This window comes from Streptomyces sp. NPDC093252 (assembly GCF_040683675.1).
In the GTDB taxonomy this organism is placed as follows: domain Bacteria; phylum Actinomycetota; class Actinomycetes; order Streptomycetales; family Streptomycetaceae; genus Streptomyces.
The window spans coordinates 1-113,641 of record NZ_JBFBEM010000008.1; the positions used below are offsets into that span (position 1 = coordinate 1).

At 73.5% G+C, this 113,641-nt stretch carries 99 protein-coding genes, 1 tRNA gene and 1 pseudogene (1 of these 101 cut by a window edge); 48 read left to right on the plus strand and 53 right to left on the minus strand.

Features of this window, described 5'->3' with window-relative positions; translation table 11 throughout:
• Positions 1-129: 129 nt before the first annotated feature.
• Both AB0O01_RS17785 and AB0O01_RS17790 read right to left on the minus strand, forming a co-directional pair.
• On the minus strand, positions 130-513 hold the full coding sequence (locus tag AB0O01_RS17785; protein WP_365314426.1) for a hypothetical protein: 384 nt from the start codon (positions 511-513) through the stop codon (positions 130-132).
• 82 nt (positions 514-595) lie between these two features.
• The gene (locus tag AB0O01_RS17790) at positions 596-1,378 is read right to left on the minus strand and encodes a hypothetical protein (protein WP_365314427.1); all 783 of its coding nucleotides are present in this window, start codon (positions 1,376-1,378) and stop codon (positions 596-598) included.
• Between the two features lie 436 nt (positions 1,379-1,814).
• On the opposite strand from AB0O01_RS17790, the gene AB0O01_RS17795 reads away from it, so the two are divergent.
• Together AB0O01_RS17795 and AB0O01_RS17800 are read left to right on the plus strand one after the other, a co-directional pair.
• Complete coding sequence (locus AB0O01_RS17795) at positions 1,815-2,447, plus strand: transglycosylase family protein (protein ID WP_365314429.1); 633 nt, start codon at positions 1,815-1,817, stop codon at positions 2,445-2,447.
• A 378-nt stretch (positions 2,448-2,825) separates the two neighbouring features.
• Positions 2,826-3,041 (plus strand): I78 family peptidase inhibitor, encoded by a 216-nt coding sequence (locus AB0O01_RS17800; RefSeq protein ID WP_365314430.1) that lies wholly within the window; start codon positions 2,826-2,828, stop codon positions 3,039-3,041.
• A gap of 34 nt (positions 3,042-3,075) precedes the next feature.
• On the opposite strand, the gene AB0O01_RS17805 is transcribed toward AB0O01_RS17800, so the two are convergent.
• Positions 3,076-4,158 carry a phosphatase PAP2 family protein gene (locus tag AB0O01_RS17805; protein WP_365314431.1) on the minus strand — a complete coding sequence of 361 codons (1,083 nt, stop codon included), beginning with the start codon at positions 4,156-4,158 and terminating at the stop codon, positions 3,076-3,078.
• A 513-nt stretch (positions 4,159-4,671) separates the two neighbouring features.
• Here AB0O01_RS17805 and AB0O01_RS17810 point away from each other — a divergent pair.
• Together AB0O01_RS17810 and AB0O01_RS17815 are read left to right on the plus strand one after the other, a co-directional pair.
• Positions 4,672-6,288: an MFS transporter gene (locus AB0O01_RS17810; protein WP_365314432.1), complete on the plus strand. Its 1,617-nt coding sequence runs from the start codon at positions 4,672-4,674 to the stop codon at positions 6,286-6,288.
• Between the two features lie 454 nt (positions 6,289-6,742).
• The gene (locus AB0O01_RS17815; RefSeq protein ID WP_365314434.1) at positions 6,743-7,954 is read left to right on the plus strand and encodes an acyl-CoA dehydrogenase family protein; all 1,212 of its coding nucleotides are present in this window, start codon (positions 6,743-6,745) and stop codon (positions 7,952-7,954) included.
• A 113-nt stretch (positions 7,955-8,067) separates the two neighbouring features.
• On the opposite strand, the gene AB0O01_RS17820 is transcribed toward AB0O01_RS17815, so the two are convergent.
• Entirely contained in the window at positions 8,068-8,505 is a 438-nt protein-coding gene (locus AB0O01_RS17820) for a cell division protein SepF (protein ID WP_365314435.1), read from the minus strand.
• A gap of 343 nt (positions 8,506-8,848) precedes the next feature.
• Here AB0O01_RS17820 and AB0O01_RS17825 point away from each other — a divergent pair, with 343 nt between their 5' ends.
• The 6 genes from AB0O01_RS17825 to AB0O01_RS17850 all read left to right on the plus strand — a co-directional run bounded on the left by AB0O01_RS17825 (position 8,849) and on the right by AB0O01_RS17850 (position 15,983).
• A complete protein-coding gene (locus AB0O01_RS17825; RefSeq protein ID WP_365314436.1) occupies positions 8,849-10,015 on the plus strand; it encodes a DUF5685 family protein in 1,167 nt (388 codons plus the stop codon).
• 562 nt (positions 10,016-10,577) lie between these two features.
• Positions 10,578-12,332: an FAD/NAD(P)-binding protein gene (locus AB0O01_RS17830; protein WP_365314438.1), complete on the plus strand. Its 1,755-nt coding sequence runs from the start codon at positions 10,578-10,580 to the stop codon at positions 12,330-12,332.
• A 51-nt stretch (positions 12,333-12,383) separates the two neighbouring features.
• Positions 12,384-13,196: an LLM class flavin-dependent oxidoreductase gene (locus AB0O01_RS17835; protein ID WP_365314440.1), complete on the plus strand. Its 813-nt coding sequence runs from the start codon at positions 12,384-12,386 to the stop codon at positions 13,194-13,196.
• Entirely contained in the window at positions 13,193-14,011 is an 819-nt protein-coding gene (locus AB0O01_RS17840) for an LLM class flavin-dependent oxidoreductase (RefSeq protein WP_365314442.1), read from the plus strand. The genes AB0O01_RS17835 and AB0O01_RS17840 overlap by 4 nt, the downstream gene beginning before the upstream one ends.
• Before the next feature lie 4 nt (positions 14,012-14,015).
• The gene (locus tag AB0O01_RS17845; RefSeq protein WP_365314444.1) at positions 14,016-14,798 is read left to right on the plus strand and encodes a DUF1684 domain-containing protein; all 783 of its coding nucleotides are present in this window, start codon (positions 14,016-14,018) and stop codon (positions 14,796-14,798) included.
• 282 nt (positions 14,799-15,080) lie between these two features.
• Positions 15,081-15,983: a S1 family peptidase gene (locus tag AB0O01_RS17850; RefSeq protein WP_365314445.1), complete on the plus strand. Its 903-nt coding sequence runs from the start codon at positions 15,081-15,083 to the stop codon at positions 15,981-15,983.
• A gap of 135 nt (positions 15,984-16,118) precedes the next feature.
• On the opposite strand, the gene AB0O01_RS17855 is transcribed toward AB0O01_RS17850, so the two are convergent.
• On the minus strand, positions 16,119-16,709 hold the full coding sequence (locus AB0O01_RS17855; RefSeq protein WP_365314447.1) for a TetR/AcrR family transcriptional regulator: 591 nt from the start codon (positions 16,707-16,709) through the stop codon (positions 16,119-16,121).
• A gap of 212 nt (positions 16,710-16,921) precedes the next feature.
• Here AB0O01_RS17855 and AB0O01_RS17860 point away from each other — a divergent pair, with 212 nt between their 5' ends.
• Positions 16,922-17,926, plus strand: a complete 1,005-nt coding sequence (locus AB0O01_RS17860) for a saccharopine dehydrogenase (protein WP_365314448.1) — start codon at positions 16,922-16,924, stop codon at positions 17,924-17,926.
• A 110-nt stretch (positions 17,927-18,036) separates the two neighbouring features.
• Here AB0O01_RS17860 and AB0O01_RS17865 read toward each other — a convergent pair whose 3' ends face one another.
• Positions 18,037-19,113 carry a DUF3533 domain-containing protein gene (locus AB0O01_RS17865; protein ID WP_365314450.1) on the minus strand — a complete coding sequence of 359 codons (1,077 nt, stop codon included), beginning with the start codon at positions 19,111-19,113 and terminating at the stop codon, positions 18,037-18,039.
• A gap of 192 nt (positions 19,114-19,305) precedes the next feature.
• Here AB0O01_RS17865 and dnaE point away from each other — a divergent pair, with 192 nt between their 5' ends.
• From dnaE to AB0O01_RS17880, 3 genes are all read left to right on the plus strand, one after another.
• Positions 19,306-23,061 carry a DNA polymerase III subunit alpha gene (gene dnaE / locus AB0O01_RS17870; RefSeq protein WP_365314452.1) on the plus strand — a complete coding sequence of 1,252 codons (3,756 nt, stop codon included), beginning with the start codon at positions 19,306-19,308 and terminating at the stop codon, positions 23,059-23,061.
• Positions 23,058-24,050 (plus strand): hypothetical protein, encoded by a 993-nt coding sequence (locus AB0O01_RS17875; RefSeq protein ID WP_365314453.1) that lies wholly within the window; start codon positions 23,058-23,060, stop codon positions 24,048-24,050. Before dnaE ends, AB0O01_RS17875 begins: the two co-directional genes overlap by 4 nt.
• Before the next feature lie 315 nt (positions 24,051-24,365).
• Positions 24,366-25,223 (plus strand): alpha/beta fold hydrolase, encoded by an 858-nt coding sequence (locus AB0O01_RS17880; RefSeq protein WP_365314454.1) that lies wholly within the window; start codon positions 24,366-24,368, stop codon positions 25,221-25,223.
• Positions 25,224-25,327: 104 nt separating this feature from the next.
• Here the strand turns inward: AB0O01_RS17880 and AB0O01_RS17885 are convergent, their stop codons facing one another.
• Positions 25,328-26,371 (minus strand): lytic polysaccharide monooxygenase, encoded by a 1,044-nt coding sequence (locus tag AB0O01_RS17885; RefSeq protein WP_365314455.1) that lies wholly within the window; start codon positions 26,369-26,371, stop codon positions 25,328-25,330.
• Between the two features lie 329 nt (positions 26,372-26,700).
• Between AB0O01_RS17885 and AB0O01_RS17890 the strand changes: the two genes are divergently transcribed.
• Positions 26,701-27,150, plus strand: a complete 450-nt coding sequence (locus AB0O01_RS17890) for a GNAT family N-acetyltransferase (protein ID WP_365314456.1) — start codon at positions 26,701-26,703, stop codon at positions 27,148-27,150.
• Positions 27,151-27,176: 26 nt separating this feature from the next.
• On the opposite strand, the gene AB0O01_RS17895 is transcribed toward AB0O01_RS17890, so the two are convergent.
• Positions 27,177-27,311 carry a hypothetical protein gene (locus AB0O01_RS17895; protein ID WP_365314457.1) on the minus strand — a complete coding sequence of 45 codons (135 nt, stop codon included), beginning with the start codon at positions 27,309-27,311 and terminating at the stop codon, positions 27,177-27,179.
• A gap of 211 nt (positions 27,312-27,522) precedes the next feature.
• On the opposite strand from AB0O01_RS17895, the gene AB0O01_RS17900 reads away from it, so the two are divergent.
• Positions 27,523-28,173, plus strand: a complete 651-nt coding sequence (locus AB0O01_RS17900) for a class I SAM-dependent methyltransferase (protein WP_365314458.1) — start codon at positions 27,523-27,525, stop codon at positions 28,171-28,173.
• Between the two features lie 111 nt (positions 28,174-28,284).
• Here the strand turns inward: AB0O01_RS17900 and AB0O01_RS17905 are convergent, their stop codons facing one another.
• Together AB0O01_RS17905 and AB0O01_RS17910 are read right to left on the minus strand one after the other, a co-directional pair.
• Positions 28,285-28,797 (minus strand): DUF402 domain-containing protein, encoded by a 513-nt coding sequence (locus tag AB0O01_RS17905; protein ID WP_365314459.1) that lies wholly within the window; start codon positions 28,795-28,797, stop codon positions 28,285-28,287.
• Complete coding sequence (locus AB0O01_RS17910; RefSeq protein ID WP_365314461.1) at positions 28,778-29,707, minus strand: GNAT family N-acetyltransferase; 930 nt, start codon at positions 29,705-29,707, stop codon at positions 28,778-28,780. Before AB0O01_RS17910 ends, AB0O01_RS17905 begins: the two co-directional genes overlap by 20 nt.
• 87 nt (positions 29,708-29,794) lie before the next feature.
• Here AB0O01_RS17910 and AB0O01_RS17915 point away from each other — a divergent pair, with 87 nt between their 5' ends.
• Positions 29,795-30,163: a GntR family transcriptional regulator gene (locus AB0O01_RS17915; protein ID WP_365314462.1), complete on the plus strand. Its 369-nt coding sequence runs from the start codon at positions 29,795-29,797 to the stop codon at positions 30,161-30,163.
• Positions 30,164-30,503: 340 nt separating this feature from the next.
• On the opposite strand, the gene AB0O01_RS17920 is transcribed toward AB0O01_RS17915, so the two are convergent.
• The gene (locus tag AB0O01_RS17920) at positions 30,504-31,598 is read right to left on the minus strand and encodes a DUF5925 domain-containing protein (protein ID WP_365314464.1); all 1,095 of its coding nucleotides are present in this window, start codon (positions 31,596-31,598) and stop codon (positions 30,504-30,506) included.
• A 76-nt stretch (positions 31,599-31,674) separates the two neighbouring features.
• On the opposite strand from AB0O01_RS17920, the gene AB0O01_RS17925 reads away from it, so the two are divergent.
• Positions 31,675-33,081 (plus strand): xylan 1,4-beta-xylosidase, encoded by a 1,407-nt coding sequence (locus tag AB0O01_RS17925; protein ID WP_365314466.1) that lies wholly within the window; start codon positions 31,675-31,677, stop codon positions 33,079-33,081.
• 16 nt (positions 33,082-33,097) lie between these two features.
• Here AB0O01_RS17925 and AB0O01_RS17930 read toward each other — a convergent pair whose 3' ends face one another.
• From AB0O01_RS17930 to AB0O01_RS17960, 7 genes are all read right to left on the minus strand, one after another.
• Positions 33,098-37,021 carry a lipopolysaccharide biosynthesis protein gene (locus AB0O01_RS17930; RefSeq protein ID WP_365314468.1) on the minus strand — a complete coding sequence of 1,308 codons (3,924 nt, stop codon included), beginning with the start codon at positions 37,019-37,021 and terminating at the stop codon, positions 33,098-33,100.
• The gene (locus tag AB0O01_RS17935) at positions 37,014-37,814 is read right to left on the minus strand and encodes a polysaccharide deacetylase family protein (protein ID WP_365314470.1); all 801 of its coding nucleotides are present in this window, start codon (positions 37,812-37,814) and stop codon (positions 37,014-37,016) included. Before AB0O01_RS17935 ends, AB0O01_RS17930 begins: the two co-directional genes overlap by 8 nt.
• A complete protein-coding gene (locus tag AB0O01_RS17940) occupies positions 37,807-38,925 on the minus strand; it encodes a glycosyltransferase family 2 protein (protein ID WP_365314471.1) in 1,119 nt (372 codons plus the stop codon). Before AB0O01_RS17940 ends, AB0O01_RS17935 begins: the two co-directional genes overlap by 8 nt.
• The gene (locus tag AB0O01_RS17945; protein ID WP_365314473.1) at positions 38,922-39,836 is read right to left on the minus strand and encodes a glycosyltransferase family 2 protein; all 915 of its coding nucleotides are present in this window, start codon (positions 39,834-39,836) and stop codon (positions 38,922-38,924) included. Before AB0O01_RS17945 ends, AB0O01_RS17940 begins: the two co-directional genes overlap by 4 nt.
• Before the next feature lie 377 nt (positions 39,837-40,213).
• On the minus strand, positions 40,214-41,305 hold the full coding sequence (locus AB0O01_RS17950; RefSeq protein WP_365314474.1) for a GNAT family N-acetyltransferase: 1,092 nt from the start codon (positions 41,303-41,305) through the stop codon (positions 40,214-40,216).
• 1 nt (position 41,306) lies between these two features.
• A complete protein-coding gene (locus tag AB0O01_RS17955; RefSeq protein WP_365314476.1) occupies positions 41,307-41,795 on the minus strand; it encodes a hypothetical protein in 489 nt (162 codons plus the stop codon).
• A gap of 219 nt (positions 41,796-42,014) precedes the next feature.
• Positions 42,015-43,220: a S8 family peptidase gene (locus tag AB0O01_RS17960; RefSeq protein WP_365314477.1), complete on the minus strand. Its 1,206-nt coding sequence runs from the start codon at positions 43,218-43,220 to the stop codon at positions 42,015-42,017.
• 327 nt (positions 43,221-43,547) lie between these two features.
• On the opposite strand from AB0O01_RS17960, the gene AB0O01_RS17965 reads away from it, so the two are divergent.
• A complete protein-coding gene (locus tag AB0O01_RS17965) occupies positions 43,548-44,351 on the plus strand; it encodes an SGNH/GDSL hydrolase family protein (RefSeq protein WP_365314478.1) in 804 nt (267 codons plus the stop codon).
• A 20-nt stretch (positions 44,352-44,371) separates the two neighbouring features.
• Here the strand turns inward: AB0O01_RS17965 and AB0O01_RS17970 are convergent, their stop codons facing one another.
• Positions 44,372-46,060, minus strand: coding sequence for a serine/threonine-protein kinase (locus AB0O01_RS17970; protein ID WP_365314479.1), 1,689 nt, complete (start codon positions 46,058-46,060; stop codon positions 44,372-44,374).
• A 252-nt stretch (positions 46,061-46,312) separates the two neighbouring features.
• On the opposite strand from AB0O01_RS17970, the pseudogene sigK reads away from it, so the two are divergent.
• From sigK to AB0O01_RS17985, 3 genes and pseudogenes are all read left to right on the plus strand, one after another.
• Positions 46,313-46,855: pseudogene (gene sigK, locus AB0O01_RS17975) on the plus strand (ECF RNA polymerase sigma factor SigK); the annotation flags it as partial.
• Positions 46,852-47,688 (plus strand): anti-sigma factor, encoded by an 837-nt coding sequence (locus AB0O01_RS17980; protein WP_365314480.1) that lies wholly within the window; start codon positions 46,852-46,854, stop codon positions 47,686-47,688. The pseudogene sigK and the gene AB0O01_RS17980, both read left to right, overlap by 4 nt.
• 126 nt (positions 47,689-47,814) lie before the next feature.
• Positions 47,815-48,084, plus strand: coding sequence for a hypothetical protein (locus AB0O01_RS17985; RefSeq protein ID WP_365314481.1), 270 nt, complete (start codon positions 47,815-47,817; stop codon positions 48,082-48,084).
• Between the two features lie 256 nt (positions 48,085-48,340).
• On the opposite strand, the gene AB0O01_RS17990 is transcribed toward AB0O01_RS17985, so the two are convergent.
• From AB0O01_RS17990 to hmgA, 3 genes are all read right to left on the minus strand, one after another.
• Positions 48,341-49,504, minus strand: a complete 1,164-nt coding sequence (locus tag AB0O01_RS17990) for a type ISP restriction/modification enzyme (protein ID WP_365314482.1) — start codon at positions 49,502-49,504, stop codon at positions 48,341-48,343.
• Between the two features lie 77 nt (positions 49,505-49,581).
• Positions 49,582-50,328 carry a GntR family transcriptional regulator gene (locus AB0O01_RS17995; RefSeq protein ID WP_365314484.1) on the minus strand — a complete coding sequence of 249 codons (747 nt, stop codon included), beginning with the start codon at positions 50,326-50,328 and terminating at the stop codon, positions 49,582-49,584.
• Positions 50,329-50,355: 27 nt separating this feature from the next.
• Positions 50,356-51,672, minus strand: coding sequence for a homogentisate 1,2-dioxygenase (hmgA, locus tag AB0O01_RS18000; RefSeq protein WP_365314486.1), 1,317 nt, complete (start codon positions 51,670-51,672; stop codon positions 50,356-50,358).
• Positions 51,673-51,963: 291 nt separating this feature from the next.
• Between hmgA and AB0O01_RS18005 the strand changes: the two genes are divergently transcribed.
• The 7 genes from AB0O01_RS18005 to AB0O01_RS18035 all read left to right on the plus strand — a co-directional run bounded on the left by AB0O01_RS18005 (position 51,964) and on the right by AB0O01_RS18035 (position 59,427).
• On the plus strand, positions 51,964-52,482 hold the full coding sequence (locus tag AB0O01_RS18005; RefSeq protein ID WP_365314487.1) for a hypothetical protein: 519 nt from the start codon (positions 51,964-51,966) through the stop codon (positions 52,480-52,482).
• A gap of 76 nt (positions 52,483-52,558) precedes the next feature.
• Positions 52,559-53,212, plus strand: coding sequence for a TetR/AcrR family transcriptional regulator (locus AB0O01_RS18010; protein ID WP_365314488.1), 654 nt, complete (start codon positions 52,559-52,561; stop codon positions 53,210-53,212).
• A gap of 161 nt (positions 53,213-53,373) precedes the next feature.
• A complete protein-coding gene (locus AB0O01_RS18015) occupies positions 53,374-54,807 on the plus strand; it encodes a citrate:proton symporter (RefSeq protein ID WP_365314489.1) in 1,434 nt (477 codons plus the stop codon).
• Positions 54,808-54,847: 40 nt separating this feature from the next.
• Entirely contained in the window at positions 54,848-56,071 is a 1,224-nt protein-coding gene (locus tag AB0O01_RS18020; protein WP_365314491.1) for an MFS transporter, read from the plus strand.
• Positions 56,072-56,172: 101 nt separating this feature from the next.
• Entirely contained in the window at positions 56,173-56,640 is a 468-nt protein-coding gene (locus tag AB0O01_RS18025) for a DUF3574 domain-containing protein (RefSeq protein ID WP_365314493.1), read from the plus strand.
• 211 nt (positions 56,641-56,851) lie between these two features.
• A complete protein-coding gene (locus tag AB0O01_RS18030) occupies positions 56,852-58,246 on the plus strand; it encodes an aldehyde dehydrogenase family protein (RefSeq protein ID WP_365314923.1) in 1,395 nt (464 codons plus the stop codon).
• Between the two features lie 89 nt (positions 58,247-58,335).
• Positions 58,336-59,427: a Zn-dependent alcohol dehydrogenase gene (locus tag AB0O01_RS18035; protein WP_365314494.1), complete on the plus strand. Its 1,092-nt coding sequence runs from the start codon at positions 58,336-58,338 to the stop codon at positions 59,425-59,427.
• 33 nt (positions 59,428-59,460) lie between these two features.
• On the opposite strand, the gene AB0O01_RS18040 is transcribed toward AB0O01_RS18035, so the two are convergent.
• The 3 genes from AB0O01_RS18040 to AB0O01_RS18050 all read right to left on the minus strand — a co-directional run bounded on the left by AB0O01_RS18040 (position 59,461) and on the right by AB0O01_RS18050 (position 62,125).
• On the minus strand, positions 59,461-60,465 hold the full coding sequence (locus AB0O01_RS18040; RefSeq protein ID WP_365314496.1) for a DMT family transporter: 1,005 nt from the start codon (positions 60,463-60,465) through the stop codon (positions 59,461-59,463).
• 148 nt (positions 60,466-60,613) lie between these two features.
• A complete protein-coding gene (locus AB0O01_RS18045) occupies positions 60,614-61,345 on the minus strand; it encodes a metalloregulator ArsR/SmtB family transcription factor (RefSeq protein WP_365314498.1) in 732 nt (243 codons plus the stop codon).
• Positions 61,346-61,429: 84 nt separating this feature from the next.
• Positions 61,430-62,125, minus strand: a complete 696-nt coding sequence (locus AB0O01_RS18050; protein ID WP_365314499.1) for a TetR/AcrR family transcriptional regulator — start codon at positions 62,123-62,125, stop codon at positions 61,430-61,432.
• Between the two features lie 111 nt (positions 62,126-62,236).
• Between AB0O01_RS18050 and AB0O01_RS18055 the strand changes: the two genes are divergently transcribed.
• Both AB0O01_RS18055 and AB0O01_RS18060 read left to right on the plus strand, forming a co-directional pair.
• Complete coding sequence (locus AB0O01_RS18055) at positions 62,237-62,524, plus strand: YiaA/YiaB family inner membrane protein (RefSeq protein ID WP_365314500.1); 288 nt, start codon at positions 62,237-62,239, stop codon at positions 62,522-62,524.
• An 82-nt stretch (positions 62,525-62,606) separates the two neighbouring features.
• Positions 62,607-63,242 carry a TetR/AcrR family transcriptional regulator gene (locus tag AB0O01_RS18060; RefSeq protein WP_365314502.1) on the plus strand — a complete coding sequence of 212 codons (636 nt, stop codon included), beginning with the start codon at positions 62,607-62,609 and terminating at the stop codon, positions 63,240-63,242.
• A 129-nt stretch (positions 63,243-63,371) separates the two neighbouring features.
• Here AB0O01_RS18060 and AB0O01_RS18065 read toward each other — a convergent pair whose 3' ends face one another.
• The gene (locus AB0O01_RS18065; protein WP_365314503.1) at positions 63,372-63,833 is read right to left on the minus strand and encodes a MaoC family dehydratase; all 462 of its coding nucleotides are present in this window, start codon (positions 63,831-63,833) and stop codon (positions 63,372-63,374) included.
• 107 nt (positions 63,834-63,940) lie between these two features.
• Here AB0O01_RS18065 and soxR point away from each other — a divergent pair, with 107 nt between their 5' ends.
• Complete coding sequence (soxR, locus tag AB0O01_RS18070; RefSeq protein WP_365314505.1) at positions 63,941-64,402, plus strand: redox-sensitive transcriptional activator SoxR; 462 nt, start codon at positions 63,941-63,943, stop codon at positions 64,400-64,402.
• Positions 64,403-64,484: 82 nt separating this feature from the next.
• On the opposite strand, the gene AB0O01_RS18075 is transcribed toward soxR, so the two are convergent.
• Positions 64,485-65,087, minus strand: coding sequence for a hypothetical protein (locus AB0O01_RS18075; RefSeq protein WP_365314506.1), 603 nt, complete (start codon positions 65,085-65,087; stop codon positions 64,485-64,487).
• A 258-nt stretch (positions 65,088-65,345) separates the two neighbouring features.
• Here AB0O01_RS18075 and AB0O01_RS18080 point away from each other — a divergent pair, with 258 nt between their 5' ends.
• Positions 65,346-68,144 carry a penicillin acylase family protein gene (locus AB0O01_RS18080; RefSeq protein WP_365314508.1) on the plus strand — a complete coding sequence of 933 codons (2,799 nt, stop codon included), beginning with the start codon at positions 65,346-65,348 and terminating at the stop codon, positions 68,142-68,144.
• 111 nt (positions 68,145-68,255) lie between these two features.
• On the opposite strand, the gene AB0O01_RS18085 is transcribed toward AB0O01_RS18080, so the two are convergent.
• A complete protein-coding gene (locus AB0O01_RS18085) occupies positions 68,256-69,494 on the minus strand; it encodes a DUF1343 domain-containing protein (RefSeq protein ID WP_365314509.1) in 1,239 nt (412 codons plus the stop codon).
• A 190-nt stretch (positions 69,495-69,684) separates the two neighbouring features.
• On the opposite strand from AB0O01_RS18085, the gene AB0O01_RS18090 reads away from it, so the two are divergent.
• A complete protein-coding gene (locus AB0O01_RS18090) occupies positions 69,685-70,449 on the plus strand; it encodes an SDR family NAD(P)-dependent oxidoreductase (RefSeq protein ID WP_365314510.1) in 765 nt (254 codons plus the stop codon).
• Between the two features lie 114 nt (positions 70,450-70,563).
• Entirely contained in the window at positions 70,564-71,157 is a 594-nt protein-coding gene (locus AB0O01_RS18095) for a TetR/AcrR family transcriptional regulator (protein WP_365314512.1), read from the plus strand.
• A 75-nt stretch (positions 71,158-71,232) separates the two neighbouring features.
• Here AB0O01_RS18095 and AB0O01_RS18100 read toward each other — a convergent pair whose 3' ends face one another.
• The 7 genes from AB0O01_RS18100 to AB0O01_RS18130 form a co-directional block, all read right to left on the minus strand.
• Positions 71,233-72,447 (minus strand): acyl-CoA dehydrogenase family protein, encoded by a 1,215-nt coding sequence (locus AB0O01_RS18100; RefSeq protein ID WP_365314514.1) that lies wholly within the window; start codon positions 72,445-72,447, stop codon positions 71,233-71,235.
• Between the two features lie 6 nt (positions 72,448-72,453).
• Complete coding sequence (locus AB0O01_RS18105; protein ID WP_365314515.1) at positions 72,454-73,485, minus strand: phosphotransferase family protein; 1,032 nt, start codon at positions 73,483-73,485, stop codon at positions 72,454-72,456.
• Positions 73,486-73,639: 154 nt separating this feature from the next.
• Positions 73,640-73,936 carry a hypothetical protein gene (locus AB0O01_RS18110; RefSeq protein WP_365314517.1) on the minus strand — a complete coding sequence of 99 codons (297 nt, stop codon included), beginning with the start codon at positions 73,934-73,936 and terminating at the stop codon, positions 73,640-73,642.
• An 80-nt stretch (positions 73,937-74,016) separates the two neighbouring features.
• Positions 74,017-74,343 carry a DUF202 domain-containing protein gene (locus AB0O01_RS18115; protein ID WP_365314518.1) on the minus strand — a complete coding sequence of 109 codons (327 nt, stop codon included), beginning with the start codon at positions 74,341-74,343 and terminating at the stop codon, positions 74,017-74,019.
• 7 nt (positions 74,344-74,350) lie between these two features.
• A complete protein-coding gene (locus AB0O01_RS18120) occupies positions 74,351-74,743 on the minus strand; it encodes a DUF202 domain-containing protein (RefSeq protein WP_365314519.1) in 393 nt (130 codons plus the stop codon).
• Between the two features lie 17 nt (positions 74,744-74,760).
• Entirely contained in the window at positions 74,761-75,387 is a 627-nt protein-coding gene (locus AB0O01_RS18125; protein ID WP_365314520.1) for an NUDIX domain-containing protein, read from the minus strand.
• 57 nt (positions 75,388-75,444) lie between these two features.
• The gene (locus tag AB0O01_RS18130) at positions 75,445-76,359 is read right to left on the minus strand and encodes a DMT family transporter (RefSeq protein WP_365314522.1); all 915 of its coding nucleotides are present in this window, start codon (positions 76,357-76,359) and stop codon (positions 75,445-75,447) included.
• Between the two features lie 520 nt (positions 76,360-76,879).
• Here AB0O01_RS18130 and AB0O01_RS18135 point away from each other — a divergent pair.
• On the plus strand, positions 76,880-77,830 hold the full coding sequence (locus tag AB0O01_RS18135; RefSeq protein WP_365314523.1) for a hypothetical protein: 951 nt from the start codon (positions 76,880-76,882) through the stop codon (positions 77,828-77,830).
• Positions 77,831-77,993: 163 nt separating this feature from the next.
• Positions 77,994-79,544, plus strand: coding sequence for an APC family permease (locus AB0O01_RS18140; RefSeq protein ID WP_365314525.1), 1,551 nt, complete (start codon positions 77,994-77,996; stop codon positions 79,542-79,544).
• A gap of 97 nt (positions 79,545-79,641) precedes the next feature.
• Here AB0O01_RS18140 and AB0O01_RS18145 read toward each other — a convergent pair whose 3' ends face one another.
• From AB0O01_RS18145 to AB0O01_RS18155, 3 genes are all read right to left on the minus strand, one after another.
• The gene (locus AB0O01_RS18145; protein ID WP_365314526.1) at positions 79,642-81,078 is read right to left on the minus strand and encodes a hypothetical protein; all 1,437 of its coding nucleotides are present in this window, start codon (positions 81,076-81,078) and stop codon (positions 79,642-79,644) included.
• Positions 81,079-81,286: 208 nt separating this feature from the next.
• The gene (locus tag AB0O01_RS18150) at positions 81,287-82,684 is read right to left on the minus strand and encodes a gluconate:H+ symporter (protein WP_365314528.1); all 1,398 of its coding nucleotides are present in this window, start codon (positions 82,682-82,684) and stop codon (positions 81,287-81,289) included.
• An 84-nt stretch (positions 82,685-82,768) separates the two neighbouring features.
• Positions 82,769-83,278: a gluconokinase gene (locus AB0O01_RS18155; RefSeq protein WP_365314529.1), complete on the minus strand. Its 510-nt coding sequence runs from the start codon at positions 83,276-83,278 to the stop codon at positions 82,769-82,771.
• Positions 83,279-83,410: 132 nt separating this feature from the next.
• Here AB0O01_RS18155 and AB0O01_RS18160 point away from each other — a divergent pair, with 132 nt between their 5' ends.
• Entirely contained in the window at positions 83,411-84,112 is a 702-nt protein-coding gene (locus AB0O01_RS18160; RefSeq protein WP_365314531.1) for a FadR/GntR family transcriptional regulator, read from the plus strand.
• A 12-nt stretch (positions 84,113-84,124) separates the two neighbouring features.
• Here the strand turns inward: AB0O01_RS18160 and AB0O01_RS18165 are convergent, their stop codons facing one another.
• The 5 genes from AB0O01_RS18165 to AB0O01_RS18185 form a co-directional block, all read right to left on the minus strand.
• Positions 84,125-84,493 (minus strand): YchJ family protein, encoded by a 369-nt coding sequence (locus AB0O01_RS18165; protein WP_365314924.1) that lies wholly within the window; start codon positions 84,491-84,493, stop codon positions 84,125-84,127.
• 38 nt (positions 84,494-84,531) lie between these two features.
• Positions 84,532-85,911 carry a M1 family metallopeptidase gene (locus AB0O01_RS18170; protein ID WP_365314532.1) on the minus strand — a complete coding sequence of 460 codons (1,380 nt, stop codon included), beginning with the start codon at positions 85,909-85,911 and terminating at the stop codon, positions 84,532-84,534.
• Between the two features lie 82 nt (positions 85,912-85,993).
• On the minus strand, positions 85,994-89,860 hold the full coding sequence (locus AB0O01_RS18175; protein WP_365314533.1) for a Pls/PosA family non-ribosomal peptide synthetase: 3,867 nt from the start codon (positions 89,858-89,860) through the stop codon (positions 85,994-85,996).
• Between the two features lie 371 nt (positions 89,861-90,231).
• Entirely contained in the window at positions 90,232-91,053 is an 822-nt protein-coding gene (locus AB0O01_RS18180; protein ID WP_365314534.1) for a hypothetical protein, read from the minus strand.
• A 456-nt stretch (positions 91,054-91,509) separates the two neighbouring features.
• Positions 91,510-91,597: transfer RNA gene (locus tag AB0O01_RS18185), tRNA-Leu, on the minus strand.
• Between the two features lie 195 nt (positions 91,598-91,792).
• On the opposite strand from AB0O01_RS18185, the gene AB0O01_RS18190 reads away from it, so the two are divergent.
• The 3 genes from AB0O01_RS18190 (at position 91,793) to AB0O01_RS18200 (ending at position 94,631) form a co-directional block, all read left to right on the plus strand.
• A complete protein-coding gene (locus AB0O01_RS18190; protein WP_365314535.1) occupies positions 91,793-93,118 on the plus strand; it encodes a M20/M25/M40 family metallo-hydrolase in 1,326 nt (441 codons plus the stop codon).
• Positions 93,119-93,270: 152 nt separating this feature from the next.
• The gene (chpH, locus tag AB0O01_RS18195; protein WP_355745708.1) at positions 93,271-93,504 is read left to right on the plus strand and encodes a chaplin ChpH; all 234 of its coding nucleotides are present in this window, start codon (positions 93,271-93,273) and stop codon (positions 93,502-93,504) included.
• A 152-nt stretch (positions 93,505-93,656) separates the two neighbouring features.
• The gene (locus tag AB0O01_RS18200) at positions 93,657-94,631 is read left to right on the plus strand and encodes a chaplin family protein (RefSeq protein ID WP_365314536.1); all 975 of its coding nucleotides are present in this window, start codon (positions 93,657-93,659) and stop codon (positions 94,629-94,631) included.
• Positions 94,632-94,698: 67 nt separating this feature from the next.
• Here the strand turns inward: AB0O01_RS18200 and AB0O01_RS18205 are convergent, their stop codons facing one another.
• On the minus strand, positions 94,699-94,887 hold the full coding sequence (locus AB0O01_RS18205) for a DUF5703 family protein (protein ID WP_365314538.1): 189 nt from the start codon (positions 94,885-94,887) through the stop codon (positions 94,699-94,701).
• A gap of 47 nt (positions 94,888-94,934) precedes the next feature.
• Here AB0O01_RS18205 and AB0O01_RS18210 point away from each other — a divergent pair, with 47 nt between their 5' ends.
• Positions 94,935-95,684 (plus strand): hypothetical protein, encoded by a 750-nt coding sequence (locus tag AB0O01_RS18210; protein WP_365314539.1) that lies wholly within the window; start codon positions 94,935-94,937, stop codon positions 95,682-95,684.
• Positions 95,685-95,780: 96 nt separating this feature from the next.
• Here the strand turns inward: AB0O01_RS18210 and AB0O01_RS18215 are convergent, their stop codons facing one another.
• Positions 95,781-97,952, minus strand: a complete 2,172-nt coding sequence (locus AB0O01_RS18215; protein ID WP_365314926.1) for a helix-hairpin-helix domain-containing protein — start codon at positions 97,950-97,952, stop codon at positions 95,781-95,783.
• A 98-nt stretch (positions 97,953-98,050) separates the two neighbouring features.
• The gene (locus AB0O01_RS18220) at positions 98,051-99,034 is read right to left on the minus strand and encodes an aldo/keto reductase (RefSeq protein ID WP_365314540.1); all 984 of its coding nucleotides are present in this window, start codon (positions 99,032-99,034) and stop codon (positions 98,051-98,053) included.
• 183 nt (positions 99,035-99,217) lie between these two features.
• Between AB0O01_RS18220 and AB0O01_RS18225 the strand changes: the two genes are divergently transcribed.
• Both AB0O01_RS18225 and AB0O01_RS18230 read left to right on the plus strand, forming a co-directional pair.
• A complete protein-coding gene (locus AB0O01_RS18225; protein WP_365314542.1) occupies positions 99,218-100,273 on the plus strand; it encodes an LLM class F420-dependent oxidoreductase in 1,056 nt (351 codons plus the stop codon).
• 271 nt (positions 100,274-100,544) lie between these two features.
• Positions 100,545-101,333, plus strand: coding sequence for a ferritin-like domain-containing protein (locus AB0O01_RS18230; protein ID WP_365314543.1), 789 nt, complete (start codon positions 100,545-100,547; stop codon positions 101,331-101,333).
• Between the two features lie 873 nt (positions 101,334-102,206).
• Here AB0O01_RS18230 and corA read toward each other — a convergent pair.
• Positions 102,207-103,202, minus strand: a complete 996-nt coding sequence (gene corA / locus AB0O01_RS18235) for a magnesium/cobalt transporter CorA (protein WP_365314545.1) — start codon at positions 103,200-103,202, stop codon at positions 102,207-102,209.
• Positions 103,203-103,263: 61 nt separating this feature from the next.
• On the opposite strand from corA, the gene AB0O01_RS18240 reads away from it, so the two are divergent.
• The 4 genes from AB0O01_RS18240 to mshC all read left to right on the plus strand — a co-directional run bounded on the left by AB0O01_RS18240 (position 103,264) and on the right by mshC (position 106,772).
• A complete protein-coding gene (locus AB0O01_RS18240; protein ID WP_365314547.1) occupies positions 103,264-103,950 on the plus strand; it encodes a histidine phosphatase family protein in 687 nt (228 codons plus the stop codon).
• Between the two features lie 109 nt (positions 103,951-104,059).
• Entirely contained in the window at positions 104,060-104,650 is a 591-nt protein-coding gene (locus AB0O01_RS18245) for a DUF3090 domain-containing protein (RefSeq protein ID WP_365314548.1), read from the plus strand.
• The gene (locus AB0O01_RS18250; protein WP_365314550.1) at positions 104,614-105,432 is read left to right on the plus strand and encodes an SCO1664 family protein; all 819 of its coding nucleotides are present in this window, start codon (positions 104,614-104,616) and stop codon (positions 105,430-105,432) included. The genes AB0O01_RS18245 and AB0O01_RS18250 overlap by 37 nt, the downstream gene beginning before the upstream one ends.
• Before the next feature lie 110 nt (positions 105,433-105,542).
• The gene (gene mshC, locus AB0O01_RS18255; RefSeq protein WP_365314551.1) at positions 105,543-106,772 is read left to right on the plus strand and encodes a cysteine--1-D-myo-inosityl 2-amino-2-deoxy-alpha-D-glucopyranoside ligase; all 1,230 of its coding nucleotides are present in this window, start codon (positions 105,543-105,545) and stop codon (positions 106,770-106,772) included.
• Positions 106,773-106,889: 117 nt separating this feature from the next.
• Here mshC and AB0O01_RS18260 read toward each other — a convergent pair whose 3' ends face one another.
• The 6 genes from AB0O01_RS18260 to glpK all read right to left on the minus strand — a co-directional run.
• Complete coding sequence (locus AB0O01_RS18260; protein WP_365314553.1) at positions 106,890-107,819, minus strand: PAC2 family protein; 930 nt, start codon at positions 107,817-107,819, stop codon at positions 106,890-106,892.
• 176 nt (positions 107,820-107,995) lie between these two features.
• Positions 107,996-108,667 carry a FadR/GntR family transcriptional regulator gene (locus AB0O01_RS18265; protein ID WP_365314555.1) on the minus strand — a complete coding sequence of 224 codons (672 nt, stop codon included), beginning with the start codon at positions 108,665-108,667 and terminating at the stop codon, positions 107,996-107,998.
• 241 nt (positions 108,668-108,908) lie between these two features.
• Positions 108,909-109,667 carry a purine-nucleoside phosphorylase gene (locus AB0O01_RS18270; protein ID WP_365314556.1) on the minus strand — a complete coding sequence of 253 codons (759 nt, stop codon included), beginning with the start codon at positions 109,665-109,667 and terminating at the stop codon, positions 108,909-108,911.
• Between the two features lie 94 nt (positions 109,668-109,761).
• Positions 109,762-110,214 carry a phospholipase gene (locus tag AB0O01_RS18275; protein WP_365314558.1) on the minus strand — a complete coding sequence of 151 codons (453 nt, stop codon included), beginning with the start codon at positions 110,212-110,214 and terminating at the stop codon, positions 109,762-109,764.
• Between the two features lie 374 nt (positions 110,215-110,588).
• Positions 110,589-112,211 carry a glycerol-3-phosphate dehydrogenase/oxidase gene (locus AB0O01_RS18280; protein ID WP_365314927.1) on the minus strand — a complete coding sequence of 541 codons (1,623 nt, stop codon included), beginning with the start codon at positions 112,209-112,211 and terminating at the stop codon, positions 110,589-110,591.
• A 175-nt stretch (positions 112,212-112,386) separates the two neighbouring features.
• Positions 112,387-113,641: the 3' portion of a glycerol kinase GlpK gene (gene glpK, locus AB0O01_RS18285; protein WP_365314559.1), read on the minus strand. The gene runs 284 nt beyond the window's last position; the window shows 1,255 of its 1,539 coding nt (coding positions 285-1,539); its start codon lies off the right edge, out of view; it ends in the stop codon at positions 112,387-112,389.

Genomic DNA, 113,641 nt, shown 5'->3' on the forward strand with positions numbered 1-113,641 from the left:
GCCGAAGGGGACGGCGGGCAGGGCCGCGGGGCGGCGGAGGGTGGCGGTCATGGGACTCCCGTCCTGGTGAGGGCGGTGTGCGGGTCGCGTTTCCGACGGGCCGCCCCCTCCTCTCTCCTGTCTCAGCTCTCAGACCCCCCGGCGCGGCGCCGGGGGCAGGGCCACCGCCCCTCCCTGCTGACCGACCTGACCGACCCGCTGCCACGGGGACGGCTGACCGCCCCCCTGCCGCGCGCTGTTCGCCCCCGCGCTGTACGCGCTGTAGCTGCTGCCGAACAGACCACTGCCGAGCCCGTACGACCCAATCCCCGGGGGCAGGTTGCCGAAGGCGGTGAACCCCAGCTTCTCCTCGCCGCTGCGGTCCCCGGGCAGCGTCCGGAAGGACTTGACGTACTCGGCGTAGAGCGCGTCGTAGATCGGGGTGGGCGAGGGGCCGCCGGGGTTGTCCGGGGCCGTCCGGCCGGAGGGGATCGACGGATAGGACGGACGGGAGGGAACGTCGTATGCGTGCACGTAGGTCCAAACGAACCGAAACCCGAAGAGATGCGGTTACCGGACATAACGAAGAGGTGCGGGGAGGCGGGTGTGCGAACGGTCAGGTGCCGGCGAGGGGCAGGGCGCTGGCGACCAGCTTGCCGTTGGCCGCCGCCTTGTCGAGGGCGTCCCGCAGCAGGTCCTCGCGCGGCTGACGGCCGATCGAGCCGACCGGCGCGGCGAACATCAGTACCTGCTGGTGCTTGTTGGCGGCGGTCCGCCAGCCGTCGGTGACCTGGAGCGGCTGATGCGCCTGCCACCACGCCACCGGCTGGCCGCCGCCCGGACCCGGCTGGAGAACGGCGTGCAGTTGGCCCATCGCCAGCAGCACCGACCAGCCGTGCAGCACCGGCGGCACCGCCGAGAGTTCGGTGACCGGCAGGAAGCCCTGCTCGATCAGCAGCGGCAGGAAGTCGTCGCCGACGGCGGTGGAGCCGGGGCGGACGATCGGCGCGGTCGGCTCCACGACCAGCGCGGGGTGCAGCTCCCCGGCGATCAGCACCAGTCCGCTGGTGACGCCGAGCACGGCCTGCTCGGGGGCGACCTTGTCGGGCTCCAGGTCGGCGGCGACCCCGCCGATGGAACGGACGGCGCCCTGGAGCTGCTCCTCGGTCACCTGGACGACCTGCGAGGGCAGGCAGCCGGCGTGGGCGAAGGCGAGGACGGCGGTCTCGTCGCCGATGAACAGCACGGTGCTGGTGCGCTCGTGCGCGGAGTCGCCCGGGGTGCGGCAGGACGTGCAGTCGTAACTGCCCGGGGCGTTGTCTCCGGCGAGCAGCCGGTCGGCTTCTTCGTCGCCGATCTCGGCGCGAACCTCGTCGCTGACGTCGAGCATGCGCGGCACGGGTGACTCCCTCGGGATGCGGTGCGTGGGTCGGGGCCGGGCTGGCTCCCGGTCCATGGGGCCGGGTGGGTCCCGGGCTCCTGAAGGAACAACGGGCGACCTGTGGCGGGGGTCACGCGCGAGGGCGGACCGAATCGACCCGGCGGATGCGCACGGTCACCTCCGGCCCGGAACCGGCCACTCACCGTCAAGCAGGGGGAATGTCAATGGATTTACGGCGGTGAGGTGTCTCACAGGTTTCGCCCAGGTGTGGTCACCATATGCCGACATGCGCGGATGAAGTGGGTGTCCTGAAGATGACGCTACCGCTGGTAACGGTCAACTGGCCTGCTGGGACGGGCCGTTCATTGCCTCCGGCTCGCTCCCCTCCGTACATTCCTCCGCCGAGTGCACCGAGCACCGTCCGGGCACCCCGGGTCCGTGGAGAGGAAACCCTATGTCCGAATGTGCCGATACCACCCGCGGCAGCATCCGCAAGACCCGTACGACGGCGGTTCTCGCCGGGGCGGTCCTGCTCGCCCCGCTCGGGCTGCTGGCCGCGAGCGGCGGCGCCGCCGCGGCGGACGGCGGGGTGTGGGACCGGATCGCCCAGTGCGAGAGCGGCGGCAACTGGCACATCGACACCGGCAACGGCTACTACGGCGGGCTCCAGTTCTCCGCCGCGACCTGGCGGGCCCACGGCGGCACGGCCTACGCGCCGACCGCCGACGGGGCCACCAGGGAGCAGCAGATCGCCGTCGCCACCGAGGTGCAGCGCGGTCAGGGGTGGGGCGCGTGGCCCACCTGCTCGATCAAGGCGGGCGCCCGGGGCGACGCCCCGGCGGTACCCGCTCCGCCGTCGCCGGGCACCTCCCCGCGGGAGGCGGCGCCGGACGAGCGGCCTGTGCGGGCGTCCGGGCCCGGCGACCGCGGCTCCTTGCGGGGCGACTACACCGTCCGCGCGGGCGACACCCTGGGTGCCATCGCCGACCGGCACGGCACCACCTGGCAGCGGCTGCACGCCGCCAACCGGGAGGTCATCGGCGCGGACCCGGATGTGATCGTGCCGGGCCAGCGTCTCGACGTCTGAGCGACGCCCTTCCGGCCCCGTCCCCCGGACCCCCGTCCGTTCGGGGCACCGGGGCGGGGCCGGGGGGAGATTCTGGGTGGGGGCCGTGCATTACCTGTGCGCGAGCGGCTTCCGGGTCCGCCCGGAAACGGAATGGAATGCGGTGCGGAGGGCCCGTCCCATGGAACTCCCCGCACCGCATTTCCGGAGGCCGGACCAGCCTGCGGGAATTACGTTCGAATGCCACCGGAAGGCGGCCGGATACCGTCATCCGGGTGAGGGAGTTCCCGGGAAACGCCCGTCGTGATCCTGTGACAGAAGCGTGACCGGCCGGGTACCGGTGACCCTCGGTGTCCGCCCCCGCTTCCGCCCGCGCCGCCGAGCGCCTAGCGTGGCGGCATGCCACGTATACCGACACCTCCCAAGGACCCCGACGACCCCACCGGCCCCTATGTCGGCCTCGGCGCCGAGGCCGCCGAGCGGCGGGCGCGGGAACGGGGCTGGACCACCGTCCGGGCGCTGCCGCCGGGCGCGATGATCACCATGGAGTACCGCCAGGGACGGCTGAACTTCGAGGTCGAGGGCGGGCGCGTCAAGCGGGCCTGGAAGGGGTAGGGCGGGTCCCGCACGGAGCGGGGCGCGGTGCCGCTCAGGTGTCGCGCTGGCCGTTCGCCGTCAGAGGGCGGGTCGTCGTCGCCGGGCCGCCGCCGCGCGCGGGGCGGTCGGTGTGCGGTGGGCGGCGGGCCCCGACCGGGGTGACGGGGGTGCGCTCGGTGCGGACCGGGTGCGGGCCCGGGGCCAGCCGGACCGGGGTGCGGGCGCCGCCGCCGCGCGGGGAGGAGGCCGGCTCGCAGGCCGCGGGTTCGGTGGCGCCGGACGGGGCCGGGGGGTGGGGCTGGAAGGCGGTCACCGGGACGGTCGGCAGGGCCGGAGCCGGAGCCGGGGACGCCGGTACGCGCCGGGCGCGCGGGACGTACACACGGTCGCGCTGGGCCAGTACCCATGCCTCGGCCCGGCCGATCAGGGGCTCCAGCCAGGGCAGCGCCAGCAGCACCAGCAGCCCGGCGGCCCAGCCGAGCAGGACATCGCTCAGCCAGTGGGTGCCCAGATACACCGTGGTCAGGCCCACGGACAGGGACATGATCGCGGACAGTGCCGACAGATAGCGGCGGGCGGCCGGGGTGGACGCCAGATAGGCGAGGATGCCCCAGGTCACCACGGCGTTGGCGGTGTGACCCGAGGGAAATATGTCACTGCCGGCCTGGAACCAGTGCCACATCTCGTTGGAGCCGACCTCGGTCGCGTAGTGCGGACCCGAGCGGCCCAGGCCGTACTTCACCGCGCCCACCGTGATGTTCAGCAGCAGCAGCGCCGCGCCGAACGCCAGCAGCGGGCGCAGGGTGTGCTGCCGCCAGCAGCGCCAGCCCAGCCAGGCCGTGACCATCACGGCCGTCGGGCCGCGCTGGCCGAGGACCACCCAGTAGTCCAGGAACGCGTGCACCTTGGGCCACTGCTGGTACGGGCGGAAGAGCATCGCCTGCCAGTCCAGCCGGACCAGCCACGAGGTGGTCGCGACCGCCAGGACGATCGTGATGTAGAAGGTGAGCGTCGCGCCGAAGAGCACCACCCGGTGCCGCGTCATCCGGGGCACGTCGAGGCCGGGCCGCGCCGGCTCACGATCAAGTCGGGCGAACATCCGGTCCAGCCGGGTCGGCTTCGATTCGGTACGCACGCAATCGACGTTACAGGGAGTGAGCTGAGAACCCCGTACAGGCTCCGCCTTTGTGATGACCATGTGATGTGGGATTGCTCTCAAGACGGCCTTATTTCAAGGGAATCCGTAATGCCGGGGGCGGGTCCCCGGCGAATTCATTTGGTTACTCCATAGGGGGGTTCCACTGGGCGTGAGAATGCGTTCACCGGGGGATGGCACGGAGTTGTCCCGGCGCTCACCCGATGCGGACGGGCGGGGCGTGCGGGGGGTGGGTGCCCGAGGGGCACGGGGCTGTGCGGGGAGGGGCGTACGGGGCCCGTGGCGCACGCCACGTGCGGTGCCGGGCGAAGGTGAGGTCCGACACCCGTCCTGTGGGGGAACTCGCGTACGCTGACGTGTCACTCGCCGTCCGCCGCGCGGGCCGGAGACCCCGCTCCTCTCCGGCCGGGCCGGGTCACGAAGGAGTCCCCCCTTCTGTTCCCGGCCCCCGCGGGCCCGCCCACGGCGAGGGAACATCTGGGAGGTACGTACATGTCCGGGACGACCACGGCCGCCGCTCTGCCGCGCCGTCGGCCGGCCGGGGCCGGTGCCGACCGCTGGGTCGTCCTCGTGGTCCTCTGCACCAGCCTGCTGCTGGTAGCGGTCGACGCCACCGTGCTGCATGTCGCGGTGCCGGCCGTCACCGAGGACCTCCGCCCCAGCGCGACCGAGCTGCTCTGGATCGTCGACGCCTACCCGCTGGTCTGCGCCGCGCTGCTGATCCTCTTCGGCACCCTCGGCGACCGGGTCGGCCGCAGACGGATCCTGCTCCTCGGCTACGCCCTGTTCGGCGTCGCCTCCGCCCTGGCGGCGCTCGCCGACAGCGCGGAGCTGCTGATCGTGGCGCGGGCCCTGCTCGGGGTCGGCGGCGCGATGATCATGCCGGCCACGCTGTCGATCCTGCGGCAGGTCTTCCCCGACCGCCGGGAGCGGGCCGTCGCCATCGGTGTGTGGAGCGCGGTCGCCGCGGTCGGCGCGGCCCTCGGACCGCTGCTCGGCGGGTTTCTGCTGGAGCACTTCTGGTGGGGCTCGGTCTTCCTGGTCAACATCCCGCTGATGCTGATCGGCCTGCCGGTCGGCCGGCTGCTGCTGCCCGAGTCCACCGGCGCGGGCGACGGGCCCTGGGACGTGACCGGCGCGCTGATGGCCGCGGGCGGTCTGTTCGGGGTGGTGCTCGGGGTCAAGCGGCTCGGCGCCGGAGAGCAGGCGCTCAGCGCCCACACCGCGGTCCCGCTGGCCGTGGGCACGGCCCTGCTGGTCCTCTTCGTACGACGGCAGCGGCGGCGCCGGCATCCGCTGGTGGATCTGCGGCTGTTCTCCCGTCCGGCGTTCAGCACCTCCGTCGGGTGCATCGTGCTGGCGATGCTCGCGCTGGTCGGGCTCGAACTGATCGCGGCGCAGTATCTGCAACTGGTGCTGGGGCTGTCCCCGCTGGAGACCGGGCTGCGGCTGCTGCCCCTGACCGTCGCCGCGATGGCCGCCGGGCTGTTCGGGGCGCGGCTGCTGCGGCGGTTCGGGCCCCGGCGGATGGTGTGCGCGGGGTTCTGCCTCACCGCGTTCGCGGTGGTGCTGCTGACCGCGATGGGCCGCGACGACAACGCTCCGCTGCTGGTGAGCGGTTTCGTGCTGCTCGGGTTCGGACTGGAGGTGACCCTCTTCGGGGCGTACGAGTCGATGCTCGCGGAGGCTCCCCAGGAGCAGGCCGGGGGCGCGGCGGCGATCGGCGAGACCTCCTACCAGCTCGGTGCCGGGCTGGGGATCGCGCTGCTCGGGAGTGTGATGAACGCGGCGTACGCCCCCGGGCTGAAGGCGGTGCCGGGGGTGCCGGCGTCGGCGTCGGCCTTGGCGGGGCATTCCCTGGGCGAGGCGTACGAGGTGGCCGGGCGGATCGGGGGGTCCGCCGGGGGCGCCCTGCGGCGGGCGGCGCGGGATTCCTTTGTGCACGGGCTGCATGTGACGTTGCTGGTGAGCGCGGGGTTGTTGCTGCTGGGGGCGGTGATGGCGCTGCGGTTGCCGCGGGGGGTGCAGGGGGAGGGGGCTGTGGTGGAGGTGCCTGCGCCACGAGAGATCGCCCACCCGCCCGCCCGTGACCCCCTGGTGCGAAGCTGAACTCTCCCGCGGGGGTGCGGCGCCGCCGGCGGCTGCTGCGCGGTGGGGGTTCGGGGGTGGGGTGGCCGAGGGGGGGCGGCGGCGCCGGTGTTCGCCGTGGGGGCTGGGCGCTGTTGCGGTGGGAAGGGGGAGCGGTGCGGGGGAGGAAGTGGGGAGTGGACCGGTGCCCTGCCGGGGCGGGCCGGGCCGGGGGCGCTGTGGTGCGGGCCGGTGCGGTGCGGCCGGGGGCGGGGCCTGTGTGGTAGGCGGCGGCGCGATGTGGGCCGGGGCCGGGGGCGGGGTGGGGGAGCTGGGGGTGGGAGTGGGGTGGTGCTCGGGGCTCCGTCTGTTTCTGGATTCGAGAACCCCGGCCCGTTGATTCGCCGTTGTCCCCGTGCTGGATTGCGTGGGCCGGTGGCCGTAGCGTCGGGGGCGTTCCTAGCGGTGCTAGTTTTTGGTGTTCTGGAGGGTTTCCATGTCGGTGAAGTCCCCGTCCCCGTCCCCGGCGTCCCCGCGTGTTCGGTTCGATCCCCGGGATCCGCTCGGGGTCGATGATCTGCTGGAGCCCGAGGATCTTGCCGTGCGGGAGAGTGTGCGGCGGTGGGTGGGGGAGCGGGTCGGGCCCTCGGTGGCGGAGTGGTTCGAGAAGGGGGAGCTGCCGGGGGTGCGGGAGCTGGCGAGGGAGCTGGGGGCGCTCGGGGCGCTCGGGATGTCGCTGGAGGGGTACGGGTGCGCGGGGGCCAGCGCCGTGCAGTACGGGCTGGCCTGTCTGGAGCTGGAGGCGGGGGACTCTGGGATCCGTTCGCTGGTGTCGGTGCAGGGGTCCCTCGCGATGTACGCGATCCACCGGTTCGGCAGTGAGGAGCAGCGCCTGGAGTGGCTGCCCCGGATGGCGTCCGGGGAGGTCATCGGGTGCTTCGGGCTGACCGAGCCCGATCATGGGTCCGACCCCGCGTCGATGCGGACGTACGCGAAGCGGGACAGGGCCGACTGGGTGCTCACCGGGCGGAAGATGTGGATCACCAATGGGTCGGTCGCCGGGGTCGCGGTGGTGTGGGCGCGGACGGAGGAGGGGATCCGGGGGTTCGTCGTGCCGACCGACCGGCCCGGGTTCTCGGCGCCGGAGATCCGGCACAAGTGGTCGCTGCGGGCCAGCGTCACCAGTGAGCTGGTGCTCGACGAGGTGCGGCTGCCCGCCGACGCCGTGCTGCCGGAGGTCACCGGGTTGCGCGGGCCGCTGAGCTGTCTGTCGCACGCCCGGTACGGGATCGTGTGGGGGGCGATGGGCGCGGCCCGTAGCTGTTTCGAGGCGGCTGTCGAGTACGCGAAGACGCGGGAGCAGTTCGGGCGGCCCATCGGCGGGTTCCAGTTGACCCAGGCCAAGCTGGCCGACATGGCGGTCGAGCTGCACAAGGGGATTCTGCTCGCCCACCATCTGGGGCGGCGGATGGACGCCGGGCGGCTGCGGCCGGAGCAGGTCAGTTTCGGCAAGCTGAACAATGTGCGCGAGGCGATCGAGATCTGCCGTACCGCGCGGACGATCCTCGGTGCCAACGGGATCTCACTGGAGTATCCGGTGATGCGGCACGCGGCCAATCTGGAGTCCGTGCTCACCTACGAGGGCACGGTCGAGATGCACCAGCTCGTGCTGGGCAAGGCCCTCACCGGGCTGGACGCCTTCCGCTGACCGGGTGACGGAGGCGGTGCCGGGGGTGGGGAAGGGGGTGGGGAAGGGGACGGCGCCGACGGGGTGAGCGTGGGCGGGGTGAGCGTGGGCGGGGCCGGGTGAGCGGCCCCGCCTCAGCTCTGGTTGAAGAAGCCGTCCGAGCGATGCGCGGACGCCTCACCGCTGATGATCTCCGTGTCGGCCGGGGTGAGCAGGAACACCCGGTTCGACACCCGCTCGATGGAGCCGCGCAGCCCGAAGATCAGGCCCGCCGCGAAGTCGACCACGCGCTTGGCGTCGCCGGCCTCCATCGCCGTCAGGTTGACGATGACCGGGACCCCCTCCCGGAACAGCTCGCCGACCGCGCGGGCGTCCCGGAAGCTGTCCGGGGTGACCGTGGCGATCCGGCGGCCCTTCTCCTGCGCGGAGTCCGTAGCGACCTTGACCCGGGGGTCCGTGACCCAGGCGTCCCCGGGCTCGTTCCTCTCGTAGCTGTCGTCGTCGTAGTAGCGCTCGTCTTCACTGTCGTCGACGAGGCCGAGCCACGCACTCGCCTTGCGCACCGATCCCATGGACGCCTCCTCTCACTTCGGTCTGTTCTGCGTTCCGCATCCCTATGGTCATCCATGATGCGTGTGACGCGCCAAGTGGATAGACGCCGCGCGGGGGGTTTGTGACGGTACTGGTGCACAGCCGATCCGTCGAGAGCCCGTGTGCCCCAAGGCTTCCCAAGGGTCCTGACACTCATGGCTGCTGACTGTGAGTGAAATATGACTCTTCGGGGCGTACGGGTGAGGGACGGGGTCGTACGGGTGAACGGGATCGGGGGCTGCGGGCGGGCGGGCGCTACCATGCGGTCCGGGGACGTCTGTTCGACGGGGCGTCAAGATCGCGCGCGCAGCACGGGGGAGCAGCATGTTCGGGATGGTCAGGCCCTGCCGTCATCGGCTCGGGGAGCGGCTCAGGACGCAGTGGATGGCGCATTTGTGCGGGCTGTGTCTCGCCCTGCGCAAGGATCATGGGCAGTTCGCTCGGATCGTGACTAATTATGATGGGTTGTTGATCTCCGTTCTGACGGAGGCTCAGCTCGCCGGGGCGGTGCGGGAGACGGGCGCCTGGCGCCGGACCGCCGGGCCCTGTCCGCTGCGCGGGATGCGCACCGCCTCCGTCGCCCGGGGCGAGGGCGCCCGGCTCGCGGCGGCGGTGTCGCTGGTGCTGGCCTCCGCCAAGGTGCGCGACCATGTCGCCGACGGGGACGGGCTGCTGGCCCGGCGTCCGGTGGCGTCGGCCGCCCGCCGGGTCGCCGCGAGCTGGGGCCGGGCCGGAGCCCGGGGCGGCTCCGCCGTCGGATTCGACACCGATGTCCTGGTCGACGCCGTCGACCGGCAGCTCGGCATCGAGGCCCTCGCCGGACCCGGTACCGCGCTGCTCACCGTCACCGAGCCCACCGAGTCCGCCACCGCCGCCGCCTTCGCGCACACCGCGATCCTCGCCGCGCGCCCCGGCAACGCCGCCCCCCTCGCCGAGGCCGGGCGGCTCTTCGGGCGCCTCGCCCATCTGCTGGACGCCGTCGAGGACCGGGACGCGGACGCCGCGGCCGGTGCCTGGAACCCGCTCACCGCCACCGGCACCCCGCTCACCGAGGCCCGCCGCCTCGCCGACGACGCCGTGCACGGCATCCGGCTGGCGCTGCGGGAGGTCGAGTTCGAGGAGGGACGGCTCGCGCACCGGCTGCTCGTCCATGAACTCCCCGTCGCCGTGGACCGCGCCTTCGGCACGGCGTCCTGCGCCACTCACGGCAGCCATGGCGCCCACGGCACCGGCCCCTACGCGCCGCCCGGCACGCCCGGCGCTCCGCAGCCGCCCGAGCCGCCGCACCGCAGGCGCGGACTGATCGAGGGCTGCGCGGTCTTCCTCGCCCTGGGCTGCACCTGTCAGCTCTGCTGCGGGGAGTACGAGGACCCGTGGACCGGCGAGCGCAAGCAGGGCGGCTGCGACGGCTGTGATTGCAGCGGCTGCTGCGAGTGCGGCAGTTGCTGTGACGGATGCTGCTGCGACGGGTGCGGCGGCTGCAACTGCTGAGCCGCCGCTGAAGGAAGAGAAGAACAGCAGAAAAAGGGGACGCTGACGCGAGGGGCGCGTGTGAAGGCGAAGGGCTGCGCCTCCCCGCCGGACCGTGCGGACGACAGCGGGCGGGAGACACGGGAGACACGAGGGCGTCCGCTCAGCGGGCGGACGCGGGCCGTGCAGCAGGGGTCAGCTCAACAGGAACAGGACCACACTCGACCGAGGTCGATGTGGGAGCGCGTGACCAGCCAATGCTGCGGATGCATGGGGCAAGTGGAACAGGCATACGGTTCCGCGTCAACCGGCTCCCGCCGAGCTGCTCACAGTGCGGACAGCCTTGACAGGGCCCGCGAACCGGCCCGTACTCTCGTCGCACCACGGCCCTGCTGAGGGGCTCGGCCGTGGCGCGCCGCCCGGCGGCGCCCGTGTGAAGGCATCACCGGAGTTCGAGTTCCCGGCGTTCTCGGACCGTCGTGTCATGGAGCCTTCGCATGCCTTCCAGGGCCTTGATATCCCCCCGCGCCTTCCGCGCCTCCGCCGCACTCCGCCCCGTCCGCCCGTTCTCCGGGTCCGCCCGATGAGGGCCTCTCTGGTGATCGTCGGCGCGGGGCCGCGGGGGACCGGGGTGATCGAGCGGATCGCCGCGAACGCACCCGAGCTGTACGCCGGAACGGGCCTCGACATCCATCTCGTCGACCCGCATCCGCCGGGCGCCGGGCGGATCTGGCGCGAGGACCAGTCACCGCTGCTCTGGATGAACTCGCACGCCGAGGACGTCACCATGTTCACCGACGACACGGTGACCATGGCGGGCCCGGTCCGCGGCGGGCCCACCCTGCACGAGTGGGCCGGGGTCGACGGCTCCGCCTTCGCCGGGCGCCGGCTCCAGGGCGCCTATCTGCGCTGGGTGCACGAGCAGGCGGTGGCCGCGCTGCCGCCCGGCGTCACCGTCCACCACCATCCCACCCGGGCCGTCCGGGTCACCGGGCCGCGCGACGGACGCCAGCGGGTGTGGCTGGCGGACCGGCCGCACCCCCTCCTCGCCGACCTGGTGATCCTCACCCTCGGCCATCTCGACGCCGAACTCGACACCGAGCAGCGCGAGCTGGCCGCGTACGCGCGGGAGCACGGGCTGGTCCATCTGCCGCCCGAGTTCACCGCCGACAGCGACCTCGACGTCCTGCCGCCCGGGGAGCCGGTGGTGGTGCGCGGGCTCGGGCTGGCCTTCGTCGATCTGGTGGTGCTGCTCACCGAGGGGCGGGGCGGGCGGTACGACGGCGACACCTATGTGCCCTCGGGCCGGGAGCCGGTGCTGTACGCCGGGTCGCGGCGCGGAGTGCCGTACCACGCGAAGATCGGGTACGGCTTCGACGGGGAACGGCCGCCGCTGCCGAGGTTCCTCGGGCCCGCCGAGATCGACGCGCTGCTCGCCCGGCCGGACCGCGTCGACTTCCGCCGGGACGTCTGGCCGCTGGTGGTGAAGGAGCTGGGCTTCGCCCACTACCACCGGCTCTTCCACGCCCACCCCGGGCGGACCGGCATGGAGTGGACCGTCTTCGAGGAGAAGTACGCCGCCGGGGACGCCGCCGAGCGGGCCGCGCTCGCCGGGGCCGCCGTGCCCGACCCGGCCGACCGGCTCGACCTCGACCGGCTCGACCGGCCGCTGACCGGGGTGCGGTACGGCTCGCACGAGGCGGCCCAGGAGGCGCTGCGGGAGTATGTGGAGCGGGACCTGACCCGGCGTCACGACCCCGAGCACAGCCCCGACCTGGCGGTCTTCCTCGCACTGCTGTCGGTGTACGGGCAACTGATCCGGCTCGGGGACATCGGGTCCTGGTGGCACGGGTTCTTCAGCTATCTGGCGTCCGGGCCGCCCGGCCCCCGGCTGCGCCAGCTCCAGGCGCTGTCCCGGGCCGGGGTGGTGCGGTTCGTCGGCGCGGACATGGCGGTGGCCGCCGAGGACGGGGTGTTCCGGGCGTCCAGCCCGACCGTGCCCGGGTGGAGCGTCGAGGCACGGGCGCTGGTCGAGGCGCGGCTGCCGGAACCCACCCTGGACCGCGCCCGCGACACCCTGCTGCGCGAACTGCACGCCGACGGGGCCGCGTCGACGCCGGACGGGCTGCTCGCGGTGGACCCGGCCGACGGGCGGGTGCTGGACCGGGCCGGGATCCCGCACCCCCGGCGGTTCGCGCTCGGCCCGCCCACCGACGGCAGGGGCGCCGGGGCGTTCACCCGGCCGCGCACCGGCGGCCCGGCGTTCCGGCAGAACGACGCCACCGCGCGGGCGGTCCTGACCTTCCTCGCGGCCCGGGGCGCGCGTGCGGTCGCCTGAACGCCCCCGGACCCCGACCCTCCTGCCGACCTCTTCGAAGGGCTTACCCCGATGACCTCCTCGTACGGCCGCGGGCTGCCGCATCTCGCCGCCGCCGTCGATCCCCGGGCGGCGGGCGACGCCGGGCCGGTGATCGAGCTGATCCAACTGGCCGAGCGCGGCGGGCTGGACTTCGTGACCCTGGACGACGACGGCCGGAGCGTGCTGGACGCGCCCGGGACCCTCGCCCACGCGGCCCCCGTCACCAGCAGGATCGGGCTGGTGGCCAGGGCCGCAGGACCGAACGCCGCGGCGGCGCTCGGCACCCTCGACTGGATCAGCGGGGGCCGGGCCGGGGCGCGTACCGAGGGGCCGGGGGCCGCCGGGGACGTGGTGCGGGTGGCGGACGCGGCGGCCGGGCGGGCCGGGCAGTGGGCCGATGTGGTGCTGGTCGGCGCCGGGAGCCCCGAACAGGCGGCGGCGGCACGGGCCGAGGTGCGCCGGGAGGCCGCCGCGGTAGGACGCGACCCGGACGGGGTCCGGGTGCTGGCGGCGCTGCTGGTCGATCTGGGGGACGGGGAGCGGGCCGCCGAGCCGGGGCACGGGGGAGGCGGGCCGCGCTTCACGCCGAGCGGGCCGCTGTACCGGGGCGGGCCCGTCGATCTGGCCGAGCTGATCACCGGGTGGCACTCCGGCGGGGCGGTGGACGGCTTCCATCTCACCCCGGTCGAGCCGCGCCGGGATCTGGAGCGGCTGGTCAACGGGACGGTGGGGCTGTTGCAGCACCGGGGGCTGTTCCGCACGTTCTATCCCGGCAGCACCCTGCGCGAGCATCTCGGGGTGGGGGCGCGGCGGTTCGGCGCGCCGGCCGAGGGGGCGGCATGACGGACGGGTGGCTGCGGCTGGGGGTGCGGCTGCCGCTGGACGCGCCCGGGATCACCTACCCGGTGGTGGAGCGGCTGACGCGGACCGCCGAACGCGGGCTGCTCGACTTCGTGCTGGCGGACGCGGGGGAGGGCGTGGTGGAGGGCGTGGCGGCGGACGGGGTGGGTCCTCCGGCCGCCGACCCGGTCACCGTGCTGAGCGCGCTGGCCGCCGTCACCGAGCGGATCGGGCTGGTCGCCGGGGTGCGGCGGGGCGGCGGACCCGGAGCGGCCCGCCGGGTGGCGGCGCTGGACCGGCTGAGCGGGGGACGGGCCGGGCGGCTGGACCGGACGGGGGAGGGGGAATCCGGGGTGGTCGGGGGTGGGGTGGTGGAGGCGTCGGGGGAGTTCGGGCCGGGCAGGGCTGGGGGGTTGGGGGTGCCGGGGGAGTCCCGGCCGGGCAGGGCGGGGGCGTCAAGGGTGCCGGGGGCGCCGGGGGCGCCGGGGGCGCATGGGGAAGTGGGGTGGTCGGGGTGGCCGGTCGTTGTCGTGGGGCGGGGGGATCCGGGGTGGGCGTCGGCCGATCTGCGGATGCTGGGGCCGGTCGGGGTCGACGGGCCGCCCGAGGAGGTCGCCGGCCGGATCCTCGGCGCCCCGGTACGGCGGGAAGGCGCCGATGGACTGCTGCTCGCGCCGCGCGGAGTCCCGGACGGGCTCGACGCGTTCGTGGACCGGGTGATCCCGCTGCTGCGGGGGCACGGCGTGCTGCGGATGGAATACGGGGGTGCGACACGGCGCTCCCACCTGGGGCGAAGCGCCCCGGTAAGGAAGGGTTAGGTACATGACGGACGCAACCGAGGCGTGGCAGCGGTGGCACAAGGGGCGCCTGGAGTCGGTCTCCGCGCCCTACGGACCGCTCGCGCTGACCGGCACCCACTGGCTGGAGGACTATCCGGACGGTCGAATTCCGGCCACTCCCGGGGTGTGGGCCGCCGAGGGCGACGCGGTGGTCCTCACCGCCGCCCCGGACGACGGGCTGACCCTGGACGGGGAGCCGTTCGCCGGGCGGGTCCGGCTGGCCGCCGATCAGGGTCCGGCGGGGGCCGCCCGGGTGGCGCACGGGGCACGCAGGCTGGTGGTGTTGGAGCGCGAGGGCAGTTGGGGCGTGCGCGACTTCGATCCCGGCACCACCACGCGCCGCGACTTCCCGGGCATCGACGCCACCCCCTACGCACCCCGCTGGTCGGTACCGGGCCGGTTCACCCCGTACGACGCGCGGCGCACCGTCCGCGTCCCCAACGTGGACGGCCGGGAACGCGGGCTGGGGCTGGCCGGAGAACTGGCGTTCGCGCTGGACGGGCGGGAGCTGACGCTCCAGGTGTCGGTGGAGGGCGACGGCTCGCTGTGGGCCGTGTTCGCCGACGCCACCAGCGGGAACGGCAGCTATCGGTTCCGGTTCCTGCGGCCCGCCGCGCCGGACGCCGAGGGGCGTACGACCGTCGACTTCAACCGGGCGCTGCTCCCGCCCTGCGCCTTCGCCGATCACTTCCTCTGCCCGTTCCCGCCCCCGGGGAACCGGCTGGACGTGGCGGTCGCGGCGGGCGAGCGGAACGTGGCCGGCTGACGGCGGGGGGCCGCCCGGGGAAGCGGAACATGGCCGACCGGTGACGGGCCATCACCCGGGGACACCGGAAATTCACAGGTAAGGGCCGTGGCCGTCCCGGGTGCTTCGGGGGCGCGCGGCCGAAAGGCACCCTTGCGCCGATCGGCCGTGCCCCCGAATACTCCCCCTCAGCGCTTGTCAGGGTCACGGCATAACCGGGATCCGGTCTCCCCTGCCCCCGACTGCGCCTCACGGGCCCCGACCCCACGAGAGGGCCCCCGACTTCCCCTGCGGAGGAACGAAGTGAGGATCAAGCGCACCATCCCCCAGAGCGGAATCACGAGACGGACCCGGCTGATCGCCATCACCACCGGACTCGTGGCCGCTGCCGCAATCGCGATCCCCAGCGCGAACGCGTCGGACGTCACCCCGTTCAGCGCCAACCAGCTCAGGAGCGCGGGCGACGCGGTGCTCAAGGCCGATGTCCCGGGCACCGCCTGGGCCGTCGACAGCAAGACCAACCGGGTACTGCTCACCGTCGACTCGACCGTGTCCGAGGCGGAACTGGCCGAGATCAGGCAGCAGGCCGGGGCCAACGCCGGTGCCCTGACCGTCAAGCGCACCCCGGGCACGTTCAGCAAGCTGATCCAGGGCGGCGACGCCATCTATGCGACCAGTTGGCGCTGCTCGCTGGGCTTCAACGTCCAGAACAGCAGCGGCACCCAGTTCTTCCTGACCGCCGGTCACTGCACCGACGGCGCGACCACCTGGTACTCCAACTCCGCCCGCACCGCGGTCATCGGCTCCACCACCGGCTCCAGCTTCCCGGTCAACGACTACGGCATCGTCCAGTACTCCGGGACCGTCGCCCGGCCCGGTACCGCGAACGGTGTGGACATCACCCGGGCCGCCACCCCGGGCGTCGGCACCTCCGTCATCCGTGACGGTTCCACGACCGGTACCCACACCGGTACGGTCACCGCCCTCAACGCGACCGTCAACTACGGTGGCGGCGACATCGTCTACGGCATGATCCAGACCAATGTCTGCGCCGAGCCCGGCGACTCCGGCGGCTCGCTCTACGGCAGCAACGGCACCGCCTACGGTCTGACCTCGGGCGGCAGCGGCAACTGCACCAGCGGCGGGACGACGTTCTACCAGCCGGTCACCGAGGCGCTCAGCGCGTACGGCGTGAGCGTGTACTAGGCACTTCGCCGTACTCTTCCGTACTCCGCCGCACTCCGCTGACGGAAACGGTTCCCGTCGGGCCCTCGCGCATCCGGTGATGTGCGGGGGCCCGCTCGTGTCCGCCGCCGCCGGGGCCGCGGGCCGGGACGGGTCTCAGGTGCGCGGGCGGGCCCGGCCGTCCAGGATCAGGCCGGTCAGCGCCTCGACCGCCTGCGCCTCGGTCGCCCGCCCCCGGGCGAGTTCCCCGGCGAGGGTCTCCGCCGCCCCCAGCAGCGCGGCGCAGCGCAGCCGCAGGGCGGCCCGGGGCAACTCGGAGTAGGGGGCGAGGGCGTCGGCCATCAGGGCCGCGTACCCGTCCGCCAGTTCGGACCGGGTCGCCTCCATCTCCGGGTTGCCCTTCAGGGCGGCGGAGACGGCGGTGACCTCCGGCATGTCCCGGGCGCAGCCGAAGTACGCGGCGCTGATCACCCGGGCGACGGCGTCCTCGACGGGGGTGGTCTCCCGCAGCGCCTGTGCGGTGGCCGTGCGGTGGCGTTCGTCGAGCCGCCGGTAGAGGGCGAGCAGCAGGCCGGGCCGGGTGCCGAAGTGGTCGTAGACGATCGGCCGGCTCACCCCGGCGGCCTCCGCGAGGGTGACCAGGGTCAGTCCGTCGGTGCCCCGGTCGCGGACCAGTGCCGCGGCGGTGTCGAGCAGTTGCTCCCGCCGGGCCTGCTTGGACAGCCGGGTGGTGGGGGTGGTCGCCATGGCGCTGACCTGTTTCTCGCTGCGGTTCCTGTGGGTCCCTGCGGGTCCCTGTGAGTTCCTGCGGGTCCCTGTGGGTGAGGGGTGGTGAGGGGTGGTGCGTGGTTGCCGAGTTTAAGCTACATGCCGTAGGTTACAAAATGTAGGCTACGGTTTGTAGCTTGCGGGTGAGTGGAGCGAGTCGGGAATGAGGGACTGGACATGGGGGACAGGGCATGAGGCAGGAGCGACCGGTACTGATCCTGGGCGGTTCGGGGCAGGCGGGCTCGGGGACCGCGCGGCTGCTGCGGCAGTGGTACCCGGAGCTGCCGCTGACCGTCGCCGGGCGGGACCCCGTCCGGACCGGGCGGGTGGCGGCGGAACTCGGCGGGGCGACGGCCGTGACCGTCGATCTGGGGCGGGACGACCTGGGCCTGCCGGCCGGGCGGGAGTACGGGGCGGTGGTGGCCGCGCTCTGGGACGACCGGCTGAACGGGCTGGCGTACGCGCGGCGGCTCGGGGTGCCGTACGTCAGTCTCTCCAGTTCGCTGCCGGACATCGGGGTGGAGATGGTGGCGGGGCTCCAGCGGCGGCCGGTGCCGCTGCTGCTGGCCAGCCAGTGGTGCGCGGGGGTGCTGACGCTCGCGGTGCTGGGCCTGGCCCGGGAGTTCGGGCGGGTGGACGCCGTCCGGGTCGCCGCGGTGCTGGACGGGGCGGACATCGGCGGGCCCGCGGGTATCGAGGATCTCGCGCGCTGGTCCGCGGTGACCTCGGCGGGCCTGGAGCGCCGGGACGGCCGGTTCGTCTGGGTCGACGGCCCGGAGGCGGACGTCGAGGTGCCCACCCTCGACGGCCGGGTGCTCACCGGCCGCAGCACACCGGTCCTCGATGTGCCGGGCCTCGCGCTGGCGACCGGTGCGCGGGACGTCCGTTTCGCCTTCGCCGTCGGGGAGTCCGAGGGGACCCGCCGGGGGGCCGGTCCGTCCGTCGAGATGCGGATCGACCTGAGCGGGACGGGGACGGACGGCGCGCCCCGGCGGATCACCCGCGTCCTGGTCCACCCCGAGGGGCAGCGCCCGCTGACCGCGCTCGGCCTGGCCCTCGGCGTCGAGCGGCTGCTCGGACTGCGCGGGGACGGCCCGGCGGCGCCGGGGCTCCACACCCCGGAGACCCTGATCGACCCGGCCCGCGCGGGGGAGCGGCTGGGGGAGATCGGGGGGCGGTGGGTGGAGGTGGGGTGAGGTGTCGCTCGGCGGGAGGGGCGCGGCTCCGCCGAGGGCGGATGTCCTCGGTGCGGTCCTGTCGATGGGCGGATGCCCTCGGTGTGGCGGTATCGGAGGGTGGACGCCCCTCAGCGCGGCGGTGCCGTCGCCGTTGCCGCCTGTGCCGGGCGCCGCCCGCGGTGCAGTCCCGCCGCCAGCAGGGTGAGCAGGATGCCGCCCAGGGCCCAGGCGGAGAGCACCAGCAGGGAACCGGTGAGGGCGTTGCCCCGGAAGTAGGCGATCGAGCGGGCCGCCCAGGTGCCCGCGCCCGGCGGCAGCGCGGGGCCGATGGCCTGCCAGAACGGGGGCAGCATCGGGTAGGGGAAGGCGCCGCCCGCGCTGGGGTTGCCCGCGATCACCACCAGCAGGATCGCCAGCCCGATCCCGACGATCCCGAAGATCCCCTGGAGGGCGAGGGTGGCCGCCCCGACCGCGAAGGTGATCAGCGCGCCGAGCCCCCACAGCGCCGCCACCGGGCCGGGCAGCGCGCCCAGGACCGGCCCGACGACGATCGCGCCGCCCAGCCCGCCGACGACCGCCACCAGCGCCATCGCCCCTAGCCGGATCACCGCGCGGCGCGGATTGGCGGGCCGGGCCCCGGTGCTGATCGCCAGGATCGAGGCGCACAGATAGCCGCCGACGCACCAGCCGACCACCAGATAGAAGGACGACAGCCCGTTGAAGTCCTGCGACGAGGCCGGGGCCACGTCGACGGTCCGCACCGTGCGCCCCCGGGTCTCGTCCACCGCGCCGACCAGGCGTTCCAGGGTGGTGGCGAGGGCGGTGCCGCCGCCGGAGGCGACCAGGAGGGTGTCGGTGGGGCGGGCCGGGTCGACGATCAGCGCGCCGTCGATCGTCCGGTCCAGGATCCGGTCGCGGGCGCTCGCCTCGTCGGGCACCGTGCGCGGATCCAGCGGGGAGCCGGGCAACTCCGCCAGCAGGGTCACCGTCGGCCCGGCCGCGGCGGCGGGGGCGACCACCCCGAAGGGCACGTCCCGGGGCTTCGGGTCGTGCAGCGCGCCCACATAGGAGGCGATGAACAGCAACTGGAGCGCGACCACGCCGATCACCAGCAGGGTGGCGCGGGGGGTGACGGCGTCCCGCACCTCGGCGGGGAACCCGTGCGGCGACGGGGGTCCGGCGGTCGGTGGCATGCCCTGTGTCATGTCCTCACGGTCCGGGTCCGGGGGCGTTTGCGCAGGTGGGAGGCGGCCGAACGGATGTCGTACTGGCGTTCGAAGATAGACGGGGATGGGGGTATGGTGGGCGGTGGACATTGTGGGAACTGTTGTTCGAGAGATGGTCGGTCGGGAGAGCGGGCTCGGAGCGGAGCCGGCTCATCAGCGCGGGAGGTGCGGATGCCGGGCTTCACGCATCTGCACACCGTCTCCGGGTTCTCCCTGCGCCACGGCGCCTCGCACCCGGAGCGGCTGGCCGAGCGCGCCGCCGAGCGGGGCATGGACGCCCTCGCGCTCACCGACCGGGACACCGTCGCCGGGGCCGTGCGGTTCGCCAAGGCGTGCGCGAGGGAAGGGGTGCGCCCGCTGTTCGGCGCCGATCTGGCGGTGGGGGCGCCCGATCCGGCGGTGAGGCGGACCGGTTCACCGGGTTCGGGGGCGGGGGCGGGGCGATCGGGTTCGGGGGCGGGGCGGCCCGGTTCGGCGGTGGAGGGGCCCGGCTCGGGGGCAGGGGGGCCCGGTTCGGGTGCGGGCCGATCCGGTCCGGCGAGGGAGGGATCCGGTCCGGCGATCGAGGGATCCGGTCCGGCAGGGGGAGGAATCGATCCGGCGGCGGGCGGAACCGGCCCGGTGAGGGGCGGAACCGGCCGCGCGGCGGGAGGAACCGGCCAGATGGCGGGCGGAACCGGCTCGCTCGGCCACCACCCTCGGCGCCGTACCCCGGTCCGGGGCGGTGCCTTCCTCGACGAGTCGGCCCCCCGCGTCACCTTCCTCGCCCGGGACGGCGCGGCCGGCTGGGCGGATCTGTGCCGGCTGATCACCACCGCCCACCAGCACCCCGGCACCCCGCTGCTGCCCTGGTCCGGCAACCACGCCGACGGCCTCACCGTGCTGCTCGGCCCCGACTCCGACGTCGGCCGCGCCCTCGCCGCCGGCCGCCCGGACCGCGCGGCCCGGCTCCTCGTCCCCTGGCGCGAGGTCTACGGCGACGCCCTGCGCCTGGAGGCCGTCTGGCACGGCCGCGAGGGCGCCGGCCCCGGCTCCCTCCGGCTCGCCGCCCGCACCGTGGGCTTCGCCGCCGAACAGCGCGTCCGCCCCGTGCTCAGCAACGCCGTGCGGTACGCGGACCGCGGCATGGGCCCGGTCGCCGATGTGCTGGACGCGGCCCGCCGCCTCGTCCCCGTCGACCCCACCAGGGAGCTGGACTCCGGTGAGGCCTGGCTCAAGGGCGCCGACGCCATGCTGCGGGCCGCCGAACGGATCGTGGAGGCCGCCGGTTTCCGGCGCGACACCGCCCACCGGCTGCTGGAACAGACCCGGGCCACCGCCGCCGAGTGCCTGGTCGACCCCGAGGACGACCTCGGCCTGAACAGCGTGCACTTCCCCGAGCCGGGCCTGGTCGGCGCCGGTCGGCGCGACGCCGGGCGGGTGCTCGCCTCCCGGGCGGCGGCGGGCATGGTGCGCCGCGGCTACACCGGCCGCCGCGCCTACTGGGAGCGGATGCACGACGAGCTGGACATCATCGCCCACCACGGCTTCGCCACCTACTTCCTGACGGTCGCCCAGGTCGTCGACGACGTACGGGAGATGGGGGTCCGGGTCGCCGCGCGCGGCTCCGGCGCCGGTTCCCTGGTCAACCATCTGCTCGGCATCGCGCACGCCGACCCCGTCGAGCACGGGCTGCTGATGGAGCGGTTCCTGTCCAAGCGCCGCTTCGTGCTGCCGGACATCGACATCGACGTGGAGTCCGCGCGCCGCCTCGACGTCTACCGGCGGATCATCGACCGGTTCGGCGCCGAGCGGGTCGCGACGGTCGCGATGCCGGAGACCTACCGGGTGCGGCACGCGGTCCGGGACGTCGGCGCCGCCCTGTCCATGGACCCCGCCGACATCGACCGCATCGCCAAGTCCTTCCCGCACATCCGTGCCCGGGACGCCCGCGCCGCCCTGGACGAACTGCCCGAACTGCGCGAACTGGCGGCGGAGGTACGCCGTGAGGAGCGGCGCTACGGACGGTTCTGGGATCTGGTGGAGGCGCTCGACGCCCTGCCGCGCGGGATCGCCATGCACCCCTGCGGGGTCCTGCTCTCCGACGCCGGGCTGCGCTCCCGCGTCCCGGTGATGCCGACCAGCGGCGAGGGCTTTCCGATGGCCCAGTTCGACAAGGACGACGTGGACGACCTCGGGCTGCTCAAACTCGATGTGCTCGGGGTGCGGATGCAGTCGGCGATGGCCCACGCGGTCGCCGAGGTGGCGCGGGCGACGGGGGAGCGGATCGACCTGGACGCGGTGCGGGACGGCGATCCGGCGACGTACGCGCTGATCCGGTCGGCCGAGACGCTGGGGTGCTTCCAGGTCGAGTCGCCGGGGCAGCGGGATCTGGTGGGGCGGCTCCAGCCGGCCGACTTCGGTGATCTGGTCGTGGACATCTCCCTGTTCCGGCCCGGCCCGGTCGCCGCGGACATGGTGCGGCCGTTCATCGAGGCCCGGCACGGCCGGGCGCCGGTGCGGTATCCGCACCCGGATCTGGAGGGGCCGCTGAGGGAGACGTACGGGGTCGTCGTCTTCCATGAGCAGATCATCCATATCGTCCACACCATGACCGGCTGCGGGCTGGACGAGGCGGACCGGGTGCGGCGCGGGCTGTCCGACCCGGAGTCGCAGGGGCGGATCCGGGTGTGGTTCGCCCAGCACGCGGCGGTCCGGGGGTATGACGCAGAAACGATTCAGCAGACCTGGGAGATCGTGGCCGCGTTCGGGTCGTACGGCTTCTGCAAGGCGCACGCGGTGGCCTTCGCCGTACCGACGTACCAGTCGGCCTGGCTGAAGGCCCATCACCCGGCGGCCTTCTACGCCGGGCTGCTCACCCACGACCCCGGGATGTACCCCAAGCGGTTGCTGCTGGCGGACGCGCGGCGCAGGGGGGTGCGGGTGCTGGCGCTGGATGTGAACCGGTCGGGCGTCACCCATCGGATCGAACTGGTGTCTGATCCAGGGGGAGGGGCGAAAGGGGAATGGGGGCTGCGGCTCGCGCTCTGCGATGTGCACGGCATCAGCGGGGCCGAGGCCGCCCGGATCGCGGACGGACAGCCGTACGCCTCCCTGCTGGACTTCTGGGAACGGGCCCGCCCCAGCCGCCCGCTGGCCCAGCGGCTCGCCCAGGTCGGCGCGCTGGACGCGTTCGGCGCCAACCGGCGTGATCTGCAACTGCATCTGACCGAACTGCACCAGGGCGCGCGCGGCGCGGGCGGCGGACAGCTCCCCCTGTCCGGAGGGCGCCGCACCGCCTCCGCCGGGCTGCCCGACCTCACGCCGGCCGAACGGCTCAGCGCCGAGCTGGGGGTGCTGTCCATGGACACCTCGCGCCATCTGATGGACGACCACCGGGAGTTCCTGCGCGAGCTGGGGGTGGTGTCGGCCAAACGGCTGCGCGACGCCCGGCACGGGGAGAGCGTGCTGGTCGCGGGCGCCAAGGCGGCCACCCAGACCCCGCCGATCCGGTCCGGCAAACGGGTCATCTTCTCCACCCTGGACGACGGCACCGGCCTGGTCGACCTCGCCTTCTTCGACGACTCGCACGACGCCTGCGCGCACACCGTCTTCCACTCCTGGCTGCTGCTGGTGCGCGGGGTGGTGCAGCGGCGCGGCCCACGCAGCCTCAGCGTGGTCGGCGCCGCCGCGTGGAACCTCGCCGAGCTGATCGAACTGCGCGCGGAGGGCGGACTCGACCGGGTGGCGGCCCGGCTGGCGGAGGCGGGGGAGGGGGAGGGGCAGGGGGAAGGGGAGAAGCAGGGGGAAGGGGACCCCGCCCGGGGGCGCCGGATCCGGCTGCCCACCGGATACGAGCTGCATCCATGGGCCGATCTGCGTCCGGCGGGACAGGACCCCGCGCAGTTGAGGAAGTTGTGGCACCAGAGCCCGGGGAGTGCGGGATGACCATTCTGTGCGTACGTTTCCAGCCGCCGCGCGAGGACGCGGGGGCCGCGCCCGAGGGCGCCCTTCCGGGGCTGCTCGCCCTGCTGGAGGAGTTCACCCCGGTCGTCCAGGCCCTGCCGCCCGACGGGGCGCTGGCCGATCTGCGCGGCGCCGAACGGTACTTCGGGCGGAATGCGGTGCAGTTGGCGTCGGTGATCCGGGTCCGCGCCCTGGCCCGGTACGGCGTCGACTGCGTGACCGGCGCCGGGCCCGGCCCCCTGCTCGCCCGGCTCGCGCTGCGGACGGCCCGGCCGGGGGTGACCCGTGCGGTGCCCGGGGACCCGGACGGGATCGCGGAGTTCCTCGCCGGGCAGCCCGTCGGCGCGCTGCCCGGGGTGGGCGCCGCGACCGCCCGCACCCTGGGCGGGTACGGCCTCGACACCCTCGGCGCGGTCGCCGCCGCGCCCCTGTCCACGCTCCAGCGGCTGATCGGCGCGAAGGCCGGGCGTGTCCTGCACGAGCAGGCGAACGGGGTCGACCGGGGGCGGGTGGTGTCGACCGCCGTCTCCTCGTCGTCCCTGGTCGCCGAGCGCGCCTTCGACCGGGACGAACTCGATCCCGACCGGCACCGGCGGGCACTGCTCTCCGCCACCGGGGAACTGGGCGGCCGGCTGCGGGCGCTGGAGAAGATCTGCCGGGGGCTCACCCTCACCGTGCGGTACGCGGACCGGTCCGCGACCGTCCGGACCCGCACCCTGCACGAGCCGACCGCGCACTCCGCCGCGCTGGTGCAGGAGGTGTACCGGATGTACGAGGCGCTGGGGTTGCAGCGGGCGCGGGTGCGGGGGGTGGCGGTACGGGCGGAGGGGCTGGCCGCCCGGGAACGGGGGGCTCATCAGCTCAGCTTCGATCCCGTGGACGAGAAGGTGCGGAGGATCGAGGAGGTCGCGGATCGCGCGCGGGCGCGGTTCGGGGAGCGGGCGGTGATGCCGGGGAGGTTGGCGGCGTAGGGGGGTGTGGGGGGTGGGTTGCGGGGGTGGGTTTTTGGGTGCGGGTGGGTGTGGGTGGGTGCGAGTCGGTGCGGGTGGGTGCGGGTGGGTGGGGGCTGGTCGCGCAGTTCCTCGCGCCCCTGAAGGACGGGCGTCGAAGGACGGGCGTCAAAGGAAGTGCGTTGGCCCTGGCCGGTGTTCGTGAGGTTTTTTACTCGCCCGTAACTTCCCCCTTGAACTACTGGTCCGTAACTTGACGAGTGAACAGCATCCCGTGATCCGGATCACAGGGCGTAAGGCCATCGCAACTCCCTTGAGCCGCAAGGAGATCACTCGATGCTGCCCTGGAGAAGAGTGCTCGGACCGCTGGTGGCGCTGCTGCTGACCGGCGCGCTGGCCACCGTCCCCGCCGCCACCGCACAGGCCGCCGCACCCAGCGCGGGCTGGAACGACTACTCCTGTACACCGTCCGCCGCACATCCGCGCCCCGTCGTCCTGGTGCACGGCACCTTCGGCAACTCGGTCGACAACTGGCTCGGCCTCGCGCCCTATCTGACCCAGCGCGGCTACTGCGTCTTCTCGCTCGACTACGGCCAGCTCCCCGGCGTGCCGTTCTTCCACGGACTCGGCCCGATCGACAGGTCGGCAGAGCAACTCGACGCGTTTGTCGACAAGGTGCTCGCCGCGACCGGCGCCCGGGAGGTCGATGTCGTGGGGCACTCGCAGGGCGGCATGATGCCCCGGTACTACCTCAAGTTCCTCGGCGGGGCGGCCGAGGTGAACGCCCTCGTCGGCCTCGCCCCCGACAACCACGGCACCACCCTGTCCGGGCTCACGAAACTCCTGCCGTACTTCCCCGGCGCCGAGGACCTGATCGGCAGCGCCGCCCCGGCGCTCGCCGACCAGATCGCCGGCTCGCCCTTCCTCACCAGGCTGAACGCCGGGGGCGACACCGTGCCCGGGGTGGCCTACACCGTCATCGCCACCCGGTACGACCAGGTCGTCACCCCGTACCGCAGTGCCTTCCTGGACGGTCCGGGGGTGCGGAACGTGCTGCTCCAGGATCTGTGCCCGGTCGATCTGTCCGAGCATCTGGCGATCGGGCTGTTCGACCGGATCGCCTTCCACGAGGTGGCCAACGCCCTCGACCCGGCACGGGCCAGACCCACCACCTGCGCCTCGGCGTTCAGCTAAGACCGACCCGCGGGGGCAGGGGCAGGGGGTGGGGGTGGGGGTGGGTGTCCCGGGGCCCGGCCGGCCTGAGCCGCTGGCCGGGCCCCGGAGCACCGGGGTGCGGATCAGGCGCTGTTGCGTGCCCGGCGCCGCACCGAGGCGAACAGCGCGGCCGAGCCCAGCGCGAGGGCCGCCGCACCGCCGACCGCGATCATCGGGGTGGTGCTGTCACCGCCGGTCTCGGCGAGGTTGGCGCCCTCGTCGGCGCCGTCCGCCACCGGCTGGGCCGGGGCGCCGGCCGCCTTCGGGTCGTTGCCCGCGCCGGAGTCGGAGCCCGCGTCGGACCCGGAACCGGCCTCGGGGGTCGGGTCGGTGGTGGTGTTCGGGTCGTGGTCGCCGTGCCCGCCGTTCTCGACCGTCGACTGCTCGTTGCCGGCGTCGATCTGCTCCTCGGAGGGCGCGGAGGCGGTGGGCGCCGGGGTGCTGCTGCCGCCGCCGGACGTCCCGGAGGAACCGGAACCGCCGCTCGCGCCGCCGAAGGTGACGTCCGAGCAGGAGTAGAACGCCTCGGTGCTGTCCGAGCGCTGCCACACCGCGTACAGCACGTGCTTGCCGGACCGCTCGGGCAGGGTGCCGGTGAAGTTGTAGAAGCCGCCGTCCGAGCTGCGGGTGGTGGCGGTCGACGCGACCGGGTTGGCCAGATCCAGATCACTCCAGGCGAGCGCCTTGGACGGGTCGAAGCCGGGCTTGGTGAGGTACACCTTCATGGCGCCCTGGTGCGGGGCCGTCACCCGGAACTTGAAGTTGTACGAACCGGCCTGGACGCTGGTCGCGGGCCAGTCGGCGCGCGCCAGGTCCATCCCCTTGAAGGCGGGGTCGTTGGCGCTGCACAGCTTGCCGTCCGGGATCAGCTCCTGGTGGCGGCCGGCGGCGTTGCCGATGCGGATGCCGTTCCAGTCGTAGAGCGCCTGGGTGCCACCGGCCGCGACCGCCGCCTTGCAGGCCGCGGACGTGGGGTTCTCCGCCCCTTCGGCGAGACACTGCGAGACCCGGCTGACCGGGTTGCCCATCGAGCCGTGCGCGGCGGCGGGGGCGGTGGACAGCGCGGTCAGAGCGAGCGGGGCGATACCGACAGCCGCGACAGCGGCGGCCTTGCGGCGAACGGACATGGGGGCACTCCTCGTAGCGATGTAGCGGTCATTCGCGGGATCCCTGGGTGATCGGTGATCGGTGATCGGTGATCTGTGACCTGTGATCCGTGATCGTTGATCAGTGATCGTCGACTCCAGATCGGCTGTGGCGATCGATCCGTGATCCGTGATCGGCGATCGGCGATCTGTGATCCGTGATCGGTGATTCGAGATCGTGATCCCGTGGGGGCGATCCGAAGCTAGCCGCAAGAAACCGCCGGATCGGCTGCTGAGAGCGCGCTGAGGAGATCCTTATGCTCGCTTTAAGGGAGTGCTCAGGCTGGGCTGAGGTAGGTACGTTTTGAGCCATGGACGACACAGTGATCCGGCTCGCCACTCAGGAGGACATCGCCGCGGTGAAGGCGGTGACCGATGCCGCCTACCGGCGGTACATCGCCCGCATCGGGGTCGTACCGCAGCCCATGGAGGCGGACCACGCGGCCGAGGTGGCGGCGGGGCGGGTGTTCGTGACCGGTGTGCCGGTGACGGGACTCGTGGTCGTGCGGGCGTACCCCGACCACTTCTTCCTCGACAGCATCGCCGTGCACCCCGACGCGCACGGCCGGGGTGTGGGACGGCGGCTGCTGGAGTTCGTCGACGCGCGCGCCCGCGCGCTGGGCCTGCCCGAGGTGCGCCTCTACACCAACGCCCTGATGTGGGAGAACCAGGAGATCTACCCGCGGTTCGGCTACGAGATCGTGGAACGCCGCACGGACGGGCCCTACGACCGGATCCACTACCGCAAGCCGCTGGACTGAGCGGGACACGCCCTCGCGCGTGGGGGTCAGCCCTCCGGCCACCAGGTGCGGGCGATGTCCTCGCGCACTTCACGGCGGTCCGCGGGACGCTCCTCGCTCTTCTCGCGGAGCCGTCTGGCGTCGGTCTTCTTCAGGGGCTTCTGCACGGTCGCGCGGCGCATGGCTGCCTCCTTCAGTGCCTACCGGGTTCCGTGGCGGCACGGAGGTAGACCCTTTGGGGGAGAGTTCCTCATCCGTGCCGGTCTGTCAGTGGCGGACATCACGATTGAAATGTCCTTCGGGTCACATCGGGGCGCATGGGGCGCACTGGCGGATTCCCGGAACGGCGGGTGATCACGGTCGATTGTCAGTGCCGGGTGTCACTCTGGGTACATGACGAACGACAGCGACATCACGGTCCCCGGTACGGATGCCGGTCCCGGTCCTGGCCCTGGTGCCGGTGCGGTGGACTGGGACGCGGAGGCGGCCGGGTTCGACGCCGAGCCGGACCACGGGCTGCGCGATCCGGAGGTGCGGGCCGCCTGGGCGGCCCGGCTGCGCGGCTGGCTGCCGGCCCGCCCCGCCGATCTGCTCGACCTCGGCTGCGGCACGGGCAGTCTGGCGCTGCTCGCCGCCGAGCAGGGACACCGGGTCACCGGGGTCGACCGCTCCCCGGCCATGGTCGAGCGGGCCAGAGCCAAACTCGCCGGGCGGGACGCGGCCGTGCTCGTCGGCGACGCGGAGGCACCCCCGGTCGGCGAGGAGCGCTACGACGTCGTCCTTGTCCGGCATGTCCTGTGGGCGCTGCCCGACCCGGCCCGCGCCCTGCGCCGCTGGCGTGGGCTGCTGCGGCCCGGCGGCCGGCTGGTGCTGATCGAGGGCGTGTGGGGCGCGGTCGCCCCGGTGGGGATCCCCGCCGGGCGGCTGACCGGACTCCTCGCCCCGGCCGCGGCCGAACTGCGCACCGAGTCCCTGTCCGGCGAACCGGCGCTGTGGGGGCGGGAGGTGACCGACGAGCGGTATGCGGTGGTGGCGGTGGTGTGAGCCCCGGGGGGGGAGGAGGGGGCCGGGCCCTCGTCCCGGTGCCGCACCCCGGGGATCCGGACCCGGACCAGGGCCCTGCGCCGGCACCTACGTCAGCACCCGCGCCACCAGCTACGCCAGCAGCCTCCCGAACCCGTCCCCCCGCGCCCGCGCCAGCCCCTCCAACTCCTCCAGCGCCGCCACGGCCGCCGCCGCTGCCCCGGGGTCCCGGGCCGCGAGACCGCTCTCCGCGAACTCGTCCTCGTCCAGCCGCCGGACATCCGTGCCGTCCGCCGAGCGCCACAGGTCCAGGTCGAGATCCTCCACGGTCAGCTCACCGCCGGTGAGCACGGCCGGGCGGGTGATGTCGCAGTACCAGCCCTTCGGGACGCCGTCCGCGTCCCGGACCTCCTTCACCGCGTACCAGCGGTCGCGCCAGTAGTACTCGGTGAAGACATCGCCGGGTTCGAACCGGACGAACCCGAAGTCCCGTGCCGTGTCGCCCGCCCAGGGGGCGCGGACCGTGATCCGTACGCCGTCGTCGGCGAGGAGTGCGGCGGGGTAGCGGATCTTGGTGCGGCCCGCCTTGACCAGGACGACGTCCACGCCCGCCGGGGCGGCCGGGTCAGCCGAGGGTGCGGACATGGCGGACCTCCGTCGCGCAGATGGTGTAGCCGAACGCCTTGTTGATCGCGAGCATCGGCGCGTTGCCCGCGTCGTTGCCGGTGATCGCCTCGGTGCAGCCCGCGGCGCGCGCCCGGCGCAGCGAGTCGGTCTTGGCGAGCCTGGCCAGGCCCCGGCCGCGATGGGCGCGGGCGGTGCCGGTCATGGCGGAGCCGTAGCGTCCGGCGCCGTCGGTGTGGGCGGCGCTGAACGCGGCGGGTACGCCGTCGGCCAGGACGACCGTGGTGAGGGCGTGGTCGAGGAGGGGGTGGTGCCAGGTCTCGGTGAGCCACGCCGGGTAGTCGGTCAGTTCGGCGGTGATGTCGCCGGGTTCGTCCGAGGTGACCTCGGCGTCCAGGGCGAACAGGGGGCGGGGGTCGCCGGTGTAGTCGGTGCCGGTGCGCAGGGTCACGCCGGGCGGCAGGGGCGGGAGCGGGGGGAGGGTGCCGTCCGTCAGGTCCAGCCGGAGGAAGTGCCCGGAGCGGCTGGGGGTGTAGCCGTGCCGGGCCGCGAAGGCGCGGTGCTCGGGGCGGTCCAGGACCCAGGCGAACGCCTTGGTGGCGCCCACGGTCGCCAGATGCTCCTCGGCGGTGCGCAGCAGCAGCGAACCGGCGCCCCGGCCGGTGCGGTCGGGGCGGACATACACATGGAGGTAGCCATGGCCGGGCTCGGTGCTGTCCGGGGACAGCCCGGTCTCGGCGGTGCCGGTGATCTCGCCGTCCACCTCCGCCACCAGCAAGCGGTGGTGGGCGCCGGGGCGCTGACGGGTGAGGTCGTGGACCACCGACTCCGGGGTGGCCAGCAGATGGGGCAGGGCGCGCCGACGGGCCGCGCAGAAGCCCTCGGCGTCGGCCCGGACCCCGGGACGGATGTCACGTACGAGCACGGTCATGTGCGGGCACGCTACGGGGAGCGGGCATCGGGGCGCCTCCCCATTTCCGGGGGGCGGGGAGGGCGGCGGGTGGGGGAGAATCGCAGCGTGACCTTGAAGATCCGGATCGATGACAGCGCGCCGCCGTACGAGCAGGTGCGGGCGCAGATCTCCGCGCAGGCCCGGTCGGGGGTGCTGCCGGTCGGGTACCGGCTGCCGACGGTGCGGGGGCTCGCCGAGACGCTGGGCCTCGCGGCGAACACGGTGGCGAAGGCGTACCGGGCGCTGGAGACGGACGGGGTGATCGAGACCCGGGGGCGCAACGGCACGTTCGTCGCGGCGGCGGGCTCGGCGGCGGAACGGGAACTGGCGTCCGCCGCGCAGGCATACGCGCAACGAGCCCACCGCCTGGGCGTACCGGAGCCGGAGGCCCTGTCCGCGGCAAGAGAAGCCCTGCGGGCGGCTTACGGGGGGTGAGCGGCGGAGGCGGACGCGGACGCTGCCGGAGGGGGCCCACCCCCTGGGCGAAGCCCACCCCCCGAAGCCCACTCCTCTGGAGCGGCCCCCGGAGCGGCCCCCCTGGAGCGGCCCCTCCCCAGAGCGGCCCCCGTCCCCACCCCCTGAGCCGAGCCCGCCCCGCCCCTGAGCGGAAGCCCACCCTCCAGGCGGACCCGTCCCCACCCCCTGGGCGAAGCCCACCCCCTTGAGCCGAGCCCCCCTTGAGCCGAGCCCCCCTCGGCGAAGCCCACTCCCCGGGGCGAAGCCCACCCCACCCCACCTCCCCCAACCCGGAGCGCACTCCCAAGCCAAGCGCCCCCTACAAATACAACCCCGCCTCCGCCCCACCCCGAGGCTCCGGCAAGGACGTCGGAGAGGTACCGCGGCGCAGGGCGTACAGCTCTGCCAAAGTCGCGCCCTCGCGGCCGATGCCCTCCTCCGTGCCCAGCCAGGTGACCGCCTCCGGGCGGGTCAGGGCGCCGACCTCGATGCGGGCGAGGCAGCGGCCGGGGCGGACCACGGCGGGGTGCAGCCGCTCCAGGTCCTCGTTGGTGGTGACGCCGACCAGGACGTTGCGGCCCTGCCCGAGGAGCCCGTCGGTGAGATTGAGCAGGCGGGACAGGGCCTGGCCCGCCGTGTGCTTGGCCTCGCCGCGGATCAGTTCGTCGCAGTCCTCCAGCAGGAGCAGCCGCCAGCGGCCCTTGCCGGAGGCGTCCTCCTCGCCGATCGCGATGTCCATCAGATAGCCGACGTCGGAGAAGAGCCGCTCGGGGTCCAGGACGCAGTCCACCTGGCACCAGTCGCGCCAGGACCGGGCGAGGGTCCGCAGCGCCGAGGTCTTGCCGGTGCCCGGCGGGCCGTGCAGCAGGAGCAGCCGCCCGGCGATGTCCTCCGGCGTGGTCTTCATCAGACCGTCCATCGCGTCCGCGACCGGCGCGGTGTAGTTGGCCCGCACCTCGTCCCAGGTGCCGGCCGCGATCTGCCGGGTCGTGCGGTACGGGCCGCGCCGCGGGGACATGTACCAGAACCCCATCGTCACGTTCTCCGGCTGCGGCTCCGGTTCGTCCGCCGCCCCGTCCGTCGCCTCCTCCAGCACCTTCGCGGCGAGTTCGGCGGTGGTCGCGGTGACCGTGACATCGGCGCCCCGGTTCCAGCGGGAGATCAGCAGCGTCCAGCCGTCGCCCTCGGCGAGGGTGGCGCTGCGGTCGTCGTCGCGGGACAGGCGCAGCACCCGCGCGCCCGGCGGCAGCAGGGTCGCGCCGGAGCGCACGCGCTCGATGTTCGCCGCGTGCGCGTACGGCTGCTCGCCGGTCGCGAAACGGCCGAGGAACAGCAGGTCGACGACGTCGGACGGGGAGTCGGAGTCGTCGACGTTGAGCCGGAGCGGCGGCACGTCGTGCGGGAGGTCGGACATGTCGCCATGATCGGGCACGCGCGGCCGGTGCGCACCCGGTTTCCACCGGGTGGTCGCACGGTTACTGTTGGCCTCGATGGCACGTCATGGGGGGAGTCCCGGGGTACGGCGATGGCGGCTCGCCGCACTGCTCGGCGTCGGCGCCGCCACGGTCGCCCTGCTGCTGACCCTGGTCAACACCCTCCCCGGCGACGGCGGTTCGCCGTCCGGCACCACCCCCGACGGCGACAAGGTGCACGGCACCCCCGCCACCCCCGACGACAGCGGCCCCGATGCCGGCTGGGGCTTCACCCACACCCAGTTCAGCGCCGACGAGGGCTACCCGGCCGCCGTGTCCCGGGTCGAGGAGCGGCTCACCGGCACCGGCCTGCCGCAGAACCAGCACATCATGGGCTGGGGCGCCGACAACCCCGAGCCGTCCAAGGGCCGCTACGACTTCGCCGCCCTGGACCGCCGGATCGACTTCGCCCGCGCCACCGGCGCCACCCCCGTGATCACCCTGTGCTGCGCGCCCGACTGGATGAAGGGCGGCGAGCCCGGCACCACCGACTGGACCGCCCTGGAGACCGCCCCCGAGCCGGAGCACTTCGCCGACTTCGCGGCCCTCGCCGCGACCGTCGCCCGGCGCTACCCCGATGTCCGCCGCTTCATCGTCTGGAACGAGTTCAAGGGCTTCTGGAACGACACCGGGGCCCGCTGGGACTACGAGGGCTACACCGAGCTGTACAACCTGGTGTACCGGGCGCTCAAGGAGGTGAACGAGGACATCATGGTCGGCGGGCCGTATCTGGTGATGGACAGCGTCGACCCCCGGCAGACCGAGCTGGCCTCGCCCGACCTCAAGGGCCCCTGGGGCGCCGCCGACCAGCGCGTCCTGGACGCCTTCAACTACTGGAACGCGCACCGGACGGGCGCCGACTTCGTCGTGGTCGACGGCTCCAGCTACACCCGCGACGACGAGTTCGTGCCGGACGAGTTCGCCGCCACCGGCAAGTTCACCGACGTCAGCCGCTGGGTGCGCGACCGGACCGGGGACCTGCCGCTGTGGTGGGCGGAGTACTACGTCGAGACCGCCGACTCCAACGACGACCGCGAGGGCTGGTCCGAGCCCCACCGCACGGCCGTCCACGCCACCGGCCTGATCGCGCTCGCCCGCGGCGGCACCACCACCGGCTTCTACTGGAACCCGCAGCGCCGCACCGGCCCCGACTGCCCCGGCTGCCTCTGGACCCCCACCGACACCCCCGACGGCGGCGCCGCCCTGCCGATGTACGGGCTGCTGTCCCGCTTCTCCGCCGCCTTCCCGCCCGGCACCCGCTACGCGGACGTCCCCGTCACCGCCGGCGACCCGGCCGCCGTCCGGGTGCTCGCCTCCGCGGACACCCTCCTCGTGGTCAACACCCGCGACCGCCGGACCACGGTCGGGGTCGACGGCCGACGGCTCGCCCTGGCCGCGTACGAGGTGCGCTGGCTGGACCGCTGAGCCCTCTCCGTCGGCCTCACTTCATCGTCAGGAACCGCTGCGCCAGCGACGCGAGGAACACCGCCAGCAGCGGCAGCGAGAACCAGAAACTGCCCTGGAGCAGCCGCACCTGCCGCACACTCGGCCGCATCGCCACCCGCGCCACCTCACGCCCCGCCAGCAGCACGATCAGCGCCACCGCCGCCAGCGCCCCCACCACCGACCATGGCGTCCAGGTCACCCGCGGCCCGGCCGGACCGGGATCGGCCTCCGGCACCGGATCGGACGGCTGCTCCCGCAGGGCGTAGATCGTGACATCCCCGTTCACGAACGGCTTGGTCAGCTCCGGCCGCCGGTCCAGATTCTCGATCAGCCGCGCCTCCCACGTCAGTGGATAGCCCGAGTCCATCGTCAGATAGGTGACCTGACCGCGGTTCACCATCAGATACGAGTTCGGACCCGCGTCCCGCAGCGCCTTGACCAGGCCCGACACCAGCACCGGATCGGGCGGCGCGAGCGTCGGCACGTACTCCACCTTCTCCATGTCCCGCGCCCCCCACGGCATCGCGGGCGTGACGTTCTCGACCACGTCGTTGCTCAGCCACAGCAGCCGCAGCGTCGGCTCGTCGTGCGCGTACACGTACTCCATCGCGGCGACCTCGCCCGGCCTGATCCGTTCGAACGGCTCATTGCCCCAGCGGGCCACCAGGAAGCCGCCCATCAGCACCAGCCCGGCCAGCAGCGCGGCCAGCGGCGCCAGGCTCACCCCGTCCGCCGCCCGCTCCTTCGCGGTCGCGCCGGTCCGCGGGAACAGGGCGAGCGCGGCGAGCAGGGCCGCGCCGGGCAGCGCGAACATGAACACCCGCAGCGCCATCTCCCCGCCGTAGGACTGCATGCCGAAGCCGAGGAACGGGACGAGGGCGAGGACCGGCAGAACGCGTTCGCGGTAGCGGTGGAAGCGGCGCCGCCACCAGCCCCAGCAGGCGAACGCCATCACCCCGCCCGCCAGCAGCACCCGTCCGTACAGCACCAGGGTGTGGGTGGAGGAGCCGCCCTCGATCCGGCCGGAGACGGACGAGGAGACATTGCCGCCGACCCCGCCGATCCCGCCGAAGAGTTCGTCGAAGTGCCCCGACCAGTACGGTTCGGCCAGGAAGCCGATCCAGGCCGCGACCATCACCGTGCACAGCAGCGGCAGCCCGCGCAGCTCCGACTTGCCGATCAGCACCAGCGCCGCCAGCACCCCGAGCATCACGAACGGGGTGAGCTGATGCGCCGGGACGCTCGCCGCGAACAGGCCGATCACCACCAGCAGCAGCACCGTGCGCTGCCGCCGGCCCGCCGGTTCCACCTCCGTCTCGCCCGGCCGCACCCGGCCCCAGATGACATGCGGGGCGCGGAACCACACCAGCAGCAGCGCCACGAACACCAGATAGAGGAGGTAGGTGAAGCCCTGCGGGGAGAAGTAGTCCTGGCCGACCCAGGCGCTGAGCACGAACACCCAGATCCCGGTCCACCGCGCCCTCCAACTCGCCCGCAGCGCCCGGGTCAGCAGGAACATCGGCGCCAGATACAGCACCTGCATGGTCAGCGGCCACCAGCGGATCACCTCGGTGAGGTCGTCCACCCCGCACGCCTGCGCCACGAACGCCGCCGCCGCGAAGAACCCGGGCCAGCTCCACCGGGCGTCCAGATCGGGTACGGCCGTGCCGGTCCGGTCGATGTAGTCCAGGAAGCCGAGATGCTGCCACGCCGTCGCGAACCGGGGCTCGCTCTCGATCACCGCGGGCAGCGCGTGCAGCGACACGACGGTGGCCAGCAGCGTCACCAGCAGCAGCGCCCGGTGCTCCCGGTGCAGCCAGAGCAGCGAGGAGAACACCACCACCAGCAGGGCCGCGCCCGCCAGGGTCGGCACCGGCAGCACCGAGACCAGCCCCAGCCCGCCCATCGCGTCGAGATCGCTCTCGCCCAGCCGCCCGGCCGGGATCCAGTACAGCAGCAGGGCGACGGCCAGCAGCCCGCCGAGCGCCGCGCCGACGCGGGTGGGGCGAGCGGGGTGGAGGGGGCCGGGACGCCGTCCCGGGGACGGGGCCTTCCCGGACGGCCCCGAGGCCGCCTCCGGCGCCTGCGGAGCGCCGTGCGTCTCCGGCACCCCAGGTGCCCCAGGCACCCCCGGTACCCCCGGCGTCTGCGGAGCCCCCGCCTCCACCGCCCACGCCGGTCTCCGTACCACCGGCACCCCGGTGGCCGGTGTCCTCGGCACCGACACTCCGGTGGGCGGTGTCCCCGGCCCCGGCACCCCAGTAGCCGATGCCCCCGACCCCCCGGTAGCGGACATCCCCCCCACCACCACCCCCGTGGCCGGCGTCCCCGGCCCCGGCCTCACATCCGGCCGCCGTTCCACATGGTCGAAGTCGGCCGGGATGCCCAGCGCGAGCGTGTCCGCGTCCCGCGCCCAGGCCGGGCCCCGCCGCCGGCCGCCCGGCCGCGCCTCCCGGGTGCCCAGGTCGGCGAGGTCGCCGTCCGCCGCCACGGCGTCCCCCGCCACCGCGTCCCCCGTCACCGCGTCCCCCGCCCCGGTGCCACCGTCGCCCGGCACCGCCCGGATCGTCCGGTACAGCCGGGGCGCGGCGAGAGCCACGATCACCGCGAGGCTGCTGATCTCGGCGACCCCGGCGCCGACCAGCCCCATCCTCGGCAGCAGCACCAGCGTCAGCCCCAGCACCAGCGCGCACAGTAGCCCCTGGAGCCAGGCCAGTCCGGCGGTGCGGCTCTGCGCCCGCAGCACCGCGAAGTACGTCTCCATCACGACCCGCAGCACCGCGCCCACCGCGAACCAGCGCAGCAGCCCCGTCGCCGCGTCCGCGTACCCGGCGCCGAACACTGCCAGGATCCAGGGCGCCCCCACGAACAGCACCGCCGCCACCGGCAGCATGATCCGGGCCATCCGCCGCAGCGCCGCCCGGGTGTTGGCGGCGAGCCGGGCCGGGTCGTGCGAGCCCTCCACGGTGAGGGAGGCGCCCATGTTGATGGCGAGCAGGTTGACCGTGCCGCCGATGGTGGTGGCGATGTAGAAGTACGCGTTGTCGGCGGAGCCGACCTGGGCCGCCACGATCACCGGCACCGCGTAGACCACGGCCAGCGAGAACAGCGACCCGGTGTAGTCCCCGGCCAGGAACCGGCCCACCTCCCGCAGTGACGGCGGCCCCGCCCGCCCCTCGGTGGCCCTCACATGGCGTGGCACCAGCCGCCGGAACACCAGCCAGCCCAGCGGCAGCACCGAGAACGCGGTGGCCGCCACCCAGGACACGAACACCCCGGCGGTGGGCACCGCCGCCGCGAACGCCACCAGCAGCCCCAGCTTCACCGCCGAGAACACGGTGTTGCCGACCGGCACCCAGGTCGCGCTGCGCAGCCCGGTCAGCACCCCGTCCTGAAGGGTCAGCAGATTCCAGGACACCACCGCCACCACGAAGAACAGCGCGGGCAGCGGCCCGTCCAGAAAGCGGTACGACGGCCCCCACAGGTCCAGCGTCAGCAGGAACACCCCGGCCGCCGCCGCCACGACCAGCGAACTGCCCGCGTAGGTGCGGAGGATCAGCCGGCCGGTACCGCCCCCGGCGATCGGGATGAACCGGGCCAGCGCCCCGGTGAGGGTCACCGCGGTCAGCCCGGCCAGCAGCTTCATCGCGGCGATGGCGGCCGAGCCCTGCCCGACCGAGGACTCGTTGTAGTGGCGGGCCGCGGCCAGCCAGAAGCCCAGGCCCAGCACCGCGGAGATCCCGGTGTTGAGCATCAGGGCGTAGGCGTTGCGCAGCAGCGGGCTGCCGTCGTCGCCGGGGCGGCCGGGGCCGGGCAGCAGCCGCCGTCGGCGCGGCGGCGGACCCGTCGCCGCCCCGGCGGCGCCGCCGGTCCCGGCGCTCTCGGGGGTGGTGGTCGTCTTCGTGGTCGTGTCAGACACGGATTCGGGTGGCCTTCCGGCGGACCTGGCGGGCGCGGCGGACCAGGGCGTACCCCTTGGTCAGGGCGCGGTCCCGGACGAAGGTGCGGGCGATGGCACGGCCGCTGAGCAGCCGCTCGAACTCCTCGGCCCCGGTGCCGCGCCGCACGGTCACCCGGTGCAGCGCGTACGGGCCCTGCCGCCGGGCGGCGAGCGCGTTGCCGACGGCGAGCGCCTGGGTGTACCCGGTGGCCCGCACCTCCTCGCGCACCCGCCGGTCGGAGTAGCCGTACGGGTAGGCGAAGGAGGTGGGCCGGGCGCCGAGTTCGACGGTGACGACATCCTGGCAGCGGGTCAGCTCGGTGCGCAGGGCGTCGTCGTCCACCTGGTCGAGCTGGGGGTGGCTGTGGCTGTGGCCGCCGATCTCGACCCCGGCGGCGGCCAGCTCCCGGACCTGCGCCCAGTCCAGCATGGTGTCCGGCCCGCCCCCGGTGTCGTGGGGGCCGCGCAGCCAGCCGGTGGAGACGAACAGGGTGGCGGCGAAGCCGTGCCGGGCGAGCACCGGCAGGGCGTGCCGGTGCACCCCCTCGTAGCCGTCGTCGAAGGTGATCAGCACCGGCCGGGGCGGCAGCGGACGGCCGTCGCGCCACCGTTCGGCGAGTTCGGCGGTGGTCAGCGGGGTCATACCGAGCCCGGCGACCAGCCCCATCTGCGTGGCGAACGCCTCCGGCGCCACCGACAGCGCGCGGGTGGCCTCGCTGGGTCCGCCGGCGACCGAGTGGTACATCAGGATCGGGACGCGCACCTCAGCCACGACCGCCGCCCCCCTCGGCCCCGGGTCTCTCCCGCCGCCCCCCGACAGGGACCACCGCACCCGTGCTCTTCACCGTCTCCGTCACCGCATCCCCCTCGGCCGGTTCGATCCGCCCCGCCTCGAACGCCGTCCCGGCGCGCCGGGCGCGCACGCTCCCGACGACGTACCCACCGGCCGCGGTCAGCACGCCCGCGACGATCGCGCCCGCGCGCCCGGCGCCGCCCGGCCGGGCCAGCAGCGCGTCCCGCAGCCCGCGCGCCACCCCGGACGGCAGCACCCGGGTGGCGTACCGGCGTTCCGACTCCAGCCCCTTGGCGGCGCCGACACTGCGCGCCACCAGCGCCTTCGACAGGCCCTCGGCGTAGGTGCGGGTGCGGAAGTAGCCGAACCGCTCGCGCACCCCGGGCACCCGGTGGTGGATCACCGCCCGGTCGTCCAGCAGCAGCATCGCCTCCGGCACGGTGTGCGCGAGCCGGATGCACAGTTCCGTCTCCTCGCAGCCCAGCGGGCGTTTGTCGCCGTCGCGGCCGATGCCGGTGGCGAAGCCGCCCGCCGCGTCGAACGCGGTACGGCGGAAGGAGGCGTTGCCGCCGAGGACGTTGCGCACCCGGGCGACCCCGGCGGGCTGGCCCCGGTAGGTGCAGCCCACCACCCAGTCGAACTCCTCCGGGAACCAGACCGGGCGCCGCCCGGACGCCCAGAGCGGCTCGGTGCGCCCGCCGACCGCCATCACCCGGGGGTCGGCGTAGTGCCCGGCGAACCGCGCCAGCCAGTCCCGCTCGGCGACGGCGTCGTCGTCCAGGAAGGCGATCACCTCGCCCCGGGCGGCGGCGATCCCGGTGTTGCGGCCGGCCGACAACCCGCGCGGACCGGCGTTGGCGAGCACCCGCACCCCCGCGGTCTCCCGGAAGGCGCGGGCCAGCCGCTCCAGGAGCGCCGGGTTGTGGTCCACGACGAGCAGGGTCTCCAGGGCGGGCCGGGACTGCGCCCGGACCGAGTCGACCGCCGCGCGGATGTCGTCCCAGCGGTCCTCGGTGTAGACGCAGATGACGACGGAGATCGCGACGGAGGCGGCGACGGAGGCCGCGACGGGGCCTGCGGGACCGTTCAAGACGCCTCTCCCCGGACCGCGTCGAGCATGGGGGAGGGGCGGGCGGCCCGGCGGCGCAGCGCCCGCCGGTTGGAGCGCTCCGCCAGGATCACTCTGAGCACCCGCAGCCCGTCCCGGACGGCCCGCAGATTGCTGGTGCCGTGGATCCGCAGATACTCGTGGCTGGGGATCTCCTGGACTTTCAGACCCGCCTTGACCACCCGGATGTTCATCAGGGTCTCCACCTCGAAGCCGGTGCAGTCGAGGTCGATCCGGTCGAGGCAGTGCCGCCAGAACGCGTTGTATCCATAGCAGAGATCGGTGTAGCGGGCGCCGAACTTCCCGTTGACGACCGCGCACAGCGCGCGGTTGCCGAGGCGGCGGACGAGGGTCATGTCGTCGGTGCCGCCGCCGTTGGCGAACCGCGACCCCTTGGCGAAGTCGGCGCCGGAGACCAGCGCGGAGACATACGAGACGATCTCGCCGCCGTCGGCCGAGCCGTCCGCGTCGACCATCACGATGATGTCGCCGGTGCACGCCTCGAACCCGGTGATCAGCGCGTCCCCCTTGCCCCTGCCGCGCTGCTCGACGACCCGCACCCCGGGCCACAGCTCGCGGGCCACGTCGACGGTGCCGTCGGTGGAGTTGCCGTCGACCAGGACCACCTCATGGATCCAGCCGGGCAGGGACCGGAAGACATAGGGGAGGTTCTCCGCCTCGTTCATGGCGGGGATCACCACACTCACCGGTGGGGTGATCGCCAGATGGGAGGAGATCGGCCGGTAGGCGCGGGCGGCCGAGGCGCCCGGCGCGGCGGCGGTAGTGGTGGTGGAGTGCGCGACGGCGGCGTCGGTGATGGTGGCGTTGGCGACGGCGGCGTTCTTTATGGATGGATCGTCACCCGTGCTCACCGGGTGCAGTACAGAACTCATGGATCCGGTCCCTCTCGTCCGGTGGACCGCCCGCCCCGGGGCGGTCCGGCTCTGTATCCGGTTCGAAAGGGGGGTTCTCACCCGGGGCACAGCGCGGCTGACGCTCCGTGACCTCGGGTGAGCTGGCGAAACGCCGGATGCCCCATGGACGGCGTGGACGCCATGGCCATGGACGGCAGCCGGTCGCGCGGCTCGGCCCGGCGGCCGTGACGGCCCCCGGACACGGCACCCCCCTGCCGCGCTCCCGCTCCGGTATCTCCCGGGGTCCCTGAGCCCTCCCCTGGAGCCCCGGGATGATGGTCCGGTGCGGGTGAGTTGTATGACGGTATTGGTGATTGCGTATTTATGGAAGACCTACACCAGGTCTCACCTTTGGCTTACTTTGACCTGATCCTCCCTATCCCCTTCAGCAGACGATCGGCGGGTTCGAACAGCTCCGGCCGGGTCACCACCGCGTTGCGCAGGGCCCGTACCGGCGCACGCCGGGCCCGATGGCCGACCGCCACCGGGTGACGCCGGGTCACCCACCCCTCCGACACCTGGATGTCCCGGGTCTTCAGGGAGTCCTTGTACTCCTTCTGGCCCCGGCCGAGGTCCAGATGCCCGATCCCCTCGGCCGCCGCCCCCTCCGCCATCCGCAGATGCAGCACCAGCCCCGGCGAGTACTTCGCGAACGCCGGGTCGTACGCCGGGAACCAGCAGGCCAGCACCCGCCCGGTCCGCGGCCCGAAGTGCGCGGCGACCGGCCGGTCCCCGGCGTAGAGCACCGAGAGGAGCCCGCCGAACGCCGCCGAGCGGGTGTGGAAGAGCTGCTCCACCAGCCGCGTGATCCACTCCTGGGTGAACCGGTCGCTGCGGCCGGTCCTGCGGTACTGCGCCGACTTCCACGCCATCAGCGTGCGCAGCACCGCCGGATCGCGCTCGTCGTGGACGTACCGCACCTCGCCCGCCTCCCGCCCGAGCTTGCGCTCCTTGGCGAGGGTGGAGCGGGTGAACTTCGGCGACCTGGCCCGCAGCGCCGCCAGATACGCGTCGAAGCCCTGGTCGAGATCGATGACCGGGGACGGGAAGACTCCGGAGACCCCGGTCTCGAACGGGTGCTGGCCCGCCACCAGATGGTCGTACTCGAACACCGCGAGCCCGCAGGCCCGCAGCAGTTCCCGCGCGTCCCAGGTGAACCCCGGCCGGTGCACCACGCCCTGCGCGTCGGAGACCCCGAGCCCGACGGCCCGGCCGACACCCGCCGCCGTCCGCTGGAAGGGGAAGTAGGCGACCGGCTCGCCGCCCTCGCGGACCACCGCGATGCGCACCCCCCGTCTGCACCGGCCGACCGCGAGCGCGAACTCGGGGGCGAGGAAGGGATTGGCGAGGTCCGCCGCGCCGTGCGGCGGCGCCTGTGCCTGGAGCGCGGTCCAGGCGGCGCGGTCGGCGGCGGTCAGCTCACCCGGGCGGTACACATCGATGTCCACGTCAGGATTCCCGTCCTCGCACCGCGCGGCCCCGTCGGCGCCGGACCATCAGCACCAGCAGCAGCGTCCCGGCGCTGAACGCCGCCACGGCCGCGGTCCCCCCGGCCGCCGACCAGCGGTTCAGGGCCAGCATCCCCTGGGCGATCAGCATGTCGGCCACGACCGCGCCCGCCAGCGAGGCGACCCCCCGGGCGAACGGGTCGAGCCCGGACAGCGCGGCGCCGATCGCGGCGGCCGGGGCGGCGAGCAGGAAGAACAGCGTGAACGGCGCGCGCAGCGGCGAGTCGGAGCCGGTCAGCGCCAGTACGGCGCCGATCCCCGCGACGGCCGTGGCGGCACCCGCGAGCAGCGGCGACAGGTCCCTCCCCGGCCCACCTGTTGTATGCGACCTGCCTGATGCCTCAGATGTGCCAGATCTATCTGATCTATCTGATGTATCTGATCTATCTGATGTGTCCGTTGCGGTCGTCTCGCTGTCTAAGCCCTGCATTGGCGACTTTGCCCCCCGAAGCGCCGGATGCCGGGCTTCAATGTCGCGCAGCGCTCGGGGGGCCGTCAAGATGCGGAGCCCGGTCACCGGGGCGTGCGGGAGCGGGCTCCCCGGGGCGGCGTGAGCTGCTCCGGGGAACCCGCCGGTCATACCGGGCGCACGGGGCGCACCGCCCTGGTCCCGCCTACGGGACGGGGGAGTGCACCGCCCCGGTCCCGCTTACGGGACGATCTTCAGCAGCCGGTTCGGGGACCCGGTGCCGGGGCTCGTCACCTTGCTCGGGGTGGAGCCGTTCACCAGCGCCGTGGCCACCTGGGCGGGCGTGGAGCCGGGGTGGCCCGCGAGGTAGATCGCCGCCGCGCCGGCCACGTGCGGGGTCGCCATCGACGTACCGGAGATGGTGCTGGTCGCCGTGTCGCTGGTGTGCCAGCCGGCCGTGATGGAGGAGCCGGGGGCGAAGAGGTCCAGCACCGTGCCGTAGTTGGAGTAGCTGGCGCGGGCGTCGGTGCTGGTGGTGGCGCCGACCGTGATGCCCTCGGTGACCCGCGCGGGCGAGTACGAACCGGCGTTGAGGTTGCTGTTGCCCGCCGCGATGGCGTAGGTGACGCCGGACGCGATGGAGTTGCGCACGGCGGTGTCCAGGGTGGCGGAGGCGCCGCCGCCCAGCGAGAGGTTGGCGACCGAGGGGCCGGAGTGGTTGCGGGTCACCCAGTCGATGCCCGCGATGACCCCGGCCGTGGTGCCGGAACCGGCGTTGTCCAGCACCCGCACCGCGACGATCCGCGCGCTCTTGGCGACGCCGTAGGTGGTGCCCGCGATGGTGGTGGCCACATGGGTGCCGTGGCCGTTGCCGTCCGCGGCGACGGTGTCGCCGTCGATCGCGTCGTAGCCGTAGCTGGCCCGCCCGGCGATCTGCTGGTGGGTGATCCGCACGCCGGTGTCGATGACGTACGCGGTGACGCCGCTGCCCGCGCTGTCCGGGTAGGTGTAGGTGCCGCTCAGCGGCAGCGAGGTCTGGTCGATCCGGTCCAGGCCCCAGGGGGCGTTGGTCTGGGTGGCGTCGACCGTGACGGTCTGGTTCTGCTCGACGGCGGCGACCGCCGGGTCGGCGGCGAGTCTGGCGGCCTCGTCGGCGGAGAGGGTGGCGGTGTAGCCGTTCAGCGCGGAGCCGAACGTCTTGTCGACCTTGCCGCCGTACTCGCCGATCAGGCCCTTGCCGGTGCGGGAGGACGCCTTGAAGCCCGCGTCCTTCTTGAGGGTGACGATGTAGCTGTCCTTGACGGCGGTGGGGGAGCCTGCCGCGAGGACCTTGCCCTTGGCCGGTGCGGCCTGGGCCGGTATCGCGGTGAGCCCGCCGACGAGGGCCGCTGTGGTCATGGCGGTGATCGCGGCGAGCTTCACCTTGGTGCTGCGCAGGTGTGCCATTACGAGGGAGTCCTCCTGTTGGCGGCGCGCGCCCCGGATGGGGGCGCACGGCTGTGGGGGGCGCGCGCGTCTTCGCGCGCACAACCCTGGAACGTTGCGTTCCGCTCCGGGGGCTGCGATACAGCCTGTGCCCTCCACCCGCGTAGATCAAGGGTGTTGAGGACCTGTCAACAAACGTGACATGAGCACGTAATCAAGTGGTGAAGACCTGTCAGGAGTTGTGGTGGATCTCGGGTGAATGTCTGTAATTCTTGGCATGCACACTTCCAGTCAACGCGCGTAGTGGGTATGCCTGGTGCAGCAGAGATCCTGCTAAAGGGAGGTTCCATGAGACGTTCCCGACTTGTCGTACTCGTCAGTTCGTTCCTCCTCGCCGTCGGCGCCGCCCTCACCGGGGCGACCGCGGCGCAGGGCGCCGAGGCCGCCGCGACCGGCTATGTGGCGCTCGGCGACTCCTACTCCTCCGGTGTCGGCGCGGGCAGTTACATCGGCTCCAGCGGCGACTGCAAGCGCAGCACCAAGGCGTACCCGTCCCTGTGGGCCGCCGCCAACTCACCCTCGTCGTTCAGCTTCACCGCCTGCTCGGGCGCCCGAACGGATGAAGTTCTGGCGAGTCAGCTCACCCCGCTCGGCGCCTCCACCGGCCTCGTCACCCTCAGCGTCGGCGGCAACGACGCAGGCTTCGCCGATGTGATGACGACCTGTGTGCTCCAGTCCGACAGCGCCTGCATCTCCCGCATCGACACCGCGCGGGCGTACGTCACCTCCACCCTGCCCGGCAAGCTCGACACCGTGTACTCCACGATCCGCTCCAAGGCCCCCGCCGCCCAGGTCGTGGTCCTCGGCTACCCCCGCTTCTATCTGCTCGGCCAGTCCTGCCTGGGCCTGTCGGAGACCAAGCGCAAGGCCGTCAACGACGCCTCCGACCTCCTCAACAGCACCATCGCCAAGCGCGTCGCCGACCACGGCTTCACCTGGGCCGATGTCCGCACCACCTTCACCGGCCACGAGATCTGCTCCGGCAACTCCTGGCTGCACAGCGTCAACTGGCTCAATGTCGGCGAGTCCTACCACCCCACCGCGGCCGGTCAGTCCGGCGGCTACCTCCCCGTCCTGAACAGCGCGACCTGACCCCCTCCGCCCCCCATCCCTCAGTAGGTCGGTGAGGCGGTGACGGAGGCCCCGTCCGACGGGGTCTCCGTCACACAGGTCACCGAGAACTCCACCGTGTCCGACACCACCTCCACCGGCTCCCGCACCTCCACCCCCAGCGCGTTCCGATACGACCCGCTCTCCTCGTACGCCGTCACCGTCACGCTCGCCCGCCGGGTGCGCTCCCCGCCCGCCGGGAACGACAGCGTCCGCCAGCCCTCGTCGGTGACCTCCCCGTCCCGCGCCACCCACCGGTACGCCACCTCGGCGGGCAGCCGCCCCACGGTGAACTCCGCCGTGAACACCGGAGCCGCGCTCCCGCCCGGCGGACAGGCACCCGTGTAGTCCGTGTGCGCCCCGCTCACCGTCACGGCCACCGACTGCGGCGGCGGTGAACTCCCCGGCGCCCGCGTGGACTCCGCGGCGGGCGCACCCCCCGACACCTCACCCCCGCCGGACGGCCGGTCCTCCGCCTCCGGCGTGCCCGACGCCTCCGACGCCCGCGCCGAAGCCGCCGGACTGTCCCCACCGCTCCCACCCGAGCCCTCCCCGCCGCCGCCCGCGCTCAGCAGCGCATACGCCAGCCCGCCGACGGCCAGCGCGAGCGCGGTGACCCCGGCGACCAGGAGCAGCACGGCACGGCGGTCCCGCGCGGGCGGGTCGGTGACCGCAGGTGCCGCCGACGGCCCCGACGGCCCCGACGGCCCCGACGGGCCCAACGGGCCCAACGGCGGCCCCTGCGCGCCCCGCGCGCCCCGCGCGTCCGGTACCGGCGCGGCGACCGTCGGTGCCGTCGAGGCCGACCAGACGGTGTCCGCCCGGGGCGTGCCGCCCGCACCCACCAGCCGCAGATCCCGCTCCGCACCCTCCGCCGCCAGCCGCTCGCCCGGCTCCTTGCGCAGCAGCCCCTCGATCACCGGCGCCAGCGCCGACGCCCGGCGCGGCGGCGGCAACTCCTCGTCCACGACCGCCCGCAACGTGCTCAGCGGCGTGTCCTGACGGAACGGCGAGACCCCCTCCACCGCCGCGTACAGCAGCACCCCCAGCGACCACAGATCCGACTCCGGCCCCGGGGTGCGGCCCAGCGCCCGCTCCGGCGCCAGGAACTCCGGCGACCCCACGACCTCCCCGGTCATGGTCAGCGCCGAACTGCCCTCCACCGTGGCGATCCCGAAGTCCGACAGCACCACCCGCCCCTCGTTGGACAGCAGCACATTGCCGGGCTTCACATCCCGGTGCAGCACCCCCGCCCCGTGCGCCGCGCGCAGCGCCGCCAGCACCTCCGCCCCGATCAGCGCGGCCCGCTGCGGCGGCATCGGCCCCTCCGCCTCCAGCAACTCGGCCAGCGACACCCCGCGGATCAGCTCCATCACGATCCACGGGCGGCCGTCCTCGGTGGCGACGTCGTACACCGTCACCACATTGCGGTGCGTCACCCGGGCCGCCGCCCACGCCTCGCGCTCCAGCCGGGCGTACATCCGCCCCACGTCCGACGACGGCAGCCCCGCCGGGGCCCGCACCTCCTTGACGGCGACCTCCCGGTGCAGCACCTCGTCCCGGGCCCGCCACACCGTCCCCATGCCGCCCTCGCCCAGCGGGGAGAGCAGCCGGTACCGGCCCGCGACCACCCGCTCCCTGCCCGGCTGTCCCGACACCGGCGCACCCCCTTCGGCCGTCCGCCGTGCCACGCCAGATTTCTCCCCAAAGTAGCTCAGCCCACCCCGGATGACGCCCCCCTGGACACCGATCCGGCCCCGCACCGGCCCGCGTTCCCGATTGCCCCCGCCCCCACCCGCGTTTTCGCCCCGCCGATCCGTACCTCCCCCCGGAGGTGCGCGGTGCGGACACCGGATGTACGGGGACGGGGACGACGACGGGCCGAGGGCCACAGCCGGGCGGAGCCAGGGGCAACGGGGGCGACGGGCGCGGCGAGGACGAGGGGGGACCGGATGGACGCGGACGCGCTGCTGCTCAGGGTGGCGGCCGGCGACCAGCGTGCCTTCGAGGAGCTGTACCACCTGGTGTCCGGCCCGGTGAAACGGGTGGTCCGGGATGCCGCGCAGGCGGAGGAGGTGGCCCAGGAGGTGCTCCTCGAACTCTGGCGCTCCGCCGCCCGGTTCGACCCCGCGCGCGGCTCCGCCCTGTCCTGGATCCTCACCGTCGCCCACCGCCGGGCCGTCGACCGGGTGCGCAGCGCCCGCGCCGCCGGGGAGCGCGAGCCGCGCGACGCCCTGCGCTCGGCGGGGCCCGCCTTCGACCAGGTCGCCGAGGAGGTGGAGGCCGGACTGGAACGGGAACTGGTGCGCCGCTGCCTGGCCCGGCTCACCGACCTCCAGCGCCAGTCCGTCACCCTCGCCTACTACGACGGCTACACCTACCGCGAGGTCGCCGAACAACTGTCGCTGCCGCTCGGCACCGTCAAGACCCGGATGCGCGACGGACTGACCCGGCTCCGCCAGTGCCTCGGCGGCGGTGCCGGGTGAGCCCGCTCGGCCGGCCGCGTCGCCGCGAGGCCCCCCACTCGCTGGCCGCGCCCTACGCCCTCGACGCCCTCGACCCCGGCGAACGCCGCCGCTACGAACGGCATCTGGACGGCTGCGCCCGCTGCGCCGCCGAGGTGCGGGCGCTCACCGAGGACACCGTCCGGCTCGCCTGGACCACCACCGACCCGGCGCCCGAGGCGCTGCGCGCCCGCGTCCTGGCCGCCGTCCGGACCACCCCGCAGGAGCCCGCACCGGCCCACATCCCCTCGCTGCCGTCCTACGTATGGGGGACCCGGCCCGACGAACAGGGGACCCGGTCCGGCCCGAGGGGGACCCGGCCGCCCCCCGAGCGGTCCCGGCGCCCGCTCCTGGTGCCGTTCGCCACGGCGACCGCCGCCGCGGCCCTCGTCGTCGCCGCGCTGTTCGCGGCGCAGGCCGGGCGGGCGCAGGACCAACTGGACGCCGAGCGGGACCGGGCACGTGAGATCGCCCACGTTCTGGCGGCCCCCGACGCCCGCGCCGCCGTCGGCCCGTACACCGGGGGCCGCCGGATCGCGGTGATCGCCTCCGCCGGTGAGGGGCGCGCGGTGGTGACCTTGAGCGGTGACGGCGCTCCCCCCGGCGGACGAGTGCATCAACTGTGGCTGATGCGCCCCGACGCACCACCACGCTCCCTGGGCCTGTTCAGCGCCGACACGCCCCTGGCCGCCTCCGGTCTGGACCCCACCGCCTCGTCACTCGCCGTGACCATCGAACCGGACGGCGGCTCTCCGCACCCCACCGGCCAGCCCATTGTCCAACTCGCCCTGAAATCGGTTGGATTCGGAGAGTAATCAAAGTGTGTACGTCAACACCCTTACGGGAAAGGTGAATCCTGTGACCGCGATACACGAGTGCCCCAAGGGGGCGATAGGGTTAGCCTGCCTGGGCCGGGTGGACTCGTACGGGTGGGGAGTGACATGGATCAGATAACAGTGCGCAGCAGGGCAAGGGTCCCTGCGATCACCTGCGGGAGCAGCGCGACCAGCTCGCGCCTCGACCGCCACCTGTCGGTGCTGGCGGGTCCCGCCGTGCCACAGCGGGAGACCGCGGAGGCCACCTCGCTGATGCGGGAGCTGACCGCGCGTGACACCACGCAGGACCAGACCTCCCGGGGCGCCCGTGTCCGGCGCGTCTCGCTCTTCGCACCCCTGCGCCGACTGCGCCGCTCCCTGTTCGGCGGACACTGAGCATCCCCGGCGTCCGCCCGGACGCCCCCCGCTCGTCCCCGTCCCCGCCGATCCGATCGATCTGATCCGGTCTCATCCGGTCTGACGCCCCCCGACTCCCCACGGGCGGCGTCAGCGGCGTATCACCCCCCGGTTGCCCGGCTCCCCGCCCCGGGTTCCTCTCTTCTTGTCCCCGGCCTGGCCTCTCCCGCTCCATTGGGCCCCCTTCAGCGCCCGCCGCGTTCGACCCCCGCCGCTCCCGAGGAGCGGACGGTCGTCAGATCAGGGCGAGCTGGCCCTCCGGGCCCTCCTCGGGCACGTCCAGGACCGACGCCGGGCGGCGCGCCGACGCCGGGACCGGGACGACACCCGCGGCGCGGAGGTCGGCGGTGGTGACGGGGGACGGCACCGGTCCGTCCGGCAGCGGCGGGAGGTCGGCCAGCAGCGCGAGGACCGTGATCAGCTCCAGCAGCTCCGACGTCCAGCTCTGCGGCCAGGACGCGGGGCGGATCGCGGACAGGGTGCCCGGCTCCGGTTCACCCGTCCGGGCGAGGAACCACTCCTCCAGCACCCGCACCCCGCCCGCCTCGAAGTCCCAGGCGTCCACCGGTACCGGCGAGATCCGGCCCTCGCCGAGGTACAGGGTCTCCTCGTCGCGGTCGTAGCGCAGCTCACCGGGGCGGGCGGGGAGCGGGGCGCGGACGTACGGGCGGCGTCCACCGGGGAGTTTGGGGCGCTCGCCGTCCCGGCGCATCAGCCACAGCGCCCGGCGCCCCGACGCCACGCCGAGCGCCCAGCGCGCCGGGTCCCCGGTGAGGGGGACGGTGAGATCGGCGCGGACCGCGCTCAGGATCCAGGCCAGCACGTCCACCGGCTCCGGGGCCGTGCCGCCGAGCCGTGTGCCCAGATACTCCGTCAGGCCCGGCGCCAGATTGGGTTCCCGGCCGCCGGGGCGGCGGAAGAGGGGGCGGACCCGGCCGGTGCGCAGGACGGGGAACAGGGTGGTGGCCAGGAGGAGCGGGCCGGGGCCGGTGGGGGTTTCGGTGACGAAGACCTGCCGGTCGTCGGCGATCCGCCACAGTTCCGGACGGGCCGCGTCGATCAGGCGCTGGTCCGGGATCAGCCACTGCTCGTCGAAGGGCGCGACCAGCGCGCGGACCGGTTCGGGGCAGGGGCCCTCGGCGCGGACGAGGCGTTCGGCTCCGCCGGGGTGGCCGGGGAGCTGCCCCACCGCCGAGTGCGCGGTGCGGGCCCGGGTCGGCTCGAACAGGGTCTCGCGGTCCGGGCCCCGCGCCGTGAGCAGCGCGTCCCAACGGGCCCTGAGGGAGGCCGGGTCGGGGCCCGCGGGCCAGCTCCGCCCCAGGCGCGGCGGTGCGACGGACCACGGCATGAGGTCCGCGAGCGGCGGAGCGTCGGTGTCGTCGTTCGGCACGCTCCGCATCGTACGTCGGTGTGTGGTCCGCTTTTTGCGGAGTTCCTCCCCCAGAGGGGGTACCCCCAGTGCCCCTGGACGTCGGGTCAGGTGGCGTCCAGGGTCACCGAGAAGGAGAAGCGGTCGCCTCGGTAGTGGATGACGGCTACGTCCAGGACCTGGCCCGCGGTGTCGTAGGCGATGCCGGTGTAGTGGAGGATCGGGCTGAGGAGGGGGACGCGGAGGAGGCGGGCCGTCTCCGGGTCGGCGAGGCGGGCCTGCACGGTGTCGGTGATGCGGCTGATGTCCGCGCCGACCACGTCCCGCAGCACCTTGGTCATGGGCTGCCGGACCAGTTCCTCGGGGTCGATCCGGGCGGCGAGTTCGGGGCGGATGTAGTTGCGGGCGTGGTTGGTGGGCTCGCCGGTCTTCTCGTCGCTGCGCAGCCGGTGGTACGTCACCGCCTCCGGCAGCCCGGGGAAGTACTCGGCGAGTTCGGCCGGCACCGGTACCGGCCCATGCTCCAGCAGTTCGGCGGTCATCCCGGACTGCTGGGCCACGATGGCGTCCACCGAGCCCAGCAGCCGCACCGGGGCGCGGGTCGCGTCCGGTTCGATGAAGGTGCCCCGGCGCCGGTGCCGGGTGATCAGGCCCTCGTCCTCCAGCTCCTTCAGCGCCTGCCGCATGGTGAGCACGCTGACGCCGTAGTGCTCGGCGAGCTGCTCCTCGGTGGGCAGCCGCAGCGGGGCCCGGGCCGGGCGGCCGAGTATCGAGGCGCGCAGCGACTGCGACACCTGGTACCACAGCGGCAGCTTGCGGTTGAGGACGATCGAATCCGGGGCGAAGGAACTCACGGGCCTATCCGTACCGGTCGTACGCGATCAGTGCAACGGGCGGAAGTGGCGCTCCATGCCCCGCCACACCTCGTCGTAGCCCTGCTGGAGGTGGTCGGCGCCCGCGGCCTGCGGGGTCAGGAGCACCGGCCAGCGGGTCTCGAACATGAACGCCAGCCCGTCGTCGATCTTCTGCGGCTTCAGCTCGGCCGCGCTCGCCCGGTCGAAGGTCTCCCGGTCCGGGCCGTGCGCCGACATCATGTTGTGCAGCGAGCCGCCGCCCGGGACGAAGCCCTCCGCCTTGGCGTCGTAGGCGCCGTCGATCAGGCCCATGTACTCGCTCATCACATTGCGGTGGAAGTACGGCGGCCGGAAGGTGTCCTCGCCCACCAGCCAGCGCGGCGCGAACACCACGAAGTCGACGCCCGCGAGGCCCGGGGTGTCGGACGGCGAGGTCAGCACCGTGAAGATCGACGGGTCCGGGTGGTCGTACGAGATGGAGCCGATGACATTGAAGCGGCGCAGATCGTATACGTACGGGGTGAGGTTGCCGTGCCAGGCGACGACGTCGAGGGGGGAGTGGTCGTAGGTCGCGGTCCAGAGGTTGCCGCAGAACTTGTTGACCACCTCCACCGGGCCCTCGACGTCCTCGTACGCGGCGACCGGGGCCAGGAAGTCGCGGGCGTTGGCGAGGCCGTTGGCGCCGATCGGGCCCAGGTCGGGGAGGACGAACGGGGCGCCGTAGTTCTCGCAGACGTAGCCGCGCGCCGAGTCGTCCAGGAGGTCCACCCGGAAGCGGACCCCGCGCGGGACCAGCGCCACCTGGCCGGGCTCGGCGTGCAGCAGCCCGAACTCGGTGCGCAGCAGCAGCCCGCCGTGCTCGGGGACGATCAGCAGCTCGCCGTCCGCGTCGCTGAACACCCGCTCCATGGAGGCGGTGGCGTGGTAGAGGTGCACGGCCATGCCGGTGCGCTGGGTGACATCGCCGTTGCCGCCCAGCGTCCACAGTCCGGCCACGAAGTCCGTCCCGGCCTCCGGCGCGGGCAGCGGGTTCCAGCGCAGCCGGTTGGGGTCGGGCGGGGTCTGGGTGAAGGGGGCGGTGCGCAGCGCCCCGTTGCGGGTGCGGGTGAACGCCGGGTGGGCGGCCGACGGGCGGATGCGGTACAGCCAGGAGCGGCGGTTGTGGGCCCGGGGTTCGGTGAAGGCCGTGCCGCTCAACTGCTCCGGGTAGAGGCCGAGCGGGGCCCGCTGGGGCGAGTTGCGGCCGACCGGCAGCGCGCCGGGCGCCGCCTCCGAACTGTGCTCGTTCCCGAACCCGGAGAGATAGGCCAGCGATTCGGCCGTCTTGCGCGCGTCCGCACTCATGTTCCCAGCTCCTTGGCAGCCCTGCGTTTGTCCCGGTGACCGGCGGGTTCCGTTCCGCTTCCGTTCCTTATTCCTATGCTTCACTATAGGAATAGTTTCCACCATAGAAAGAGGGGGCGGGTGGGCGCAAGGGGGCGTCCCCGGGGAGGGAGGGGGCGGCCCGGCGGAGGGGAGGCGTCCGTGGTGCATCCCCGGGAGGGGGCGGCATCCTCTGGAGGGACTACGGCCGGACGGGGGAACCAGCCCTGAGGTGGATTCGAGGTGTCGTACCGGTGTTCTACGCTCGCCCGTATGACGTGGACACGGGGGGCCGGTGCGGTGTTCGTGGTCGGTGTCCTGGTGCTGGCCGGGGCCGCGGGCTGCGACTCCGGCGCCGGGCGGGAGCAGGCCACCGACCGGACGTATCCGGTCGGCAAGGTGCTGGAGGACACCGACGAGGACGGCTCGCCTCTGCGCGAGATCGAGCAGGGCGACGCCCCCGCGGTGGACATCGAGGTGCAGCCGGTCGGCGACGGACAGGGCTGGGAGGTCCGGCTCACTGTCGACGGCTTCGCCTTCTCGCCGGTCGGCACGGAGCCGGAGGCCGTCGCCGGGCGCGGCGTGGCCCGGCTGTTCATCGACGGCCGCCCGGTCGTCGATCTGCGCACCCCGCGCCACCGGCTCGCCGCCGGTCTCATGGACCGCGGCACCCATCACGTCACCGTCCGCCTCTACGCCGACGACGGCACCGCCTGGGCCGCCGACGGCGAGCCCGTCGAGTCCACCGCCGACCTCACGGTCTCCGAGCCGGGGCCCGGGGCCTCGCCGTAGGGCGGGGGCGGCGGGGGCCGGTGTCGTATGCGGTTCGGGGGAGGCGCGCTTCACCCCGGACCGGTGGGCGGGCATCATGAGGGCCGTGTCTGATGCGACGACCGCGCTCCGCCGTGCCCCCGTGCAGCGGCGCAGCGCCGAGCGGCTGACCCGGATCCTCGACGCCTGCGCCGACCTCCTCGACGAGGTGGGCTACGACGCCCTGAGCACCCGGGCCGTCGCCCAGCGGGCCGGTGTCCCCATCGGGTCGGTCTACCGCTTCTTCGGCAACAAGCGCGCCATGGCCGACGCCCTCGCCCGGCGCAACCTGGAGCGGTACACCGAGCGGGTGCGCAGACGCCTCGACGCCCTGGACGGCGGCGGCTGGCGGCGGGCCCTGGACGCCGTACTGGACGAGTACCTCGCCATGAAGCGCACCGCGCCCGGTTTCTCCCTGGTGGACTTCGGCAACCAGATCCCCGTCGGCTCCCGCCACGACGAACCCAACCACCGGGTCGCCGACCGGCTCACCGAACTCCTCGCCGGCTCCCTCGGCCGCCGCCCCGACGACACCCTGCGCCGCACCTTCCTGGTCGCCGTCGAGACCGCCGACACCCTGGTCCACCTGGCCTTCCGCGTCGACCCGAAGGGCGACGCCGGGATCATCGCGGAGATGCGGGAACTGCTGCGGGCGTATCTCGGGCGGGTCCTGGACGGACCGGAGCGAGGGGACGAGCCCCGCCCCGAATGAGACGAGCCCCGCCCCGAATGACCTGAGCAAAGCTGTGACCTGGAGTTTTGCGCTTATTGCTCGCGCGTCAACATCTTGTTAACGCCGATCGGGCGGACCTAACGTCGTCGCACCGCCGGCCCTGGTGGGAGTTCAAGGGCGAACGTTAGGTATCCACACACATGCTGACCATCCTCGGCTTCGCCATGATCGCGACCTTCCTGGTCCTGATCATGCTGAAGAAGATGTCGCCCATCGCGGCGCTCGTGCTGATCCCCGCGCTCTTCTGCGTGTTCGTCGGCAAGGGCGCGGAGCTGGGCGACTACGTCATCGACGGTGTCTCCAGTCTCGCGCCCACGGCGGCGATGCTGATGTTCGCCATCGTCTACTTCGGGCTGATGATCGACGTCGGGCTCTTCGACCCGGTCGTCAAGGCCATCCTGAAGTTCGCCAAGGCCGACCCCCTGCGGATCGTCGTCGGTACGGCCCTGCTCGCCGCGATCGTGTCGCTGGACGGCGACGGCTCCACCACCTTCATGATCACCGTCTCGGCGATGTACCCGCTGTACAAGCGGCTGAAGATGAGCCTGGTCGTGATGACCGGTGTCGCCGCCACCGCCAACGGCGTGATGAACACCCTCCCCTGGGGCGGCCCCACCGCCCGCGCCGCCACCGCGCTCAAGCTGGACGCCAGCGACATCTTCGTCCCGATGATCCCGGCGCTCGCCGTCGGCCTGCTCTTCGTGATCGTCCTCTCGTACTTCCTCGGTCTGCGCGAGCGCAAGCGGCTCGGGGTGCTCACCCTGGACGAGGTCCTTCAGGACCCGGTGGGCGAGAAGAAGACAGAGAAGGAGACGGAGAAGGAGACGGTGCTCGTGGGCTCCGGGGCGGGTGCCGGGTCCGGCACGGCCGCTCTCCGCAAGACCGGCGGCGGCGCGGGCGCCCCCGCCGATGCCGACGAGGACGACGACGACTTCCAGGGCCTCGACCCGAACCGCCCCACCCTGCGCCCCAAGCTCCTCTGGTTCAACGTCCTGCTCACGGCGACGCTGCTGACCGCCATGATCATGGAACTGCTGCCGATCCCGGTGCTGTTCCTGCTCGGCGCCGCGCTCGCGCTCACCGTGAACTTCCCCCGCATCCCCGACCAGAAGGCCCGGCTCGCCGCCCACGCCGACAACGTCCTCAACGTCTCCGGCATGGTCTTCGCCGCCGCCGTCTTCACCGGCGTCCTCCAGGGCACCGGCATGGTCGACTCCATGGCGAACTGGCTGGTCGACATCATCCCGGCCGGGATGGGCCCGCACATGGGCATCGTCGCCGGACTGCTGAGCCTGCCGCTCACCTACTTCATGTCCAACGACGGCTTCTACTTCGGTGTCCTGCCGGTCCTCGCCGAGGCGGGCGCGGCCCATGGCGTCAGCCCGGTCGAGATGGCCCGCGCCTCCCTCGTCGGCCAGCCCCTGCACATGTCCAGCCCGCTGGTCCCGGCCGTGTACGTGCTCGTCGGCATGGCGAAGGTCGAGTTCGGCGACCACACCCGGTTCGTGGTGAAGTGGGCGGCGCTCACCTCCCTGGTGGTGCTCGGGGCCGCCATCCTGTTCGGCATCATCTGAGCCACGCGGGCGCCCCGGCGCCGTGGAGGAGGACCGTTCCGTGCGTAGGAGGCCCGGCGGGAACCGCGGCTGGCTGCTCCGCCTCGTCATCGCCTTCAGCTTCGCGCAGGCGGCGGTGTCGATGGCCCGGCCCGCCGTCTCCTACCGGGCCCTCGCGCTCGGCGCCGACGAACGGGCCGTCGGGGTCATCGCCGGGGTCTACGCCCTGCTCCCGCTGTTCGCCGCCGTCCCGCTGGGCCGCCGTACCGACCACGGGCGGTGCGCCCCGCTGCTGCCCGCCGGGGTCGTCCTGATCGCGGCGGGCTGCGTGCTCGGCGGACGGGCGGACTCCCTGGCGGCGATGGCGGTGTGGAGCGGGGTCATGGGCCTCGGCCATCTCGCGTTCGTCATCGGCGCCCAGTCCCTGGTCGCCCGTCAGTCCGCCCCGCATGAACAGGACCGCGACTTCGGCCACTTCACCATCGGCGCCTCCCTCGGCCAACTCGTCGGCCCGGTCGCGGCCGGCGCGCTGATCGGCGGCCACGACATGGCCGCCACCAGCGCCCTCGCCCTGCTGGTCGCGGGCGCGGGCGCCGCCGCGGCCTTCACCACCCTGTGGCGGATAGAGGACCGTACGGCCCCCGGCGCCCGCGACCGGTCCGGCGACCGGGTGCCGGTGCGGCGCATCCTGGGCGCCCGGGGCGTCCCGGCGGGCATCCTGATCAGCCTCTCCGTGCTCTCCGCGACCGATGTCCTCACCGCCTACCTCCCGGTGGTCGGCGAGGAGCGGGGCATCGCGCCCTCGGTCGTCGGACTGCTGCTCAGCCTGCGCGCGGCGGCCACCATCGCCTGCCGCCTGGTCCTCACCCCGCTGCTCCGCCTCGGCCGCACCCCGCTGCTCACCTCCACCTGTCTGCTCGCCGCGCTGCTCTGCGCCGGGATCGCGCTGCCGGTGCCGGTGTGGGCGCTGGCCGCGATGCTGGCGGCGCTGGGCTTCTGCCTCGGCGTCGGGCAGCCGCTGTCCATGACGACCGTCGTCCGGGCGGCCCCCGAGGGCGCCCGCTCCACCGCCCTCGCCCTGCGGCTGACCGGCAACCGCCTCGGCCAGGTCGCCGCCCCCGCCGGAGCCGGTCTGGTCGCCGGGGTCGCGGGCGTGGCCGCCCCGTTCGTGCTGCTGGGCGGGCTGCTCCTGCTGTCGGCCGGGGTGGCGCTCCGCTCCCCGGCGGCCCGCCGACCGGCCCCGGCGCTCACCGAGGAAGTCCCAACTCCCTTGTCCGAGCGGTGAGTTAAACCCCCTCCCGGCCGGTTCCCCCCTTCGGTGAACAGATCCCCGCGCCCCGGCGCGGCGCCGGGACAGCCGGGCGGACGATCCCGTAGGTGAGGGGCATGAGACGTCAGTTCACCCGTTCCCGGACCCTCCTCGTCACCGCCGCCGCGCTGCTCGCGGTGGCCGCGCCCACGGCCGCGTACGCGACCCTCGACGGCTCCGGGACCCCGGACGCCCCCGCCGCCCCGGTGCGCGGTGAGTCATACGCCGAGACCCGGCTGTACTTCGGCACCGCCCGGCCCGACGGCGGACCGGCGGTCACCGACCGGCAGTTCATGGCGTTCATCGACCACGAGGTCACCCCGTCCTTTCCCGACGGCCTCACCGTGCAGAGCGGACGCGGCCAGTGGCGGGACGTCACCGGCACGATCGAGAAGGAGCGGTCGTACGAGGTGCTGCTGCTGTACCCGGTCGGGGCGGCCGGCCCCGCCGACCGGGCGATCGAGGAGATCCGCCGCGACTACGAGAAGCGGTTCGGGCAGGAGTCGGTGGGGCGGGTGGACGACCGGGTGACCGTCGATTTCTGAGAGCCCGATGTCCGTCGGCGGATGTGACCCAGGAGTCATGGCGCGGCAAAACTATCGCCGCTAGTTTGGGCGGTGGCGCGGCGCCGGGTGACGCCGCCGGTTCGGGAGGCGGAGCATGCGCGGCACGGCCCAGGACGGCGCGTACGGGGAGGGGACGGCCGGGATGCGCATGGACGGGACGGCTGGGACGCGCGGGGAGGGGATGGCCGGGATGCGCGGGGACGAGTCGGGCGGGATGTACATCGGCGGTGGCTGGCGCCCGGCCGCCGGGTCCGGACTCATCGATGTCGTCGACCCGGCCGACGAGCAGCTCCTCGCCCGGGTCCCGGCGGGGGGCGCCGAGGACATCGACGCCGCCGTCCGGGCCGCCCGCGCCGCGCTCCCGGGCTGGGCGGCGACCCCGCCCGCCGCGCGTGCCGCCCGGCTCGCCGCGCTGGTCGACGCCCTCACCGCCCGCCGGGACGGGATCGCCGCGACCGTCACCGCCGAACTGGGCGCCCCGCCCGCCCTCGCGCAGAGGGTCCACACCGCCCTGCCGATCACGGTGGCCGCCTCGTACGCCGAACTGGCCGCCGGCCACCCCTTCGAGGAGCGGATCGGCACCTCGGTGGTGCATCTGGAGCCGGTCGGGGTGGTCGGGGCGATCACCCCGTGGAACTACCCGCTGCACCAGATCGTCGCCAAGGTGGCCCCGGCGCTGGCGGCCGGCTGCACGGTGGTGCTCAAGCCCGCCGAGGAGACCCCGCTCACCGCCCGGCTGTTCGCGGCGGCGGTGCACGAGGCGGGGGTACCGGCGGGGGTGTTCAACCTGGTCACCGGGCTCGGCCCGGTCGCCGGGCGGGCGCTGGCCGGGCATCCGGGCGTCGACCTGGTCTCCTTCACCGGCTCCACCGCCGTCGGCCGCGCGATCGGCGCCGTCGCGGGCGCGGCGGTCAAGAGGGTGGCCCTCGAACTCGGCGGCAAGTCCGCCAACGTGATCCTGCCGAGCGCCGACCTCGCCCGCGCGGTCACCGTCGGGGTCGCCAACGTCATGGCCAACTCCGGCCAGACCTGTAGCGCCTGGACCCGGATGCTGGTCCACCGCGACCGGTACGAGGAGGCCGTCGGCCTCGCCGTCACCGCCGCTGCCCAGTACCCCGAGCGGATCGGCCCGCTGGTCAGCGCCCGGCAGCGGGACCGGGTGCGCGGTTACATCCGGCAGGGCGTCGCCGAGGGCGCCGAACTGGTCGCCGGTGGCCCGGAGGCACCCCGCGAGCGGGGCTTCTACGTCAGCCCCACCGTCTTCGCCGAGGTCACCCCGGAGATGACCATCGCCCAGGAGGAGATCTTCGGCCCGGTCCTGTCGATCCTGCGCTACGAGGACGAGGCCGACGCCCTGCGGATCGCCAACGGCACGGTGTACGGGCTGGCCGGTGCGGTCTGGGCGGGCGAGGAGGCGGAGGCCGTCGCCTTCGCCCGGCGGATGGACACCGGGCAGGTCGACATCAACGGCGGCCGGTTCAATCCGCTGGCCCCGTTCGGCGGGTACAAGCAGTCCGGGGTGGGGCGCGAACTGGGCGTCCACGGCCTCGCCGAGTACCTGATGACGAAGTCGCTCCAGTTCTGACCACCTGTGACCATCTATGGCCGCCCTGTGACCACCCCTGAAGACCCGCTGACCACCCCGCACTCCAGAGCCGCAGGAGACGCCCCCTCATGACCGTACGGACCGTCCGTGCCGCCGTACTGCCCGCCGTCGGCGCCCCGCTGGAGATCACCGGGGTCGAACTGCCCGAGCCGGGGCCCGGCCGGGTCCGGGTGCGGCTCGCCGCCGCCGGGGTGTGCCACTCCGACCTCTCCCTGTCCGACGGCACCCTGCGCATCCCGGTCCCGGCGATCCTCGGCCATGAGGGCGCCGGGACGGTGGAGTCGGTGGGGGAGGGCGTCACCGACCTCGCCCCCGGTGACCCGGTGGTGCTCAACTGGGCCCCGTCCTGCGGAAGCTGCCCGGCGTGCGGGCGGGGCGAGGTGTGGCTGTGCGGCAACGCGATGAACGGCGCCGCCGCCGTCCACGCCCGCACGCCCGCCGGTACCGCCCTGCATCCCGGCCTGAACGTCGCCGCGTTCGCCGAGGAGACCGTCGTCCCCCGCTCCTGCGTCCTGCCGCTGCCCGAGGGCGTCCCCCTCGCCGACGCGGCCCTGCTCGGCTGCGCGGTCCTGACCGGCTACGGGGCCGTCCACCACGCGGCGAAGGTGGCGCCCGGCGAGACGGTCGCCGTCTTCGGTGCGGGCGGGGTGGGGCTGGCCGCGCTCCAGGCGGCGCGGATCGCGGGCGCGTCCAGGATCGTCGCGGTGGATCTCTCCCCGGCGAAGGAGGAGTTGGCGCGGGCGGCGGGCGCGACCGACTTCGTGACCGCCTCCGAACGGACCGCCCGCGAGATCCGCGCCCTGGCCGGCGGGGAGGGCGTGGACGCGGCCGTGGAGTGCGTGGGCCGCGCGGTCACCATCCGCACCGCCTGGGAGTCCACCCGGCGCGGCGGCCGGACCACGGTCGTCGGCATCGGCGGCACCGACCAGCGGGTCACCTTCCACGCCCTGGAACTCTTCCACTGGGGCCGCACCCTCTCCGGCTGCGTCTACGGCAACTGCGACCCCCGCACCGACCTCCCGGTCCTCGCCGGTCAGGTCCGCGCGGGCCGCCTGGACCTGTCGGCGCTGGTCACCGACCGCATCGGCCTGGACGACATCCCGGCCGCGTTCGAGGCGATGCTGGCGGGACGGGGAGGGCGGGCGCTGGTGACGTTCTGAGGGGGCCGATGCCCTCCGGCGGAGGACCGGCCGTCACTGCCGCAGTGACTCGTTCGCGGTGGCCGGTGCCGTCGTCGCCTGAGCGTCCGTCCCTCGTGGGGACCGCGACCGCGACACCGCCACCCCCAGCAGGCACAGCCCCCCGCCCACCAGTGTGAGCACCCCCGGCACCTCGCCCAGCGTCAGCCACGACATCACCACCACCAGCGCGGGTACCGCGTAGGTTGTCGCGCCCATCCGGCTCGCCGTGGTCCGCGACAGCGCGTACGCCCAGGTGGTGAAGGCGAGGGCGGTCGGGAAGAGACCGAGGTACACCATGTTGAGGGTGGCCGACAGCGGGGCGTGCGCGGCCTCGGTCACCAGTTGCCAGGAGAACGGCAGACACAGCACCGTCCCCACCGCGCATCCGAACGCCGTCACCTGGAGCACGCTCGCATGCCCCAGCGCCGGTTTCTGGGCGACCACCCCGCCCGCGTAGGCCACCGCCGCGATCAGACACAGCGCCACCCCCAGTACCGAGGACCCGCCCCCGCCCGACATCGACAGCCCCACGGTCACCGCCCCCGCGAACGACACCGCGAGTCCCGCCACCAGCCGCGGCGGCATCGGATCGCCGAGCAGCTTGGCGCCGAGCAGCGCGATCAGCAGCGGGCCGGTGTTCACCACCAGCGCGGCGGTCCCGGCGTCGACCTGCTGCTCGCCCCAGTTCAGGACGACCATGTAGACCCCGAACCACAGCACCCCCGATACCGCGATACCGGGCCACGCCGCCCGCGGCGGCCACCCCTCCCGCCGGACGAGACACCAGGCGCCCAGCGCGAGCGCGCCCCCCGCCAGCCGGCCCAGGGCCAGCGCGCCCGGCGAGTACGCCTCGCCCGCGCTGCGGATCGACACGAACGCGGAGGCCCACAGCACGACGGTGACCACCGCCGCGGCGGCGGCCGGAACCCCGGCCCGGCGGCGGACGGCACGACCGGGGTTGGCAAGGGTGCGGTCCGGGGTGCGATCCGGGGCGGGGTCAGGGGTGTGGCTCATCATGCTCCTGAGCGTAGGGACGGGCACGGGCGGGGCGCTCGCGGTTTTCAGACGGCGGGAGAGGAGGGGCGGCGGCGGGTATCGGTGCGGGGGGTGGGAGCGGGTCAGCGCGGGGTGGAGGTCCGGGGCGGGGCAGGGTGGAGGTGTGGGGTCAGCGCAGGGTGGCCGGGTCGATGGCGAGGAGCCCGGAGAGGGCCCGCGCCCCTTGCGGGGTGACCCGTACGGCCCGGCCCGTCCCGATCCGTTCGCACCAGCCCGTCTCCAGGGCGTGTCCGCACAGCGCGGCGCCCGCGACCCCGCCGAGGTGCGGCCGGCGTTCGGTCCAGTCGAGGCAGGCGCGGGCGAGCGGGCGCCGCCCGGTGCGCGGCAGCGCGATCCCGGCCGCGCCGAACCACTCCACCCCGGCGTCGGTGAGCGCGAACCCGGTGTCCTGCCGGAGCAGCCCGTGCGCGGTGAGCGCGTCGGTGAGGGCGATGCCGAGCCGCCCGGCGAGATGGTCGTAGCAGGTCCGCCCGCGTGCCAGGGCGGATCCGGCCCCGGCCTCCCGCAGGGTGCGCGGCGGCGGTACGGCCCCCGCCCCCACCCGCGCGGCCAGATCCTCCACGACCTGGGCGACCCCGGGGTCGGCGAGCCGCACATACCGGTGCCGTCCCTGCCGCTCCTCGGCCAGCACCCCCGCGGCCACGAGCTTCCCCAGGTGCCCGCTCAGGGTGGAGGCCGCGACCCCGGCGTGCCGGGCCAGCTCCCCGGCGGTCCAGGCCCGCCCGTCGAGCAGCGCCAGCAGCACGGTGGCCCGGGTCTCGTCGGCGATGAGCGAGGCGAACGCGGCGAGCCCGGGAGCACGGGGATCCCTGGCGGATCCGGAACCGGAACGGGTGGACATGACTCCAGGGTGCGGCACGGACGGTTCGGCGCCCACCGAAGTGTCCGCGCCCCCCGTCCGGCCCCCGTCCGGCCCCGGGCGGCGTCAGGGGCGGCGACCGGCCACCGACTCGGGCGCCACCCCGGTACCGCCCGTACCACCCGTACCGCCCGTAACCCTCTCGAACCGCAGGGCCAGCCCGTCCAGCAGGGCGTTCAGGCCCGCCTCGAACGCCCGGTCGTCCACCGTCTCCTGCCGCTCCGCCAGCAGATGCGCCTGCCCCAGATGCGGATAGGTGTCGGGGTCGTAGGCGCTCTCCTCGTCCACGAAGCCCCCGGCGAAGGAGCCCAGGGCCGCGCCCATGACGAAGTACCGCATCACCGCGCCCACCGAGGTGGCGTGCGCCGGGGGCCAGCCCGCCGTGACCATCGCCCCGTGGACCACGTCCGCCAGGCGCAGCGAGGCCGGGCGGCGGCCGGGGCCCTTGGCCAGCACCGGCACGATGTGGGGGTGGTCGCGCAGGGCGTCCCGGTAGGAGAGCGCCCAGTCGTGCAGCGCGGTCCGCCAGCCGCGGCCGTCCTCGAACATCGACAGATCGACCTGCGCGCTGACCGAGTCGGCGACCGCCTGGAGGATCTCGTCCTTGGTGCGGAAGTGGTTGTAGAGGGACGGCCCGCTCACCCCCAGTTCGGCGGCCAGCCGCCGGGTGGAGACGGCCGCGAGCCCCTCCGCGTCCACCAGGTCCCGCGCGGTCGCGACGATCCGTCCGGTGCTCAGCAGAGGCTTACGGGGTCGGGCCATGGCGCACATAGTAGGGCGGGGGCGCGGGAGCACGGCGGCGCGCGGACCTGAGTATCCGTCTGAGTACGGCGACGGATGTGGCCGACGCCACATTCGCCGACGCTGTTCCCCATGAGTGACACACGCGTCAAGCCGCAGAACACGGCGGCGTTCCACGGTCAGGCCGTCGTCTCCTTCGCGCTCGCCCTCGGGGCCACGGGCGTCGGCATCTTCCAACTGGAGGCCGACCCCTGGGTCCGGGCCTTCCTCGGTATCGCCGTCCTCTATCTCGTCACCTCCGCCTTCACCCTCGCCAAGGTGGTCCGCGACCGCCAGGAGGCCGGGCAGTTGGTCAGCCGCGTCGACCAGGCCCGGCTGGAGAAGCTGCTCGCCGAGCACGACCCCTTCGAGAAGCTCTGATCCGGTCCCGCCCGCCTGCTAAGCGCCCGCTCACCCTCGGTTGTATGGTGGTGCCCCGGTCGGCGAGAGGGGCGAGGAAGCGATGAGTACGGCGGAGGAGACGGCCGGCGGCGAGCACGAGCCGTGGGTCGAGGTCACCCCGGACGCGGCGCGGCGGCTGCTGATCGCCGCGGTGGACGCCTTCGCCGAGCGCGGCTACCACGCCACCACCACCCGCGACATCGCCGGCCGCGCCGGGATGAGCCCGGCCGCGCTCTACATCCACTACCGGACCAAGGAAGAGCTGCTCCACCGGATCAGCCGGATCGGCCACGAGAAGGCCCTCGACATCCTGCGCACCGCCGCGCGCGGCGACGGCACCGCGGGCGAGCGGCTGGCCGACGCGGTCGCCTCCTTCGTCCGCTGGCACGCCGGGCACCGCACGACGGCCCGGGTCGTGCAGTACGAGCTGGACTCCCTCGGGCCGGACGCCCGCGCGGAGATCGTCGCCCTGCGGCGGCAGTGCGACGCCGAGGTCCGCGGGATCATCGAGGACGGCATCGCCTCCGGCGCCTTCGACGTCCTCGACGTCCAGGGCACGACCCTCGCGGTGCTGTCGCTCTGCATCGACGTGGCCCGCTGGTTCAGCGTCCGGGGGCCCTGGACGCCGGACGAGGTGGGCGCGATGTACGCGGGGCTGGTGCTGCGGATGGTGGGGGCCGGGGTGCCCCGGAGGTAGGGGCCGCGCTCAGGGGCGGAAGCCGTGGCGGGGCGCAGCGGCGGCAGGAGGGCTCGGCGGTAGCGGCCGGGCTCGGAGGCGGCAGTGGGGTTCAACGGTGGCCGCCGGGCCCAACACCGGCCGCGGGGCTCACAGGTAGTAGCGCGACACCGATTCCGCCACGCACACCGGCTTGTCCCCGCCCTCGCGCTCGACCGTGAAGACGATCGCCACCTGGACCCCGCCCGGCACGTCGTCCACCGCCGAGACCGCCGCCGTGGCGCGCAGCCGGGAGCCGACCGGGACGGGAGCGGGGAAACGCACCTTGTTGGTGCCGTAGTTGACGCCCATCGTCACCCCCTCCACGGCTATCAGTTGCGGCGCGAACAGCGGCAGCAGCGCGAGGGTGAGATAGCCGTGCGCGATCGTCGTCCCGAAGGGCCCGGTCGCTGCCCTGGCCGGGTCCACATGGATCCACTGGTGGTCGCCGGTCGCCTCGGCGAACAGGTCGATCCGCTGCTGGTCGATCTCGATCCAGTCGGTGTGCCCCAGCCGCTCGCCCACCGCGGCCCTCAGCTCGTCCACGGAGGTGAAGATCCTCGGCTCCGCCATGTCCCGGCCTCCCGTTCGAATGATCTAAGCAACTGCTTAGCATGGTCGGGAGGGGGGCCGATGTCAACGGGACGGCGGGCGCGGTGCGCATGGGTAGGGTTGCGGTGATGCCGCAGATTCCAGAGAACGTTCATGAACTCACCGTCGGCCAGTTGTCCGCGCGGAGCGGGGCCGCGGTGTCCGCGCTGCACTTCTACGAGTCCAAGGGGCTGATCAGCAGTCGACGGACGTCGGGCAATCAGCGCCGCTACTCGCGCGACGCGCTGCGCCGGGTCGCCTTCGTACGGGCCGCGCAGCGGGTCGGCATCCCGCTCGCCACGATCCGGGAGGCGCTGGCGGAACTGCCCGAGGAGCGGACGCCGACGCGGGAGGACTGGGCTCGGTTGTCGCGGGCGTGGCGGTCGGAGCTGGAGGAGCGGATCCGGCAGTTGAACCGGTTGCGGGATCATCTGGCCGACTGCATCGGGTGCGGGTGTCTGTCGCTGGAGAGCTGTGTGCTGTCCAATCCCGATGACGCCTTCGGGCAGGAGCGGGCGGGGTCGCGGTTGCTGGTGGAGCGGCGTCGGTAGCTTTTCGGGTGCGGACGGGCGGCAGCGGTCCTGCGGGGGTGCGGCATCCCCGGCGCACCCCCAAGGTCCTGCTGGCCATCGGTCACGCGGACATGAGCAGTTGTCCGCGCCGCGCGTACGCGAGGGCCTCGGCGGTCAGGACCGGGCGGGGGACCAGGATGCCGCAGTCCAGGCAGACCGGTCCGGAGGACGGTTCGTGATCGAGTTCGTACTTCCAGACCAGGCGCTCCCCGTCACAGACCGGGCACTCGGCGCCCGGCTCGCGCTCCAGCGCCGCGATCAGCCGGCGCAGCACCTCCGCCAGGGGCTCGCCGGGATGCACCCGGGGGTCGTCGCACCAGGCGACTCCGAAGCCGCCCCAGGTCAGCCGGTGCCAGTCGTCCACGCTGCCCGGCCGGCGCAGCCCGTCGTACTTCTCCTTCCTGCGGCGCTCGGCGAACCCGCTCTCATAGGCCAGCCAGACCGCCCGCGCCGCCTCCAGCTCCTCCAGCGCGGCCACGAGCCGCACCGGGTCGGGGGAGCGGTCCTCGGGGTCGAACCCGGCCCGCGCGCACAGATGGTCCCAGGTCGCTCTGTGCCCATAGGGGGCGAACCGCTCAAGGCACTTGCGCAGCGAGTAGCGCCGTAGTGCCAGATCGCACCGAGGGTCGCGCACCTGTCTTGCCAGACTCCGGAAACCGGCCATCGCCCTGCACCTCCGTCACATCTGCACCTGTACTTCGGTCACCGCGGCGTCGTCGTCGTACGGACGTCGCCGAATAGACGTATCGCCCCGCGATTCGGCTCCCTTCCGGCTCCCCCCGATTTCCCGGCGGCCCCGGCGGACACCGGAGGAGCGGGCGGGAGCAGGGGCAGCACCGCGAAAACTTGACGCATGTTCACCTTTTAACCCGGCACTAACCGCCGGTAACGTCCGGCCCCATCCCCGTCGGGAGGAGCCGCCATGTCACGGCGCACCCCACGCACCGCGCTCGTCGGACTGAGAACTCCCCACACGCCCCGTGGGTTCCTGAAGACCGCTTCCGTATGCGTCCTGATGGCCGGGCTGCTGGCCCCGCTGTCCCCCGCCGCCTCGGCCGCCACCCCCGCGGCGACCGGGGCGGCGGCGGTCGTGGACCACTGCGGCACCCAGTGCTCGGACATCCTGCCGCCCGGCCAGAACGGCAACGCCACCCTCGCCCAGATCCTGCTGAACCAGGCGTTCGGCACCCAGCCCGACCACGCGGAGGACCAGCTCGGGCCCTATGCGAAGCTCGCCACCGGTTACCAGACGCTGACCGACGCCACCCTCAACACCTTCTTCAACGACGCCTCCTTCGGCGTCCCCGCCGACCAGGTCGCCTCCACCCTGAAACCCGCCGGGCGCACCGATGTCACCATCGTCCGGGACAAGAAGACCGGTGTGCCGCACATCACGGGCACCACCCGCTACGGCACCGAGTTCGGCGCCGGGTACGCCGCCGCCCAGGACCGTCTCTGGCTGATGGACCTCTTCCGGCACGTCGGGCGCGGTCAGCTCACCTCCTTCGCCGGGGGCGCCCTCGACAACCAGGCCCTGGAGCAGACGTTCTGGCGCGACGCCCCCTACACCGAGACCGAGCTACAGGCCCAGATCGACCGCGCCGCCGCCACCAACGGTGACCGGGGCCGCCAGGCCCTCGCCGACGTCACGGCGTACGTCGACGGCATCAACGCCTATATCGCCGCCTCCGACAGCGGCCGGTACTTCCCCGGCGAGTACGTCCTCACCGGCCACAAGGACTCGATCACCAACGCCGGGACCATCGAGCGCTTCCGGCCCACCGACCTGGTCGCCCTCGCCTCCGTCATCGGCTCCCTCTTCGGCGCCGGAGGCGGCGGCGAGGTGAACAACGCCCTCTCCCTGCTCGCCGCCCAGCAGAGGTACGGGGTGCAGAAGGGCACCGAGGTCTGGGAGTCGTTCCGGGAGCGCAACGACCCCGAGGCCGTCCTCACCGTCCACGACGGCAGCTTCCCCTACGGCACCAAGCCCGCGAACCCGCAGGGCGCCGCCCTCCCCGACCCCGGCTCGGTCACCCGCGAACCCCTTGTGTACGACCGCACCGGCAGCGCCGCCACCGCCCCGGCCACCGCCACCTCCGCCGACGCCGCCGCGGACGCCGTCAGTTCCGCCCGGCGCGGGATGTCCAACGCCCTGGTCGTCAGCGGCGAGCACACCGCGAGCGGCCACCCCATCGCCGTCTTCGGACCGCAGACCGGCTATTTCGCGCCACAGTTGCTGATGCTCCAGGAGATCCAGGGCCCGGGGCTGAGCGCCCGCGGCGCCACCTTCGCCGGGCTCGGCATGTACGTCCTGCTCGGCCGCGGCCAGGACTACGCCTGGAGCGCCACCACCTCCGGCCAGGACATCATCGACACCTACGCCGTCGAGCTGTGCCAGGACGACCACCACTACCTCCTCCGGGGCGTGTGCACGCCGATGGAGAAGGTGGAGCGCAAGAACGCCTGGAAGCCCACCGTCGCCGACGGCACCGCGGCCGGCTCGTACACCCTGCGGGTCTGGCGGACCGCGTACGGTCCCGTCGCGTACCGGGCGACCGTCGGCGGGAAGAAGGTCGCCTACACCACCCTGCGTTCGTCGTTCCTCAACGAGGCCGAGTCGATCGTCGGCTTCCAGATGCTGAACGACCCCGGGTACGTCACCGGCCCGGAGACCTTCCAGCAGGCCACCCAGCACATCAACTTCACCTTCAACTGGTTCTACGCCGACTCCACGCGCACCGCCTACTACAACAGCGGCGACAACCCCGTCCGGGCCACCGGCGTCGACCCCGAGTTCCCGGTCTGGGCCCGGGAAACCTACGAATGGCGTGGCTGGGACCCGGCGACCAACGCCGCCGAGTACACCCCGCCCGCCCAGCACCCGAACTCCCTCGACCAGGACTACTACATCTCCTGGAACAACAAACAGGCCCGGGACTACACCGCCGCCCCCTGGGGCAACGGCTCGGTGCACCGCGGGAATCTGCTGGACGACCGGGTGAAACGGCTGGTCCAGCAGGGCGGGGTGACCCGCTCGGCGCTGGTGCGGGCCATGGCCGACGCCGGGCTCACCGATCTGCGCGCCGAGCAGGTCCTCCCGGAGCTGCTGCGCGTCCTCACCAGCAGCCCGGTCACCGATCCGGCCGCCGCCTCGGCGGTGACCAGGCTCCAGGCATGGGCGGCGGCGGGCGGCAGGCGCACCGAGACCTCGCCCGGCTCCCGGACCTACGCCCACGCCGACGCCATCCGGATCCTCGACGCCTGGTGGCCGCTGCTGGTCAGGGCCCAGTTCGAACCCGGACTCGGCACTGATCTCCACACCGCGATCACCGCCAACCTCCCCGTCGACGAATCACCCTCCGCCGCCCACGGCCCGACCGGCGCCCACGCCGGAAGCGCCTTCCAGTACGGCTGGTGGAGCTATGTCGACAAGGATCTGCGGACGGTCCTCGGCGAGACCGTCCGGGGGCCGCTCGGTGACGAGTACTGCGGCGGCGGCTCCCTCACCGCCTGCCGGGACGCCCTGCTCACCACCCTCACCCAGGCCGCCGCCAGGACCCCCGCCCAGGTCTACCCGGGCGACACCCTGTGCGCGGCCGGGGACCAGTGGTGCGCCGACTCGCTGAACCAGCGCGCGCTCGGCGGCATCAAACACCCGAAGGTGAGCTGGCAGAACCGGCCCACCTACCAGCAGGTCGTGGAGTTCACCTCCCACCGCTGAGGCCCCGGTCCCGGGGGTACCGACCAGTACCGGCCAGCACTGACCAATACCGGCCACGGTCGGGCCGGTACCCCCGGTACCCCCGTACCCCCGGAACCCCCGCCCCCCGCCTCACCGATACAGCAGATACCGCTCCCGGGTCGACCGGAACGCCGCCAGGCCGTGCTGCCAGGCGGCCACCACCTCGCCGGTCCCCGCCCCCGCGTCGATCATCGTGCGCACCCGGGTGGAGCCGGTGAGGGTGTCGATCCAGTGGTTCTCCAGCCAGCGGAACCCGCTCCAGCTCCGCCGGGCGGTGATCAGCAGCCCGATCCCCGTGCGCACGGGGTCGAAGGCCCGCCGGTCGTGGACATGGACCTGGACCCCGCCGACCGTCCTGTGGGGAAATTTGGAGAAGGTCGGCGTGAAGTACGCCTCCCGGAACCGGACGCCCGGCAGCCCCAGTTCATTGGCGGCGGCGGCCCAGCGCCCGTCCAGGCCCTCCGCGCCGAGCAGTTCGAAGGGCCGGGTGGTGCCGCGCCCCTCGGAGAGGTTCGTCCCCTCGAACAGACAGGTCCCCGCGTAGACCAGCGCGGTGTCCGGCGTCGGCATGTTCGGGCTCGGCGGCACCCAGGGCAGCCCCGAGGCGTCGTAGAAGTCCGACCGGCGCCAGCCGCGCATCCGGACGACCTCAAGCGGCACCGGAGCGGGCAGGAACTCCCCGTTGAACAGGTGGGCCAGCTCGCCCACGGTCATCCCGTGCGCCTGCGCGATCGGCTGCCGTCCGACGAAGCTCGCGAACCCCGGCTCCAGCACCGGGCCGTACGCGTCGCGCCCGGTGACCGGGTTCGGCCGGTCCAGCACCACCACCCGCTTTCCGGCCAGGGCCGCCGCCTCCATGCAGTCGAACAGCGTCCAGATGTAGGTGTAGAAGCGGGCGCCGACATCCTGGATGTCGAAGACGACCGTGTCCACACCGGACGCGGTGAAGATGTCGGCGAGCGGCCGGCCCCGCTTGCCGTACGTGTCGTACACGGGCAGCCCGGTCGCCGGGTCGTCGTGGCGGCCCTCGGACCCGCCGGCCTGGGCGGTGCCGCGGAAGCCGTGCTCCGGGCCGAAGACGGCGACGAGGTCCACCCGTTCATCGGCGTGCATGACGTCCACGAGATGCCGGACGTCCCGGGTCACCCCGGTGGGATTGGTGACGATCCCGACCCGGGCGCCGCCGAGTACGGCGTACCCGTCGTCCGCGAGGCGTTCGAAACCGGTGCGCGGGGCAGCGGCGTGACCCGCGGCGGTCGCCGCGGGGGCGGCGAGGGCGAGAGCGGCGGCGGTCGTTCCGGCCAGGACCGTGCGTCGTGTGGGGGGCATGAGGGGACGGTAGAGGCTGCGCGGGGCGGTGGGGAGGGGGCGGGGGCGGCGAGGGGGTGTGTCGGGGGACCGGACGTCTGCCGGGCGGGTGCCGGACGTGTGCCGGGCGGGCCGGGACGCCCTTCCTCCGTCCATACCGACCGGTTAGTCTGGATCGGCGGGGGCCCGGAGCGGCAGGGACTGGAGGGCGATGGTGGTCAGCGTGCGGGGTGCCGGAGTGGTCGTCACGGGCGCGGGCGGCGGGATCGGGGCCGCGCTCGCCCGGCGGTTCGCCCGGGAGGGCGCCCGGGTCGTCGTCAACGACCTCGACGCGGGCCGGGCCGAGGCGGTCGCCGCCGAGATCGGGGCAGTCGCCCTGCCCGGTGACGCCTCCGCCGTCATCGGCGCGGCCCTCGACGCCCTCGACGGCACCGTCGACATCTACTGCGCCAACGCCGGTCTCGGCTCCGGCGGCTCCGAGACCGCCCCGGACGAGGTGTGGGACGCGGCCTGGGACGTCAATGTGATGGCCCATGTCCGAGCCGCGCGGGCGCTGCTGCCGGGCTGGCTGGAGCGGGGCCGGGGGCGGTTCGTGTCGACGGTGTCGGCCGCCGGGCTGCTCACCATGATCGGCGCCGCCCCCTACAGCGTCACCAAGCACGGCGCCCACGCCTTCGCCGAGTGGCTGTCGCTGACGTACCGGCACCGCGGGGTGAAGGTGCACGCCATCTGTCCCCAGGGCGTGCGGACCGCCATGCTGGACGCCACCGGCAGCGCGGGCGACCTGGTGCTCCGGCCGACCGCGATCGAGCCCGGGGACGTGGCCGACGCGCTGTTCGAGGGGATGGCCGAGGACCGGTTCCTGATCCTGCCGCACCCCGAGGTCGCCGCGTACTACCGGGCGCGCGCCACCGACCCGGACCACTGGCTGACCGGCATGAACCATCTCCAGCGGAAGTGGGAGGCGGTGGACTGAGCGGGGTCCTGCCCGAGGCGCCGGACCGGGCGGGTGGGAAGATCCTCCGTCGGAAGGTGTGTGCTCCCGTTCACGGGACCGACGGCGAACCCTCACGGAAGGCAGGTGGCGGCAGTGCCCAGAACGACGGACGGGGACGGGGCGCCCGTCCCCCAGCGGCTGCTGGCCGCCGCCACCCGGCTCTTCGCCGAGCAGGGCTACGACCGCACGTCGGTGCAGGAGATCGTCGAGGCCGCGGGCGTCACCAAGGGCGCCCTCTACCACTACTTCGGCTCCAAGGACGATCTGCTGCACGAGGTGTACGCCCGGGTGCTCCGCGTCCAGCAGGAACGTCTCGACGCCTTCGCCGAGGCCGATGCCCCGGTGCAGCAGCGGCTGCGGGACGCGGCGGCGGACGTGGTGGTCACCACCATCGAGAACCTCGACGACGCCATGATCTTCTTCCGGTCCATGCACCACCTCGGCCCGGAGAAGAACAAACAGGTCCGCGCCGAGCGCCGCCGCTACCACGAACGCTTCCGCGCGCTCATCGAGGAGGGCCAGCGCGAGGGCGTCTTCTCCGACGCCACCCCCGCCGACCTGGTCGTGGACTACCACTTCGGGTCCGTCCACCATCTCTCCACCTGGTACCGCCCCGACGGACCGCTCAGCCCCCAGCAGGTCGCCGACCACCTCGCCGACCTGCTGCTGAGGGCCCTGCGCCCCTGACCGCCCGTACCTCCGGCACCGGCCGCCCCGGAGGGACTGCCTCAGCCCCGGTCACAGGTGGGTCCTCAGCCCCGGTCACAGGTACCGCTTCAGCTCCCGCCGCGCCAGCGACCGCTGGTGCACCTCGTCCGGCCCGTCCGCGATCATCAGGGTGCGGGCGGCGGCGTACAGCTCGGCCAGCGGGAAGTCCTGACTCACCCCGCCCGCCCCGTGCAACTGGATCGCCCGGTCCAGGATGCCGACGACCGCGCGGGGCGTCGCGATCTTGATGGCCTGGATCTCGGTGTGGGCGCCCCGGTTGCCGACGGTGTCCATCAGCCAGGCCGTCTTCAGCACCAGCAGCCGGAGCTGCTCGATGGTCACCCGGGCGTCCGCGATCCAGTTCTGCACCACGCCCTGCTGCCCCAGCGCCCTGCCGAACGCCGTCCGGGACACCGCCCGCCGGCACATCAGCTCGATCGCCCGCTCCGCCATCCCGATCAGCCGCATGCAGTGGTGGATCCGGCCGGGGCCGAGCCGGGCCTGCGCGATGGCGAAGCCGCCGCCCTCCTCGCCGACCAGGGCCGACGCCGGGACCCGCACCCGGTCGAAGAGCACCTCGGCATGGCCGCCGTGGGAGTGGTCCTCGTAGCCGAAGACGCGCATCGCGCGGCGGACGGTCACCCCGGGGGTGTCGCGGGGGACCAGGACCATGGACTGCTGGCGGCGCGGGTCCGGGCCGTCGGGGTCGGTCTTGCCCATCACGATGAAGACCGCGCAGTCCGGGTTCATCGCCCCGGAGATGTACCACTTGCGGCCCGTGACGACATAGTGGTCGCCGTCGCGCTCGATCCGGGTGGTGATGTTGGTGGCGTCGGCCGAGGCCACCTCCGGTTCGGTCATCGCGAACGCCGAGCGGATCTCCCCGGCGAGCAGCGGCTCCAGCCACCGTTCGCGCTGCTCCTCGGTGCCGAACTGCGCCAGCACCTCCATGTTCCCGGTGTCCGGGGCGGCGCAGTTGGTGGCGACGGGCGCGAGATGCGGGGAGCGGCCGGTGATCTCGGCGAGCGGGGCGTACTGGAGGTTGGTGAGCCCGGCGCCGTGGACGGCGTCCGGCAGGAACAGGTTCCACAGGCCCCGCCGCCGTGCCTCCGCCGTCAGCTCCGCCACCACGGGCGGGGTGTCCCAGGGCGAGGCGAGGGCGGCCCGCTGCTCCTCGGCGACCGGCTCGGCCGGGTACACGTACTCGTCCATGAAGGCGAGCAGGGCGGAGCGCAGCTCCTCGGTGCGGGCGTCGAACGCGAAGTCCATGCCGGTTCAGCCTTCCTGGAGGTCGCGCAGCGTGGTCAGGCCGTGCTCGATGAAGACGGGGACCAGAGCGCCGATCCGGTCGAAGCCGGGCCCGACGGTCCGGCCGAGGGTGTACCGGTAGTGGATGCCCTCCAGGATCACCGCGAGCTTGAACCAGGCGAAGGCCGTGTACCAGGCCACCGCCGCCACCTCGCGCCCCGAGCGGTCCGCGTACCGCTCGACCAGCTCGGCGGGCGCGGGATGACCGGCGGCCTCGGCGGTGGTGGACACCGGGGAGCCGGGGGTGCCGAGCGGGGTGCTGTACATCACCAGCAGCCCCAGATCGGTCAGCGGATCGCCGAGGGTGGACATCTCCCAGTCCAGTACGGCCGTGATCCGGTCGGAACCGTCCAGCAGGACGTTGTCGAGCCGGTAGTCGCCGTGGACCACGGTCGGGGCGGGGGAGCGGGGCAGGGTGCGGCCCAGCGCCGTGTGCAGCTCGTCGATGCCGGGCAGGTCGCGGTCGCGGGAGGCGTCGAGCTGCTTGCTCCAGCGGCGGAGCTGCCGGTCCAGGAACCCGTCCGGCCGCCCGAAGTCATCGAGGCCGACCGCCGCCGGATCCACCGCGTGCAGCTCGACCAGCGTGTCGACCAGCCCCAGCACGGCCGCCCGGGTCCGCTCCGGCCCCAGCGGGGCGAGCTGCGCGGCGGTGCGGTACGGGGTGCCGGGCACCTGCTCCATCACATAGAACGGCGCCCCGAGCACCTCCTCGTCCTCGCACAGCAGCAGCGTCCCGGGCACCGGCACGGCGGTCGGGTGCAGGGCGCTGATCACCCGGTGCTCGCGCCGCATGTCGTGGGCGGTGGCCAGGACATGGCCGAGCGGCGGACGCCGGACGACCCAGCGGCCGGTGCCGTCGGTGACGGTGTAGGTGAGGTTGGAGCGTCCGCCCTCGATCAGTTGGGCGGTCAGCGGCCCCGCCACCAGACCGGGCCGCTCGCGGTCGAGGAGTCCGCGCAGCCGGTCGGGATCGAGACCGGGCGGGTGGTCGGCAGCCATCGTCGCTCCTACGGACGCGCGAACAGGACGTGACCATGATGCCGACCGGTCGGTATGCCGTCCAGACGCCCGGGAGGGAATGCCCTCCGGGCCACCCTAGGGGAGCGGGGTCGATCTCCTCTCCGGGTCACCCTGGGGGGGCGGGCCGATCTCCTCAGTGGTCGTCCCAGTGGTCGCCGTGGGCGGCGTGGCGGTGGCCGTCGTGGAGGTAGTCGATGTGGTCGCCGTGCAGTACCGAGGCATGGCCGCAGTCCGCGCCGTGCCGGTGCTCGTGCCCGGCGTGGGCGGTGTGCCCGGCCGCCTCGCACTCGTCCCAGTGGCCGTTGTGCGCGCGGTGCAGATGCCCGTCGTGCGCGTAGTCGACGTGATCGCCGTGGGGTACGGCGGTGTGGCCGCACTCGGGGCCGTGGGTGTGGGCGTGGGTGGTGTGTTCGAGGTGTGTGGTGCTCATAGAGGCGAGCATATGGGGCATATCGCTCATATGCCCTGCGGTGTCGATGCCGGTGCCGGTGTGGCCGTCGATGTGGCCCCTCAGAACACGATCGCCGCCGCCGCGCACACCGCCAGGAACACCGTGCACAGGGTCGCCGCGGCGGCCTGCCGGGGTGGCAGCGCGGCCGGGCGGGCATCCGCCGTGAGGGCGCGTATCCGCCGGTGGGCGATCAGCAGAAAGCCCAGCCAGAGCAGCACGCACGCGGCGCACACCAGTGCCGACGCGGGTGACAGACCGCCGCGCACGGTGCTGCGCACCGCGAGGACGGCGGTGACCGTCCCGGCGAGGGTGGTCCGCCGCCAGGCGAGCCGGGTCCGCTCCGGCTGGAGCCCCGGATCCCGTACGGGCCCGGCCTCGGCGCTCACCGTCGCCTCACCCCTCCCAGCCGAGCAGGACGACCACCACCATGCCGAGCGCCACCACCGCGACGACCAGGCTCAGCAGCGCCGGGAACCGGGAGACCGGCAGATCCTCGCCGCGCCGCATCGCCCGCTCGCAGCGCACCCAGTGGTTGACCGCCCGCAGCGAGCACAGGACACCGGCCGCGAGCAGCGCCAGCGCCAGCGCGACCCGGACCGCCCAGCGCAGATCGGGCAGGAACTGGTCCACCGCGAACCCGCCGCCGATCAGCGCCAGCGCGGTCCGCAGCCAGGCCAGGAAGGTGCGTTCGTTGGCCAGGGAGAACCGGTAGTCGGGGGTGGCGCCCTCCGCGCGGACCCGCTCGGGGGCGAACCACAACCGGACGTTCCGCACAAAGTCGCTCACCCGACCGACCCTAACCGTCAGATGTGCTCCCCGTACGGTCGGCCTCGTCCCGCCGGGCGATCCCGTAGCAGGGCGTACGCGGCCCGCCCGTCCGGCACCCACTCCCAGGTGTCGTCCCCGTCGTCCCCGTCGTCCCCGTCGTCCGCGTCGTCCCCGTCGTCCGCGTCGAGCCGCCGCTCGATCTCGCTCTCCGGCAGGAAGGCGTGCCAGGCCACCTCCTCCGCCTGGGGCCGCACCGGCAGCTCGCAGCGCACCTCGTACACCGCCGACCACCAGCTCCGCCCGGCCCCGTCGTCATAGAGGAACGTGAACAGGAAGGTCGGGTCGGGCAGCCCCGAGACGCCCAGTTCCTCCTCGGCCTCCCGCAGCGCCGCGTCGTCGTAGGACTCGCCCGCGCCGACCACCCCGCCAACGAACGGGTCGTAGCAGGCCGGGAACACCAGTTTGGTGGCCGTCCGCCGGTGCACGAAGATCCGCCCGGCATCGTCCCTGACCCGCACGAACACGCAGCGGTGCCGGAGCCCGCGGGCGTAGACCTCGCCCCGGCGGACCTGCCCGGTCACCCGGTCGTGCTCGTCGACGACGTCGAGAAGCTCGTCGGCGGGATCGGCGCTGGTGTACCCGTCATCGGCTGCGTCGCTCATGGGGGTATCCAAACAGCCCCCGCGCGTTCCCCGCCCCGTACTGGTACGCGTGACCCGTCAGCTCGGGCGGGCCGGTACCGGCTGGAGCCGTCCCATCGTCGCCGTCGTGGCCGCCGTCGCCCCCCGGGGCATGGCCGGGTGCATCCCGAGCAGGACGATGCCCGCCACCACCCCGGCGAGCCCCGCCGCCTCCCAGGCCAGCGCGCCGGTGTCGGTGCGCAGCCGGTCGCCCAGGAACCCGACGCCGCAGATGATCCCGGCGATGGGCTGGGCGGCGGTCAGCGCGGGCAGCGAACTGCGCAGCGACCCGGTCTCGAACGCGCTCTGCACCAGGACCAGCCCGGTGATCCCGAGCGCCAGCACCGCGTACGGCTGCCAGCCGGTCAGCACCTCCAGGATCCCGCCCTCGCCGAACCGCTGTCCGCTGACCCGGGTCAGCGCGTCCTGCACCCCGTAGAGCAGACCGGCCGCCAGGGCGAGCAGCATGGGGGCGGAGCCCATCCGGGAGCGCTTGGCGTACCCGGTGAGCAGCAGCGCCAGCCCCACCATCACACCGATGATCAGCCAGTGCCGCAGCGGATCGACCACCGCCGTGCCGCCGTGCGGCTGACCGGCGACGATGAAGGTGGTCACCCCGCCCGCCAGCAGGGCGAGCCCGGCCCAGCCCTGGCGGCCCAGCGGCTGCCTGGTCTGGCGCCGGGACAGCGCGAGGGCGAACAGCAGATTCGTCGCCAGCAGCGGTTCCACCAGGGAGAGCTGGCCCTGGCCCAGCGCGATGGCGCCCAGCACCATGCCCGCGGCCATCAGCGCGATCCCGCCGAGCCAGCGCGGCACCCGCATCAGATCGAGCAGCAGCCGCGGGGAGAGGAAGTCGCCGCGCGGTGCCCGCTGGGCCGCGTTCTGCTGGAGGACGAAGCCGAAGCCCAGACAGCACGCGGCACTCACGGCGAGAACCAGAACCAGAACCGACACGCTGTACCTCGGGATCATCCGGCCGGAAACACATGGTGCGGTACGGCCGACTGTAGGGGACCGGGGGCGTCACTGCCCCTGGGAAGGGCCCGAACGCGGGCGGCCGGGGCAGCCGGGGCAGTGGGGGGGGGCACTGCGGCGGCGGCCGGCCACGGGCGCGGGTGTGCTCACTCGCCATGGTCCGGCGCCGCATCCGTGATCGCTATGACCTACGCCACATCCAGACCCAGTAACCGGAGCGACACACTCCGCTATGCGGTCGACTGGCGGACAGCCCTCCGTGTGCATGGCCGAGAATCGCCGGTGTGACTTAACGCACACGGCTCGGGGTGCATCACGGCCCGCGTGCGGCGATCTCCACGAAGTCGGCACAACTGTCTCTCTCCTCCCACGAGTTGACGCGTGTCACGGCTGGAACGCACTTGACGCTGAGCGTTGGCTGCCGGTTTGCTGTCCGTGATCGGCCGATAGCAGGCCGACCACATCGACCACCCGCATCGTCGCTGAGGAAGTTCCCGCGGTGTCCCCACCCCCGCCTCCCCTCGGCCGGGGCCGCAGGCGAGCGGCTCAGGCCCATGACGCGGCTCTCGACGACACCGAACTCAGTGCCGCGCGTGCCGCGTTGGCCCAGGGCCGCTGGCAGGCGGTCCGCTCCCTGCTGGTGCGCACCGCCGACGACTGGGACCGCCGGGGCCACCGGGTCACCGTCCTCGGCGCCGAGCCGTACACCGCCGCCTGGGCGGGCGACTGGCAGCTCGCCGAACCCGAGTCCGCCGACGCCGCCGTGCTCTTCGCGTTCGCCCAGGTGCACCGGGCGCTGCGCGGCAAGCAGAAGCCGGAACGGGCCCGCGAGGCATGCGCCGCCGCCGCCCGCCGCGCCCCCGCCGACCCCACCCCCTGGCTCGGACTGCTGCTGCTGGAGCGCTCGCTCGGCGCCGAGGAGGACGTGGTCCGGCTCTTCGACGAGATCCGGCACCGCCACCCCGATCATCACCACGCCCACCATCTGCTGGTGGCGCGGCTCGCCGAGCGGCTCACCGAGGCCGGCGCCGACCCGCTGCACGAGGTGTACGACTTCGCCAACTGGGCCGCCGAGCAGGCCCCCGCCGACTCCCCGCTCGCCATCCTCCCGGTGGTCGCGCACGCCGAGCGGTTCCGGGTCCTGGCCGCCGCGGGTCATCTGCCGACCGACCCGGTCGCCTCCGGGCACTGGGACGGACGCCGGGCCCGCCAGGTGATGAAGGCCGCGTTCGACTGGTGGCTGGAGTGGGAGCACGAGGAGCATCCGCGCCGCCTGGTCGACCTGAACTTCCTCGCCCACGCCAAGTACTGCGAGGGCCGCTCCGCCGAAGCCGCGGCCCTCTTCCACCGCATCGGCGACCGCTTCACCCCCCAGCCGTGGTCCTACCCGGACCGCGACCCCGCCTCGGCGTTCCGCTCGGCCCGCGACGGCGCGCTCGGCACCACCTGACCACTCCGCGGCACCGCACGACCGGCTCCACCGCACCACCTGACCGCCCCGGAGCACCCGCACGACCGGCTCCACCGCACCACCCGTACTGCCCCCGAGGCCCCGGAACCCCTGGCGCCCGGAGAAGAACCGCACCTCACGGCCCCGAAAGGACCCGCTCCCCATGAGCACCGGCAGTCCCCGCACGAGCAGACCGGCCGCCCCCTCCGACGGCATCAGCACCTTCAAGGGCCAGGAGCGCGCGCTGCGCGCCGACCGCCTCGGCACGGGGGGCCTGCTGCTCTCCGTCCTCGCCGCGACCGGCCCCATCATGGTCGTCGCTGGTGTCATGCCCACCACATACGCGGTGATGGGCATCGTCGGACAGCCCCTGCTCTTCGTGCTCCTCGGCGTGGTCCTGGTCCTGTTCGGCATCGGCTACGCCGAGATGAGCCGCCATGTCCACAACGCGGGCGCGTTCTACGCCTACATCTCGCGCGGCCTCGGCGGCACCGCCGGAGCGAGCGCCGCGATGGTCGCCCTGGTCGCCTACAACGCCCTCCAGGCCGGTATCTACGGCATCTTCGGCTTCGAGGTCGCCGGGCTGCTCGGCACCTACGCGGACATCACCGTCGCCTGGTGGGTCCCGGCGCTGGTGGCGCTCGCGGGGGTCGGCGCGCTCGGCTGGCTGAAGATCGACGTCAACGCCAAGGTGCTGGGCGTCCTGCTCATCATCGAGGTCGTCCTCGTCGTCATCTTCGACATCGCCGCCCTCGGCGACCCCGGCCCGCAGGGGCTGTCGTTCGGCGCGTTCGACCCCGGCACCCTGACCGGCGCGGGCGTCGGCACCGCCCTGTGCTTCTGCATCGCCGCGTTCCTCGGCTTCGAGCAGGCCCCGGTGTACGCGGAGGAGACCAGCAGGCCGCACATCCTGGTGCCCCGGGTGATGTTCCTGGCCGTCGCCGGGACCGCGGTCTTCTTCGCCGTCAGCAGTTGGGCGCTCACGGTGGCGACCGGCCCCGACCACATCGTGCCCACCGCGCAGGAGCAGAGCGCCGGACTGCTGTTCTTCCTCACCGAGGCCCGCCTCGGCGAGACCTTCACCGACGTCATGCACATCCTCTTCGTGACCGGCATGTTCGCGGCGCTGCTCAGCTTCCACAACGTCGTCGCCCGGTATGCCTTCGCCATGGGCCGCGAGGGACTGCTGCCGTCGGCCTTCGGCCGCACCACCGGCTCCAGCGGTGCCCCCGGCACGGGTTCGCTGCTCCAGACCGCCGTCTCCGCGGTCATCGTGATCGCCTTCGCCCTCACCGACGACAAGCCGGACGGCGACCCGACCGCGCCGGTCCTCCAGCTCTTCACCTGGTTCGGGAACGTCGGCGCGCTCGGGGTGATCGTGCTGATGGCCGCCGCGTCCCTCTCGGTGGTGGTGTTCTTCGTCCGCCGCGGTGCCGCCGGGACCCAGGGCTGGCGTCTGGTCACTTCGTCCCTCGCGGGTATCGCGCTGGTGGTGATCGCCGGTTACACGGTCAAGGACTTCGACGTCCTGGTCGGCACCGGCCCCGGTTCCTCGCTGAGCTGGGTGCTGCCCGGCATCATCGGCCTCGCCGTGCTCGGCGGTCTGGTGCAGGGCCTGATCATGCGGGCCCGCAGGCCGGAGGCCCACGCCCGGATCGGCCTCGGCAACGAGGCGTTCCAGTTGGAGAAGGCGGCGGAGTCCCGCGCGGAGTGAGGGCGTCCCCCTGAGGGATGCCCGACGGCACCCGGTCCCCGTGAACCCCGACCCGAAGGGGTCCACGGGGACCCGAAGCCCCGATGAGCAGCCCCGTTCAGCGACGAGGCACCCCCGACGGCGCCCCCACCGCACCGGGCATCCCCGGCACCCCAGGGATCCCCGCCCCCTCGACTCCCCACCCCTCCGGCACCCCGGCCTCCGGCGACACCGGCCGAGGCCCCCCGGACACCTCCGGCACCCCCGGCCCCGTCACCTCGGGCACCCCAGCCTCCGGCAACACCGGCCCAGCCACCCCAGCCACCCCCGGCCCAGCCACCTCCGGCACCCCCGGCGCCGACCCCATCGGCGGCTCCCCACCCGGCACCGGCACAGGCACCGGCCCCGACACCCCCTCCGGCACCTCCCCGGCCGACCCACCGGGCACCCCGCCCGGCGATCCCCCAGGCACCCCACCCGGCACTCCCCCAGGACTCCCACCCGGCACCCCACCCGGCACCCCACCCGGCTCCTGCGCCCCCGGCGTGGACCCCGGCCCCGGCCCCGCCACCACCCCGAACGCGTCCTCCAGCACGGCCTCCTCACCTCCGTACCGCACGGTGACGCTCACCGTCCGAGGAAGGCCCGCCAGATCCGGCGGCACCGTCACCGACACCCCGGGCGCAGCCCCCGGCCGGTGCTCCGGGGTCACGGGGACGGTCCGCCCGTCCACCACCACCTCCCCGCCGACCGCGAGTTCGGCGACATCGAAGAACACCCCGCGCAGTCCGATCCGCACCCGTTCCCCGGGCCGGACCGTGGCCGCCGGGGTGCCGGTGTCCACGCCGGTGATGCCGAAGGCGCAGGCGGGCGGCGCCTCGGCCGCCGCGGAGCCGAGTACCGCGCTCTGCCCCGGGTGGCGGCGTGCGAAGTCCAGCAGCCCGTCGAGCACGGCGAGCGCCGCCACCCCCTTGCAACCGACGGCGTCCTCCGCGACCGCGTCCCGCGCCCGCCGGGCCGCCTCCCAGTGACCGTCCCGCCCCTGCACGGCCAGACAGGCCGAGGCGAGCCCGCGCAGCACCAGCCATTCGGGATCGTCCGTCGCCGCGGGCACGGCGGCCAGCGCCTCACCGCAGCGGCCGGGGTCGCGCAGGATGTCGTAGACCCGCGCCGGGTCGGCGGTCCGGTCGGCGTCGGGGGAGTCGGGACCCGGCGGCAGCCAGCGCAGCCGTACGGTTCCCGGGCGGTCGGTGGGGGAGGGGCGGACGGGGCCGGGGGAGGTGCCCGGCGGACGGCTGGCCGTCGGCGGGGTCGCGGTGGCGGTGCCGCCGACGCCCCCGGCGGGCGAGGAGCGCAGAGGGGGATGTTCCGGCGTCGGCGCCGGGGTGACCGTACCGCCGACCGCCCCCGAGGAGGGTCCGGCGATCATGGGTCTGCCGGGCTGGTCCGGTGGGCCGAGCGCGTCGCGCCCGCCGCCCGTGAACGCGACGGCGACGATCGCCACCGCCCCCGCTACCAGCCACCCCGAGACACGTGTCCCCAGGGAAACCGTCATGACGCCCCCCGCTGTGATGACCTCCGGCGGCCGATCGGGGCCGGCCGGAGCCGTCCCATCATCATCCAGGCCGCGTCATCGGGAAAGCCACGAGGGGATCACGTCCGTACCGGTATCGGTACGAGACACAGCCCAGAAGCCCCGGCGGGGGCGGGGGCGGCACCCGGCACCACCCCACGCCCCCCGGACCCCCGCCCCCATGGCCCTGCTACATCAACAAGGACAGCAGCAGCACAATCCCCCCGGCGACCACCGAGATGATCGTCTCCATCACCGACCAGGTCTTGATGGTCTGGCCGACATCGAGCCCGAAGTACTCCTTGACCAGCCAGAACCCGGCGTCGTTGACATGGCTGAAGAACAGCGACCCGGCGCCGATGGCCAGCACCAGCAGGGCGGTCTCCCCGCTGGACATCCCGGCCGCGAGCGGCGCGACCAGCCCGGCCGCGGAGACGGTCGCCACCGTCGCCGAGCCGGTCGCCAGCCGGATCACCACGGCGATCAGCCAGGCCAGCAGCAGCGTCGGGATCGCCCAGCTCTCGGATATCTCCAGGATCATCTGACCGACGCCGGAGTCGATCAGCGTCTGCTTGAAGCCACCGCCCGCGCCGACGATGAGCAGGATCCCCGCGATCGGCGCGAGCCCCTTCTCCACCAGCCCCGACACCCGCTCCCGGGCGAACCCGGCGGGCCGCAGCAGGGTGAAGATGCCCAGCAGCACGGAGGCCAGCAGCGCGATCATCGGCGAGCCGACGACGTCGAAGACCCGCTGGGTGGTGTTCTCGGGGTCGTCGATGACGATGTCCACCAGGGCTTTGGACAGCATCAGGATGACCGGCAGCAGGATGGTGATCAGCGTCGCCCCGAAGCTCGGCCGCTTCTCCAGCGTCTCGGACGGCCGCTCCGGGACCATCCGCTCGGGCACGGGGACGTCCACCCAGCGGGCGGCGTACTTCGAGAACAGCGGTCCGGCGATGATCACGGTCGGGATGGCGACCAGCACACCGAGCGCCAGTGTGATGCCCAGATCGGCGTCCACCGCGTCGATGGCGACCAGCGGGCCGGGGTGCGGCGGCACCAGTCCGTGCATCACGGAGAGCCCGGCGAGGGCGGGGATGCCGATCCGCATCAGCGAGTAGTTGCCGCGCTTGGCGACCATCAGCACGACCGGGATCAGCAGCACCACGCCGACCTCGAAGAACAGCGGCAGCCCGATCACCGAGGCGATCAGCACCATCGTCCAGGGCATCGACCGGCCGCCGGTCCGCGCCAGGATCGTGTCGACGATCTCGTCGGCGCCGCCGGAGTCGGCGAGCATCTTGCCCAGGATCGCGCCGAGCGCGATCAGCACGCCGACGCCCGCGACCGTGGTGCCGAGCCCGGTGGTGAAGGACTTGATCACCTTGTCCAGCGGTGCCCCGGCGAACGCGCCCAGCGCGAGCGAGCCGAGGGTCAGGGACAGAAAGGCGTGCAGTTTGAACTTGGTGATCAGCAGGACGATGACGGCGATACCGGCCAGCACGGCGATGCCCAGTTGGGCATGGCCGGCCGAGGTGATCGGCTCGACGGTGTCCGCTGCCAGCATCTCGACGCTGAGTCTGGTCACGGGTGGGATTTCCCTTGCAGAGAGACGGGGTGAGGGGAGACGGAGAAGGAGAAGGGGAAGGAGAAGGAGAGGGAAGCGGGGAGGTCAGCCGGTGAGGGCGGTCAGCAGGGCCACCGCCCGCCCGGCGATCTCCTCCGGTGTGCCGGAGACATCGACGGCGACCCCGCTCTCGTCCGCCTGGAGCGGTTCGAGCGTGGCGAACTGCGAGTCCAGCAGCGCGGCCGGCATGAAGTGCCCCTGCCGGTGCGCCATCCGGTCCGCTATCAGCGACCGGTCGCCCGTCAGATGGACGAAGACCAGCCCGGGGGCGGCGGCCCGCAGCCGGTCGCGGTAGACCCGCTTCAGCGCCGAGCTGCTCACCACCCCGCCGAGCCCGGTCCGGCCGTCCGCCCAGGCGCCGATCGCGTCGAGCCAGGGCCACCGGTCGTCATCGGTGAGCGGGGTGCCGGCCGACATCTTGGCGATGTTGGCCTCGGGGTGGAACGCGTCGCCCTCGGCGTACGGAACGCCGAGCCGGGCGGCGAGCAGGGGACCGATCGTGGTCTTGCCGGTGCCCGCGACGCCCATGACCACGACGACGTGGGGGGTACTCATCGCTGCCTCGCTGTCTGTTGATGTCCCGCCTGATGTCACGCCACTGAAACCTATTAGGTAAGACAAATTCAAGAGTCTGTGATGAATAAGTCTGACTTTTTCCATCTGTGATCCGCCCCGTACGCTGAGTGCATGAGCACAGCGGGCCGGGGACTGCACGGCCGGGTACTGGACACCCTCGGCCCCGAGATCACCGCGGGCGGATACCCGCCGGGCAGCGTGCTGCGCACGGACGAACTCGCCCAGCGCTTCGATGTCTCCCGGTCGGTGATGCGCGAGGCGGTCCGGGTCCTGGAGTCCATGCACTTGGTCGAGTCCCGCCGCCGCGTCGGCGTCACGGTCCGCCCGGAGGCGGAGTGGAACGTCTACGACCCGCAGGTCATCCGCTGGCGGCTGGCCGGCGCCGACCGCCCCCGCCAGCTCCGCTCCCTGACCGTGCTGCGCTCGGCCGTCGAACCGGTCGCCGCCGGACTCGCCGCCCAGCACGCGACGCCCGAGCAGTGCGCCGAACTCACCGAGTGCGCCCTCGGCATGGTCGCCCACTCACGCGGGCAGCGGCTGGACCGGTACCTCTTCCACGACGTGGCCTTCCACCGGGTGATCCTCACCGCCTCCGGCAACGAGATGTTCGCCCGCCTCGGCGATGTCGTCGCCGAGGTCCTCACCGGGCGCACCCAGCACGATGTGATGTTCGACGACCCCGACCCGGCCGCCGTCACCCTGCACGTCCAGGTCGCCGAGGCGGTCCGCGCGGGCGACGCGGCCCGCGCCGAGCACCTCACCCGGGAGATCACCGTCGGCGCCCTCCAGGAACTGGACATCCTGGCGCCCTGAGCCGCCCGCCCCTCAGTTCCCGGGAAACTCCCCGTCCACGTACACCCACGCCCCGTCCACCCGCGCGAACCGGCTCCGCTCCCGCAGCGCGCCACCCCGGTACGAGGCCCGGAACTCCACGACCCCGGTGCGGTGGAAGGCGCTGCCGTCGGCGGTCGCCAGGATCTCCAGCCCGGTCCAGCGCGTCCCGGGATCGAGGTCCAGGGAAGCGGGCCGGGTCCGCGGATGCCAGGTCCGCAGCAGATACCCCGCGTCCCCCCGGACGAAGGCGCAGTACCGCGACCGCATCAGCGCCTCGGCGGTCGGCGCGGCGGCACCCCCCGAGTGGAACCGCCCGCAGCACTGCGCGTACGGCGCCGGCAGCCCGCAGGGACACCCCACCGCCGCCCCGCCCGAACCGCCTCCCTTGCGTCGCCCGCTCACGCCGCCGGCCCCGCGTTCGGCGGATACGGCGGGCGGGCCGGCAGCCCCGGGGCCAGGTCCGGAAGCGGCGGCAGAGCCGTCCCGTACACCCACGCCCCGAACAGCTCGTCCAGCGGCTCGTTGGCGAAGCGCGCGGCGTGGGCCGCGAACATGGCCGTCGTCGCCGACCCGTTGCGGTGCTGCGCGGTCCAGCTCCGCAGCATCCGGAAGAACCCCTCGTCGCCCAGCGCGCAGCGCAGCGCGTGCACGGCGAGCCCGCCGCGCTCGTACAGCCGGTCGTCGAACATCAGCTTGCGGCCCGGATCGGCCAGCCGCAGATCCTGCCGCAGCCCCGCCAGCATCCGGTGCGCGACGGCCGCGAGCTGCTGCGCGGACCGCCCCCCGGACCGCTCCGACCACAGCCACTCCGCGTACTTGGCGAGCCCCTCGTTCAGCCAGATGTGCCGCCAGTCGGCAATGGACACGCTGTTGCCGAACCACTGGTGGGCCAGCTCGTGCGCCACCAGCCGCTCCGCGCCCCGCGCCCCGTCGACATGGTTCGCGCCGAACAGCGAAAGACCCTGCGCCTCCACCGGGACGTCCAGCTCCTCCTCCGTCACCACCACCGCGTACTCGTCGAACGGATACGGCCCGAACAGCTCCTGGAACAGCTCCATCATCTGCGGCTGCCGGGCGAAGTCCCGGGAGAACTGGGGCAGCAACTGCGCCGGGATGTGCCCGTGCTGCGGCACCCCGCCGGGCCCCGGATCGCCCAGCAGCACCGTCTGGTACTTGCCGATCGACAGCCCCACCAGATAGCTGGAGGTCGGCGCCGCCTGCTCGTACACCCAGGTCGTGGTGGACGCCTTGGCCGTCCGCGTCAGCAGCCGCCCGCCCGCCACCACCGAGTACACCGAGGGCGTGGTGACGGAGATCTGGTACGACGCCTTGTCCGCGGGCCGGTCGTTGCACGGGTACCAGGACGGCGCCCCCACCGGCTGGCTGGCCACCAGCGCCCCGTCGGTCAGCTCCTCGAACCCGATCCCGCCCCAGGGGCTGTGCACCGGCTTCGGATTGCCCGACCAGTGCACCTCGACGGTGAACGCGGCCCCCGCCCGGATCGCCTTGGCCGGCTTGATCCGCAGCCGCCCGCCGCGATGCGTGTAATGCGGCTGGCGCCCGTCCACCCGTACCCGCCCGATCTTGAAGTCGGCCAGATTCAACTGGAAGTCGTGGAGGGCCGCCCGGCCCGCTATCGCGTTGATCCGGGCCGTGCCCGCCAGCCGGTTCGGCCCCGGCCGGTAGTCCACGGCGAGTTCGTAGCGGTGCACCCGGAAGCGGGCGTCACCGTTGCCCGGGAAGTACGGATCCGGAACCGCCGCCTGCTGAACTGCCACTGCCCCGCCTGCTCCCTGCCCTGTGCCCACACCTGTGCCCGTACGGCCCGGCCGGCCGCCGCTCCGACCCGTCCGAGGGACCCTAGCGGCGCCAGGCCTCGATCGGGTTGCCCAGCCAGCGGGTGTCGTCGGGGAGGGACTCCGCCGCCATCACCAGCGACGCGGGACCCAGGGTGGTACGGGCCCCGACGGTGCTGCCGGGCAGAACGATCCCGCCAGGACCCAGCGTCGCGCCCTCACGGAGTACCACAGTATCCGTCCGCAAGATCCGGTCGTGGAAGAGGTGAGTCTGGAGCACACAGCCCCGATTGACCGTCGAGGCGTCCCCCAGCGTCACCAGATCCGCCTCCGGCAGCCAGTACGACTCCAGCCACACGCCCTTCCCGATCCGCGCCCCGAGCGCCCGCATCCACACCGTCAGCACCGGCGTTCCCGGCACCGCCCCCGCCAGCCACGGCACCCCCAGCACCTCCACGAAGGTGTCCGCCAGCTCGTTGCGCCACACGAAGGAGCTCCACAGCGGATGCTCCCCGGCCCGGTGCCGCCCCACCAGCAGCCACTTGGCCACCACCGTCACCGCGCAGGCCAGCACCCCGGCCGCCAGCAGCACCGGCCCGGCCAGCAGCCACGCCCAGCCCCCGAGCGCGCTCAGCGCCGCCACCACCAGCACCGCGAGCCCCGCCGAGCACAGCACCGGCAGGAACCGGCACAGCTCCACCAGCCCCCGCGCCCACAGCAGCCGCGCGGACGGGTCGTAGGTCCGGCTCTGCTCGCCGTCCGCCGCGCTGCGCGGCAGCTTCACCGGCGGCAGCCCGAGATACGAGGTCCCCTTCTTCGCCTTCTTCGGCGTCGCGGACAGCACCCCCACCAGCCCGCCGTCCGGCACGGTCCGCCCCGGCGCGGTCATCCCCGAGTTCCCGAGGAACGCCCGCCGCCCGATCTCGGCCCGCCCGATCCTGACCCAGCCCCCACCCAGCTCGTACGGGGCGGTCAGGGTGTCGTCGGCCAGGAACGCGCCCTCGCCGACCGTCGTCAGACTCGGCAGCGCCAGCACCGTGGACACCTCGGCGCCCTTGCCGATCCGCATGCCGAGCAGCCGCAGCCACACCGGGGTGACCAGCCCCGCGTACAGCGGGAACAGCGTCTCGCGCGCCCGGTCCATCAACTGGGTCACCGTCCACGCCTGCCAGCCGACCCGGCTGTGCGTCGGATGGGTGCCCTCCCGCAGCCCCAGGCTCAGTACCCGCACCCCGGCCAGGATCAGCAGCGCGTACGCCGCCCCGAACGCCAGCGTCGCCGGCACCAGCGCCACCGCCGCCCCGGCCAGCGCCGCCCCGAGCCCCGTCCCCGGTGTCACGAACACCCGCGCCACCAGCAGCGCCGCGAGCCCCGCCAGCACCGGCAGCAGACTCAGCGCGACCCCGGTCACCCCGTACATGACCCGCCACGCCGGCCCCCGCTGCGGGCGCTCCTTCGGCCAGTTCCGCTTGGCCTTGCCCAGCTTCACCGCCGGGGAGCCCGCCCAGCGCTGCCCGGTCGGGACCGTCCCGCCGACCGCCGACCCGGGCGCCACCTCGGCCCGCTTGCCGACCCGCGCCCCCGGCGCCAGCACACTCCGCGTCCCCACCACGGCATGCGCCCCGACCTTCACCGCACCCACCCGCAGCCGGTCCCCGTCCAGCCAGTACCCGGACAGATCCACCTCGGACTCCACCGCCGCGCCCCGGCCCAGCTTCAGCAGCCCGGTCACCGGCGGCAGCGAGTGCAGATCCGCGTCCTCGCCCACCTTCGCGCCCAGCGCCCGCGCGTACCGCAGCAGCCACGCCCCGGTCAGCCCGGTCGCCCCGCTGAACTCGGCCAGCCGCTCCGCCGCCCACAGCCGCAGATGCACGCTCCCGCCGCGCGGATACCGCCCCGGCTGCACCCCGCGCAGCAGCAGCCGCGCCCCGCCCGCCGCCACCGCGATCCGCCCCGGCGGGGTGAAGAGCACCAGCGCCCCCGCCACCACCGCCCACCAGGGCGCCGTGGGCAGCCAGCCGTACCCGCCCAGCACATTCCCGGCCGCCGCCAGCACCACCACCCACCGCAGCCCCAGCAGCCCGAACAGCGGCACCAGCGCCAGCGACTGCACCACCTGCGCCCGCACCGGCACCGGCGCGATCTTCCGCGCGGTCGTGTCCTCCTGCGCCGACTCCTCCAGATACCGGGCCAGCTTGCGCAGCACCGGCCGCTGATAGATGTCCAGCACGGCCGCGCTCGGATACCGGACCCGCAGCCGGGTGGTGAGCTGGGCGGCGGCCAGACTGCCGCCCCCTATGGCGAAGAAGTCGTCCGAGGCACCGGTGACCGGAGCGCCCAGCACCTCCCCCCACTGCTCGGCGAGCCACGCCTCCGTCCCGTACAGCTCCTCGGCCGGAACACCGCCCGTCACCCCCTCCAGGGGCCACGGCAGCGCGTTCCGGTCCACCTTCCCGGACGTCCGCGTCGGCAGCGCCGCCACGGGCGCCAGCAGCGGCACCAGCGCCGCCGGCAGCGCGGCCCGCAGCCGCTCCACCGCCACCGCCTGGTCCCACCCGTCCTGCGTCACCACATACCCGACCAGCAACTGGTTCCCGCTCCGCGCGGTCCGCACCGCCGCCGCACCCCCCGCGACCCCGGGCAGCCCCTGGAGCGCCGCGTCGACCTCCCCCAGCTCGATCCGCCGCCCCCCGAGCTTGATCTGCTCGTCCGCCCGCCCGAGAAACACCAGCCCCTCGGCGTCGGCCCGCACCAGATCCCCGCTCCGGTACGCCCGCTCCCACCCCAGCGACTCCAGCGCCGCGTACTTCTCCACGTCCTTCTCCCCATCCAGATACCGGGCAAGCCCCACCCCCCCGATCACCAGCTCCCCACTCCCCCCCACCCTCACGGGCTCTCCCCCCTCATCCACCACAGCCAGCTCCCACCCCTGGAGCGGCAGCCCGATCCGCACCGGCCCCTCCCCGCTCATCAGCGCCGCGCACGCCACCACGGTCGCCTCGGTCGGCCCGTACGTGTTCCACACCTCCCGCCCCTCCGTCACCAGCCGCTGCGCCAGCTCCGGCGGGCACGCCTCCCCACCGAAGATCAGCAGCCGTACGTCGTCCAGCGTCTCCGGCTCCCACAGCGCCGCCAGCGTCGGCACCGTCGACACCACGGTGATCTCCTGCTCGACCAGCCAGGGCCCCAGGTCGGCCCCGCTGCGCACCTGCGCCCGGGGCACCGGCACCAGACAGGCCCCGTACCGCCACGCCAGCCACATCTCCTCGCAGGACGCGTCGAACGCCACCGACAGCCCCGCCATCACCCGGTCCCCGGGCCCGATCGGCTCCTCCCTCAGGAACAGCGCCGCCTCGGCGTCCACGAACGCCGCCGCACTGCGATGACTGACCGCGACCCCCTTCGGCCTCCCCGTCGACCCGGACGTGAAGATGACCCACGCGTCGTCCTCGGTGCCGGGCCGCCCCGCGGGCTCCTCGCTCCGCCCTTCGACGAGCAGCGGGTCCCCCGCGCCGATCACCGCCCGCACCCCGGCCTCCCCGAACACCAGCTCGGCCCGCTCGTCCGGATCCTCGGCGTCCACCGGCACATAGGCGGCCCCCACCGCCAGCACCCCCAGAATCGCCACGTACAGCTCATTCGTCCCGGACGGCACCCGCACCCCCACCCGGTCACCGCGCCCGACCCCGGCCCGCTCCAGCCGCGCCCGCAGCTTCCCCACCGCCCCGGCGAGCGCCCGGTAACTGAGCCGCACGGTCCCGTCATCGAGCGCCGGCTCGTCCGGGAACGCCCGCACCGACGCGTCGAAGATGTCGACGAGCGTGCGCGGCGGGGCGGCCTGACCGCCGGAGAATCGTGCCGTGTCGCCGAACCGCTCGCGGATCTCTTCGTCGAGCAGGCCGAGAGCGTCGCTCTCGTGAATGGCTGCCATCGGGTCCTCGCGTCTCGATCCCGGAAGCCTCCGGGGCGCTGGACGGTCCGCAGGTCTGCCTGGGTTGTCCGGCTCCAGCTCCGTAACAAGCCGGAAACTTTAGTACGACGCTAGTTTCGCCACCCGCCCACAGCCACCCGACACGTCCGTACGGACGCGATTCCGCCCCCTCACGACACCGATGACCTCGGGATCTTCGACACAGCGAGAGATCCCCCACACAGTGCGTGAAACCGGACGGAAGGCCCTCCGACGACCACGGGAACAGGGCCCCGGACATGACCGGGACACCTGTCCGGATGCGTCCCAGTGGGAGGGGCCTGGTCGCCACTGGCCGACCAGATCTGCGGCCACCTCCACCCCACCCCACCTCACCGATGGGTCTTCGGCGGGCTCGCCTTCCACGCTCGGCCGAGGGAATTGTCCCAGGTGCCGTCTCGGTCGAAGCTGGCGGCCCGGCAGCCACGGGACATGGGCGCCGCGGCACTGTGGCGCCAGGCCGCGTTCCCGATGCGGGCTATCGCGTGGCCGCAGTGCCGGCAGACCGCGTGCCCCATGGACTCGTCCGCCAGCCGTTCGAACTGCGCGGTGCGGTGCGCGACCTCCTCTCTGACGCCCCGCAGCACCTCCTCCGCGCTGGAAACCCCCGCGGAGGCGATGAGGTCGCGCACGAGTGCCGCCGCTTCGGTGGCGATGTCGGCTCGACGGGCGGCATCGGCGAGGCCCTGCGCGCAGCCGCTCTCGGGCGATGTGCGCACCGTCCGCTCGGTCAGCTCGACCGACGGATGGCCCGATGCCAACGGAAGGTCCTCGTCCGCCCCGGACTCCGTCGCCCCGTCCCGCAGGCGTCTGCGGGCCACTTCGAAGGCCCATGCCTCGGTGGACGCCTTCTTGGCGGCATTGAAGTGGGTACTGGTCGCGGCGTCCATCACCGTGTGGAACTCCTCCATCAGCAGACCCCAGTGGTCGCCACCGGCGAAGTCCTCCGGGCGCCAGCCGTAGTGACGCACGAGTTCATCGCGGACCCGACCGAAATGGTGAAGGCTCTTGCGGACCGGTCCTGAGGTGTCGATGCGGAGCCCGACACGTTCCGCCCTGGCCAGCCACTCGGGATCCACACCTTGCCACTTCATATGACCATCGCGGTCGCAGGCGTAGTCGACCCAGGACCAGAACGCCTCGGCGTCCGCCACGTCAGGGGCACATCGTTGGAACCGCCGAGCGGGTGTCCTTGGATGTCGAGGAAGAGGTGGCGCGGGGCGCCCGGGTCGGAGGCGGCGGCATGCCTGAGGGTCGAGAAGAGGCGGCTGGCGCATTTGGCGAAGTCCTCTTCGACCCGCATGTCGTGATACAGGGCGATGCCCTTCGTCGCTCCGTCGGCCTCTGACGCCCCGGGTGGGGCTGCCCCCTGCGCGGTCCTGGAGCGAGCCGGGCCCCGACCCGGATTCGGCTTCTGTGGGTTGTCGTCCATGAGCGCACCGTAGGTGCCGCCACTGACAGTCGGGGTCCCGTGGTGTCCGGGCCCGTGCCGGTCGACTCGGTCTGTCATCCCTGCTCCGACCAGGCGATTCCGCTCGGACGTTGGTTCGGACGTTGGTCACGCCGCAGCCGGAGAAACAGAAAAACCCCAGATCAACTGGGGTTTCTACTGGTGTCCGAGGGGGGACTTGAACCCCCACGCCCGATAAAGGGCACTAGCACCTCAAGCTAGCGCGTCTGCCATTCCGCCACCCGGACAAGGTGTTTGTCGCGTGGGTTTTCCCCTTGGCGACGACGTAAACATTACCAGGCTTTCGAGTCTGTCCGATCACACCCCCGGAGGGCCCCGGCGTGCGTGAACGACGGATGACGGACCGGGACCGCTCTTGGGGTCAGGGCCGGTCGGAGGGAGGATGTGGGGGGACTGCCAGCAGCGACAGCGGGAGGAACAGCGTGAGCCAGACGGGCACCGCGGGCGGCGTCAGGGGCGAGGACGAGGTCGTCGACCTCTGCCGCGACCTGATCCGGATCGACACCAGCAACTACGGCGACCACTCCGGGCCGGGTGAGCGGGCGGCGGCCGAGTATGTCGCCGAGCAGCTCGCCGAGGTCGGGCTCGAACCGAAGATCTTCGAGTCCCACAAGGGGCGGGCCTCCACGGTCGCCCGGATCGAGGGCGAGGACCCGTCCCGGCCCGCGCTGCTGATCCACGGCCACACCGATGTCGTCCCCGCCAACGCGGCCGACTGGACCCACGACCCGTTCTCCGGCGAGGTCGCCGACGGCTGTGTCTGGGGCCGCGGGGCGGTCGACATGAAGGACATGGACGCGATGACCCTCGCGGTCGTCCGCGACCGGCTGCGCAGCGGACGCAAACCGCCCCGGGACATCGTGCTCGCCTTCCTCGCCGACGAGGAGGCCGGCGGCACCTACGGCGCCCGCTTCCTGGTCGACAAGCACCCCGACCTCTTCGAGGGCGTCACCGAGGCGATCGGCGAGGTCGGCGGCTTCTCCTTCACCGTCAACGAGAAACTGCGGCTGTATCTGGTGGAGACCGCCCAGAAGGGCATGCACTGGATGCGCCTCACCGTGGACGGCACCGCCGGGCACGGCTCGATGACCAACGACGACAACGCCATCACCGAGCTGTGCGAGGCCGTCGGCCGCCTAGGCCGCCACACCTGGCCGGTCCGCGTCACCAAGACCGTACGGTCCTTCCTGGACGAGCTGTCCGACGCGCTCGGCACCGAGCTCGACCCCGAGAACATGGACGAGACCCTCGCCAAGCTCGGCGGCATCGCCAAGATGGTCGGCGCCACCCTGCGCAACTCGGCGGCCCCCACCATGCTCGGCGCCGGTTACAAGGTCAACGTCATCCCCGGCCAGGCCACCGCCCATGTCGACGGCCGCTTCCTGCCCGGCTACGAGGAGGAGTTCCTCGCCGACCTCGACCGCATCCTCGGCCCCCGCGTCCGCCGCGAGGACGTGCACGGCGACAAGGCGCTGGAGACCGACTTCGACGGCAGGCTGGTCGACGCCATGCAGCTCGCCCTCGGCGCCGAGGACCCGATCGCCCGCGCCGTGCCCTACATGCTCTCCGGTGGCACCGACGCCAAGTCCTTCGACGACCTCGGCATCCGCTGCTTCGGCTTCGCCCCGCTGAAGCTGCCCCCGGAGCTGGACTTCGCGGGCATGTTCCACGGCGTCGACGAGCGGGTCCCGGTGGAGGGCCTCAAGTTCGGCGTCCGGGTCCTGGACCGCTTCATCGACGCCTCCTGACCCCGCCGCCCGGCCCCTGGATTCGTCCTCGCGTTCGGTTCTCACCGGGACGAGTGAATGCGCTCATCAGGTCGTAGCCCTAATGCGCGCCCCTCGTTACTGGTGTTGCGATCCGCGGTACGGGATCGCTTTTGTGCCAACAAGGAGGAATAATGATCAAGAAGGTCGTCGCCGCTGCGGCTGCCACCAGTGGGCTGGTTCTCGCGGGCGCGGGCCTGGCCGTCGCCGACTCCGGCGCCCAGGGTGCCGCGGTGCACTCCCCGGGTGTCGTGTCCGGCAACGTCATCCAGGTTCCGGTGCACGTCCCGGTGAACGTCTGCGGCAACACGATCTCGGTGATCGGGCTGCTGAACCCCGCCTTCGGCAACACCTGCATCAACAAGTGACGTCGTGCCTCGCCCGATGAGGGTCTGAGCCTTCGGCCCCGGAGCGCCCGCCGCGCTCCGGGGCCGATCGTTCTTCCACCACTTCTCAGACGCTTCACGCGCTTCAGACGCTTCAGACACTTCTCAGATGTCGAAGGCAGGAAACTTCAGCAATGCGACAGGTCACCCGTAAGGGACTGATGACCGTGGCCGCCGCGACCGGTGTGATCGCCGCCGCGGGCGGCACGGCCCACGCCGACTCCGGAGCGTACGGCTCCGCCGTCGACTCACCCGGTGTGCTCTCCGGGAACTCGGTACAGGCGCCGGTGCACGCGCCGGTGAATCTCTGCGGCAACACGATCTCCGTGATCGGACTGCTCAACCCGGCGATGGGCAACACCTGTGCCAACGCCGGCCAGGGCGCCGGGCACTCCGCCGGCTCGGGGAAGGCCGGCGGCTCCCACGCCCGGGGCACCGCCACCGACTCACCCGGCGTCGCCTCCGGCAACCATGTCGAGGCCCCCGTGCACGCCCCGGTCAACGTCTGCGGCAACACCGTGGACGTCATCGGCATCGCCAACCCCGCGATGGGCAACGACTGCGGCAACGGGGGGGACGGGGGGTACGGCGAGCAGCCGGGGAACCCGGGGAATCCCGGAAATCCGGGCAACCCGGGTGAGCCCGGGAACCCCGGCAATCCCGGTGAGCCTGGGAATCCGGGTAACCCCGGGAACCCGGGTAATCCCGGTGAGCCGGGTAACCCGGGTGAGCCTGGGAACCCCGGAAACCCCGGCAATCCTGGAAACCCCGGGAACCCGGGCAACCCCGGTCAGCCCGGCAACCCTGGCAACCCCGGAACCCCAGGCAACCCCGGTGAGCCCGGCACTCCGGGCAACCCCGGAACCCCCGGCCAGCCGGGAACCCCCGGTAACCCGGTGGAACCGCCCACCACTCCCGCAGCCCCCGGTGAAGGCACGCACGGCAATCCCGTGAACTGGCCCGGAACCCGGTCCGAGGTGCAGCCGCACGGGGTCGCCCAGCTCGCCGAGACCGGTGGTTCGCTGCCGCTGGGCGCCGCCGGATCGCTGGCCGCCGGTGCGGTGCTCGCGGGCGCGGTGATCTACCGCCGGGCACGGGCCTCGGCGTAACCGGCCGCCGCACCCCGGCGCGTGGAGCGGGTCCCGTCCCGGCGGGGCCCGTTCGCCGTTCCCCGGGCTACCAGGTCGCGCGGACCTGGCGGATGATCCGGCGCCTCAGCCGCACCCGCCGGCTGCCGTCGCGCAGCAGGCTCAGACGGTACAACTCCCAGTGCCCGTACTCGGCGTGGTCGGTCAGCAGACGCGCGGTCTCCCTGCGGGACAGCCCGCGCGGCACGTACACGTCGACAAATTCGTATTCCGGCATCGCATCTATTGTGCGGGCTGGGGCCCGGTACGGATAGCGTCTGCACTATGTCTGATGCTGCGCAGCCCACCGCTGCCGAGGTACGTGCCGCCGCCGAGGCGGTCAAGACCGCGCTCGACCGCCACCTGGCCGCGGTCGAACGCCGGTCCGAGGAGGACGACCAGGCCGTCTACGAGGCGTTCAACGAGCTGGCCGCGGCGGCGGAGGCGTACGACGAGCTGCTCTACGACCGTTATGACGAGGTCACACCCTTCGAGATCCCCGGCGCGGAGGACACGCTGCCGCCCTACACCGGCCCCGAGGAGCCGAACGCGCTGAGTGTGCTGATCCGCCGGGACTACGCGGTGGCGGAGCCCCAGCGGCTGCTGGCGCAGGCCCAGCGGATCGAGGCGGTGGACCAGGAGGACGGCGCGGCGGACGACCGGGCGGCGGGCACCCTGCACGGGGCGCTGGGGGTGCTGTTCGGGGAGTACGAACCGGACGAGATCGCCTCGCGGCACAAGGAGTTCGGGCTGGAGGAGGGCGACTCCACGCTCTGGGTGACGGCGGCCGACGAGTCGGCCGACCCGGGGGAGTGGCTGGACGCCCCGTTCGAGCAGGTGGATCCGCAGCGGGTGGTGTGCCGCTTCGACGTCAGCTCGGTCTTTGACGAGGACGACGACAGCGAGGACGACGACACCGAGGACGAGGGTGACGAGGGCGGCGAGGATCTCGACGACATCGACGAGGTAGAACTGCACACCCTGGACGAGGAGGAGGACGAGGACCTGGAGGCCCTGGACGCCGACCGGCGTTAGACTCGGGCGGTGGCGGGTGGCCGGTGGTTCGCGGCGGTGGCCGGGAGGGTTCTCTCCCGGCCACCGCCGTTCTCGTCAAGAGGGTTCGCGGGGGTGTCAGTCGGCCGTCGGGATCTGCGGGCGGAGCAGGGCCGGGAGCCGGGTGGTGCGGGGTTTCGCGGTGGCTTCCGCGACGGCCCTGGGCAGCGCCTGCTCCACTCCGTGGACCACGGACAGATGACGGTCGGCGCGGCCGAACGCCGTGTAGATCCAGGGTCGGGTGAGGGTCTGCGCGGCATCGCCGGGCAGCACCACGACCGCCGCCGGCCAGCGGGACCCCACGGCCTGGTGGGCGGTCAGCGCCCACCCGTGCCGCACGGACCGGGCGACCCGGTCCTGGGGGACGACGATCCGCTCGCCCGCGCACGCGAGGTGCAGTCCGTCGCCGTCCGCCGTGACCACCGTGCCCGGGTCCGCGCGGCCCGGGGTGGGGGAGTGGACGATCCGGTCGCCGGGGTCGAAGCCGCCGAAGCGGCCGGGGCCGGGATTGAGCCGCTCCTTGAGGGCGGCGTTGAGCGCGCGGGTACCGGCGGCGCCGCCGTGGCCCGGGGTGACGACCACCGTCTCCTCGGCGGGCACGCCGATCGCGCGGGGCACGGAGTCGGCGACGAGCTGCACCGTGCGGTGCACGGCCTCGCCCGCGTCCCGGACCGGCACGATGACGATCTCCTTGCCGGGCGCCTCGACCTGGTTCAGTTCGCCGACGCCGATGCCCGAGACCAGCTCGCCCAGCGGGCCGGGGTCGGGGCGGCGGGAGGCGATCTGCGGGCAGTGCCGGGCGGCCAGCAGATCGGCGAAGACCCGGCCGGGGCCCGCCGACCACAGCACCGCCGGGTCACCGGCCAGCACCAGCCGGGCCCCGTCCGGCAGCGACTCGGTGAGCAGCGCGGCACCCTCCACGTCCAGTTGCGGGGCGTCCAGCACGATCAGCAGATCCAGATCCAGCGCGCCGTCCGGGTCGCGCCCGGGACCGTGGGCACCGGAGAGCAGCGCGGCGAGGGTGGTGACCGTACCGGGGTCGGTGGCGCCGGTCTCCGCCACCCGCGCGGCGAAACGCTCCCGGCCCACCGGGGTGTGGGCCGCCGCCCAGGCGCGCAGGCCCAGCGTGTGCGCGGCGGTGAGCAGCGCGGCGGGCTCGGCCAGGGACGCCTCGGCGCCGGTGTGCAGCACCAGCGCGTGCCCGGCGACCGCGCGGATCAGCTCGGCGGCGGCCCCCTCGGCGGCGTCGGAGGCCCGCTCCCATTCGGCGGCCGAACCGTCCTGCTTGGGGACCGAGGTGATCAGCCGGGCCAGTCCGTCGGCGAGGCTCTCCTCGGCGAGCGCGTACCGCTCCAGGCCCACCAGCACCCGCACCGGGCGCTCCTCCTCCTCCCCCTCGCCGTCCGCCTCCCCGGTCGGCGCGACCGGAACGCCCGGTTCGTCCAGGGCGTCCTGGAAGACCAGGGCCTCGCCCTCGGCGAGGGCGCTCTGCACGGCTTCGTCGGGGTCGGGCACCCCGTACCGGGTCAGGGCGGTGAGCAGGGCGGGCAGGTCCAGGGCGGTGTGCCCGGCGAGCGCCGCCTGCTCCAGCAGCCAGCACACCACCGCCCGGCCGCGCCGCTCGTCGTCCGGGCGGCCGTCGGCGCCGAGCAGCGCCCGCGCGAAGCCGTCCGCTTGCTCCGGCCGCACCCCGGCGACCCGTAGCAGCCGCCAGGGGTCCTCGCGCAGCAGTGACGGCGCCTCCTCGCCCAGGGTCTCGGCGGTCTGCGCGGCGAGCGAAGCGGGCGCGCCGCCCTCGGTCAGCACCCGCGCCACGGCCGCGACCGCGTCGGGTCCGGGGCCCGGGGGCGGCCCGGCGGGGACGGGGTCGGGGCGGCGGACCGGCGCGGGCGCGGGGGCCGGGCGGCGCGGGGCGGGTTCGGGCCCGGGGAAGGCGGTGGCGGGGGGCTTCTGCCCGCTCTCCACCGCCCGGACCGCCGCGAGCAGATCGGCGGCCGTGCCGCTGAGCTTGGCCCCGGCGTCGATGGGGCCCGCCTTCTCGGCCTTGCGGCGCTCGATCCGCTCCCGCTCCACCTCCTGGGCGGCAAGCTCGGCCGCGGCCTCGGACCGCCCGCCGGTGTCGCCGCCGCCCTTTGCGGCGGGAGCCGCCTCACGCCGCCCGCCGGTGTCGTCGTCGCCCTCTTGGGCGGGAGCTGAATCGGATTGCTGGCCGGTGTCCTCGTCGCCGCCTTCCGCGGCGGGAGCCTCCATGGAGCGGCCGTCGGTGTGCTCGTCGCCCTCCGGGGCGGCGGTCTCCTCCGGGGCCACCGGGTTCACCGGGTCCTGCGGGGTGCTCTCCGGCTCCGTGCTCACAGGGTGCTCCAGTCGTGATCGGGATAGCGGTGCACGGGCGCCGACACATCGTCCAGCGCCCGGCAGATCTCGTCAGGAAGACTAAGCGCCTCCACTGACAATGCGGCGCTGAGCTGCTGCGCGTTGCGCGTGCCGACGATCGGGGCGGTCACCCCGGGCCGGTCGCGGACCCAGGCGAGGGCGATCTGGAGCGGGGTCACCGCGAGCCCGTCGGCGGCCGTGGCCACCGCGTCCACGATCCGGCTCGCGGTGTCGTCGAGATACGGCTCCACGAACGGGGACAGATGCTCCGAGGCGCCCCGCGAGTCCGGGGGCAGACCGTCGCGGTACTTGCCGGTGAGCACCCCGCGCCCGAGCGGGGAGGACGGCAGCAGCCCGATCCCCAGGTCCAGCGCGGCCGGCAGCACCTCGCGCTCGACCCCGCGCTGGAGCAGCGAGTACTCCATCTGCGTGCTGGACAGCCGGGTGCGGGTGCCGGTGGCGGCCAACTGCCAGGTGGCGGCCTTGGCGAGCTGCCAGCCGCAGAAGTTGGAGACCCCGGCGTAGCGGGCGCGTCCGCTGGCCACGGCCAGGTCGAGGGCCTGGAGGGTCTCCTCCAGCGGGGTGTCGGGGTCGTAGGCGTGGATGTGCCAGAGGTCGACGTAGTCCGTGCCGAGGCGGGTGAGGGAGGCGTCGAGGGCGGCGAGCAGATGGCCGCGCGAGCCGTTGAACCGGCGGTCCGGGTCGGGGACGCTGCCCGCCTTGGTGGAGATCACGAAGTCCCGGCGCGGTACGAGCCCTTCCAGGAGGCGCCCGAGCAGATATTCGGCCTCGCCGTCGCTGTAGACGTCCGCCGTGTCGACGAGGTTCCCGCCCGCCTCCCAGAAGGTCTTCAAGAGGTCCGCCGCGTCGTGCTCGTCGGTGTCTCTGCCCCAGGTGAGGGTGCCGAGTCCGATGCGGGACACGCGCAGGCCGGTGCGGCCGAGATGCCTCTGCTCCATGAACGCCGAGAGTACTGGCCAGAACTGGTGCCGTGGGTTGCCTGTGGACAACGGGTTCCCCGGCCGCCCCGCTGGTCGGGCGCCGGGGGCGCGAGCCTCGTCACAGGCGTCTCGCCCCCGGCTCCGGCCCGCGCTAAGGTCTGCGGACACAGGGACGTTACTGATCAGTAAGGGGATGCGGTCATGCAGCTCGGGATCAACCTCGGCTACTGGGGCGCGGGGATGGACGCGGACAACCTCGCCGTCGCCCAGGAGGCCGACCGGCTCGGGTACGCGGTGTGCTGGGCGGCGGAGGCGTACGGCTCGGACGCGGCGACCGTCCTGGCCTGGGTCGCCGCCCGCACCGAACGGATCGATGTCGGTTCCGCCATCTTCCAGATCCCGGCCCGCCAGCCCGCGATGACGGCCATGACCGCCGCCACCCTCGACTCCCTGTCCGGCGGCCGGTTCCGGCTCGGCCTCGGCGTCTCCGGCCCGCAGGTCTCCGAGGGCTGGTACGGCGTCCGGTTCGACAAGCCGCTGGCCCGCACCCGCGAGTACGTCGAGATCGTCCGCAAGGCCATGACCCGCGAGCGCCTCACCCACGAGGGCGCGCACTGGACGCTGCCGCTGCCCGGCGGCCCCGGCAAGCCCCTCAAGCTCACCGTCCACCCCGAGCGCGAGCACATCCCCCTCTACATCGCCGCGATCGGCCCGAAGAACCTGGAGCAGACCGGCGAGATCGCCGAGGGCGCCCTGCTGATCTTCGCGTCCGCCGAGCACCTGGAGGACACCGCGCTGCGGCATCTGCGCGCGGGCCGCGAGAAGGCCGGCAGGACCCTGGACGGCTTCGACGTCTGCCCGACCCTGCCGCTCGCCCTCGGCGACGACAAGGACGTCACCGCCCTCGCCGACACCTTCCGCCCCTACACCGCGCTCTACGTCGGCGGCATGGGCAGCGCGAAGCAGAACTTCTACAACCAGCTCGCCCGCCGCATGGGCTACGAACAGGCCGCCGCCGAGATCCAGGAGAAGTACCTCTCCGGTGACAAGCAGGGCGCGGCAGCCGCCGTCCCGCACGACCTGATCGACTCCACCACCCTGCTCGGCTCCGTCGACCGGATCGCCGACCGGATGAAGGCGTACGCGGCGGCCGGGGTCACCACCCTCACGCTCGCCCCGGCCGGATTCACCCTGGACGAGCGGCTCGCCGCGCTGCGCGCCGGTACCGAGGCCCTGGAACGCGCCGGACTCGCCTGACACGGCGGCGCGCGGGCGCCGCGCGGAGGGGGGAGAGGGGGGAGAGGGGGAGTTCGCGGCCGTGGTGGGGGCTCGGGGGTCTTCCCCGCCACGGCCGTCACGCGTACAACGCACCGGAGCGTGCCCGGTTACGCCCGGGGGCGGGCCCGGATACGCCCGGGGCGGCGGCCGGGTCCGTCATTTGGCGGAGTTGTCCGACACAACTGTTGCAGCACCTCGGCGCGGGCATTTGACTCGTTCTTTGCGGAGTTCCTCCAGAGAGGTGCCTCAGATGCTTTCGGCCAAGAGCCTGTTCCAGGAGATCCTCGACAACGACGAGTCCTTCCGGCTGTTCTGCTCCATCGCCGCCAGCGGTGAGTCGCAGGGCGGATGGGAGAACGCCCGCATCGCCGCGCTCGTCCCCGCGAGCGAGCGCGATCTCGCCCCCAAGATCACCCGGCACGGCGCCGACGAGGACAAGCACGGGCGGATCTTCAACGCCCTGATGAAGAAGCGCGGCCTCGAACCCGTCGACGTCCCCCCGGCGACCGACTACACCATGCTCCTGGAACGCGCCGGGATCGGTCTCGCCCACGAGAAGCTCAAGAGCGACCAGGCCCTCACCCGCCAGGACATCATCACCTACCTCGCCCACAGCCGGGTCACCGAGCAGCGCGCCGCCGAGCAGATGGAGATGCTGCGCAGCCGCTTCAGCGACCACCCGGACATCGGCCGGGCGGTACGGATGATCTCCCAGGACGAGGACAACCACCTCGCCTACTGCCATGAGGAACTGCTGCGCTACGCCGACGCCGGACACGGCCGGGCCATCCAGCGCACGCTGCGCGCCTGCGCCCTCGCCGAGATCCGGATCTACCGGGACGTCAGCCTCGCCGTCATGGCCCACATGGGGCACGTCCTCGGCTGGTCCCGCCCCAAGGCGGCCGTTCTGGCCCTCGGCATCCACGCCGTCTACCTCTACGAACGGCTCGGCGGCTGGCGCCGCATGGTCTCCCTGCGGATGCCGGACCGCAGGGACGCCCTCGGGGGGTCGGCGGGGGCGGCCCCGGAGTTCGCCTGAACCACAGGGGGGCGCAGCGGGTCAGGCCGGGCCACATCGGGTCACGCCGGGTCGCAGCGGGCCGCGCCGGGCCGCAGTGGGTCACGCCGGGTCGCAGCGGGCCGCGCCGGACCGCGCCGGACGGTGCTGGGTCGCGCCGGGTCCCACTGGGCCGCATGGGGCACGCCGGACCGCACCTGACCACGCCGGACCGCACCGGGCCGGGACCGGCTGCCTCCGAACTCCGGGTCCTGGCCTCCGGCCTGCCCGGGGGGATCGCCCCACGCGGGCGGGTGACGCGGAGCGGGCTACCGGGGGAGTCCGTGAGCGCCCCACGCGCGCGGGCCTGCGCGCCCGCTTCCGGGGCCGAGCCCGTGAGCGCCGTCGATCGCCCCACGGGGGCGGGGCGGCCCCGGTGGCGGTGGGACCGGAGATCGAGCACCGGCTCGGGGGGCCTCCCCGTTGCCGGGCCGACGCGCGCTGCGCGGGACGCCCACCCCGCGCGGGAGCGGCTCCGCCGGGTGCCCCCAGGCATTCGGGCCCCGGGATTCCCGGCTCGGGCGTCGACCCTTGGCCCCCGGCGCCCCCAGCGCCCCCGCCCCCAGCGCCCCCGCCCCCGGCGCCCCCGCCCCCGGCGCCCCCGCCCCCGGCGCCCCCGCCCCCGGCGCCCCCGGCCCCGGACCTCCAGGGCTGACGCCCCCCGGGTCTCCAAAGCTGCCACCCCGCGCCTCCAAAGCCGCCCCCGGGCTTCCCGGGCCGCCCGCCCAGACCCCAGGGGCTGCCCCCCCGAGCGGCCAGGCCCCCGTGCCGTCACGGCCCCCAGCCGCCAGGCTGCCCCCTCCCCTCCCCAGAAAATGAAGCCCCCCGGGGCACCGGCCCCCTACATCCACCCCCCTACATCCACCCCCTCCGCTTGAACCCCCGGTAGAGCAACACCACCAGCGTGGCCATCAGGGCGATGACCGCCGGGTAGGACCAGATCCAGTGGAGTTCGGGCATGTGGTCGAAGTTCATGCCGTAGATGCCCGCGATCAGGGTGGGGACCGCCGCCATGGCCGCCCAGGCGGAGATCTTCCGCATGTCGTCGTTCTGCCGGACGCTCATCTGGGCCAGATGCGCCGACAGGATGTCCGACACCAGCCGGTCCAGGCTCTCCACGGCCTCGTTCACCCGCGCCAGATGGTCATTGACGTCCCGGAAGTACGGCCGCGCCTTGTCGTTCACGAACGGCACCGTGACGTCGAACGGGCCGAGCCCCGCCAGCCGGGTCAGCGGCAGCGCCAGCGGCACCGACGCCCGCCGGAACTCCAGCACCTGCCGCTTGAACGAGTAGATCCGCAGCGCGGAGTTGCGCGAGCCGCCGCCCTCCGGGGAGAAGACCTCCGCCTCCAGCTCCTCCAGATCGGTCTGGAGCTCCCCGGCGACATCGAGATAGTGGTCGACGACCGCGTCCGAGATGGCGTACACCACCGCCGTGGGGCCCTTGACCAGCAGCTTCGGCTCGCTCTCCAGCCGATGCCTGACCGCCGCCAGCGGAGCGCCCTCGCCGTGCCGGACGGTCACCACGAACCCGTCCCCGATGAAGATCATCACCTCGCCGGTGGTGACGGTGTCGCCCTCCGGCTCGTACAGCACCGGCTTCAGGACCAGGAACAGGGAGTCGTCGAAGACCTCCAGCTTGGGCCGCTGGTGGGCCTTCAGGGCGTCCTCCACGGCCAGCGGATGCAGTCCGAACTCCTCGGTGACCAGGTCGAACTCGCCCGGCGTCGGCTCGTACAGCCCGATCCAGACGAAGCCGCCGCCCGCGCGGGCCTCGGCCAGTGCCGCCGAGAAGTCCTCGGGCGCCTCCTCACGGCGCCCCGCGCGGTAGACGGCGCAGTCCACGATCACCCTGCGTATTCTCCCGCCACCGCCCGGCCACCGCACCCGGGCTGCGCCTACCCTGGGCGGCATGCCCACGCTGATCCTGGTCCGGCACGGACGTTCCACCGCCAACACCGCGGGACTGCTCGCCGGCTGGACGCCCGGCGTCACCCTCGACGAACGGGGCCGCGAGCAGGCCGCCGGCCTGCCCGGACGGCTCGCCGCGCTGCCCCTCGCCGAGATCGTCACCAGCCCCCTGACGCGCTGCCGGGAGACCGTCCAGCCGCTCCTGGACGCCCGCCCCGGCCTCACCGCCGAGGAGGACGACCGGATCGGCGAGGCCCACTACGGCGACTGGACCGGCCGCAAGCTGGCCGAGCTGAACGACGAGCCGATGATGCCGGTCGTCCAGACCCACCCCTCCGCCGTCGCCTTCCCCGGCGGCGAGTCCATGCGCGCCATGGCCACCCGCGCCGCCGAGGCCGTACGGGAGTGGAACGCGCGCGTGGAGCGGGACCACGGGGCCGACGCCGTGTATCTGATGTGCTCGCACGGCGACATCATCAAGTCCCTCGTCGCCGACGCCCTCGGCCTGCATCTGGACCTCTTCCAGCGGATCTCCGTCGAACCCTGCTCGGTCACCGTCATCCGGTACACCCCGCTGCGGCCCTATCTGGTGCGGCTCGGCGACACCGGCGACTTCGCCTCCCTGGCGCCCCACGAGGCACCGCCGGAGGGGGACGCCCCGGTCGGGGGCGGTGCGGGCGCACCGTGATCGTCGCCCGCAGTAGGGTTGAGCGGTTGCAGTGGCCGCACCCCGGCCGGCAGTGACCGCGATCCCCCACGACCGCCCGATTCCCACCCCGACTGCTCTGGAGCTGGACGTGTCCCGTCAGGTGTTCCTCTACGACCCCCCGGACCGCTTCGTGGCCGGTACGGTCGGGCTGCCCGGACGCCGTACGTTCTTCCTCCAGGCCACCGCCGGCTCCCGCGTGACCAGTGTGGCCCTGGAGAAGACCCAGGTCGCGGCCCTCGCCGAACGCATGGACGAACTGCTGGACGAGGTCGTCCGGCGCAGCGGCGGCAGCGCCTCCGTCCCGGCCGTGGCGCCCTCGGAGATCTCCGACACCGGCCCCCTGGACACCCCCGTCGAGGAGGAGTTCCGGGTCGGCACCATGGCGCTCGCCTGGGACGGCGAGGAACAGCGGATGATCGTCGAGGCGCAGGCCCTGGTCGAGCTGGACGCCGACTCCGATGAGGACCTCGCCGAGGCCGAGGAACGCCTGCTCCAGGACGAGGAGAACGGGCCCCCGATGCTGCGGGTCCGGCTCACCGGCGCCCAGGCCCGCGCCTTCGCCAAGCGGGCCCTGGATGTCGTCAACGCCGGCCGGCCGCCCTGTCCGCTGTGCAGCCTGCCGCTCGACCCGGAGGGACATGTATGTCCGCGCCAGAACGGATACCGCCGCGGAGCGTGACCGACATGGAACTGCTCACCGAGGGTGAGCTGACCGTACGCGGTCGCATCCGGGACGCCTCCAACGCCGCGCTCTACTGCACCCTCACCCACGAGGGCCGCGAGGCCGCCTGCGTCTACAAGCCGGTCGCCGGGGAACGCCCCCTGTGGGACTTCCCCGACGGCACCCTCGCCCAGCGCGAGGTAGCCGCCTACGAGGTCTCCGCGGCCACCGGCTGGGACCTGGTCCCGCCGACCGTGCTGCGCGCGGGCCCCTACGGCGAGGGCATGGTCCAGTTGTGGATCGAGGGCACCCCGGACACCGAACTCCTCGCCCTGGTGGACCGGGAGGAGGCCGGGCCCGGCTGGAAGGCGATCGGCCGCGCCGAGGTCGGCGACGAGCGGACCGCCCTGCTGGTGCACGCCGACGACCCCCGGCTGCGCCGCCTCGCCGTCCTGGACGCCGTCATCAACAACGCCGACCGCAAGGGCGGCCATCTCCTGCCCACCGCCGACGGCCGCCTCCACGGCATCGACCACGGCGTCACCTTCCACACCGAGAACAAGCTCCGCACCCTGCTCTGGGGCTGGGCGGGCGAACCGCTGCCCACCGAGGCCACCGACGCCCTGCGCCGCCTCGCCGGGGACCTGGTGCCCGGCGCGCCCCTCGCCGCCCGCCTCACCGCCCTGATCACCCCCGCCGAACTCGACGCCACCCGCGACCGCGTCACCGCCCTGCTCGGCACGGGCGTCCACCCCGCCCCCGGCGGGGAGTGGCCGTCCATCCCCTGGCCGCCGGTCTGAGCCCCGCGACGGGCCCCGGGCATATCGGGGCCCAATCCGCAAGAACGCCTTACCGGCCATCCGGCCCGTCCGGTTCGTATGCGGAACAGTCGTCCGGTTAGGCTCACAGCATGCATGCCTGGCCCGCTTCCGAGGTCCCCGCCCTGCCTGGTCAGGGCCGCGACCTGAGGATCCACGACACCGCGACCGGCGGCCTCGTCACCCTCGACCCCGGTCCCGTCGCCCGTATCTACGTCTGCGGTATCACGCCGTACGACGCGACCCACATGGGGCACGCGGCGACCTACAACGCGTTCGACCTCGTGCAGCGCGTGTGGCTCGACACCAAGCGCCAGGTCCACTACGTCCAGAACGTCACCGATGTCGACGACCCGCTGCTGGAGCGGGCCCAGCGCGACGGCGTCGACTGGACCGCCCTCGCCGAGCAGGAGACCACCCTCTTCCGCGAGGACATGACCGCCCTGCGGATGCTCCCGCCCCGCCACTACATAGGCGCCGTCGAGGCCATACCGGGCATCGTCCCGCTGGTCGAACGGCTGCGCGACCTCGGTGCCGCCTATGAACTCGACGGCGACATCTACTTCTCCGTCGGATCCGACCCGAACTTCGGCCAGGTCTCCCACCTCGACGCCACCGCCATGCGGCTGCTCTCCGCCGAGCGCGGCGGCGACCCCGACCGGCCCGGCAAGAAGAACCCCCTGGACCCGATGCTCTGGCTCACGGCCCGGGACGGCGAGCCGAGCTGGGACGGCGGCTCTCTCGGCCCCGGCCGGCCCGGCTGGCACATCGAGTGCGTCGCCATCGCCCTCGACCATCTCGGGATGGGCTTCGACGTCCAGGGCGGCGGCTCCGACCTCGCCTTCCCGCACCACGAGATGGGCGCCTCCCACGCCCAGGTCCTCACCGGCGAGTTCCCCATGGCCAAGGCGTACGTCCACGCCGGGATGGTCGGGCTGAACGGCGAGAAGATGTCCAAGTCCAAGGGCAACCTGGTCTTCGTCTCCGGGCTCCGCCGCGACGGCGTCGACCCGGCCGCCATCCGCCTCGCCCTGCTCGCCCACCACTACCGCGCCGACTGGGAGTGGACCGACCAGGTCCTCGCCGACGCCGTGGCCCGGCTGGAGCGCTGGCGCGCGGCCGTCTCCCGGCCCGACGGCCCGTCCGCCGACGCCCTGGTCGAGGAGATCCGCGAGGCCCTCGCGGCGGACCTCGACGCCCCGGCCGCCCTCGCCGCCGTCGACCGCTGGGCGCTGCTCCAGCAGGACCGGGGCGGCACGGACGCCGGCGCCCCCGGGGTCGTCTCGCGAGCGGTGGACGCGCTGCTGGGCGTGGCGCTGTAGCGGATCGACGTAGTACGGCGGAAGGCGGGTCCCCGACCGGGGCCCGCCTTCCGCCGTTCTTCCGTCTTACGTCCGCTGTCCGTCCGTCGGCCTTTCGTCGTGCCGGACGGATCGGGCTCAGTCCTCCGACGACTCGTCGTCGTCCGTCGTCGCCTTCGGGGGCTTGGGCGGACGGGTCCGCTCGCCGGGGAGGGACGGGCCCGTGCCGCCGTCCCGGCGCCTCAGATAGCGTTCGAACTCCCGTGCGATGGCCTCGCCCGACGCCTCCGGCAGCTCCGCGGTGTCCCGCGCCTCCTCCAGCGTCTGCACATACTCGGCGACCTCGCTGTCCTCGGCCGCGAGCTGATCGACCCCGACCTGCCAGGCCCGCGCGTCCTCGGCCAGCTCACCGAGCGGGATCCGGACGTCGATCAGATCCTCCAGCCGGTTCAGCAGTGCCAGCGTCGCCTTCGGGTTCGGCGGCTGCGAGACGTAGTGCGGTACGGCCGCCCAGAGGGACACCGCCGGTACCCCGGCGTGGGTGCACGCCTCCTGGAGCACGCCCACGATCCCGGTCGGGCCCTCGTACTTGGTCTCCTCCAGGTCCATCCGCCGGGCCAGGTCCGCGTCGGACGTGGTGCCGCTGATCGGCACCGGGCGGGTGTGCGGGGTGTCGCCGAGCAGCGCGCCCAGGATGACGACCAGCTCGACCCCCAGTTCATGCGCGAAACCGAGCAGCTCGTTGCAGAACGAGCGCCAGCGCATCGACGGCTCGATGCCCCGGACCAGCACCAGATCGCGCGGCTTGTCGCCGCCGACCCGCACCACGGACAGCCGGGTCGTCGGCCATGTGATCTTGCGCACCCCGGCATCCATCCACACCGTGGGGCGGTTCACCTGGAAGTCGTAGTAGTCCTCGGCGTCCAGCGCCGCGAACACCTCGCCCTTCCACTCCCGCTCCAGATGCGCGACCGCGGTGGAAGCGGCGTCGCCGGCATCGTTCCAGCCCTCGAACGCGGCCACCATCACTGGGTCGATCAGCTCGGGAACCCCCTCCAGCTCGATCACCCAGCGCCTCCTTCCGACATGCCCTCGCTGACCACCCAACCTTACGGCGTGCGGCGGGGGCGCCCGCAGCCCCCTGGCAGGGGGCAGTGAACGGATCACTGCCCCGCCCGCCACCCCGGAACACCCCGCAGAACAGCTCTGCGAATCATCCGGCCACCGGCCCCTCCGCCGGGGTCTCAGAGGCTGGCCCGCAGCCACTGCTCGACGCTGGCGATGTGCACGGTGGCCCAGGAGCGGGCCGCCTCCGCGTCCCGGTCGCGCAGCGCGGCCAGGATCGCCCGGTGCTCGCGCAGGGTGCGGCCGACCGCGTCCTCCTGGGTCAGACCGCGCCAGATCCGGGCCCGGGTGGTCGGCCCGGACAGCCCGTCCAGCAGGGAGCACAACACCGCGTTGCCGGACGCCCGCACGATCTCCCGGTGGAACTCCAGGTCGGCGGCGACCAGTTCCTCCACCGACGGGCTCTCGCCGAGGGCGTCGAGCTGCGCGGCCAGCGCGTCGAGCTGCCCGGCCCCGATCCGGGGGGCGGCCAGCGCGGTCGCCGCCGGCTCCAGGATCCGGCGCACGGCGAGGAACTCCAGCACGGTGTCGTCCCGGTGGAAGTCGACGACGAAGCTCAGCGCCTCCAGCAGCAACTGCGGATCGAGACTGGTGACATAGGTCCCGTCGCCCTGCCGGACATCCAGGATGCGGATCAGGGACAGGGCGCGGACGGCCTCGCGCAGCGAGTTGCGGGACAGGCCCAGCCCGGCGGCGAGTTCGCTCTCCCTGGGCAGCCGGTCGCCGGGGCGCAGCGCGCCGGAGACGATCATGCCCTTGATCTTCTCGATCGCCTCGTCGGTGACCGCCATCGCCCCGCCTCCCGCTCGCCCAGACATCGGATGTCTCACCGCCCATTATGCGCGGCACGGAGAGCGCCGGGCAGGCCGAACGCACAGGTCGGACGGGCGTACGGATGGGCCCACGGGGGGTGTACGGGGGTGGTCCAGCCGCTCGTGCCCGCCCGGCCGTCTCCGCGCCGGACGGGATCGGGGGGACGGGGGTCAGGCTGCCGGTAGCCGCAGCGCCGGACGGGGCCCGAGGGGACGGGGGTCAGGCCGCGGCCCCGGATCCCTCCGCCAGCAGCCGCAGCGCCTCCAGGGACACCAGTGCCCCGCGCGCCACGCCCGCCGCGACGACCTCGCGGTGCGGGTCGTACGCCCCGGTGGCCCGCTCGTCGGCGAGTTCATCGGCGTTGATCCCGTCGACCACCAGGACACCACCGGCCACCAGGCCGCGCAGGGAGGCGGTGACCAGGAGGGCCGACAGCTCCATCTCGATGGCGGCCAGGCCCGCGCCCTCGTAGCCGGTCAGCGGGATCAGGCCCGGCTGGAACGCGGCCCGGGTCCAGACGATCCCCCGGTGGTGCGGCGCCGCCGCCGCCCGCGCGGCCCGCTCCAGCGCGAGTACCGCCTCGGGGGTGGCCACGGCCGGGTACTCCGCCGGGAGCAACTGCCCGGTCACCCCGTCGTCGCGCACGGCGGCCTCGGCGATCACCAGGTCGCCGTCCGCGATCCCCGGCCGCATCGCGCCCGCGGTGCCGAACCGGAGGAAGGTGCCCACCCCCGCGTCGGCCATCTCCTGGAAGAGCAGGATGGCGCCGGGCCCGCCGATGCCGTGCGAGGCGACGGCCACCGGCAGCCCTTTCCAGCTCCCGGCGAAGACCCGGTACTCGCGGTGGTACGACACCTCCTCGGCGCCGTCGAGGAGCGCGGCGACGGCCGCGGCGCGCGCCGGGTCGCCGACGACGACGGCATGGGCCGGCAGCCCGGTGCGGGGTATGCGGGTGAGCGGCTGGAGGTCCTGCGGCATACGGCGGCTCCCAGGGGGCGGGCGGTGGATCGGGCGGCCCCGCGATCATACGAACCGCCCGGTCACCGGCCCGCACCCCGGGTCGGCGCGGGGGTCAGCCGAAGGCGCGCACGGCCTGGTAGTAGGTCCAGGCGGTGCTGTTGCAGGCGGCCTTGGAGGCGCCGCTGTAGCCGTTGCAGATCCGCTTGAGGTCCTCGTAGAAGGCGCTGTCCAGGCGGGCCTTGTTGGCGTTGAAGGAGCCGGCCGCCTTGTAGTTGCGGTAGCCGAAGTCGTGGCGGGCACAGGAGTTGGCGAACGGGAAGCCGAAGGGGTTGTCGGGGGAGGAGGAGCAGTAGTCCGTGGACCAGTCGAACTGGTAGGCGGACCAGGCGCTCTGGTTGGCTCGGGCGGCGGCCCAGGAGTTGTAGCTGGACGCGCTGGTCTGGGTCCAGTTGGACAGGACCTGGGGCTTGTCGGCAGGGGCGGCGGTGGCGCTGGTCGCGGTCACGGCGACGGTGATCACGGCCAGGGCCGACGCGGCGAGACCGGTGGCGAGTCTGCGGTGCATCCCACACCTCCACGAGGCTGCGGCCCGACCGTCGGACAGCAGGTTCATGACAAGATGATTGGCGCACCGTCACCCTCCTTACACCGCCCGCGCTCCAATACGCCGTGAACTCTCCCGCGCGCCCGGCGATCACGGGGTGAACGGAGGGGTGATCGGCTGGGCGACGGGGTGCGCGGGCGGATCGCGGGCGGATCGTGGGGGGTGCGCGGGCGGATCGCGGGCAGCCGAAAGGGGCGGCTCCGGTGGGGGAACCGCCCCTTGGGGGCTGTACGTTCGGCTTTCGCCGGGTCTGCTTCTGTCAAGTACCCGCGTGCATGAACGACTTAAGTTCGTTAAGCGGGCTGGGCCTGCTTGGGGCTACTGGACGAGTGGGGCTACCGGGGCTTCGCGTCGAGCAGGGTCCGCACCTGGGCGCGGATCTCGTCCGTCGCCAGGCCGCGGACGGTCAGCGTGGTGCGGCGGCGCAGGACGTCGTCCTCGGTCTCGGCCCACTCGTGGTCGCGCGCCCACACCACCTGCGCCCAGATCTCGGGGGCGTCCGGGTGGACGCGCCGGGCGAGTTCCGGGTCCTCGTTGGCGAGGCGGGCGATGTCGAAGGCGAGCGAACCGTAGTGGGTCGCCAGATGCCGCGCGGTGTCGGCGGCCATCCGGGGGCCCGGCGCCGGGCCGTCCACCAGCAGCCGGTGGGCCACCGCGCGCGGGTTCGCGATGCCGGGCAGCGGCAGTTGCCGGGGCAGCTTCGCGATCGGCTCGAAGTCCTCGCCGAGCGGATGGCCCGGCAGCGACTCCAGCTTGCGCATCACGGTCCGGCCGATGTGCCGGAACGTCGTCCACTTGCCGCCCGCCACCGACAGCATCCCGCCCCGGCCCTCGGTCACCACGGTCTCCCGCTTGGCCTTCGCGGTGTCCCCGGGCCCGCCCGGCAGCACCCGCAGCCCGGCGAACGAGTAGGTGATCAGATCCCGGCCGAGCTGCCGGTCCCGGACCGAGAACGCGGCCTCGTCCAGGATCTGGGTCACGTCCCGGTCGGTGACCGCCACATCCGCCGGGTCGCCCTCGAACTCCTCGTCGGTGGTGCCCAGCAGCAGCATGTCCTCCCAGGGCAGGGCGAAGGTGATCCGGTACTTGTCGATCGGCGTGGCCAGCGCCGCCTTCCACGGCGAGGTCCGCTTCAGCACCAGATGGGCTCCCTTGGACAGCCGGATCGACGGGGCCGCGGCCGGGTCCTCCATCCGGCGCAGATGATCCACCCACGGCCCGGTCGCGTTCAGCACCAGCCGGGCGTTCACCCCGAACTCGTCACCGCTCAGCCGGTCCCTCAGCTCGGCGCCCGTCACCCGGCCCCGGGTGAAGCGCAGCCCGGTCACCTCGGCGTGGTTCAGGACGACCGCGCCCGCCTCGACGGCCGCGCGGACCGTCATCAGCGCCATCCGGGCGTCGTTCATCTGGTCGTCGCCGTAGACGGCCACCGCCCGCAGATTCTCGGTCCGCAGCTCCGGGACCTCCCGCGCGGCCCTGGAGGGGGAGAGCAGATGCCCCACGCCGTCCCCGAACGCGGACAGCGCCGAGTACGCGAAGACCCCCGCGCCCAGCTTCGCCGCGCCGTGCGGGCCGCCCTTGTACACCGGGAGGTAGAAGGTGAGCGGGTTCGCCAGGTGCGGGGCGACCCGGCGGGAGACCGCGCGCCGCTCGACATGGTTCTCCGCGACCAGCTTCACCGCGCCGGTCTGGAGGTAGCGCAGCCCGCCGTGCAGCAGCTTGGAGGAGGCGGAGGAGGTGGCCCCGGCGAAGTCCCCGGAGTCGACCAGCGCCACCCGCAGCCCGGACTGCGCGGCGTGCCAGGCGGTCGAGATCCCCAGGATCCCGCCACCGACCACGAGCAGGTCGTACGACGCCCCCGCCAGCCGCTCGCGGGTCTCGGCGCGGCCCGGGGCGGTCCCGGAGGCCGGGTGGGTGCCCAGAGTGGGCACGGACGGACGGGTGGACGGACTGGTCATGCTGGTCATGCGGGGTTCCAACTCCTCACCACGCACCGGGGCGGGCCGGGATCACCGGCCCGCCCCGGATCTCGTCGGTTCTCCGAGCGCCTCCCGACGCTCGCGTCAGCGCTCATCAGCGCTTGTCAGCTTTCGTCGGTGCTCGTCAGCGCTCGTCAGTTCTCGTCTGCTCTCGTCAGTTCTCGTCTTCGAGCCAGCCCATCGTGCGTTCGACGGCCTTGAGCCAGCTCTTGTACTCGCGTTCGCGGGTCTCCGCGTCCATCCGGGGGGTCCACTCGGCGGCCCGGCGCCAGTTGGCGCGCAGATCGTCGGTGCTGTTCCAGAAGCCGATGGCGAGACCGGCCGCGTAGGCGGCGCCGAGGCAGGTGGTCTCGGCGACCATGGGGCGCACCACGGGGGCGTCCAGGACGTCCGAGAGGGTCTGCATCAGCAGATTGTTGGAGGTCATCCCGCCGTCGACCTTCAGGGTGGTCAGCTCCACCCCGGAGTCCTTCGTCATGGCGTCCGCGATCTCGCGGGTCTGCCAGGCGGTGGCCTCCAGGACGGCACGGGCCAGATGCGCCTTGGTGACGTACCGGGTCAGCCCGGCGATCACCCCGCGCGCGTCGGAGCGCCAGTACGGGGCGAACAGACCGGAGAAGGCGGGGACGAAGTACGCGCCGCCGTTGTCCTCGACGCTGAGCGCCAGGGTCTCGATCTCGGCGGCCGTGGAGATCAGGCCCATCTGGTCCCGCATCCACTGCACCAGCGACCCGGTGACCGCGATCGAGCCCTCCAGGGCGTAGACCGTGGCCTGGTCGCCGATCTTGTAGCCGACGGTGGTCAGCAGCCCGCTGTACGAGTTGATGATCTTCTCGCCGGTGTTCATCACCATGAAGGTGCCGGTGCCGTACGTCGACTTGGTCTCGCCCTCGGCGAAACAGGTCTGGCCGAACAGCGCCGCCTGCTGGTCGCCGAGCGCGGACGCCACCGGGATGCCGCCGAGCAGCTCGCCCAGGCGCCCGCCGGTGATCTCGCCGTACACCTCGGAGGAGGAGTGGATCTCCGGCAGCATCGACAGCGGGACACCGATGGACTCGGCGATCTTCGGATCCCAGGCCATGGTGTGCAGGTTCATGAGGAGGGTGCGGGAGGCGTTGGTGACGTCGGTGACGTGCTTGCCGCCGTTCACCCCGCCGGTGAGGTTCCAGATGACCCAGGTGTCCATGGTGCCGAACAGGATGTCGCCGGCCTCGGCGCGCTCCTTGAGGCCGGGCACGTTGTCCAGCAGCCAGCGGGCCTTGGGACCGGCGAAGTAGGACGCCAGCGGCAGGCCGGTCTGGCGCCGGAACCGGTCCTGGCCGACATTGCGGCCGAGTTCCTTGCAGAGCGCGTCGGTACGGGTGTCCTGCCAGACGATGGCGTGATGGACCGGCTCACCGGTGTTCCGG

Excerpts from the sequence above, each read along its gene's own strand:
- AB0O01_RS18005 (WP_365314487.1), top strand. The coding sequence starts at position 51,964 with ATGACGTGGACACGGGGGGCCGGTGCGGTGTTCGTGGTCGGTGTCCTG.
- AB0O01_RS18275 (WP_365314558.1), bottom strand. The coding sequence starts at position 110,214 with ATGCACCGCAGACTCGCCACCGGTCTCGCCGCGTCGGCCCTGGCCGTG.
- AB0O01_RS18140 (WP_365314525.1), top strand. The coding sequence starts at position 77,994 with ATGAGCACCGGCAGTCCCCGCACGAGCAGACCGGCCGCCCCCTCCGAC.
- AB0O01_RS17910 (WP_365314461.1), bottom strand. The coding sequence starts at position 29,707 with ATGACCGTGCTCGTACGTGACATCCGTCCCGGGGTCCGGGCCGACGCC.
- AB0O01_RS18100 (WP_365314514.1), bottom strand. The coding sequence starts at position 72,447 with ATGGACTTCGCGTTCGACGCCCGCACCGAGGAGCTGCGCTCCGCCCTG.
- AB0O01_RS18080 (WP_365314508.1), top strand. The coding sequence starts at position 65,346 with ATGTCACGGCGCACCCCACGCACCGCGCTCGTCGGACTGAGAACTCCC.
- AB0O01_RS17875 (WP_365314453.1), top strand. The coding sequence starts at position 23,058 with ATGACCATTCTGTGCGTACGTTTCCAGCCGCCGCGCGAGGACGCGGGG.
- AB0O01_RS17890 (WP_365314456.1), top strand. The coding sequence starts at position 26,701 with ATGGACGACACAGTGATCCGGCTCGCCACTCAGGAGGACATCGCCGCG.
- AB0O01_RS18090 (WP_365314510.1), top strand. The coding sequence starts at position 69,685 with ATGGTGGTCAGCGTGCGGGGTGCCGGAGTGGTCGTCACGGGCGCGGGC.
- AB0O01_RS18045 (WP_365314498.1), bottom strand. The coding sequence starts at position 61,345 with ATGTCCACCCGTTCCGGTTCCGGATCCGCCAGGGATCCCCGTGCTCCC.
- AB0O01_RS18215 (WP_365314926.1), bottom strand. The coding sequence starts at position 97,952 with ATGGAGGCTCCCGCCGCGGAAGGCGGCGACGAGGACACCGGCCAGCAA.
- AB0O01_RS18040 (WP_365314496.1), bottom strand. The coding sequence starts at position 60,465 with ATGATGAGCCACACCCCTGACCCCGCCCCGGATCGCACCCCGGACCGC.
- AB0O01_RS17815 (WP_365314434.1), top strand. The coding sequence starts at position 6,743 with ATGTCGGTGAAGTCCCCGTCCCCGTCCCCGGCGTCCCCGCGTGTTCGG.
- AB0O01_RS18125 (WP_365314520.1), bottom strand. The coding sequence starts at position 75,387 with ATGAGCGACGCAGCCGATGACGGGTACACCAGCGCCGATCCCGCCGAC.
- AB0O01_RS18075 (WP_365314506.1), bottom strand. The coding sequence starts at position 65,087 with ATGGCCGGTTTCCGGAGTCTGGCAAGACAGGTGCGCGACCCTCGGTGC.
- AB0O01_RS18225 (WP_365314542.1), top strand. The coding sequence starts at position 99,218 with ATGCAGCTCGGGATCAACCTCGGCTACTGGGGCGCGGGGATGGACGCG.
- AB0O01_RS17820 (WP_365314435.1), bottom strand. The coding sequence starts at position 8,505 with ATGGGATCGGTGCGCAAGGCGAGTGCGTGGCTCGGCCTCGTCGACGAC.
- AB0O01_RS17900 (WP_365314458.1), top strand. The coding sequence starts at position 27,523 with ATGACGAACGACAGCGACATCACGGTCCCCGGTACGGATGCCGGTCCC.
- AB0O01_RS18280 (WP_365314927.1), bottom strand. The coding sequence starts at position 112,211 with ATGACCAGTCCGTCCACCCGTCCGTCCGTGCCCACTCTGGGCACCCAC.
- AB0O01_RS18105 (WP_365314515.1), bottom strand. The coding sequence starts at position 73,485 with ATGGCTGCCGACCACCCGCCCGGTCTCGATCCCGACCGGCTGCGCGGA.
- AB0O01_RS18240 (WP_365314547.1), top strand. The coding sequence starts at position 103,264 with ATGCCCACGCTGATCCTGGTCCGGCACGGACGTTCCACCGCCAACACC.
- AB0O01_RS17855 (WP_365314447.1), bottom strand. The coding sequence starts at position 16,709 with ATGGCGACCACCCCCACCACCCGGCTGTCCAAGCAGGCCCGGCGGGAG.
- AB0O01_RS17825 (WP_365314436.1), top strand. The coding sequence starts at position 8,849 with ATGTTCGGGATGGTCAGGCCCTGCCGTCATCGGCTCGGGGAGCGGCTC.
- AB0O01_RS17960 (WP_365314477.1), bottom strand. The coding sequence starts at position 43,220 with ATGGCACACCTGCGCAGCACCAAGGTGAAGCTCGCCGCGATCACCGCC.
- AB0O01_RS17880 (WP_365314454.1), top strand. The coding sequence starts at position 24,366 with ATGCTGCCCTGGAGAAGAGTGCTCGGACCGCTGGTGGCGCTGCTGCTG.
- mshC (WP_365314551.1), top strand. The coding sequence starts at position 105,543 with ATGCATGCCTGGCCCGCTTCCGAGGTCCCCGCCCTGCCTGGTCAGGGC.
- AB0O01_RS17795 (WP_365314429.1), top strand. The coding sequence starts at position 1,815 with ATGTCCGAATGTGCCGATACCACCCGCGGCAGCATCCGCAAGACCCGT.
- AB0O01_RS18175 (WP_365314533.1), bottom strand. The coding sequence starts at position 89,860 with ATGGCAGCCATTCACGAGAGCGACGCTCTCGGCCTGCTCGACGAAGAG.
- AB0O01_RS17965 (WP_365314478.1), top strand. The coding sequence starts at position 43,548 with ATGAGACGTTCCCGACTTGTCGTACTCGTCAGTTCGTTCCTCCTCGCC.
- AB0O01_RS18205 (WP_365314538.1), bottom strand. The coding sequence starts at position 94,887 with ATGCCGGAATACGAATTTGTCGACGTGTACGTGCCGCGCGGGCTGTCC.
- AB0O01_RS17985 (WP_365314481.1), top strand. The coding sequence starts at position 47,815 with ATGGATCAGATAACAGTGCGCAGCAGGGCAAGGGTCCCTGCGATCACC.
- AB0O01_RS18110 (WP_365314517.1), bottom strand. The coding sequence starts at position 73,936 with ATGAGCACCACACACCTCGAACACACCACCCACGCCCACACCCACGGC.
- AB0O01_RS17800 (WP_365314430.1), top strand. The coding sequence starts at position 2,826 with ATGCCACGTATACCGACACCTCCCAAGGACCCCGACGACCCCACCGGC.
- chpH (WP_355745708.1), top strand. The coding sequence starts at position 93,271 with ATGATCAAGAAGGTCGTCGCCGCTGCGGCTGCCACCAGTGGGCTGGTT.
- AB0O01_RS17865 (WP_365314450.1), bottom strand. The coding sequence starts at position 19,113 with ATGACACAGGGCATGCCACCGACCGCCGGACCCCCGTCGCCGCACGGG.
- AB0O01_RS17920 (WP_365314464.1), bottom strand. The coding sequence starts at position 31,598 with ATGTCCGACCTCCCGCACGACGTGCCGCCGCTCCGGCTCAACGTCGAC.
- AB0O01_RS18250 (WP_365314550.1), top strand. The coding sequence starts at position 104,614 with ATGTCCGCGCCAGAACGGATACCGCCGCGGAGCGTGACCGACATGGAA.
- AB0O01_RS18270 (WP_365314556.1), bottom strand. The coding sequence starts at position 109,667 with ATGCCGCAGGACCTCCAGCCGCTCACCCGCATACCCCGCACCGGGCTG.
- AB0O01_RS17955 (WP_365314476.1), bottom strand. The coding sequence starts at position 41,795 with ATGCAGGGCTTAGACAGCGAGACGACCGCAACGGACACATCAGATAGA.
- AB0O01_RS18015 (WP_365314489.1), top strand. The coding sequence starts at position 53,374 with ATGCTGACCATCCTCGGCTTCGCCATGATCGCGACCTTCCTGGTCCTG.
- AB0O01_RS17840 (WP_365314442.1), top strand. The coding sequence starts at position 13,193 with ATGACGGACGGGTGGCTGCGGCTGGGGGTGCGGCTGCCGCTGGACGCG.
- AB0O01_RS17810 (WP_365314432.1), top strand. The coding sequence starts at position 4,672 with ATGTCCGGGACGACCACGGCCGCCGCTCTGCCGCGCCGTCGGCCGGCC.
- AB0O01_RS17925 (WP_365314466.1), top strand. The coding sequence starts at position 31,675 with ATGGCACGTCATGGGGGGAGTCCCGGGGTACGGCGATGGCGGCTCGCC.
- hmgA (WP_365314486.1), bottom strand. The coding sequence starts at position 51,672 with ATGAGTGCGGACGCGCGCAAGACGGCCGAATCGCTGGCCTATCTCTCC.
- AB0O01_RS17860 (WP_365314448.1), top strand. The coding sequence starts at position 16,922 with ATGAGGCAGGAGCGACCGGTACTGATCCTGGGCGGTTCGGGGCAGGCG.
- AB0O01_RS17945 (WP_365314473.1), bottom strand. The coding sequence starts at position 39,836 with ATGAGTTCTGTACTGCACCCGGTGAGCACGGGTGACGATCCATCCATA.
- AB0O01_RS18200 (WP_365314536.1), top strand. The coding sequence starts at position 93,657 with ATGCGACAGGTCACCCGTAAGGGACTGATGACCGTGGCCGCCGCGACC.
- dnaE (WP_365314452.1), top strand. The coding sequence starts at position 19,306 with ATGCCGGGCTTCACGCATCTGCACACCGTCTCCGGGTTCTCCCTGCGC.
- AB0O01_RS18025 (WP_365314493.1), top strand. The coding sequence starts at position 56,173 with ATGAGACGTCAGTTCACCCGTTCCCGGACCCTCCTCGTCACCGCCGCC.
- AB0O01_RS18155 (WP_365314529.1), bottom strand. The coding sequence starts at position 83,278 with ATGAGTACCCCCCACGTCGTCGTGGTCATGGGCGTCGCGGGCACCGGC.
- AB0O01_RS18035 (WP_365314494.1), top strand. The coding sequence starts at position 58,336 with ATGACCGTACGGACCGTCCGTGCCGCCGTACTGCCCGCCGTCGGCGCC.
- AB0O01_RS18230 (WP_365314543.1), top strand. The coding sequence starts at position 100,545 with ATGCTTTCGGCCAAGAGCCTGTTCCAGGAGATCCTCGACAACGACGAG.
- AB0O01_RS18065 (WP_365314503.1), bottom strand. The coding sequence starts at position 63,833 with ATGGCGGAGCCGAGGATCTTCACCTCCGTGGACGAGCTGAGGGCCGCG.
- AB0O01_RS18060 (WP_365314502.1), top strand. The coding sequence starts at position 62,607 with ATGAGTACGGCGGAGGAGACGGCCGGCGGCGAGCACGAGCCGTGGGTC.
- AB0O01_RS18160 (WP_365314531.1), top strand. The coding sequence starts at position 83,411 with ATGAGCACAGCGGGCCGGGGACTGCACGGCCGGGTACTGGACACCCTC.
- AB0O01_RS18055 (WP_365314500.1), top strand. The coding sequence starts at position 62,237 with ATGAGTGACACACGCGTCAAGCCGCAGAACACGGCGGCGTTCCACGGT.
- soxR (WP_365314505.1), top strand. The coding sequence starts at position 63,941 with ATGCCGCAGATTCCAGAGAACGTTCATGAACTCACCGTCGGCCAGTTG.
- AB0O01_RS17895 (WP_365314457.1), bottom strand. The coding sequence starts at position 27,311 with ATGCGCCGCGCGACCGTGCAGAAGCCCCTGAAGAAGACCGACGCCAGA.
- AB0O01_RS18220 (WP_365314540.1), bottom strand. The coding sequence starts at position 99,034 with ATGGAGCAGAGGCATCTCGGCCGCACCGGCCTGCGCGTGTCCCGCATC.
- AB0O01_RS17990 (WP_365314482.1), bottom strand. The coding sequence starts at position 49,504 with ATGCGGAGCGTGCCGAACGACGACACCGACGCTCCGCCGCTCGCGGAC.
- AB0O01_RS17835 (WP_365314440.1), top strand. The coding sequence starts at position 12,384 with ATGACCTCCTCGTACGGCCGCGGGCTGCCGCATCTCGCCGCCGCCGTC.
- AB0O01_RS17885 (WP_365314455.1), bottom strand. The coding sequence starts at position 26,371 with ATGTCCGTTCGCCGCAAGGCCGCCGCTGTCGCGGCTGTCGGTATCGCC.
- AB0O01_RS18030 (WP_365314923.1), top strand. The coding sequence starts at position 56,852 with ATGCGCGGGGACGAGTCGGGCGGGATGTACATCGGCGGTGGCTGGCGC.
- AB0O01_RS18085 (WP_365314509.1), bottom strand. The coding sequence starts at position 69,494 with ATGCCCCCCACACGACGCACGGTCCTGGCCGGAACGACCGCCGCCGCT.
- AB0O01_RS18010 (WP_365314488.1), top strand. The coding sequence starts at position 52,559 with ATGAGGGCCGTGTCTGATGCGACGACCGCGCTCCGCCGTGCCCCCGTG.
- AB0O01_RS18145 (WP_365314526.1), bottom strand. The coding sequence starts at position 81,078 with ATGACGGTTTCCCTGGGGACACGTGTCTCGGGGTGGCTGGTAGCGGGG.
- AB0O01_RS18210 (WP_365314539.1), top strand. The coding sequence starts at position 94,935 with ATGTCTGATGCTGCGCAGCCCACCGCTGCCGAGGTACGTGCCGCCGCC.
- AB0O01_RS18265 (WP_365314555.1), bottom strand. The coding sequence starts at position 108,667 with ATGGCGGTCACCGACGAGGCGATCGAGAAGATCAAGGGCATGATCGTC.
- AB0O01_RS17845 (WP_365314444.1), top strand. The coding sequence starts at position 14,016 with ATGACGGACGCAACCGAGGCGTGGCAGCGGTGGCACAAGGGGCGCCTG.
- AB0O01_RS18050 (WP_365314499.1), bottom strand. The coding sequence starts at position 62,125 with ATGGCCCGACCCCGTAAGCCTCTGCTGAGCACCGGACGGATCGTCGCG.
- AB0O01_RS17830 (WP_365314438.1), top strand. The coding sequence starts at position 10,578 with ATGAGGGCCTCTCTGGTGATCGTCGGCGCGGGGCCGCGGGGGACCGGG.
- AB0O01_RS17905 (WP_365314459.1), bottom strand. The coding sequence starts at position 28,797 with ATGTCCGCACCCTCGGCTGACCCGGCCGCCCCGGCGGGCGTGGACGTC.